The organism is Streptomyces varsoviensis, from assembly GCF_000718635.1.
In the GTDB taxonomy this organism is placed as follows: Bacteria; Actinomycetota; Actinomycetes; order Streptomycetales; family Streptomycetaceae; genus Streptomyces; species Streptomyces varsoviensis.
Genome location: NZ_JOBF01000005.1, coordinates 112,852 through 224,984 on the forward strand (window position 1 = coordinate 112,852; position 112,133 = coordinate 224,984).

General features: G+C 72.6%; 104 protein-coding genes and 1 tRNA gene (2 of these 105 only partly in view). 55 read left to right on the forward strand and 50 right to left on the reverse strand.

Translation table 11 applies throughout. The features are described from left to right. On the forward strand, positions 1–530 hold the 3' portion of the coding sequence (locus IF55_RS10530) for a cytochrome c oxidase assembly protein (RefSeq protein WP_048831850.1). Its footprint begins 424 nt before the window's first position; only the last 530 of its 954 coding nucleotides appear in the window; the start codon falls outside the window, past its left edge; its stop codon occupies positions 528–530. A 37-nt stretch (positions 531–567) separates the two neighbouring features. Here the strand turns inward: IF55_RS10530 and otsB are convergent, their stop codons facing one another. From otsB to IF55_RS10545, 3 genes are read right to left on the reverse strand one after another with little or no spacing between them, the layout of a single operon-like run. Beyond that, entirely contained in the window at positions 568–1,413 is an 846-nt protein-coding gene (gene otsB / locus IF55_RS10535) for a trehalose-phosphatase (protein WP_030881212.1), read from the reverse strand. Between the two features lie 45 nt (positions 1,414–1,458). Further along, positions 1,459–1,785: a DUF3263 domain-containing protein gene (locus IF55_RS10540; protein WP_030881215.1), complete on the reverse strand. Its 327-nt coding sequence runs from the start codon at positions 1,783–1,785 to the stop codon at positions 1,459–1,461. A gap of 46 nt (positions 1,786–1,831) precedes the next feature. Then, a complete protein-coding gene (locus tag IF55_RS10545) occupies positions 1,832–3,115 on the reverse strand; it encodes an extracellular solute-binding protein (protein WP_030881216.1) in 1,284 nt (427 codons plus the stop codon). Between the two features lie 392 nt (positions 3,116–3,507). Here IF55_RS10545 and IF55_RS10550 point away from each other — a divergent pair, with 392 nt between their 5' ends. The 4 genes from IF55_RS10550 (at position 3,508) to IF55_RS10565 (ending at position 8,012) form a co-directional block, all read left to right on the forward strand. Beyond that, on the forward strand, positions 3,508–4,509 hold the full coding sequence (locus IF55_RS10550) for an SIS domain-containing protein (RefSeq protein WP_030881218.1): 1,002 nt from the start codon (positions 3,508–3,510) through the stop codon (positions 4,507–4,509). Positions 4,510–4,762: 253 nt separating this feature from the next. Then, on the forward strand, positions 4,763–5,704 hold the full coding sequence (locus IF55_RS10555; RefSeq protein ID WP_030881220.1) for an ROK family protein: 942 nt from the start codon (positions 4,763–4,765) through the stop codon (positions 5,702–5,704). Next, a complete protein-coding gene (nagA, locus tag IF55_RS10560; RefSeq protein WP_030881222.1) occupies positions 5,704–6,888 on the forward strand; it encodes an N-acetylglucosamine-6-phosphate deacetylase in 1,185 nt (394 codons plus the stop codon). The genes IF55_RS10555 and nagA overlap by 1 nt, the downstream gene beginning before the upstream one ends. Positions 6,889–7,064: 176 nt before the next feature. Then, positions 7,065–8,012, forward strand: coding sequence for a 1-phosphofructokinase family hexose kinase (locus IF55_RS10565; protein ID WP_030881224.1), 948 nt, complete (start codon positions 7,065–7,067; stop codon positions 8,010–8,012). Between the two features lie 59 nt (positions 8,013–8,071). On the opposite strand, the gene IF55_RS10570 is transcribed toward IF55_RS10565, so the two are convergent. Together IF55_RS10570 and cdgB are read right to left on the reverse strand one after the other, a co-directional pair. After that, positions 8,072–9,118, reverse strand: a complete 1,047-nt coding sequence (locus IF55_RS10570; protein WP_030881225.1) for a CBM35 domain-containing protein — start codon at positions 9,116–9,118, stop codon at positions 8,072–8,074. A gap of 198 nt (positions 9,119–9,316) precedes the next feature. Then, entirely contained in the window at positions 9,317–11,011 is a 1,695-nt protein-coding gene (gene cdgB / locus IF55_RS10575; RefSeq protein WP_030881227.1) for a diguanylate cyclase CdgB, read from the reverse strand. Positions 11,012–11,322: 311 nt separating this feature from the next. On the opposite strand from cdgB, the gene IF55_RS10580 reads away from it, so the two are divergent. After that, the gene (locus IF55_RS10580) at positions 11,323–11,880 is read left to right on the forward strand and encodes a flavin reductase family protein (RefSeq protein ID WP_030881240.1); all 558 of its coding nucleotides are present in this window, start codon (positions 11,323–11,325) and stop codon (positions 11,878–11,880) included. Between the two features lie 18 nt (positions 11,881–11,898). On the opposite strand, the gene arfB is transcribed toward IF55_RS10580, so the two are convergent. After that, positions 11,899–12,336 (reverse strand): alternative ribosome rescue aminoacyl-tRNA hydrolase ArfB, encoded by a 438-nt coding sequence (arfB, locus tag IF55_RS10585; protein ID WP_030881246.1) that lies wholly within the window; start codon positions 12,334–12,336, stop codon positions 11,899–11,901. Between the two features lie 236 nt (positions 12,337–12,572). Between arfB and IF55_RS10590 the strand changes: the two genes are divergently transcribed. After that, the gene (locus IF55_RS10590; protein WP_030881248.1) at positions 12,573–13,148 is read left to right on the forward strand and encodes a TerD family protein; all 576 of its coding nucleotides are present in this window, start codon (positions 12,573–12,575) and stop codon (positions 13,146–13,148) included. Between the two features lie 114 nt (positions 13,149–13,262). Here IF55_RS10590 and IF55_RS40015 read toward each other — a convergent pair whose 3' ends face one another. Continuing rightward, positions 13,263–13,412, reverse strand: a complete 150-nt coding sequence (locus tag IF55_RS40015; RefSeq protein ID WP_211269970.1) for a hypothetical protein — start codon at positions 13,410–13,412, stop codon at positions 13,263–13,265. Between the two features lie 865 nt (positions 13,413–14,277). Further along, positions 14,278–14,850 (reverse strand): TetR-like C-terminal domain-containing protein, encoded by a 573-nt coding sequence (locus tag IF55_RS10600; protein ID WP_030881253.1) that lies wholly within the window; start codon positions 14,848–14,850, stop codon positions 14,278–14,280. 166 nt (positions 14,851–15,016) lie between these two features. Between IF55_RS10600 and IF55_RS10605 the strand changes: the two genes are divergently transcribed. The 4 genes from IF55_RS10605 (at position 15,017) to IF55_RS10620 (ending at position 19,446) form a co-directional block, all read left to right on the forward strand. After that, positions 15,017–16,075 (forward strand): NADH:flavin oxidoreductase/NADH oxidase, encoded by a 1,059-nt coding sequence (locus tag IF55_RS10605; RefSeq protein WP_037964226.1) that lies wholly within the window; start codon positions 15,017–15,019, stop codon positions 16,073–16,075. Between the two features lie 198 nt (positions 16,076–16,273). Then, a complete protein-coding gene (locus IF55_RS10610) occupies positions 16,274–16,816 on the forward strand; it encodes a DUF5946 family protein (RefSeq protein ID WP_037964229.1) in 543 nt (180 codons plus the stop codon). A 329-nt stretch (positions 16,817–17,145) separates the two neighbouring features. Beyond that, positions 17,146–18,696 (forward strand): M4 family metallopeptidase, encoded by a 1,551-nt coding sequence (locus tag IF55_RS10615; RefSeq protein ID WP_398244877.1) that lies wholly within the window; start codon positions 17,146–17,148, stop codon positions 18,694–18,696. A gap of 252 nt (positions 18,697–18,948) precedes the next feature. After that, positions 18,949–19,446: a hypothetical protein gene (locus tag IF55_RS10620; RefSeq protein ID WP_030881260.1), complete on the forward strand. Its 498-nt coding sequence runs from the start codon at positions 18,949–18,951 to the stop codon at positions 19,444–19,446. Positions 19,447–19,611: 165 nt separating this feature from the next. Here IF55_RS10620 and IF55_RS10625 read toward each other — a convergent pair whose 3' ends face one another. Beyond that, positions 19,612–20,382, reverse strand: coding sequence for a pentapeptide repeat-containing protein (locus IF55_RS10625; RefSeq protein ID WP_078644084.1), 771 nt, complete (start codon positions 20,380–20,382; stop codon positions 19,612–19,614). Between the two features lie 235 nt (positions 20,383–20,617). Here IF55_RS10625 and IF55_RS10630 point away from each other — a divergent pair, with 235 nt between their 5' ends. Then, positions 20,618–22,156 carry an MFS transporter gene (locus IF55_RS10630; protein WP_106980354.1) on the forward strand — a complete coding sequence of 513 codons (1,539 nt, stop codon included), beginning with the start codon at positions 20,618–20,620 and terminating at the stop codon, positions 22,154–22,156. A gap of 60 nt (positions 22,157–22,216) precedes the next feature. Here IF55_RS10630 and IF55_RS10635 read toward each other — a convergent pair whose 3' ends face one another. Together IF55_RS10635 and IF55_RS10640 are read right to left on the reverse strand one after the other, a co-directional pair. After that, the gene (locus tag IF55_RS10635; RefSeq protein WP_030881266.1) at positions 22,217–23,362 is read right to left on the reverse strand and encodes an aminopeptidase P family protein; all 1,146 of its coding nucleotides are present in this window, start codon (positions 23,360–23,362) and stop codon (positions 22,217–22,219) included. Between the two features lie 151 nt (positions 23,363–23,513). After that, a tRNA-Thr gene (locus IF55_RS10640) sits at positions 23,514–23,586 on the reverse strand. Positions 23,587–23,813: 227 nt separating this feature from the next. Here IF55_RS10640 and IF55_RS10645 point away from each other — a divergent pair. The 3 genes from IF55_RS10645 to IF55_RS10655 all read left to right on the forward strand — a co-directional run bounded on the left by IF55_RS10645 (position 23,814) and on the right by IF55_RS10655 (position 26,454). Further along, complete coding sequence (locus IF55_RS10645; protein ID WP_030881268.1) at positions 23,814–24,962, forward strand: ABC transporter ATP-binding protein; 1,149 nt, start codon at positions 23,814–23,816, stop codon at positions 24,960–24,962. A gap of 292 nt (positions 24,963–25,254) precedes the next feature. Further along, a complete protein-coding gene (locus tag IF55_RS10650; protein WP_030881270.1) occupies positions 25,255–25,671 on the forward strand; it encodes a hypothetical protein in 417 nt (138 codons plus the stop codon). 57 nt (positions 25,672–25,728) lie between these two features. Continuing rightward, positions 25,729–26,454: a nucleotidyltransferase family protein gene (locus IF55_RS10655; protein WP_030881272.1), complete on the forward strand. Its 726-nt coding sequence runs from the start codon at positions 25,729–25,731 to the stop codon at positions 26,452–26,454. A gap of 111 nt (positions 26,455–26,565) precedes the next feature. Here the strand turns inward: IF55_RS10655 and IF55_RS10660 are convergent, their stop codons facing one another. The 3 genes from IF55_RS10660 to cysS form a co-directional block, all read right to left on the reverse strand. Further along, positions 26,566–28,221 (reverse strand): DoxX family membrane protein, encoded by a 1,656-nt coding sequence (locus IF55_RS10660; protein ID WP_030881275.1) that lies wholly within the window; start codon positions 28,219–28,221, stop codon positions 26,566–26,568. Positions 28,222–28,460: 239 nt separating this feature from the next. After that, positions 28,461–29,411: a 23S rRNA (guanosine(2251)-2'-O)-methyltransferase RlmB gene (gene rlmB, locus IF55_RS10665; RefSeq protein ID WP_030881276.1), complete on the reverse strand. Its 951-nt coding sequence runs from the start codon at positions 29,409–29,411 to the stop codon at positions 28,461–28,463. 71 nt (positions 29,412–29,482) lie between these two features. Further along, complete coding sequence (gene cysS / locus IF55_RS10670) at positions 29,483–30,877, reverse strand: cysteine--tRNA ligase (RefSeq protein WP_030881278.1); 1,395 nt, start codon at positions 30,875–30,877, stop codon at positions 29,483–29,485. 163 nt (positions 30,878–31,040) lie between these two features. Between cysS and IF55_RS10675 the strand changes: the two genes are divergently transcribed. Continuing rightward, entirely contained in the window at positions 31,041–32,207 is a 1,167-nt protein-coding gene (locus IF55_RS10675; RefSeq protein ID WP_078644087.1) for an acyltransferase family protein, read from the forward strand. A 28-nt stretch (positions 32,208–32,235) separates the two neighbouring features. On the opposite strand, the gene IF55_RS10680 is transcribed toward IF55_RS10675, so the two are convergent. The 4 genes from IF55_RS10680 to IF55_RS10695 all read right to left on the reverse strand — a co-directional run bounded on the left by IF55_RS10680 (position 32,236) and on the right by IF55_RS10695 (position 34,908). After that, on the reverse strand, positions 32,236–32,643 hold the full coding sequence (locus IF55_RS10680; protein ID WP_030881285.1) for a PPOX class F420-dependent oxidoreductase: 408 nt from the start codon (positions 32,641–32,643) through the stop codon (positions 32,236–32,238). Positions 32,644–32,837: 194 nt separating this feature from the next. Beyond that, positions 32,838–33,344, reverse strand: coding sequence for a 2-C-methyl-D-erythritol 2,4-cyclodiphosphate synthase (gene ispF / locus IF55_RS10685; protein ID WP_030881287.1), 507 nt, complete (start codon positions 33,342–33,344; stop codon positions 32,838–32,840). After that, positions 33,334–34,059, reverse strand: coding sequence for a 2-C-methyl-D-erythritol 4-phosphate cytidylyltransferase (gene ispD, locus IF55_RS10690; RefSeq protein ID WP_030881300.1), 726 nt, complete (start codon positions 34,057–34,059; stop codon positions 33,334–33,336). Before ispD ends, ispF begins: the two co-directional genes overlap by 11 nt. 366 nt (positions 34,060–34,425) lie before the next feature. Beyond that, on the reverse strand, positions 34,426–34,908 hold the full coding sequence (locus tag IF55_RS10695; protein WP_003953493.1) for a CarD family transcriptional regulator: 483 nt from the start codon (positions 34,906–34,908) through the stop codon (positions 34,426–34,428). A gap of 713 nt (positions 34,909–35,621) precedes the next feature. Here IF55_RS10695 and IF55_RS10700 point away from each other — a divergent pair. Continuing rightward, entirely contained in the window at positions 35,622–36,299 is a 678-nt protein-coding gene (locus IF55_RS10700; protein WP_030881303.1) for a hypothetical protein, read from the forward strand. A 164-nt stretch (positions 36,300–36,463) separates the two neighbouring features. Here the strand turns inward: IF55_RS10700 and phoP are convergent, their stop codons facing one another. After that, positions 36,464–37,135: a two-component system response regulator PhoP gene (phoP, locus tag IF55_RS10705; protein ID WP_465270536.1), complete on the reverse strand. Its 672-nt coding sequence runs from the start codon at positions 37,133–37,135 to the stop codon at positions 36,464–36,466. A gap of 5 nt (positions 37,136–37,140) precedes the next feature. After that, a complete protein-coding gene (gene phoR, locus IF55_RS10710) occupies positions 37,141–38,424 on the reverse strand; it encodes a two-component system sensor histidine kinase PhoR (protein WP_030881305.1) in 1,284 nt (427 codons plus the stop codon). Between the two features lie 341 nt (positions 38,425–38,765). Between phoR and phoU the strand changes: the two genes are divergently transcribed. Beyond that, positions 38,766–39,464, forward strand: coding sequence for a phosphate signaling complex protein PhoU (phoU, locus tag IF55_RS10715; RefSeq protein ID WP_030881307.1), 699 nt, complete (start codon positions 38,766–38,768; stop codon positions 39,462–39,464). A gap of 550 nt (positions 39,465–40,014) precedes the next feature. Further along, a complete protein-coding gene (locus IF55_RS38390) occupies positions 40,015–40,152 on the forward strand; it encodes a lasso RiPP family leader peptide-containing protein (RefSeq protein WP_106980356.1) in 138 nt (45 codons plus the stop codon). 82 nt (positions 40,153–40,234) lie between these two features. Here the strand turns inward: IF55_RS38390 and IF55_RS10725 are convergent, their stop codons facing one another. Then, complete coding sequence (locus IF55_RS10725) at positions 40,235–40,996, reverse strand: phosphoglyceromutase (protein WP_030881309.1); 762 nt, start codon at positions 40,994–40,996, stop codon at positions 40,235–40,237. Between the two features lie 252 nt (positions 40,997–41,248). On the opposite strand from IF55_RS10725, the gene IF55_RS10730 reads away from it, so the two are divergent. Further along, positions 41,249–42,580: an MDR family MFS transporter gene (locus tag IF55_RS10730; protein ID WP_078644089.1), complete on the forward strand. Its 1,332-nt coding sequence runs from the start codon at positions 41,249–41,251 to the stop codon at positions 42,578–42,580. A 90-nt stretch (positions 42,581–42,670) separates the two neighbouring features. Here the strand turns inward: IF55_RS10730 and IF55_RS10735 are convergent, their stop codons facing one another. Beyond that, entirely contained in the window at positions 42,671–44,425 is a 1,755-nt protein-coding gene (locus tag IF55_RS10735) for a glycosyl hydrolase family 28-related protein (RefSeq protein WP_030881311.1), read from the reverse strand. A 254-nt stretch (positions 44,426–44,679) separates the two neighbouring features. Here IF55_RS10735 and IF55_RS40500 point away from each other — a divergent pair, with 254 nt between their 5' ends. Beyond that, positions 44,680–45,012: a YkvA family protein gene (locus IF55_RS40500; protein WP_030881321.1), complete on the forward strand. Its 333-nt coding sequence runs from the start codon at positions 44,680–44,682 to the stop codon at positions 45,010–45,012. Here IF55_RS40500 and IF55_RS10745 read toward each other — a convergent pair. Further along, positions 44,966–45,574: a type III secretion system chaperone family protein gene (locus IF55_RS10745; protein WP_245661146.1), complete on the reverse strand. Its 609-nt coding sequence runs from the start codon at positions 45,572–45,574 to the stop codon at positions 44,966–44,968. The genes IF55_RS40500 and IF55_RS10745 overlap by 47 nt on opposite strands. Beyond that, complete coding sequence (mshA, locus tag IF55_RS10750; RefSeq protein ID WP_030881333.1) at positions 45,567–46,940, reverse strand: D-inositol-3-phosphate glycosyltransferase; 1,374 nt, start codon at positions 46,938–46,940, stop codon at positions 45,567–45,569. The genes IF55_RS10745 and mshA overlap by 8 nt, the downstream gene beginning before the upstream one ends. A 1,450-nt stretch (positions 46,941–48,390) precedes the next feature. Between mshA and IF55_RS10755 the strand changes: the two genes are divergently transcribed. Continuing rightward, positions 48,391–49,212: a class I SAM-dependent methyltransferase gene (locus IF55_RS10755; RefSeq protein ID WP_048831853.1), complete on the forward strand. Its 822-nt coding sequence runs from the start codon at positions 48,391–48,393 to the stop codon at positions 49,210–49,212. Between the two features lie 47 nt (positions 49,213–49,259). Here the strand turns inward: IF55_RS10755 and IF55_RS10760 are convergent, their stop codons facing one another. The 8 genes from IF55_RS10760 to mshD all read right to left on the reverse strand — a co-directional run bounded on the left by IF55_RS10760 (position 49,260) and on the right by mshD (position 57,950). Beyond that, positions 49,260–49,682: an Hsp20/alpha crystallin family protein gene (locus tag IF55_RS10760; protein ID WP_030881339.1), complete on the reverse strand. Its 423-nt coding sequence runs from the start codon at positions 49,680–49,682 to the stop codon at positions 49,260–49,262. 121 nt (positions 49,683–49,803) lie between these two features. Then, the gene (locus tag IF55_RS10765) at positions 49,804–50,223 is read right to left on the reverse strand and encodes an NUDIX hydrolase (RefSeq protein WP_030881341.1); all 420 of its coding nucleotides are present in this window, start codon (positions 50,221–50,223) and stop codon (positions 49,804–49,806) included. A 163-nt stretch (positions 50,224–50,386) separates the two neighbouring features. Beyond that, positions 50,387–51,571, reverse strand: a complete 1,185-nt coding sequence (locus tag IF55_RS10770) for a CHAD domain-containing protein (protein ID WP_063763946.1) — start codon at positions 51,569–51,571, stop codon at positions 50,387–50,389. A gap of 238 nt (positions 51,572–51,809) precedes the next feature. Next, positions 51,810–54,164 (reverse strand): RNA degradosome polyphosphate kinase, encoded by a 2,355-nt coding sequence (locus tag IF55_RS10775; RefSeq protein ID WP_030881348.1) that lies wholly within the window; start codon positions 54,162–54,164, stop codon positions 51,810–51,812. 272 nt (positions 54,165–54,436) lie between these two features. Beyond that, positions 54,437–55,462: an ABC transporter permease gene (locus IF55_RS10780; RefSeq protein WP_048831855.1), complete on the reverse strand. Its 1,026-nt coding sequence runs from the start codon at positions 55,460–55,462 to the stop codon at positions 54,437–54,439. Further along, a complete protein-coding gene (locus tag IF55_RS10785) occupies positions 55,459–56,430 on the reverse strand; it encodes an ABC transporter ATP-binding protein (protein ID WP_030881356.1) in 972 nt (323 codons plus the stop codon). The genes IF55_RS10780 and IF55_RS10785 overlap by 4 nt, the downstream gene beginning before the upstream one ends. A gap of 13 nt (positions 56,431–56,443) precedes the next feature. Further along, positions 56,444–56,866: a GntR family transcriptional regulator gene (locus tag IF55_RS10790; RefSeq protein ID WP_030881358.1), complete on the reverse strand. Its 423-nt coding sequence runs from the start codon at positions 56,864–56,866 to the stop codon at positions 56,444–56,446. Positions 56,867–57,026: 160 nt separating this feature from the next. After that, positions 57,027–57,950 (reverse strand): mycothiol synthase, encoded by a 924-nt coding sequence (gene mshD, locus IF55_RS10795; RefSeq protein ID WP_030881360.1) that lies wholly within the window; start codon positions 57,948–57,950, stop codon positions 57,027–57,029. Between the two features lie 161 nt (positions 57,951–58,111). Here mshD and IF55_RS10800 point away from each other — a divergent pair, with 161 nt between their 5' ends. Both IF55_RS10800 and IF55_RS10805 read left to right on the forward strand, forming a co-directional pair. After that, entirely contained in the window at positions 58,112–59,929 is a 1,818-nt protein-coding gene (locus IF55_RS10800; RefSeq protein ID WP_030881362.1) for a bifunctional metallophosphatase/5'-nucleotidase, read from the forward strand. Between the two features lie 73 nt (positions 59,930–60,002). Beyond that, positions 60,003–60,986: an NAD-dependent epimerase/dehydratase family protein gene (locus IF55_RS10805; protein WP_030881365.1), complete on the forward strand. Its 984-nt coding sequence runs from the start codon at positions 60,003–60,005 to the stop codon at positions 60,984–60,986. A 271-nt stretch (positions 60,987–61,257) separates the two neighbouring features. On the opposite strand, the gene IF55_RS10810 is transcribed toward IF55_RS10805, so the two are convergent. The 5 genes from IF55_RS10810 to IF55_RS10830 all read right to left on the reverse strand — a co-directional run bounded on the left by IF55_RS10810 (position 61,258) and on the right by IF55_RS10830 (position 66,986). Further along, a complete protein-coding gene (locus IF55_RS10810; RefSeq protein WP_030881368.1) occupies positions 61,258–62,670 on the reverse strand; it encodes a sensor histidine kinase in 1,413 nt (470 codons plus the stop codon). Next, positions 62,667–63,404 carry a response regulator transcription factor gene (locus IF55_RS10815; RefSeq protein ID WP_030881370.1) on the reverse strand — a complete coding sequence of 246 codons (738 nt, stop codon included), beginning with the start codon at positions 63,402–63,404 and terminating at the stop codon, positions 62,667–62,669. Before IF55_RS10815 ends, IF55_RS10810 begins: the two co-directional genes overlap by 4 nt. A gap of 135 nt (positions 63,405–63,539) precedes the next feature. Beyond that, a complete protein-coding gene (locus IF55_RS10820) occupies positions 63,540–64,736 on the reverse strand; it encodes a S1C family serine protease (RefSeq protein WP_030881373.1) in 1,197 nt (398 codons plus the stop codon). 196 nt (positions 64,737–64,932) lie between these two features. Then, on the reverse strand, positions 64,933–65,958 hold the full coding sequence (locus tag IF55_RS10825) for a LacI family DNA-binding transcriptional regulator (protein WP_030881376.1): 1,026 nt from the start codon (positions 65,956–65,958) through the stop codon (positions 64,933–64,935). Between the two features lie 197 nt (positions 65,959–66,155). After that, the gene (locus tag IF55_RS10830; RefSeq protein ID WP_030881379.1) at positions 66,156–66,986 is read right to left on the reverse strand and encodes a response regulator transcription factor; all 831 of its coding nucleotides are present in this window, start codon (positions 66,984–66,986) and stop codon (positions 66,156–66,158) included. Positions 66,987–67,221: 235 nt separating this feature from the next. On the opposite strand from IF55_RS10830, the gene IF55_RS10835 reads away from it, so the two are divergent. Next, positions 67,222–68,052: an alpha/beta hydrolase family protein gene (locus tag IF55_RS10835; protein ID WP_078644097.1), complete on the forward strand. Its 831-nt coding sequence runs from the start codon at positions 67,222–67,224 to the stop codon at positions 68,050–68,052. Positions 68,053–68,122: 70 nt separating this feature from the next. Here the strand turns inward: IF55_RS10835 and IF55_RS10840 are convergent, their stop codons facing one another. Together IF55_RS10840 and IF55_RS10845 are read right to left on the reverse strand one after the other, a co-directional pair. After that, on the reverse strand, positions 68,123–70,027 hold the full coding sequence (locus IF55_RS10840) for an ABC transporter ATP-binding protein (RefSeq protein WP_037964322.1): 1,905 nt from the start codon (positions 70,025–70,027) through the stop codon (positions 68,123–68,125). Between the two features lie 317 nt (positions 70,028–70,344). Then, positions 70,345–72,078, reverse strand: coding sequence for an ABC transporter ATP-binding protein (locus IF55_RS10845; RefSeq protein WP_030881385.1), 1,734 nt, complete (start codon positions 72,076–72,078; stop codon positions 70,345–70,347). Positions 72,079–72,225: 147 nt separating this feature from the next. Here IF55_RS10845 and IF55_RS10850 point away from each other — a divergent pair, with 147 nt between their 5' ends. The 7 genes from IF55_RS10850 to IF55_RS10875 all read left to right on the forward strand — a co-directional run bounded on the left by IF55_RS10850 (position 72,226) and on the right by IF55_RS10875 (position 76,929). Continuing rightward, entirely contained in the window at positions 72,226–72,471 is a 246-nt protein-coding gene (locus IF55_RS10850) for a MoaD/ThiS family protein (RefSeq protein WP_030881387.1), read from the forward strand. A gap of 10 nt (positions 72,472–72,481) precedes the next feature. Further along, positions 72,482–73,936 (forward strand): hypothetical protein, encoded by a 1,455-nt coding sequence (locus IF55_RS10855; protein ID WP_030881388.1) that lies wholly within the window; start codon positions 72,482–72,484, stop codon positions 73,934–73,936. A gap of 111 nt (positions 73,937–74,047) precedes the next feature. Continuing rightward, on the forward strand, positions 74,048–74,758 hold the full coding sequence (locus IF55_RS10860; RefSeq protein ID WP_030881398.1) for an LmeA family phospholipid-binding protein: 711 nt from the start codon (positions 74,048–74,050) through the stop codon (positions 74,756–74,758). 301 nt (positions 74,759–75,059) lie between these two features. Next, complete coding sequence (locus tag IF55_RS41435; RefSeq protein WP_362163676.1) at positions 75,060–75,140, forward strand: putative leader peptide; 81 nt, start codon at positions 75,060–75,062, stop codon at positions 75,138–75,140. 165 nt (positions 75,141–75,305) lie between these two features. Beyond that, positions 75,306–76,142, forward strand: coding sequence for a sulfurtransferase (locus tag IF55_RS10865; protein WP_030881399.1), 837 nt, complete (start codon positions 75,306–75,308; stop codon positions 76,140–76,142). Between the two features lie 41 nt (positions 76,143–76,183). After that, complete coding sequence (locus IF55_RS10870; RefSeq protein ID WP_030881404.1) at positions 76,184–76,471, forward strand: DUF1416 domain-containing protein; 288 nt, start codon at positions 76,184–76,186, stop codon at positions 76,469–76,471. 179 nt (positions 76,472–76,650) lie between these two features. Further along, positions 76,651–76,929, forward strand: coding sequence for a DUF3099 domain-containing protein (locus IF55_RS10875; RefSeq protein WP_030881407.1), 279 nt, complete (start codon positions 76,651–76,653; stop codon positions 76,927–76,929). 22 nt (positions 76,930–76,951) lie between these two features. On the opposite strand, the gene IF55_RS10880 is transcribed toward IF55_RS10875, so the two are convergent. Beyond that, on the reverse strand, positions 76,952–77,317 hold the full coding sequence (locus IF55_RS10880) for a DsrE family protein (RefSeq protein WP_030881409.1): 366 nt from the start codon (positions 77,315–77,317) through the stop codon (positions 76,952–76,954). A gap of 320 nt (positions 77,318–77,637) precedes the next feature. Between IF55_RS10880 and IF55_RS10890 the strand changes: the two genes are divergently transcribed. From IF55_RS10890 to ygfZ, 6 genes are all read left to right on the forward strand, one after another. Then, on the forward strand, positions 77,638–78,201 hold the full coding sequence (locus IF55_RS10890; protein WP_030881415.1) for a heme-binding beta-barrel domain-containing protein: 564 nt from the start codon (positions 77,638–77,640) through the stop codon (positions 78,199–78,201). 294 nt (positions 78,202–78,495) lie between these two features. Beyond that, complete coding sequence (locus tag IF55_RS10895) at positions 78,496–79,590, forward strand: FecCD family ABC transporter permease (protein ID WP_030881418.1); 1,095 nt, start codon at positions 78,496–78,498, stop codon at positions 79,588–79,590. Continuing rightward, the gene (locus IF55_RS10900) at positions 79,590–80,384 is read left to right on the forward strand and encodes an ABC transporter ATP-binding protein (protein WP_030881421.1); all 795 of its coding nucleotides are present in this window, start codon (positions 79,590–79,592) and stop codon (positions 80,382–80,384) included. Before IF55_RS10895 ends, IF55_RS10900 begins: the two co-directional genes overlap by 1 nt. A gap of 20 nt (positions 80,385–80,404) precedes the next feature. Then, on the forward strand, positions 80,405–81,451 hold the full coding sequence (locus tag IF55_RS10905; protein ID WP_030881424.1) for an ABC transporter substrate-binding protein: 1,047 nt from the start codon (positions 80,405–80,407) through the stop codon (positions 81,449–81,451). A 20-nt stretch (positions 81,452–81,471) separates the two neighbouring features. Further along, positions 81,472–81,909 (forward strand): Fur family transcriptional regulator, encoded by a 438-nt coding sequence (locus tag IF55_RS10910; RefSeq protein WP_030881428.1) that lies wholly within the window; start codon positions 81,472–81,474, stop codon positions 81,907–81,909. Between the two features lie 19 nt (positions 81,910–81,928). Beyond that, positions 81,929–82,894: a CAF17-like 4Fe-4S cluster assembly/insertion protein YgfZ gene (gene ygfZ / locus IF55_RS10915; protein ID WP_030881430.1), complete on the forward strand. Its 966-nt coding sequence runs from the start codon at positions 81,929–81,931 to the stop codon at positions 82,892–82,894. 122 nt (positions 82,895–83,016) lie between these two features. Here the strand turns inward: ygfZ and dtd are convergent, their stop codons facing one another. Then, complete coding sequence (dtd, locus tag IF55_RS10920; RefSeq protein WP_030881431.1) at positions 83,017–83,442, reverse strand: D-aminoacyl-tRNA deacylase; 426 nt, start codon at positions 83,440–83,442, stop codon at positions 83,017–83,019. 158 nt (positions 83,443–83,600) lie between these two features. Between dtd and IF55_RS10925 the strand changes: the two genes are divergently transcribed. From IF55_RS10925 to IF55_RS10935, 3 genes are all read left to right on the forward strand, one after another. Beyond that, a complete protein-coding gene (locus IF55_RS10925) occupies positions 83,601–84,242 on the forward strand; it encodes an RsiG family protein (protein ID WP_030881433.1) in 642 nt (213 codons plus the stop codon). Between the two features lie 63 nt (positions 84,243–84,305). After that, on the forward strand, positions 84,306–85,292 hold the full coding sequence (locus tag IF55_RS10930; protein WP_030881434.1) for an asparaginase: 987 nt from the start codon (positions 84,306–84,308) through the stop codon (positions 85,290–85,292). A gap of 192 nt (positions 85,293–85,484) precedes the next feature. After that, the gene (locus IF55_RS10935) at positions 85,485–86,801 is read left to right on the forward strand and encodes a GNAT family N-acetyltransferase (protein WP_030881436.1); all 1,317 of its coding nucleotides are present in this window, start codon (positions 85,485–85,487) and stop codon (positions 86,799–86,801) included. 252 nt (positions 86,802–87,053) lie between these two features. Here IF55_RS10935 and soxR read toward each other — a convergent pair whose 3' ends face one another. After that, complete coding sequence (soxR, locus tag IF55_RS10940) at positions 87,054–87,512, reverse strand: redox-sensitive transcriptional activator SoxR (protein WP_030881438.1); 459 nt, start codon at positions 87,510–87,512, stop codon at positions 87,054–87,056. Between the two features lie 151 nt (positions 87,513–87,663). On the opposite strand from soxR, the gene IF55_RS10945 reads away from it, so the two are divergent. Continuing rightward, entirely contained in the window at positions 87,664–88,260 is a 597-nt protein-coding gene (locus IF55_RS10945; RefSeq protein WP_030881440.1) for an NADPH-dependent FMN reductase, read from the forward strand. A 433-nt stretch (positions 88,261–88,693) separates the two neighbouring features. Here the strand turns inward: IF55_RS10945 and IF55_RS10950 are convergent, their stop codons facing one another. Then, on the reverse strand, positions 88,694–89,404 hold the full coding sequence (locus IF55_RS10950; protein WP_030892691.1) for a B3/B4 domain-containing protein: 711 nt from the start codon (positions 89,402–89,404) through the stop codon (positions 88,694–88,696). A 1,516-nt stretch (positions 89,405–90,920) separates the two neighbouring features. Between IF55_RS10950 and IF55_RS10955 the strand changes: the two genes are divergently transcribed. After that, positions 90,921–91,910: a CopD family protein gene (locus IF55_RS10955; RefSeq protein ID WP_245661148.1), complete on the forward strand. Its 990-nt coding sequence runs from the start codon at positions 90,921–90,923 to the stop codon at positions 91,908–91,910. Positions 91,911–93,361: 1,451 nt separating this feature from the next. Here the strand turns inward: IF55_RS10955 and IF55_RS10965 are convergent. Continuing rightward, entirely contained in the window at positions 93,362–94,588 is a 1,227-nt protein-coding gene (locus tag IF55_RS10965; protein ID WP_078644102.1) for a diaminopropionate ammonia-lyase, read from the reverse strand. A gap of 88 nt (positions 94,589–94,676) precedes the next feature. On the opposite strand from IF55_RS10965, the gene IF55_RS10970 reads away from it, so the two are divergent. The 3 genes from IF55_RS10970 to IF55_RS38405 all read left to right on the forward strand — a co-directional run bounded on the left by IF55_RS10970 (position 94,677) and on the right by IF55_RS38405 (position 97,960). Next, positions 94,677–95,609 carry a LysR substrate-binding domain-containing protein gene (locus IF55_RS10970; protein ID WP_030892680.1) on the forward strand — a complete coding sequence of 311 codons (933 nt, stop codon included), beginning with the start codon at positions 94,677–94,679 and terminating at the stop codon, positions 95,607–95,609. A gap of 253 nt (positions 95,610–95,862) precedes the next feature. Next, complete coding sequence (locus IF55_RS10975; RefSeq protein WP_030892677.1) at positions 95,863–96,219, forward strand: YciI family protein; 357 nt, start codon at positions 95,863–95,865, stop codon at positions 96,217–96,219. A 226-nt stretch (positions 96,220–96,445) separates the two neighbouring features. Beyond that, entirely contained in the window at positions 96,446–97,960 is a 1,515-nt protein-coding gene (locus tag IF55_RS38405) for a DUF6596 domain-containing protein (RefSeq protein WP_106980365.1), read from the forward strand. Positions 97,961–97,996: 36 nt separating this feature from the next. On the opposite strand, the gene IF55_RS10985 is transcribed toward IF55_RS38405, so the two are convergent. Then, entirely contained in the window at positions 97,997–98,926 is a 930-nt protein-coding gene (locus IF55_RS10985; RefSeq protein ID WP_030892675.1) for an MBL fold metallo-hydrolase, read from the reverse strand. A gap of 221 nt (positions 98,927–99,147) precedes the next feature. Here IF55_RS10985 and IF55_RS10990 point away from each other — a divergent pair, with 221 nt between their 5' ends. After that, the gene (locus tag IF55_RS10990) at positions 99,148–100,026 is read left to right on the forward strand and encodes a LysR family transcriptional regulator (RefSeq protein WP_030892674.1); all 879 of its coding nucleotides are present in this window, start codon (positions 99,148–99,150) and stop codon (positions 100,024–100,026) included. A 53-nt stretch (positions 100,027–100,079) separates the two neighbouring features. Here the strand turns inward: IF55_RS10990 and IF55_RS10995 are convergent, their stop codons facing one another. Both IF55_RS10995 and IF55_RS11000 read right to left on the reverse strand, forming a co-directional pair. Continuing rightward, complete coding sequence (locus IF55_RS10995; RefSeq protein ID WP_030892673.1) at positions 100,080–100,988, reverse strand: aminoglycoside phosphotransferase family protein; 909 nt, start codon at positions 100,986–100,988, stop codon at positions 100,080–100,082. A gap of 128 nt (positions 100,989–101,116) precedes the next feature. Further along, on the reverse strand, positions 101,117–101,578 hold the full coding sequence (locus IF55_RS11000) for a MarR family winged helix-turn-helix transcriptional regulator (RefSeq protein WP_037967462.1): 462 nt from the start codon (positions 101,576–101,578) through the stop codon (positions 101,117–101,119). Positions 101,579–101,785: 207 nt separating this feature from the next. On the opposite strand from IF55_RS11000, the gene IF55_RS11005 reads away from it, so the two are divergent. From IF55_RS11005 to IF55_RS11015, 3 genes are all read left to right on the forward strand, one after another. Next, entirely contained in the window at positions 101,786–103,051 is a 1,266-nt protein-coding gene (locus tag IF55_RS11005; RefSeq protein WP_030892670.1) for an alpha/beta hydrolase, read from the forward strand. Positions 103,052–103,537: 486 nt separating this feature from the next. Continuing rightward, positions 103,538–104,344 carry an alpha/beta fold hydrolase gene (locus IF55_RS11010; protein WP_030892668.1) on the forward strand — a complete coding sequence of 269 codons (807 nt, stop codon included), beginning with the start codon at positions 103,538–103,540 and terminating at the stop codon, positions 104,342–104,344. Between the two features lie 22 nt (positions 104,345–104,366). Further along, a complete protein-coding gene (locus IF55_RS11015) occupies positions 104,367–104,918 on the forward strand; it encodes a TetR/AcrR family transcriptional regulator (RefSeq protein ID WP_030892665.1) in 552 nt (183 codons plus the stop codon). Between the two features lie 85 nt (positions 104,919–105,003). On the opposite strand, the gene IF55_RS11020 is transcribed toward IF55_RS11015, so the two are convergent. Further along, complete coding sequence (locus IF55_RS11020; RefSeq protein ID WP_245661149.1) at positions 105,004–105,495, reverse strand: hypothetical protein; 492 nt, start codon at positions 105,493–105,495, stop codon at positions 105,004–105,006. A 305-nt stretch (positions 105,496–105,800) separates the two neighbouring features. Here IF55_RS11020 and IF55_RS11025 point away from each other — a divergent pair, with 305 nt between their 5' ends. Beyond that, a complete protein-coding gene (locus IF55_RS11025; RefSeq protein ID WP_030892660.1) occupies positions 105,801–106,172 on the forward strand; it encodes a hypothetical protein in 372 nt (123 codons plus the stop codon). Here the strand turns inward: IF55_RS11025 and IF55_RS11030 are convergent. Then, entirely contained in the window at positions 106,160–106,696 is a 537-nt protein-coding gene (locus IF55_RS11030; RefSeq protein WP_030892658.1) for a DUF3291 domain-containing protein, read from the reverse strand. The genes IF55_RS11025 and IF55_RS11030 overlap by 13 nt on opposite strands. Before the next feature lie 1,059 nt (positions 106,697–107,755). Between IF55_RS11030 and IF55_RS11035 the strand changes: the two genes are divergently transcribed. The 4 genes from IF55_RS11035 (at position 107,756) to IF55_RS11055 (ending at position 111,240) form a co-directional block, all read left to right on the forward strand. Then, positions 107,756–108,961, forward strand: a complete 1,206-nt coding sequence (locus IF55_RS11035) for an alpha/beta hydrolase family protein (protein ID WP_030892653.1) — start codon at positions 107,756–107,758, stop codon at positions 108,959–108,961. Positions 108,962–109,691: 730 nt separating this feature from the next. Further along, on the forward strand, positions 109,692–110,087 hold the full coding sequence (locus tag IF55_RS11045) for a helix-turn-helix domain-containing protein (protein ID WP_030892648.1): 396 nt from the start codon (positions 109,692–109,694) through the stop codon (positions 110,085–110,087). Between the two features lie 17 nt (positions 110,088–110,104). Further along, positions 110,105–110,728: a hypothetical protein gene (locus IF55_RS11050; protein ID WP_030892646.1), complete on the forward strand. Its 624-nt coding sequence runs from the start codon at positions 110,105–110,107 to the stop codon at positions 110,726–110,728. A gap of 167 nt (positions 110,729–110,895) precedes the next feature. After that, positions 110,896–111,240 carry a DUF2516 family protein gene (locus IF55_RS11055; RefSeq protein WP_030892643.1) on the forward strand — a complete coding sequence of 115 codons (345 nt, stop codon included), beginning with the start codon at positions 110,896–110,898 and terminating at the stop codon, positions 111,238–111,240. A 77-nt stretch (positions 111,241–111,317) separates the two neighbouring features. Here the strand turns inward: IF55_RS11055 and IF55_RS11060 are convergent, their stop codons facing one another. Then, positions 111,318–112,133 carry the 3' portion of a PP2C family protein-serine/threonine phosphatase gene (locus IF55_RS11060; RefSeq protein ID WP_030892641.1) on the reverse strand. 456 nt of this gene lie beyond the right edge of the window, so only the last 816 of its 1,272 coding nucleotides appear in the window; the start codon falls outside the window, past its right edge — the gene reads right to left on this strand; the stop codon is at positions 111,318–111,320.

The window sequence follows — 112,133 nt, forward strand, 5'->3', positions numbered from 1 at the left end:
CGTACTTCGAGACGGCGCTGCGCCGCGACGCGCTGCACGAGCTGATGTATCTGCAACTGCTGGTCGTGGGCACCCTGTTCGTGCTGCCCATGCTCACCCGGCAGGACCTCCTCCCCTCCTGGTGCGGCCACCCGCTCCGGGCGGCGTTCATCTTCGTCGACGGCATCGTGGACGCCCTCCCCGGCCTCGTCGTCATGACCAGCGGCACCCTCGTCGCCGGCGGTTGGTACGCGGCCCAGGACCGCCCCTGGGGCCCGAGCCTGGAACGCGACCAGTTCATCGGCGGCGGCGCGATGATGACGATCGCCGAACTCGTCGGCCTGCCCTTCATCATCGCCGTCTTCGTCGAATGGGTACGCGCCGAACGCCTCAAAACCGCCGAACTCGACGCCCGCCTCGACCGCGAACTAGAACACCACCCGGCCCCACAAACCTCCACCCCCACCACCGCCCCCGAACCCCAACTCACCCGCCCCTGGTGGGAAACCGACCAGGGCATCGTGGGCGAACGCTTCCGCAACGGGGGGTGAGGGACCCTCAGGCCGCCGTACCCGGTGAGCGCGCGGTTCAGTCCGCGCCGAGGCGGTCCGCCAGGGATTGGAGGAGGGTGACGACGCCGCGGGGGCCGTCTACGACGAGGTCGGCTCGGTCGGCCAGTTCGGTGACTTCGGTGCTGCCGCTGCAGACGAGGAGGCCGGGGACGCCCTCGGTGCGGAGTTTGTCGACGGCGGCGAAGGCGGCGAGGTCGCCGAGGTCGTCGCCGGCGTAGAGGACGGAGCGGGCGCGCGTCTCGCGTACGTACTCGGCGAGGGCGACGCCCTTGTCCATGCCCGGCGGGCGCAGTTCCAGGACGTAGCGGCCGGGCTCGACGATCAGGCCGTGGCGCTCGGCCAGGTCGTGGAGCGGGGCGCGCAGCAGGTCGAAGGCGGCCTGCGGGTCGGCGGCGCGGCGGGTGTGCACGGCGACGGCGCGGCCCTTGCTCTCGGTCCACGTGCCGCGCCACGCCCCTGCCGCGTCCAGGACGCCGGGGAGTTCGGCCTGCGCGGCGGCGACCCCGGGGTGCGGCTCCGGGGCCTGTACGGTCCCGGTGGCCGCGTCCCAGCGCTCCGCGCCGTAGTGCCCGAGCACCGTCAGCCGCTCCAGGCCCGGTACGCCCGCGAAGCCGCCGTACCGTACGGCCACGCCCGCCGGCCGCCCGGTGAGCACGGTCACCGCGCCCAGCCGCGGCGCGATCCGGGCGAGGGCGGACACCGCTTCCGGGTGCGCCCGCGCGCGCTCCGGGTCGGCGACGATCTCGGCGAGGGTGCCGTCGAAGTCGAGGGCGACGGCGGCGCGTTCCGGAGCTTCGAGGAACGCGGCGAGGCCGTCGCGTCCGGCGGGCGTCACGGGTGCGAGGAGGGGGTTGCTGCCCATGCGGGCGACCCTACCGGGGAGCGGCGCTTCCCCGGCCCGTCGCGGCTACCGCCGTTCGCGCCGGGCCGCCCGTACGCGGCGCAGCCGGTTGACCGTGACCGGGTCGTGGGCGAGGGCCCGTTCGTCGTCGAGCAGGGCGTTCAGGAGCTGGTAGTAGCGGGTCGGGGTGATGCCGAGCCGTTCCCGGATCTCCCGTTCCTTCGCGCCGGGGCCGGGCCACGAGCGCCGCTCCAGCGCGAGAACCGCCAGATCGCGGTCCGAGAGCGGCGGCCGATCCGGACCGGGCTCCCCCGGGCCCTCGGACGGGGGCTGAGACGGCGGCTCGGACGGGGGCTCAGACGGCGGCTCGGACTCCTCGCGCGGGCTGCTCACCCCGCCCACCCTAGTGCCCCCCTGGCAGACATCGCCGGTCACGGCGCTAGCCGTCCGCGTTGTCCGTGGCCTCGGCCTCGCGCTGGAGCTCCCCGAGCACCGACGCCGGGTCGCCGCCCTTCTTCACCGTCGAGCCGATCTTCTCCTTCAGCGTCTTGGTGACGCGCGCCCACGACGTCTTGTCCGCCGGGTAGAACTGCGCGTACTGGAGCTGCTCCAGGAACGGCCAGAGCTTCTTCTCGTCGCCGTCGTTGCGCATCGCCTGGGACGCCGACGTGGTCACCGGCAGCATGTCGTACCGGCGCGTGAAGTCCAGGACGTTCTCCTTGTGGTAGATGAAGTCGAGGAAACGGCCGATCTGCTCGCGGCGGCCGTTCGCCTTGAACCCCATCATCCAGTCGGCGACGCCCATCGTCACCTCGGCCTTGCCGTCGACGCCGGGCAGCGGCGCCATCTTGTACTTGATGTCGCGCGCGTCGGCCTGCCGCATCAGCGTGGGGTGGCCGTTGAGCATGCCGACCTCGCCGCGCGTGAACGCGTCGAAGACCTGCTGCCGGTTGGTGCGGGCGGGGTCGCCCGGCCCCGTCAGCCCCTTGCCGACCAGCTCGTCGCGCAGCCACTCAAACGCCTTGATGTTCTCGGGCGAGTCGATGGTGTACGCGCCGGTGCGGTCGGTGTAGCCGCCGCCCGCGCTGAGCATCCACATCATCGTCTCGGCCTGCGGCTCCTCCGGGCCGAACGGCAGCCCGAAGGGGATCTTCACGCCCGCGGCCTTGAGCTTGGTCGCGGCGGACTGGAGGTCGGCCCAGCTCTCCGGGGCCTTGGTGACGCCCGCCTTGGCGAACAGGTCCTCGTTGTAGAAGAGCAGCCGGGTGCTGGAGACGAACGGCAGCCCGTACTGGACCCGGTGCAGGTCGCCCGCCGCGGAGACCGACGATATGAAGTCGGACTGGGTGGGGATGGACAGCAGTTGGTCGGCGCTGTAGAGCTTGCCGGCCGCGGCGTAGTCGGCGTACGCGCCGATCTGCGCGAGGTCCGGGGCCTGGCCCTCCCGCACCATCTGCGCGAGCCGCTTGTCGACTTCGGTCCAGGGCAGCACGGTCACATCGACCTTGATGCCCGCGTTCTTCGACTCGAAGGCGCGGATGACCTTCATCCAGTATTTCTTCGAGTTGTTGTCGGGCTTGTCGCCGTAGTCGGCCGCGACCAGCTTCAGCGTCACATCGCCCGAACCGGAGCTGTCGCCGCCGCCGCACGCCGCCAGCGTGGACGCCATCGCCGTCGTCGCGGCCCCCGCCGCCGTCAGACTCAAGAACCGCCGCCGCTGCACAGCTACTTCCCCACCTTGCGGATTAATCGGTTTAACCGGTATTGACCGTTGTTGATCGGACTGATCGTTGTTGATCGGTTCGCTCGCGCCCCCGGGAGACCCGCGCGCCCCGAGGTCCGCACCGCGGATTCCCCGGGCTCTACCGCGGATTCCCCGGGCTCTCCGGGCCGGTCGCGGCTGCGAGTCTGCCCCGCGCGCCAGTCTAAGGTCTACTCCGCACCCGGTCTCGCTTCGGTCTCACCCTTCCCACGCGCAGCTCAGGGCTGCTATCCACGGAGCCGGCGCGGTGCGCGCGCCTGCCGCCGCCGACCCCTGTTCCGCCCCATCTGTTCCGCCCCGTCCCGTCGTCCCGTCCTCCCGTCGTCCCCTCACCTCACGAGGAGCAGCAGCACATGGAGTCGTCCTCCCGTACCGCAGCCGAGACAGCCACCCAGCCGAGCTGCTGGCGGCGCGCCGCCGAGGCCGCGGGCGCGAGCGCGAGCACAGGCACGACGGCCGTTCTGCCGCGGCCCGGCGAGCGGGTGGCGGTGACCGGCTGCGGCACGTCGTGGTTCATGGCCCAGTCGTACGCCGCCCTGCGCGAGGCCGCCGGGCAGGGCGAGACGGACGCGTTCGCCGCCTCGGAGTTCCCGGTGGGCCGCCCGTACGACCGGATCGTGGCGATCACCCGCTCCGGGACGACGACGGAGGTGCTCGACCTGCTGCGGGACGTACGGAAAGGGGGCATACGGGACGGCGGTGTACGGGACCGGGGCGTACGGGACCGGGGCGGCCCGGCCACGCTGGCGCTGACCGCCGACGCGAAAACGCCCGTCATGGGCGCGGCGGACGAGGTGGCGGTGCTCGACTTCGCCGACGAGGAGTCCGTCGTACAGACGCGCTTCGCGACCACGGCCCTGGCCTTCCTGCGCGCCGGCCTGGAGGCGCACGGCCCGCTGCCCGCCGGGGTGAAGACGGTGGCGGAGGCGGCCGTCGACGCCGAACTGGCGGTCGTGCAACCGCTGCCGGAGGCCGCGCTCGCCGCCGAGCAGTGGACGTTCCTGGGGCGCGGCTGGACGTACGGGCTGGCGCAGGAGGCGGGCCTGAAGATGCGCGAGGCGGCGGGCGCGTGGACCGAGGCGTACCCGGCGATGGAGTACCGGCACGGGCCGATCGCCATCACCGGGCCGGGCCGCGTCGCCTGGCTCTTCGGCGAACTGCCGCGAGGACTGGCCGACGACGTCGACCGCGTCGGCGGCACGCTGCTCGCGGACTCCTGCGCGGCGGGCTCCCTGGACCCCATGGCCGACCTCATCCGCGCCCAGCGCCTCGCCGTGGCCATCGCCGAATCCAAGGGCCACGACCCGGACCGCCCCCGCAACCTGACCCGAAGCGTGATCCTCCGGGAGCCCTGAGCCCGCGGGGGGCCACCGGGGCCGGCCGGGGGGGCCGGCCGGCCCTCGCGGGCCCCGGGCACAGGCGCGAGGCCCCCGGCGGGAAGCCCCCGGCGTGAGATCCGCCACCTCGGGGGCGCGTGCGCCGGGTGGCGCGGGTGCGCGCTCGGCGTGTGATTGACCCTCCGGAGCGGGCCGTTCGGGCCCGGAGGGCGATGCCGCGCCGGGTAAGTGGACTAGACCTTTCGCGGTACAACGCGCGAGACTGTCTCCCGTGAGACACGTCATCGCGCTCGATGTGGGCGGCACCGGGATGAAAGCCGCCCTCGTCGGGGCGGACAACACGCTTCTGTACGAGGCCAGACGCCCCACCGGCCGCGAGCGCGGGCCGCAGGCCATCGTCGGGGAGATCCTCGACTTCGCCGCCGAGCTGCGCGACAAGGGCCGCGAGCTGTTCGGCCGGCCGGCGGAGGCCGCCGGCGTGGCCGTCCCCGGCATCGTGGACGAGGCGAACGGCGTGGCCGTGTACGCCGCCAACCTCGGCTGGCGCGACCTCCCCATGCGGCGGCTGCTCAGCGAACGGCTCGGCGGGCTCCCGGTGGCGCTCGGCCACGACGTACGGACCGGCGGCCTCGCCGAGGGCCGGATCGGCGCGGGCAACGGCGCGGACCGGTTCCTGTTCATCCCGCTCGGCACCGGCATCGCGGGCGCCATCGGCATCGACGGCCGGATCGAGGCCGGCGCCCACGGCTACGCGGGCGAGATCGGCCACGTCGTGGTGCGCCCCGGCGGCGCGGAGTGCAGTTGCGGACAGCGCGGCTGCCTGGAGACCATCGCCTCCGCCTCCGCCGTCAGCCGCGCCTGGGCCGCCGCGAGCGGCGATCCGCGGGCCGACGCCGCGGACTGCGCGAAGGCCGTCGAGTCCGGCGACCCGCGCGCCGAGGCGGTCTGGCACGAGGCGGTCGGCGCCCTCGCCGACGGCCTGCTCATCGGACTCACCCTGCTCGACCCCCGCATGCTCATCATCGGTGGCGGGCTCGCCGAAGCGGGGGAAACCTTGTTCACGCCGCTGCGCGCGGCCGTCGCCGGCCGCGCCACGTTCCACAAGGTGCCCCGCATCGTCCCGGCGGCCCTCGGGGACACCGCGGGCTGCCTCGGCGCGGGGCTGCTCGCCTGGGATCTGCTCGCCACGAAATCCACGGAGGTTACCGCCTGATGGTCGAACGAACGGTTCTCTCGGGCGCGAGGGTGGTGCTGCCGAGCGGCGTGGTCGACGACGGCCGCGTCACCGTCGAGGGCCGGCGCCTCGTCGACGCCGGCACGGCCGCTCCGGACGGCCCGCGGGGCGCGGCGACGGCACTGGACCTGACCGGGCACACGATCGTCCCCGGCTTCGTCGACATCCACGTGCACGGCGGCGGCGGGGCCTCGTTCTCCAGCGGCACCGCCGAGGAGGCGCTCACCACGATCCGTACGCACCGCGCGCACGGCACCACGACGACGGTGGCCTCCACGGTCACCGGCGACCTCGACGACCTGGCCCGGCAGGCGGCCGTCCTCTCCGAGCTGACCGAGCAGGGCGACCTGGCGGGCATCCACTTCGAGGGGCCGTTCATCTCCTCGCACCGCTGCGGCGCGCACCAGCCGGAGCTGCTGCGCGACCCGGACCCGGCGGACGTGCGCAAGCTCGTCGAGGCGGCGCGCGGCGCGGCGCGGATGATGACGCTCGCCCCCGAGCTGCCGGGCGGCCTCGACTCCGTGCGGCTCCTCGCCGAGGCGGGGGTCATCGCGGCCGTCGGGCACACCGACTCGGACTACGACGCCACGCGGCAGGCCATCGACGCGGGCGCGACGGTGGCCACCCACCTCTTCAACGCCATGCCCTCGCTGCTGCACCGCGCGCCCGGCCCCATCGCGGCGCTCCTGGAGGACGAGCGGATCACCGTCGAGCTGATCAATGACGGTACGCACCTGCACCCCTCGATCCTGGAGCTGGCGTTCGGCCGCGCCGGGGCGGACCGCGTCGCGTTCATCACGGACGCGATGGGCGCGGCCGGCATGTCCGACGGCCAGTACCGGCTCGGCCCGATGCGGGTCGATGTCACGGACGGCGTCGCGCGGATCGCGGACGGCCCCACGGCCGGCGCCATCGCGGGCTCGACGCTCACCCTCGACACGGCCTTCAAGCGGGCGCTGACCGTGGACGGGCTGCCCGTCGAGGACGTCGTACGGGCGCTGTCCGCGAACCCCGCGCGGCTGCTGGGCGTGGCCGACCGGGTCGGTTCGCTGGAGCCGGGCAAGGACGCGGACCTGGTGGTGTTCGACGCCGCGTACGACCTGGTGGGCGTCATGCGGCACGGCGAATGGATCGTCAAGCCCGCGTCCATTACCGGCACCTGATCTCCCAAACCACCCGAATGGGTGGTGCGGCGCGGCGGCGCGACGGCCTCAACTACGTCGCGGACATTGCGAATCGATCGCGAACGACGGCGGTCGGCCCCCTGGACCTGGGCCGGCCGCCGTCGGTTTGGCATGATCGCGAAGGTATAGCACGCGCGTTCTTAAGGGTGGTCCACGTGATCCTCACCGTCACACTCAACGCCGCCCTCGACATCACCTACCGCGTACCCGAACTCCGCCGGCACGCCTCGCACCGCGTCACCGAGGTCGTCGAGCGCCCCGGCGGCAAGGGCCTCAACGTCGCGCGCGTACTGGCCGCCCTGGGGCACGACACGGTCGTCACGGGGTTCGCGGGCGGCATCACGGGCGAGGCGCTGCGTGCCCAGATCCGGGACGCCGCGCGGTCGGCCGTATCCGGCGCCCTCACCGACGCCCTCGTGCCCATCGCCGGGAACACCCGCCGCACCGTCGGCGTCGTCGACGCCGCGACCGGCGACACCACCCAGCTCAACGAGGCCGGCCCCACCATCGCCGCCGCCGAGTGGAACGCCTTCACCAGCGCGTACGCGACGCTCCTGGCCGACGCCTCCGCCGTCGCCCTGTGCGGCAGCCTCCCGCCCGGCGTGCCCGTCGGCGCGTACGCGGACCTCGTGCGCCGGGCGCGCGCGGCGAGCGTCCCCGTGCTGCTCGACACCAGCGGCGAGCCCCTGCACCGCGGCATCGCCGCCCGCCCCGACCTGGTCAAGCCCAACGCCGCCGAACTCGCCGAGCTCACGGGCTCCACCGAGCCGCTGCGCGCCGCCCGGGCCGCCCGCCGCCGCGGCGCCCACGCCGTCGCCGCCTCCCTCGGCGCGGACGGCATGCTCGCCGTCACCTCCGACGCCGCCTGGCGGGCCGCCCCGCCGGAGCGGATCGCGGGCAACCCCACGGGGGCCGGCGACTCGGCCGTCGCGGGGCTCCTCTCCGCCTGGGCCGAGAACCTTCCCTGGCCGGACCGGCTGGCCCGCGCGGTGGCCCTGTCGGCCGCGACCGTGCGGGCCCCCACCGCGGGGGACTTCGACCGCCCGACGTACGAACGCCTCCTGCCGCTGGTCGAGGTCGCCCCCGCCACCGCGGTCGGCTGATCCGTCATCGCGGTCGGCTGACCGTCCGAGGCCGGTCCGCGCGCCGCGCGGCTACCCCGCTACCGCCCCGGCTTGACGTGACCGGCTGTCAGCCAGACCTGGTCGATGTTGAACCCGCACTTGTTGCCCTGCTCGCACGAGATCTTGATGGTGTTCTTGCCCTTTTTCAGGTCGATCCAGGCCCAGGTGTTCGTCCAGCCCTTCTCCCAGTCGCCGTCCTTGGCGCCGGCGAAGTTGCCCATGCTCAGCGGCTGGTCGCGGGGCGTGCCGTTGATCGTGAGCGTGGAGTTGGCGTCCTTGCCGGGCACGCCGAAGTTCACCGAGAGCGTGTAGTCGCCGCCCTTGGGGACGTTGACGTCCCAGGTGACGCCCGCGCCGGGCTTGTCCATGCCCCCCACGTACGCGCCGTCGGAGGACCGCGCGCCCTTCACGTCCTTGGACGTGGTGGCGCCGCCGTCGACGCGCAGGCTGCCCGCGTCCTCCTTGGGCATCTTGCCGGGGGTCTTGCTCGGGGTGGGCGAGTTGCTGGGCTCGTCACTGGGCTTGTCGCTGGGGCCGGCGGAGGGCGTCGCGCCGGACGCGGAGTCCTTCTTCTCGTCCCCGTTGTTGCTCATCACGGCGACGCTGATGCCGGCGATGACGACCACGACGACCGCGATGGCGCCGATGAGCATGCCGCGCCGGTTGGGACGGCCGCCGCCCGGGCCGCCGTCCTGGCCGTAGCCGGGGCCGCCCGGCCTGCGGGGCGCGCCGCCGGGGAGCGTCTCGGGGGCGGCGTACGAGGCGTTGGGCTGCTGCGCGTAACCGGGCTGCTGCCCGTACCCCTGCTGCTGGCCGTACCCCTGCTGTCCGTAGCCCTGCTGTTGCCCGTAACCCTGCTGCTGGCCGTAGCCCTGCTGGTTGGGCACGCCCTGGCCGTACGTGCCGCCCTGCTGCTGTCCGTACTGCCGGGAGCCGACGGGGCGGACCTGGTTGTACGACGTGCGGGGGACGCCGGGCTGCTGCGCGGGCCCGCCCTCGGGCTCGCCGCCCTCCGAGCGGTACAGATAGGCGAACGGGTCGTCGTTCTCCGGCTTGTCGCCCGCGCCGTTGTTACCGGCCGTCATCCCCTGTCACTCCCAACATGCTGTACCCACCGGCGCCCATCACGTACGCGCCGGGCCGCGGTGTCCGGGCCGGGGCGGCCTGGACCGGGCTCACGCGATCCCGGATGGCCGGAATTCTTGATCGATTCGCGGTGGGCGACAGGCGCCGCCCCGCCGCAGCCTACCCCGTACGGAGTAGCCGGCGTGGTGCCGCTGACCTCACCCGGCCCGTCGGCCGGCCTTGGCGCGGGAGCGCTTCTCCACGTACATCCGCTGGTCAGCGGAGTGCAATACCTCCTCCGCGGACATCCCGCAACCCGCCCAGCCGATGCCGAAGCTGGCGCCGACGCGGACCGCGCGGCCGTCGACCCTGATCGGCGGAATGATCGCGTTGCGCAGCCGGACGGCCAGGTCCTGGGCGTCCGCGCGGCCGAGGCCGTCGGCGAGGACGACGAACTCGTCCCCGCCGAGCCGGGCCACCGTGTCGCCGTCGCGCACCCCGTTGGTCAGCCGGTGGGCGACCTCGATGAGGACCGCGTCGCCGGTGTGGTGGCCGAACCGGTCGTTGATGGACTTGAAGCCGTCGAGATCGCAGAAGAGGACGGCCAGGCCCTTGCACCCGTCGTCATCGGCGTCCTCGTCGAGGGCCACCGTGTGCACATGGTGGTCGAACCCGGCGGCGAGCACGGTCTCCAGACCGCTGCCCGGCGCGTAGGCGTCGGCGCCGAAGTCGTGCCCGTACTGCCCGTACGCGGCGCCCTCCACCTCCGCGAAGCCCGCGAGAGCGCCATCGGCCAGGGCGGCGGCCGCGTGCCCGTCGCTGCCGGGGGGCCGGGCGCAGAGCCGGCTGGAGAGGCGGGCGCGCAGCTCGGCGCTGTTGGGCAGGCCGGTCAGCGAGTCGTGGCTGGCGCGGTGGGCGAGCTGCAGCTCGTGGCGCTTGCGCTCCTCGATGTCCTCGACGTGGGTGAGCAGATACCGGGGGCCGTCTGCGGCGTCGGCGACCACGGAGTTGCGCAGCGAGACCCACAGGTACGTGCCGTCGCGGCGGGAGAGCCGCAGCTCGGCGCGGCCGCCCTCGGCGGCGGTGCGCAGCAGGATGCCGATGTCCTCGCGGTGGACGAGGTCGGAGAAGGAGCACCGGCGCATCGCGGCGGCGGGGCGGCCCAGCAGGCGGCACAGCGCGTCGTTGGCGCGCACGATGCGGCCGTGCTGGTCGCCGCCGAGCTCCGCGATGGCCATGCCGCTGGGGGCGAACTCGAACGCCTGCCGGAAGCTCTCCTCGCTGGCCCGCAGCGCCTGCCCCTCGCGCTCCAGCCGGACGAGTGCACGCTGCATGTTTGCTCTGAGCCGAGCGTTACTGATCGCAATCCCGGCCTGGAACGTATACATCTGGAGCGCTTCCCGCCCCCATGCGCCGGGACGGCGCCCGTTACGGGGTTTGTCCACCGAGATGACGCCCAGCAGCTCGCCGCCGGCCGACCCCGCCGCGTACATCGGGGCGAAGAGCCGGTCCATGGGATGCCACTCGTCGGGGAAGCGCGGCTCGGGCCCGCCCGTGTGCCACTGCGGGACATCGTCGTCGTCGAGCACCCAGCCCTCGGCGTACGGCACGAAGCGGAGGTCTCCCCAGCCCTCACCCATGCCGAGGCGGCGCTCCCAGGACGCCCGGGAACCCACCCGGCCCGCCATGAGCGCCTCGGCGCTCGCGCTGCCCGCCACCGCGGCCACCACGAGGTCGCCGTCGGGGCGCACCAGATTGACGGCCGCGAGCTCGTACCCGAGGCCCTTGGTGACGCCCTCCGCGACCGCCTGCAGCGTGTCCGCGAGACTGCGCGCGGTGTTCAGGTCCGCCACCGCCTGGTGCAGTTGCCTCAGGGTCGCAAGGCGGACATACGGCTCCGACTCGGTCTCCATACCGTGCACTCCCCCGAGACCTCGACAGCAACTCCAGAATTCTTGTCGTCCGATTACCACGGCCACTGAATCACAGCGAGCTGACCACTCGGTACACAGGGTCAACAATTACTGGCTGCTGTGACTCATGTCACAGGGAGTGTTCGCCTTGCGGGGGTGGCGACGGCAGGCCCCACTATGCTTCCGGAACGCAAATCCGAGGCCACCCCGCATAGTCGGCCGGTCGGCTGATCGGCCTAGGGCCGGCCTAGGACCCGACTGGTCCCGTGGCCCGATGTGACGGAGAGCGAGGGGCGGCTAGCGTGCCGATCGTGTTGCAGACGACTTCCCTCCCCCGCCCCGACGCCGACATCCCGCATGCTGGCGGGGTGAGCAATGACGAGTTCCGGGCCGCGCTGGCGCGGTTGGCCGCGGGCGTGGTGCTGGTGACCGCCCACGACCCCGAGGACGGCCCGCGCGGCGAGGACGTCGGCATGACGGCGACCGCCTTCATGTCCGTATCCCTGGACCCGCCCCTGGTGATGGTGAGCGTCCGCAACGAGTCCCGGATGGACGACATCCTGGAGCGCCAGCCCCTCTGGGGAGTCTCCGTGCTCTCCCAGAGCCAGCGCCACATCGCGGGGCGCTTCGCCATGAAGGGCCGCGTCAGCGACCGGCTGCTCTTCGAGGACATCCCCTACGAGCGCGGCGCGGAGACCGGGGCGCCACTGGTGGGCGGCGCCCTGTCCGTACTGCAATGCCGCACCGAGCAGCGCGTCACCGCCGGGGACCACACGCTGGTGATCGGCCGCGTACTGACGGCGGCGAACCCGAGCGCGGAGGGCGGACCGCTGCTGTACTTCCGGGGGAAGTACGGAAAGCTGGACTGATTGGGGCCGATGGACCCCTCAGCCCCAATCCCGCCCGGAGCGCCCCCGCTTGGTATCGCTTCGCGCCTTCTTGTCGCGGAGGCGGCGCTCGTTGACGCCGCGCGGGACCTTGCGCGCCTTACGGGGCCGGGGCGGCGGAGCCGTGGCCTCCGCGAGCAGCGCGGCCATCCGCACCAGCGCCGTCTCGCGGTTGCGCCACTGGGAACGGTGCTCGGAGGCCCGTACGGACAGGACGCCGCCGACGAGGCGGCCGGCGAGCCGCTCCAGGGCGCGCGCCTTCCACACCTCCGGCAGGGCCTCCGTCCTGGCGAGGTCGAAGCGCAGCTCGACCTGGCTGTCGCTGGTGTTGACGTGCTGTCCGCCGGGCCCGGAGGACCGGGAGAAACGCCAGGTGAGCTCCGCCTCCGGGAGGACGACGGAACCGCGGATGACGTGGGGACCGGACATGTCCCCCATGATCCCGCGCCCGGGGGCGAGCGTCACCTCGTTTTGCGAGCGTCACCTCGTCTTGCGCGGGGAGGGCGGGGGCGGCGGCGCGCCGCTGCCCATCGATCGCCGGGCGCCCGTCAGGGACGAGTAAAGAAAGTAAAGGGAGCTGGAACCCGACGGTCCCTCCTTCGCGTTATCGAGGGTGACGGTAGCTTCGTCCGCAGTACGGAGCCCCGCGTCTCGACCAGAAAGGGACATCTCCCATGGCTGTAAGCCTGTCCAAGGGCGGCAACGTCTCCCTCACCAAGGAGGCCCCGGGCCTGACGGCCGTCACGGTCGGTCTCGGCTGGGACGTCCGCACCACCACCGGCACGGACTTCGACCTGGACGCGAGCGCCATCGCCGTGAACGCGAGCGGCAAGGTCTACTCGGATCAGCACTTCGTCTTCTTCAACAACAAGGTCACCCCGGACCAGTCCATCGAGCACACCGGCGACAACGTCACCGGCGAGGGCGAGGGCGACGACGAGCAGATCAAGGTCAACCTGGCCGGTCTGCCCGCCGACGTCGACAAGATCGTCTTCCCGGTCTCGATCTACGACGCCGAGAGCCGCAGCCAGAACTTCGGCCAGGTCCGCAACGCCTACATCCGCATCGTCAACCAGGCGGGCGGGGCCGAGATCGCGCGCTACGACCTCAGCGAGGACGCGGCCACCGAAACCGCCATGGTCTTCGGCGAGCTGTACCGCAACGGCGCGGAGTGGAAGTTCCGCGCCGTGGGCCAGGGCTACGCCTCGGGCCTGACCGGCATCGCCAAGGACTTCGGCGTCAACGTCTGACCCCAGCCTCCTGACCTGCCGCCAACACCCCAGCAGGTAGCACCAGGCCAACCCGGAGGCCCCCAACAATGGTTGGGGGCCTCCGCCGCGCTCCCCTCACCCGGCTTCGGCGGGCTACCAGAGCGGTGCCCCGTCCCGCAGATAGCGCGACGCGCCGTCCGCCATCGCCTGCACGGCAGCCGCGAAGCGGCGGGACAGCCGCGCCCGCAGCAGGGCCCGCGCCGCGGCGTCCCCGACACCCAGAGCTGGCTCGGTCTTTAACATGGGGCGCTGAAAGCTCAAAATAGGGGAGGGAAACGCATGAAAGAAGAAATTTCCCATCAAGGATGGCGAAGCCGTGAGGTGGAGATCAATCACGCCCACGGGCAGCCAACGCTTGTGGAAATACGCTCCCTGGGGTGGACCAGCTCATTCTTTGCATCCGGGGTCACCAAAACGCCGGAACGTGAAGTGCGAGGCCCTATGGCGGTATCGACGTGGGGAAGGAAGCCATACCGATTTCTACTTGAGCCGAAATACACCCACGTCCATGTCGAACGGCATTCCGGCACGAGGAGTGGCAGCGGAATCTCTCGCTGGCGCCTGCGCGCATTGCCGGCCAACACGGCGCGAACACTGTCAGGCACCATCAAAGGCGAAGCCTCAGATGTACTGCAGTGCCCTGCGGGGGTTCGCTCCATCGGGTACTCATTCGATCGGCGAACCGCAGACCAGGGAGTAGACATCGTCCACATTTCATGGTCCGGGAAAAAGGTCACAGAGCTGCTGGATTCCGGGGCCATTCGGGGAACCTTGAGAATCCCTGGGCCCGGGTATATACAGATCAGCACAGCCGGCCCGTGGGAAATATCGACGTAATACAACGCCGGCAAGGCAAACCGGTCCGCCCACCGTTCGGTAGGCGGATCTTTTCATGCCTTCGATAGCCTCTTTGGAGGGTAAGCGGCCGCTCCATCCCCGGGCCTTCCGAAGACGCCTGGCGGAGCACACCGACGCCGACGGCCCTGGCCTCACCCCGGCACGACGGCGCATCCGCCCCGCCAGTGCCCAGAACACCGCGCCGGACGAGGGCGCCGGGGCGCGCCGTTGGCGGTGCGGGAAATCGTCGGTAACTGAGGGAGTTCCTTGGTCAGTCCCGCAGCAGGTCGGCGACGAGGCCGCGTACCCAGTCGTCGGTGAGGGGGCGGCCGGAGAAGACGGCTCCGTAGTAGAGGGGGGCGAGGAGGGCGTCGGTGGCGCGGTCGAGGGTCGGGGGGCGGTTGCCTCGGGCGCGGTCGCGTTCGAGGACGGCGCCGAGGACTTGGGCGCGCTCGCCGCTGCACGCCTTGGCGCCCGTTCCGCCGGCCGCGCCGACGGTGGCGCGGACGAGGGCGAGGGTATCGGGGTCGCCGAGGTCCTTGGCGAGGTCGAAGGCGTAGCGCTCCAGGTCGCCGCGGAGGGTGCCGGTGTCGGGGACGACGAGGTCGCCGGAGAAGCGGCTGGTGGCGACGTCGGCGAGGAGGTCGCCGACGGAGCCCCAGCGGCGGTAGACCGTCGTGGCGTGTACGCCGGCGCGGGCGGCTATGACCGGGATCGTCAGCAGCTCGTTCTCGTCGTCGACGAGCAGTTCCTTGACGGCCCGGTGGACGGCCGCCCGGACGCGGGCGCTGCGGCCGCCGGGTCGGCTGCCGGTGTGCGGCGAGGGGGAGGTCGTGGCGGGCATGGAGCCAGTATCGCACCGTTCACTGCTTTATTAATGCAGCGTTCGCTGCGATTGTGTTAGCTTGAGAGGTGTAAACGCAATGATCACTGCGATCATGCCGCGCCTCTCAGAAAGCGAGCTCCCCGTGCCCAGCCGAGAGTCCACAACAGCGTCCCCAGCACCCGCGATGCGCCCCCTGCGCCTGCGGGAGCTCACGATCCCCAACCGTGTGTGGATGTCCCCGATGGCCCAGTACTCCGCGGGACCGGACGGGGTGCCGACCGACTGGCACCTCGTGCACTACGGTTCGCGCGCGGTCGGCGGCGTGGGGCTGCTCATGGTCGAGGCGACGGCCATCGCGCCGCGCCAGCGGACCACGTCCTCCGACCTCGGCATCTGGAACGAGGAGCAGGCCGCCGCGCACCGCCGCCTGACCTCCTTCGTCGCCGACCGCGGCACCGTACCCGCGATCCAGCTCCTGGCCGCGGGCCGCAAGAGCTCGCACCAGGTGCCGTGGGTGGGCGGCGGGCAGAACGGCCCGGTCGCCGTGGGCGACGGCGGCTGGGAGACGATCGGCCCGACGGCCGCCCCGATCGGCGACCTGAACGTCCCCCGCGAGGCCGAGGAGGCCGACCTCGACGAGGTCGTCGAGTCGTTCACCAACGCCGCCCGGATGGCGCACCTGGCGGGGTACCAGGCGGTCGAGATCATGGCCGCCCACGGCTACCTCCTCCACCAGTTCCTCTCCCCCCTCTCCAACCAGCGCACGGACCACTACGGCGGCAGTCTCCACAACCGCATGCGCTTCCCGCTGCGCGCGATCCGCGCCGTCCGCGCGGCCTTCCCCGCCGAGAAGCCCGTCTTCGTCCGCGTGACCGCCACCGACTGGGCCGACGGCGGCCTCACCATCGACGACGCGGCGGTCTTCGCCAAGGAACTGGCCACCATCGGCATCGACCTCCTGGACATCTCCTCCGGCGGCGCGGTACGGGCCCGGGAAGCCCGCATCCCCGTACGCGACGAGGTCCACGTCGAGTTCGCCGAAACCCTCAAGAAGGCGTCCGGCCTCGCCACCGCCCCCGTCGGCATGATCTGCGGCATCCCCCGCGCCGGCGAGATCATCGCCGCCGGCCAGGCCGACGCGATCCTGCTGGGCCGCCCCCTCCTCCGCGACCCGTACCTCGCCCTCCGCCACCGCATGGACGACAAGTCGGCCTGGCCGGTCCAGTACCACCGGGGCCTGTGACGCACCACGGCCACCCGTGAAGGGCGGCCCCCGGCCGGGCCCGGCCACCGTTCGCTCCCCCGACACCGGAGCCCGGGAAAAGATGGGCGCTACGAGACGGGCCCTGGCTACGCTGCGCCGCGAAGCGCGAGAGGCGCGCACGGGCAGGCGCGCACGACGCGCACGGGCAGGCGCGCAGGCAGCGGAGAAGGGGCAGGCGTGAAACGTTGCGTGGAGTGCGGCGCCGAGGCGTGCGAGGAACTGTTCCAGGCCCTGCTCGCGTTGGACCACTCGCGGCAGCCGCCGTGGGGCCCGCTGCACGGGGTCTCCGTGTCCTGCTTCCTGCTCCAGCACCCCAGCCGGCTGCCCGCCGGCGACGGCGGGACGGCGCCGGCGCTGCTGCGCGCGTATCTCGACGGCGGTCTCGGCGCGGCGGACCGGCTCGTCAGGCGGGCTCGTCGGGGAAACGCGCACCGCGCGGGCGGTGGCTCCCCGCGCGTAACGGACGCTCCACGAGTCGTACGCGAGACGGCGCCACCGGAGCATCGCGACATGCCGACGACGCATCGCGACATGCCGACGCCTCCCCGCCCCGTATTGCCCGTATCCCCCGCATTCCCCGCATTCCCCGCATTCCCCGCATTCCCCGTCACGATCGAACACGTCGCCGTCGACGGGACCTTCCCCGCCGCCGAGTTCGCGGAACGCGTCACGGCGTGGGCCGCCGCGACGGTCGACGCGTGGAACGACCGCGAGGTGTGAGCGGAGGAGCCGGGCGGCTCGTCCGTTCGTTGTCCGCCCCGTGTCCGCCTCCGTGAGCCCCCGGCACGTCTCGCCGCATACGGAATGAAATCCCCCGCCTGTCGAAGAACGCGGGATCAAATCCTTGTTGCGCCCCTGTCAAAGAGCCCGAACCCCTGGCACTCTCTCCTCGATTCACTCCTGCACTACCGGGCACCCCACCCTCGGCTGCCCGGCCCATCGATGGGCCGCGAACCAGCGGTCCGCGCAAGGAGACCGAGTTGAGACGGATCACCTCCACCCCCCGCAAGAACACGCTGCGCGCCGCCGCGCTGATCGCCTCCGCCGCTATGGTCGCCGTCGGCGTCCAGACCGGGTCGGCCACCGCGCAGCCCGACCGTGAGTCGGGCGCGACAGCGGTTCAACTCTCCGCCGCCCAGCGGGTGTCCGCGCTGCGCGACGCCCAGGACGGGGCCGCCGCCACGGCCGGGAAGATCGGCCTCGGGGCCAAGGAGAAGCTCGTCGCCCGGGACGTCGTCAAGGACGCGGACGGCACGGTGCACACCCGGTACGAGCGCACGTACGCCGGACTCCCCGTACTCGGCGGGGACCTGGTCGTACACGTGAAGAAGAACGGCGCGCGCAGCGTCACCAAGGCGACCGAAGCCACGATCGCCGTGTCCGGCACCGACGCCCGGCAGGCGCCGGCCGCCGCCAAGAAGAGCGCGCTCGCGGCGTCGACCGCCAAGAAGAACGCCAAGACCGCCGCGAACACCGCCCCGCGCAAGGTCGTCTGGGCCGCGACCGGCAAGCCGGTCCTCGCGTACGAGACCGTCGTCACCGGCTTCCAGCCGGACGGCACCCCCAGCGAGCTGCACGTCATCACCGACGCCTCGACCGGCGCGAAGCTCTTCCAGCACGAGGCGGTGGAGACCGGCACCGGCACCAGCTCGTACAGCGGCAAGGTCAACCTGACCACGACGAAGAGCGGCTCTACGTACCAGCTCAACGACGGCGCGCGCGGCGGCCACAAGACGTACGACCTCAACCAGGGCACCTCCGGCACCGGCACCCTGTTCACCGACGCCGACGACGTCTGGGGCGGCGGCCGGCAGACCGCCGGCGTCGACGCCCACTACGGCGCGGCCGTGACCTGGGACTACTACAAGAACGTGCACGGCCGCAACGGCATCCGCAACGACGGCCGGGGCGCCTACTCGCGCACCCACTACGGCAACAACTACGTCAACGCGTTCTGGCAGGACAGTTGCTTCTGCATGACGTACGGCGACGGGCAGGGCAACAGCCGCCCGCTCACCGCGCTCGACGTGGCCGCCCACGAGATGAGCCACGGCGTCACCGCCGCCACGGCCCGCCTCATCTACAGCGGCGAGTCCGGCGGCCTCAACGAGGCCACCTCGGACATGTACGGCACCGCGGCGGAGTTCTTCGCCAACAACTCCACGGACGTCGGCGACTACCTCATCGGCGAGAAGATCAACATCAACGGCAACGGCACGCCGCTGCGGTACATGGACAAGCCCAGCAAGGACGGGCGGTCCAAGGACTCCTGGTACTCCGGCATCGGCGGCATCGACGTGCACTACTCGTCGGGCCCGGCCAACCACTGGTTCTACCTGGCCTCCGAGGGCAGCGGCCCGAAGGACATCAACGGGGTGCACTACGACAGCCCCACCTCCAACGGCTCCAAGGTCACCGGCATCGGCCGGGCCAAGGTCGAGAAGGTCTGGTACCGCGCGCTGACCACGTACTTCACCTCCACCACCAACTACAAGGCCGCCCGTGCGGGCACCTTGAGGGCGGCGGGTGACCTGTACGGCACGTCGAGCGCCGAGTACAAGGCCATCGGAGCCGCCTGGTCCGGCATCAACGTCAACTAGCCGGCCGGCGCCACCCGGCGCGCACCACCACCAGTACATCCAGTACATCCAGCACTCCCCCCGCACATCCCGCACTGCTCGTACAGCCCGCACCACACGTACGACCCGGACGGCCCGTACATCCCGCACGACACGTACGGCCCGTACGCGGCCGTGTCCCCGACCGCCCGTCGCGGCGGCCGGGGGCACGGCCCACGCCCCGCCCCGGGCCTCGCCCCCCGCCCTCGCCTCCGCCCGTGACACCATCGAGGCGTGATCGACCTCGGCTACTCGCTCTCCTCGCGCTTCCCCGACCCGCCCCAGCTCGACTACCGCACGGCGGACGTACGGGCGCTGCGCCACGACCTGTTCTGCGGAGACGTGTACCTCGCCGACACCAAGGCCGACCGCGAACTGTCCACGGCCTGGGGCTGGGTCCCCGTACTCGACTTCGCCTGGGCGCTGTGCGACATCGTGGAACAGCTCGACCGCGACCCGCGCGGCAACCGCTCCGCGACCCCGCACTACGCCGAGCTGGACTTCACCGAGTCCGCGGACCGCATGCTCTTCGAGCGGCGCTTCGGCTGGGTGGAGGTCACCGCCGACTGGGTACCGGCGGACGAGCCGCCGCTGACCTTCAACCACCGCGCGCTGCGCCGCGAGGCCCGCGACTTCCTGCACGACCTGCTCGCCGACCTCACCGACCTGCACGAAGGGCTCGGCGACAACCCGGTCGTATGGGACCTCCAGGCCCGCTTCCCACGGACCTGACCCCCCGGCCGACCCAGCGCCGGACCGCCCGCCGACTGCCCACCGCACCGCCCGCCAACCGACTACCGGACCGCCGGAACCGCTCGCCCCCTTCCGCCCCGCCTCTGGGCCCCGTACATCCCCCCATCCCCGTACGTCCCCCAGTCCCCACACGTCCCCCGCCCCCTACTCCACCCGCACCCCGATCTGCGCCGCGAACGCCGGCGCCAGGTCGTAGAGCTGGGCCGGGCTGATGACCGCGCCCGCCAACCGGTCGATGCCCCGCGCGATGTCCAGCTCGGCGGCCTCCCGCAGATCGACGTCGGTCATCCGGACCGCCGTCAGGTCCACGCGGCGCACCGCGCAGTCCTTGAACACCACCCGCTCCAGCCACGCGCCCCCGAAGTCCGCCTCCGAGAGCACGCACCCCTCGAACGTGACGTCCTTCAGCACCGCCTCGCGCAGGTTCAGGTAGTCGATCTTCCCGCCGCGCACCAGCACCCGCTCCAGCGCCGCGCCGTGGAGCTGCGCCCCGCCCAGCCGCGCGTCCACGATCTCCACATCCCGCAGCGACGCCCGCGCCAGGTCCGTGCCCACCCCGCGGACGCCCGTCAGCACGCAGTCCACGAACCGCGCCCGGCCCAGCCGCGCCTCGTCCAGCGCGCAGCGCGTGAGCCCGCAGTCCATGAACCGCGCCCCGCGGCCCTCCTGGCCGACGAGGTCCAGGTCCGTGAAATCGAATCCGTCGTAATCCCCCTCGGACTCCAGCTCCCCGCCGTCGAACGGCCGCAGCGCGGGCAACCGCACCTCCGGCACGCGCACCGCCCGCACCGCCGCCTTCCCGCCCTTGCGCCCTCCTGCCGCTCGCGCCGCCCGCGTCGGCTGTGCCGCTCGTGCCGCCCGCGCCTGCCCCGCATGCCGGTCCGCCCAGTCCGCCCGGTTCTCCCGCGTCGTCATCCGCATCGCCTCCCGCACACACCGTGGCACACCCCACTGACAACGCCCCGGAACCGCCCGCTCAGCCGCCCTGCGGCCCGGACCCCGCCCGTCCGGAGCGCGCCCCGCTCCCGGAGCGCCTACGCTGAACGAGCGCGTCGAGAGACGGCCGGGCAGCCGGCCTGCCGGGGCGGCACCGCCCCGCGGCGCGCGGCAGGGCCCCAGCACGCGAGCGGCCGCGAAAGCAGGTCTCCCGATGACGCAGAGCCACATATCCGCCACCCCGGACAGCACCCCGCAACCCGATCCCCGCCGCTGGTGGGGGCTGGTGATCATCGCATTGGCGCAGCTCATGGTGGTGCTCGACGCCACCATCGTGAACATCGCGCTCCCCTCGGCGCAGCGCGAACTGCACATGTCCGACGCCAACCGGCAGTGGGTGATCACCGCCTACACCCTCGCCTTCGGCGGCCTGCTGCTCCTCGGCGGCCGGATCGCGGACCTCGTCGGCCGCAAGCGCACGTTCCTGATCGGGCTCATCGGGTTCGCCGCCGCCTCCGCGCTCGGCGGCGCGGCGTCCAGCCAGGGCATGCTCTTCCTCGCCCGCGCCCTCCAGGGCGTCTTCGGGGCCCTCCTGGCCCCCTCCGCGCTTTCTCTGCTCACCACGACCTTCACGGACGTCAAGGAGCGCAGCAAGGCGTTCGGGATCTACGGGGCCATCGCGGGCGGCGGCGCCGCGATCGGGCTGATCGCGGGCGGCCTGCTCACCGAGTACCTCGACTGGCGCTGGTGCCTGTACGTCAACATCCCCATCGCCCTCATCGCCTTCCTCGGCGCCACCGTGCTGCTCCACGACCGCCCCGGCCACGGCCACGTACGCCTCGACGTGCCCGGCGCGGTCCTCGGCTGCGGCGGCCTCGTCGCCATCGTCTACGGGTGCAGCGAGGCCCAGCCGCGCGGCTGGGACGACGCGCTCGTCCTGGGCCTGCTGGTCGGCGGTCTCGCGCTGCTCGCCGCCTTCGCCTGGTGGCAGTCGCGCGCGCCGAGCCCCCTGCTGCCGCTGCACATCGTCCGCGACCGCAACCGCGCGGGCGCGTTCGCGACCATGGGGCTCGCCGTCATCGCGATGTTCGGGATGTTCCTGTTCATGACCTACTACCTACAGGTCGTGCTCGGCTACTCGCCGGTCAAGACCGGTATGGCGTTCCTCCCGATGACCGCGGCGATCATCGTCGGCTCCACCCAGATCTCCGCCCGACTGCTGCACCACCTGCCGCCGCGCGTCCTGATGGCCCCCGGCGCCGTACTGGCCGCGGTCGGCCTCTTCCTGCTGACGTTCCTGACCGCCGAGCCCGCCTACGTCTCGCACGTCCTGCCCGCCGAACTCCTCGTCGGCCTCGGCATGGGCCTGATCTTCATGCCGGTCATGGCCACCGCCACCAGCGGCGTCGCCCCGCACGACTCGGGCGTGACCTCGGCGACCGTCAACACCGCCCAGCAGGTCGGCGGTTCCATCGGCACCGCGCTCCTCAACACGATCGCCACCTCCGCCTCCTCCACGTACATCGCCTCCCACCTCAAGGAGGCGGTGGCGCGTACGGGACGGCCGCCCACCCCGGCCGTCAAGAGCGCCGTGATCAAGGACGGCGTGGTGCACGGCTTCACTATCGCCATCGGCTGGGGCGCCGTGATCATGCTGCTGGCCGCCGTCGTCGCGGGCACCATGGTGACGGCCGGAGCGCCCAAGAACGCCGCCGAGAACGAACCGGAGGCGGACAGGGTCCCCACGCACTGACCGGAACGGCCCCGGCGCGTACGGCGCCGGGGCCGATGAGGGACTACGGGCGTACGGCCGTCAGGCCACCACCCGCATCTCGCGCGCCGTGTTGTTCAACCGCCGGCCGCCCGACTCCGTGCACACGACGATGTCCTCGACGCGCACCCCGAACCGGCCCGGCAGATAGATCCCCGGTTCGATCGAGAAGCACATCCCCGGCACCAGCGGCAGGTGCTCGCCCTCGACCATGTACGGCGGCTCGTGCGTGGTCACGCCGATGCCGTGCCCGGTGCGGTGGATGAAGTACTCCCCGTACCCCGCCTCCTTGATCACCTGCCGGGCGACCCGGTCGATCTCCTGGCACGCCACCCCGGGGCGTACCGCCTCGAAGGCCGCCTGCTGCGCCTCGCGCACCACGTCGTGCACCTTGCGCTCCTCGGCGGTCGGCTCGCCCACGTGGACCGTACGGGTCGTGTCCGAGCCGTAGCCGTCCTTGAGGCCGCCGAAGTCGAGGACGACCATGTCGCCCTCCTCGATGACCCTCTCGCCCGCCTCGTGGTGCGGATTGGCGCCGTTCGGGCCCGAGCCGACGACGGTGAAGTCCACCTGGCTGTGCCCGTTGCGCAGCAGCGACGCGGCGAGGTCCGCGGCGATCTCGCTCTCCCGGCGGCCCGCGAACCGCACCTGGGCGATCTCCTCGAAGGTGGCGTCCGCCGCCGCGCCCGCCGCCGCGAGCCGCTCCACCTCGTGCGCGTCCTTCACGGCCCGGAGCATCGGCAGCACCTCGGTGAACGCCGCGTACCGCGAGCCCGGGAACGTCCGCTGGAGCCCCAGCAGATGCAGCGCCCAGGCGTTGTCCGAGACGCCGTAGCGCCCCTCGACCCCGCCCAGCAGGTCGCCCACGGCGCGGTACGGGTCCTCGCCGTCCGTCCAGCCGCTGATCCGTACGGCGCCGGCCCCGGCCGCGTGTTCCGCGTCGGGCTTCTCCAGCGTCGGCGCCAGCAGCCGCGGCTCGCGCCCCGGGGCGAGCAGCAGCGCGGTGAGCCGCTCGGTCTCGGCGGTCGGCCGGTATCCGCAGAGCCAGCTCAGGTCGGGGCCCGGCGTCACCACGAGGCCGGCGAGCCCGGCGTCGGCCGCGGCCCGCGAGGCGCGTTCCATACGGGCCGCGTAGTCCTCGGTGGTGAGCGGGGAGGCGGCGGCGGAGGGCACAGAGGATGAGGTCATAGGGGGAGCGTAAACCGATGGCCTGAGCCGATCGCGGCCTTTATGGGGAGCGGAAACGGCGACGTCTATGGAGGGCGAAAACGGCGACGGCCCCCCGGGGGCAGGCCGGAGGGCCGTCGTCCGCGCGCTCGCCGAGCGCGCTCATCACGTGGGCCGCCTGTCGGAATCGAACCGACGACCACCTGTTTACAAGACAGGAGCTCTGCCAACTGAGCTAAGGCGGCATCGCGTACGTCAGCCCGTACGCGAAAGCGGCTCCACTCTACACACGGCCCGCCGCGCCCAGCCACGCCAAGGTCAGAGGCCCGTCGCGAGAATTTCGTGACCGTTCATCTACTGACAACCGGGTGTCCTGCGGGTAGCGTCACGGACAGTCCCGTCAATTGGACTGGACCTCTCCTTTTACTCGGATCGTCCGGCACGTTCCTGCCGGTGAAGGGACCACAACGCCATGGCTACGGTCACGTACGACAAGGCCACCCGGGTCTACCCGGGGACCGAGAAGCCCGCCGTCGACCAGCTCGACATCGCCATCGAGGACGGCGAGTTCCTCGTCCTCGTCGGACCGTCCGGCTGCGGAAAGTCCACCTCGCTGCGGATGCTCGCGGGCCTGGAGGACGTCAACGGCGGCGCCATCCGGATCGGCGACCGCGACGTCACGCACCTGCCGCCGAAGGACCGGGACATCGCCATGGTGTTCCAGAACTACGCGCTCTACCCGCACATGACCGTCGCCGACAACATGGGCTTCGCGCTCAAGATCGCCGGCGTCAACAAGAGCGAGATCCGGCAGAAGGTCGAGGACGCCGCGAAGATCCTCGACCTCACCGAGTACCTGAGCCGCAAGCCCAAGGCGCTCTCCGGCGGTCAGCGCCAGCGCGTCGCCATGGGCCGCGCCATCGTCCGCGAGCCGCAGGTCTTCCTCATGGACGAGCCGCTGTCGAACCTCGACGCCAAGCTCCGCGTGCAGACCCGCACCCAGATCGCCGGCCTCCAGCGGCGCCTCGGCATCACCACCGTGTACGTCACCCACGACCAGGTCGAGGCCATGACCATGGGCGACCGGGTCGCCGTGCTCAAGGACGGCCTGCTCCAGCAGGTGGACTCGCCGCGCAACATGTACGACCGCCCGAACAACCTCTTCGTCGCGGGCTTCATCGGCTCCCCCGCCATGAACCTCGTCGAGGTGCCGATCACCGACGGCGGCGTGAAGTTCGGCAACAGCGTGGTCCCGGTCTCCCGCGAGGCGCTGGCCGCCGCGGCCGACAAGGGCGACCGCACGGTGACGGTCGGCGTGCGCCCCGAGCACTTCGACATCGCCGACGGCGAGGGCGGCGGCGAGGGCGCGGCCAAGTCCCTGTCGAAGGAGAGCAAGGACGCCCCGGCCGGCCTCGCCGTGACCGTGAACGTCGTCGAGGAGCTCGGCGCCGACGGATACGTCTACGGCACCACCGACGTCGGCGGCGCCGACAAGAAGGACCTCGTGGTCCGCGTCAACGGGCGGCGGGTGCCCGAGAAGGGCTCCGTGCTGCACGTCGTGCCGCGCCCGGGCGAGCTGCACGTCTTCTCGACCTCCACCGGCGAGCGCCTCGCCGACTGATCCGCCGCGCGCCCCGGCCGCCGGGCGCCGCGCTCATCCGGCCGACGCCGTGTCCCCGCACCCCGGGGGCACGGCGTCGCCGCATGTTTGGCACGCGTCCGGTAAATACCCGTACAGAACGCCGCTTTCCGCCCCTGCCCGTCAACCCGGGAACCGCACTCGCGCGCCACTCCTTCGCTCGACCGGGTGACTAAATGTCTCCAAATCATCACTCCTCGCTACGATCTGCCGCATGCAGCGTCCAGCCCGCCATGCCATGCAGCGTCCAGCCCACCACGCGAGGAAGTCCCCCATGAACCACGCAGCGCGCCACATCGGCAGAACACTCGCCTTCGTCCTCCCGGTCGTCCTCGTGCTCTCCGGGACGCTCGCGGTCACCCGGGTGCCGTGGGCCGCGCCCGGTGACTCGCAGGTGCTCGCCGCCTCCTCCGGGACCGCCTCCTCCTCCCAGCCCAAGGCCCGCGCCCCGCACGAGGTGCTGCGCGACCGGCTGCTGACCGAACTCCAGGAGAAGGACCCGGGCGTCGCGCTCACCCACCTCCAGGAGGCGACCGAGAAGCGCCCCTCGCTGGCCGGGCACTGCATGGAGATCGCCCGGGCGCTCGGCAAGGCCGCCGTCGCCAAGTACGGGTCCGTGCGGCGGGCGCACGCCTACTCCCGGCCCGTGTGCGACACGTCCTTCGCCACCGGCGTCATCCACGCGACCTGAGAACCCCACCCGACCGCACCGCACGGCGCGGCCGCACCGCCCCCTATGGTGCGGAGCATGACCGGCACGCACGCGTACCCCGTACAAGCCGTCGTCCTGGCCGGAGGCCAGGGCTCGCGACTGCGCCCCTACACCGACGACCGCCCCAAGCCGATGGTCGAGATCCCCGGCACCGGGACTCCGATCATCGGCCATCAGCTCGCCTGGCTGGCCGCGGAGGGCGTCACGGACGCCGTCGTCTCCTGCGGCCACCTCGCCGAGGTCCTCCAGGACTGGCTGGCCGCCGCGGACCTGCCGCTGCGGGTACGGACCGTCGTCGAGACCGAGCCGCTGGGCCGCGGCGGCGGCCTCAAGTACGCGGCCGCCTCCCTGCCCCATCCCGATCAGCCCTGGTACGCCACCAACGGCGACATCTGGACCCGTTTCTCGCTGCGCGAGATGGCCGCCTTCCACGCCGAGCGTGACGCGACGGCCACCCTGGCCCTGGCCCGGCCCCGGATTCCCTGGGGGGCCGTGGAGACCGACGAGTTCGGCCACGTACTGGACTTCATCGAGTCGCCCCCCTCCCCGTATCTGATCAACGCCGGCGTCTACGTCTTCGCGGCGGACTTCGCCTCGCTGCTGCCCGAGCGCGGCGACCATGAGCGCACGACCTTTCCGAGGCTGGCGCGGCAGCGCCGGCTGGCGGGGTACCCGCTGCCGAACGGCGCGTACTGGCGGGCCATCGACACGGCCAAGGACCTCACGGAGGCCGCCAAGGAACTGGGCGCGCAGCCCCGTTGACACAGCCCCGTTGACACAGCCCCGTTGACCGCGTCGACCGCGGGCACCCCGGACGCGCCGCGGCGCCCCACTCGGCGAGTGGGGCGCCGCGTTCCGTAGCGGGGGCCGCCGTCAGCCCAGCAGGCCGCCCAGCGAGCCCGTGTGGCTCCCGGAGCTTCCTGAGGTGGAGCCGGGGGACTTGGGGGCCGTACCGCCGCCCGTAGAGCCTCCTGAGCCGCCCGAGCCGCCTCCGCCGCTGCCGCCGCCCGCCGGGGCGCCGGTGGAGGTGTGCGGGGGCGCGGCGGGCGCCGCGGGCCGGTTCGGGGGGTGCGGCGCGGGGTGCGCGCCGCCCTGCGTCTGGCGGGGCTGCTGCCCGGGGCCGCCGGTGTGCCCCGGCGCCTTGGCCGCGCCCGGCGCCTTCGAGGGCGTCGGGGACGGCTTGGTGTGGCGCTTGGCGCCGGGCGCGGCCGGCTTGCCGCTGGCCGCCCCCGCACCGGGCCCGGGGGTGCCGGGCCGGGTGGACTTGCCGGGGTGCTGCGGGAGCGGCGAGCCGGGCAGGTGGTTGACGGGCGGGTCGCTGGGGCCGGGGACGTCGGCGGTCTCGGAGGAGCGCACGGCGCCGCCGAGCAGCGAGCCGACGAGCAGCGTGACGCCCGTGACGAAGGCGGCCATGGTCCCGCCGCGGCGCAGGACGCGCTTGCGCAGGTCCCACAGTTGGGAGCGCGGGCCGAGCCTGCGCCACGCCTCGCCGGCCAGCCGCCCGTCCACCGAGTAGACGGGGGCGCCCGCGATGATCAGCGGGCTCCATGCGGCGAGGTAGATGATGTCGGGCGCGTCGTAGGCGGGCACGGTCCGCCAGCTCACGGTGAGCAGCAGCGCCGCGGAGAGCAGCGCGCCGATGGCGGCGGCGAGCCGCTGCCAGAGGCCGAGCACGGTGAGGACGCCGACGGTCACCTGGAGGAACGCGACGGTGAGGCCGGCCCCGACGGGGTGGGCGAGGGCGAAGTCGCGCAGCGGCGAGGCGACGGCCCAGGGGTGCAGGGAGGTGAGCCAGGTGACCATGGAGCCGCGGCGTCCGCCGTCGAAGTAGACGGGGTCGCAGAGCTTGCCCATGCCGGCGTAGATGGAGATGAAGCCGAGGAAGACGCGCAGGGGGAGCAGGACGACGCCGAGGTTCATGCGGCGCCCGGGGTAGTACGCGTGCCGTACGTCGTCGGTCCGCTGCGGGCGAGCGGTCACCTCGTCGTCGAACTCGTCCGGCTCGTAGGGCTCTTCGTCGTACGCGCCCCGGGCGGGCCGTACGCCGTGCAGGAGTTCGCGCGGCGGGTCGGCGGCGGCCGGGTGTTCGACGGGGCCGCGCGGTCCGACGACGGTGTTCCGGGCGGGCGGCCCGTCGTCGAGGCGGACGCGGGGCAGCACCTGGGTCGAGCCGGCGTCCGCGGGGGCCTCGCCGCGCCGTTCGTCGACGGCGGTCGTCAGGCCGGAGTGGCGTACGGCTCGCAGGAGTTCGGTGGCGGCGGGGTCGCCGGGCGCGGTCCGTCCGCTCCACACGACGGGGGCGCGGCGGCGGGGCGGGCCGGCGGCGACGGGGATCTTCGCCGTGTCGGCCAGGCCCGCGAACTGCCGGGCGGCCCGCGGGGGTCGGGCGAGCTGTACGCGGAAGCTCACGTGGTTGACGATGACTTGCGCCGGGTCACTGGGGACCTTCACCGTGCTCAGCGCGGGCTGGTCGTCGTATCCCGGCGAGCTTCCCCCCGTGGGGCGGGGTGTTCTGGTGTCCACACTCATCTAACCGAGTGACGAGTGTTTAGGACACTGTTTGACCGGGCCGAAGTGTCCGAGGCCCGTCAAGGCCGGAGCCCGGGCGCCGGGCCGCCGCGCGAGGCCCCGCCGCGCGGAGCGCCGCCCCGTCGAACCGCCGCCGCGCGAGGCCCCGCCGCGCGGCTCACCGCCGCGTCGGCCACCACCGCGCGGAGCGCCGCCGTCCCCGCCCCGGGCAGGGCGGGGACGGAGCGGCGCGCGGCGCGTCAGGCGCGCTGCCGGGCCGCCTCGTACAGCACGACGCCCGCGGCGACGCCCGCGTTGAGGGACTCCGCGCCGCCCGGCATCGGGATGCGCGCCCGCAGGTCGCAGGTCTCGCCTACGAGCCGGGACAGCCCCTTGCCCTCGCTGCCGATGACGATCGCGACGGGCCCGTCGAACGCCTGGACGTCGCCCAGCTCGGTCTCGCCCTCGCCCGCGAGGCCCACGACCGTGAGCCCCGCCTTCTGGTACGCCTCCAGGACGCGCGTCATGTTGGCGGCGCGCGCCACGGGCGTACGGGCGGCGGTGCCCGCCGAGGTCTTCCAGGCGCCGGCGGTCATGCCGGCCGCGCGGCGCTCGGGGACGACGACGCCGTGACCGCCGAAGGCGGAGACGGAGCGGACGATCGCGCCGAGGTTGCGGGGGTCGGTGATCCCGTCGAGCACGACGATGAGCGGGTCCTCGCCGGCGTCGAAGGCGGCGGCGGTGAGGTCGTCCGGGTGCGCGTAGTCGTACGGCGGCACCTGGAGGACGACGCCCTGGTGGTTGAGGCCGCCCGTCATCCGGTCCAGCTCGGGCCGGGGCGCCTCCATGAGGTTCATGCCGCGCTCGGTGGCGAGCTGGATGGCGGCGCGCACCCGCTCGTCGCTGTCGATGTACTGCTGGACGTAGAGCGTGTTGGCGGGCACGCCCTCGCGCAGCGCCTCGGCGACCGGGTTGCGGCCGACGACGAGTTCATTGGTGCCCTTGGGGCCGCCGCGGCGCGGCGCGGGGCGCTTGGCCTCGTGGCGCGCCTTGGCGGCGGCGACGCGGTTCTTCTGGTGTCCCTTGCGGGCGGCGGCGGGCGGGGTGGGGCCCTTGCCTTCGAGGGCCTTGCGCCGGTGGCCGCCACTGCCGACCTGCATGCCCTTCTTGTTGGACGTGCGGCGGTTTCTGCGTTGGCTGTTCCCGGCCATGGGTCACCTGTCTCTTCACTGCTGTGAGCCGCCCGGGACGACTCGGAAAACGTACGTACGAAAAGTGTCGCTCAGGAGAGCGACCAGCGCGGGCCGGAGGGCGTGTCCTCGATGGCGAGGCCGGACTGCTGGAGCTGGTCGCGGATGGCGTCGGCCGTGCCGTAGTCCTTACGGGCGCGGGCCGCCTGCCGCTGCTCCAGTACGAGCCTGACCAGCGAGTCCACCACGCCGTGCAGATCGTCGCCGCGGTCGCCCGGGCCGCCGGACCAGTGCTCGTCGAGCGGGTCGAGACCCAGCACGCGGAGCATGGCCCGTACCTCGGCGAGGCGGGCGACGGCGGTCTCCTTGTCGTCGGCGGTCAGCGCGGAGTTGCCCTGGCGGACGGTGGTGTGCACGATCGCGAGCGCCTGCGGGACGCCGAGGTCGTCGTCCATGGCCTCGGCGAAGGCGAGCGGCACCTCGTCGGCGGGCTCGACGGTCTTGCCGGCCTTCTCGCAGACCCGCTGCACGAACCCCTCGATCCGCGCGAACGCGGACTCGGCCTCGCGCAGCGCCTCCTCGCTGTACTCGATCGTCGAGCGGTAGTGCGGGGTGCCCAGGTAGTAGCGGAGCACGATGGGGCGCCAGCGCTGGACCATGTCGGCGACGAGCACCGAGTTGTCGAGCGACTTGGACATCTTCTCGCCGCTCATGGTGACCCACGCGTTGTGGCACCAGTAGGAGGCGAAATCGTCGCCGTACCCCTTGGCCTGGGCGATCTCGTTCTCGTGGTGCGGGAAGATCAGGTCGATGCCGCCGCCGTGGATGTCGAACGCCTCGCCCAGGTACTTGTGGGCCATGGCGGAGCACTCCAGGTGCCAGCCGGGCCGGCCGCGCCCCCAGGGGGTCTCCCAGCTCGGCTCGCCGGGCTTGGCGGCCTTCCACATGGCGAAGTCGCGCGGGTCGCGCTTGCCGGTCTCGCCCTCGGAGGGCTGGAGCAGGTCTTCGAGGTCCTGGTTGGACAGGGCGAGGTAGTCCGGGTACGAGCGCACGTCGAAGTAGACGTTGCCGTCGGCGGCGTAGGCGTGGCCGCGCTCGATGAGGCCGCGCATCATCTCGATCATCTCGGGGACATGGCCCGTGGCGCGCGGCTCGTAGGTCGGGCGCAGGCAGCCGAGCGCGTCGTACGCGGTGTTGAAGGCGCACTCGTTGCGGTACCCGATGGCCCACCACGGTTCGCCCTGCTCGGCCGCTTTCTTGATGATCTTGTCGTCGATGTCGGTGACATTGCGCACGAACGTCACGTCGTAGCCGCGGTAGGTGAACCAGCGGCGCATGATGTCGAAGTTGAGTCCGGATCGAATGTGCCCGATGTGCGGTGCGGCCTGCACGGTCGCGCCACAGAGGTAGATCGAGACACAGCCCGGCGAGAGCGGGATGAAATCACGGATCTGCCGGGCGCTGGTGTCGTACAGGCGAATGCTCACGCAATAAGGGTAGTGGGCCGGGGACAGTGCCTCACCCGCCATCCGCTTTGCCCGCTATTTGCGTTTTGCAGCTAAATGACAGGTATCCGTGGTAGCTTCCCCGGCACGCCTCGCCTGCCCGGTGGGGCTCCGGGGAAACCAGGAGCAGGAACCAGGAGGAGCGTTGCACTCCACACTGCCCGTACAGCAGGAGGCTCCGAGCACCGCACCGGTCGCACCGGTGGCACCTGATGGGCAGCCCCGCAGACGGCTGGCCGCCCTCGACGGACTGCGGCTGTTCGCGGCGCTGATGGTCGTCGCGTACCACTACATCGCCTTCGACAGCGGCGCCTGGCCCAAATCCTCGAAGACCCTCTTCCCCACCGCCTATCTGCCGGCCTCCTACGGCTGGCTCGGGGTCGAGCTGTTCTTTCTCATCAGCGGCTTCGTGATCTGCATGAGCTGCTGGGGGAAGAGCCTCGGGCAGTTCGCCCTCTCGCGGCTGACCCGGCTCTACCCCGCGTACTGGTTCGCGGTGGTGCTCGTCTCGCTCGTCGTCTTCGTCTGGCCGGTGGTCAACGAGGCCCCCTCCTGGGGCGACGCGGCCGTCAACCTGACGATGTTCCAGGACCCCCTGGGGGTGACGCCGGTCGATGGCGTGTACTGGACGCTGTGGCTGGAGATGCGGTTCTATCTGCTCTTCGCGATCGTCGCCTGGCGCGGGCTCACCTACCAGCGCGCCGTGGCGTTCTGCGTGCTGTGGGCCATCGCGGCGATCGTCGCCGAGGCCGTCGACAACAGCCTCCTCAGCCAGCTACTGCTGCCGGACAACTGCTGGTACTTCATCGCGGGCATCGCCTTCTACCTGATGCACCGCTTCCGGCCGAACCTGCTGCTGTGGACCATCGTCGGCGGCTGCTTCCTGATCGGCCAGCACTACCTGCTCCAGGCGCACGCCCGGGCCGAGGAGCACATGGGCCACCAGATCCCGAGCTGGCCGACCGTGGCGATCCTCGCCCTTTTCTTCCTGCTGGTCGCGGCCGTCTCGCTGGGCTGGACCCGGCGGATCGACTGGCGGTGGCTGTCCACGGCGGGCGTGCTCACCTATCCGCTCTACCTCGTCCACGAGCGCATCGGCTGGGTGGTCATCGAGCACTTCGCGGATCACGTGCCGTATTACGCGCTGCTGCCGGGGCTGGTCGCGGCGATGCTGGGCTTCGCGTGGCTGGTGCACCGCTATGTCGAGCGCCCGCTGGCCCGCCTGCTCAAGCGCGGGATGCAGCGGGCGGTCGCGGAGATCAGGGCCGGCCAGCCCGCGGGTCGGACCACGGGTCGGGCCGCGGGCGGTTGAGGGGGCCCGGCTGAGCGGAAGCCTCCGCTCAGATGGAGCCGACGACCTTGCGCGCCTCGACCCGTACGACCACGCGCTGCGCGTCGTCCTTGGAAGCCGGGTTGAATTCGGCGTAAGCCTTCCCGGTGTACTTCCGCGACAGCTCGTCGATCAGCTCGTCGGCGCCGTCCGTGGTGATCGTGGCGACGCCGCGGACCTCGGCGTAGGAGTACGGCGCGTCGGCCGGATTGATCATCACGGTGATCCGGGGATCGCGGCGCAGGTTCTTCTCCTTGCGGCGGCCGACCGTGGTGGAGAGCAGCAGGTCGTCGCCGTCCCGCTTGACCCAGACGACGGAGAGCTGCGGGCTGCCGTCGGGCTGGATGGTCGCGACGGTCACGAAGACCGGCTTGTCCAGGAGGTTCTTGAGGTCGTCGGAGAGTGCTGCGGTTGCCATGACGGTGACCCTTCGCTGCGCTGTCGGAGCCGGATACGGCCGGGCCATGCGATCCGTACCCAACTCCTCGCGGGGCACCCGCATTCCCCGCCCGGCCGTCCCCCGTACGGCGGCCGCCCGTTTCGGCCATTTACTCCAGGGCGACACGGCTCCAGGACGGCGCCCCGGGCCCGTACCGTGCGCCCCGTACCGCCTCAGACCCGGACGAGCAGGGCGGTCGCGACGGCCGCGAGGCCCTCGGCGCGGCCGGTCAGCCCCAGGCCGTCCGAGGTCGTGCCGGAGACCGAGACGGGCGCGCCGACCGCCGCCGAGAGCGCCTTCTGGGCCTCCTCGCGCCGCTTGCCGATCTTCGGCCGTACGCCGATGACCTGGATCGCGACGTTGCCGATCTCGAACCCGGCGGCCCGTACGATCCGGGCGGCCTCGGCGAGCAGCACCGTGCCCGCGGCCCCGGACCACTCGGGCCGGTCCGTGCCGAAGTGCGCGCCGAGGTCGCCGACGCCGGCGGCGGAGAACAGCGCGTCGCACGCGGCGTGCGCGGCGACGTCCCCGTCGGAGTGGCCCGCGAGGCCGTGCGTCGCGTCCTCCCAGAGCAGGCCCGCGCACCACAGTTCGCGGCCCTCCTCGAAGGCGTGCACGTCGGTGCCGATGCCGACCAGCGGCAGCGCGGGGCGGGCGGACGCGGTGGGGTCAGAAGCCATCGTTGGCCCTCCTGCGGGCGAGTACGGCCTCGGCCAGGACCAGGTCCAGCGGCCGGGTCACCTTGAACGCCTCCTCGTGGCCGGGCACGAGGACGACCGGGACGCCGAGCCGCTCGACCATCCCGGCGTCGTCCGTGGCGCCGTCGCCCTCCAGGGCGACGCGCTCGTGCGCCTCGGCGAGCGTGGCGCGGTCGAAGCCCTGCGGGGTCTGCACGGCGCGCAGCCGGGCCCGCTCGGGCGTGCCGACGACCGGCTCGGGCTCGCCGGCCGGGCGCGGCTCGACCTGCTTGACGGTGTCCGTCACCGGCAGGGCGGGCACGACCGCGGGGGCCCCGGCCCGTACGGCCGCGACGACGGCGTCCACCGTGTCGACGGGGACGAGCGGACGGGCCGCGTCGTGCACGAGGACGGCGGTGATGTCGGCGGGGAGCGCCGCGAGGCCGAGCCGCACGGACTCCTGGCGGGTGTCGCCGCCGGGGACGACGAGCACGTCGGTACGGTCCGCGAGCGGGTACTCGTCGAGGAGGTTGCGCACCTCGGCGGCCCCGTCGGCGGGGGCGACCACGACGACGAGGGAGACGGCGCGGGAGACGGCCATCGCCCGGACGGCGTGGATCAGCATGGGCGTGCCGTTCAGCGCGCGGAGCGCCTTGGGGGCGCCGGGTCCGAGGCGGACGCCACGGCCGGCCGCGGGGATGACCGCGGCGGTGCGCACGGGCGTACGAGCGGTCGCCGTTCGGACGGCTGTACGGGCCGGCGTGGCGCCGGAAGCGCTCTCGGACGTGGTCAGCGGAGCGCGGTCGGAGTTCGCGTTGGCGTTCAGGTTTGCTTCCTCGGCCGAGTTGGGTATGGCCACAGCGTGCCGGGCGCGAAGCCCCGATCAGCCCCTTCCGTGACCGCTGGTCGAGCCAGCCGCCCGGGCCCGGCACGCCAAGTACGGCGGGCGGTGCACCGAGCGCAGAGATGCCGCAGCGCCCGGCGATTGACTTCCGTCATTCACGCGGGCACCGCGGCACCACTGCCTCTGAGAGCACTTGCCTTACGTCGAATTACGTCGAGCTGTCATGCGACAAGCGTGGCGTCAGGACGCGAGGACCTCGTCGAGCAGGGCCTCGGCCTTGTCTTCGTTGGTGTTCTCCGCGAGGGCGAGTTCGCTCACCAGGATCTGCCGGGCCTTGGCGAGCATCCGCTTCTCACCTGCGGAGAGTCCGCGCTCGCGCTCACGGCGCCACAGGTCGCGGACGACCTCGGCGACCTTGATCACGTCGCCTGACGCGAGCTTCTCCAGGTTTGCCTTGTAGCGGCGGGACCAGTTCGTCGGCTCTTCCGCATACGGTGCGCGGAGCACCTCGAAGACCCGGTCGAGCCCGTCCTGGCCGACCACATCGCGCACGCCGACGAACTCCGCATTGTCCGCTGGCACGCGAACCGTAAGGTCACCCTGGGCGACCTTCAGCACCAAGTAGGTCTTGTCCACGCCTTTGATCTGGCGAGTTTCGATGGCCTCGATCAGCGCGGCCCCGTGATGGGGATAGACCACGGTGTCGCCAACCTTGAACGTCATGTGACAGGTACCCCTTCCGTGGCTATCCAGTCTAACACGGGAACAGGCGGTTCTGAATGGCGTTTTCGCAGGTCAGGGCATATCTCAGGGCTTGACAACAACGCCCGGAACGTGCTGCGGCAGCGGTGCGGAAGCAGGTATTCGCAGGTGGGAGCGGCTGTCCGGGCAGGGAGAAACGGGCACGTTACACACGCTTGGGGTGTCCTCGGAGAGGGTCTACGTCCCGGTTTGCCGGAGTCCGAGTGGTGGACTTCCGCTACTCCGTTCGGGGCCTCTCCGCCTTCGCCGCGACCGGATTCACTAATTGATCACAAGAACGCGATCACTCCGTTGATCAATTCCGGGGGCCTTCCCGGATGCGCCGCGGAAGCTCCCCGCGCATTCCTCGACTCGGCCTTACTGATCCGTACTGTTCCTTACTCATCCTTACTGAACCTTGCCGATAATTTGCCCGGCCGACCGCGTGTGCCATTTCCGCGGGTCCGCAGGGCGCTCGGGAGCGGCAGCCGGGGAGAGGTCGCGGGGCCGCCGCGCTGACGGCCTGTCGGCCGTGGGGGCGGGTCGGGTGCGGCGGCCGTCCGGCGGCTCGGTAACCTGAGGCCGCTGACACACCCTTAGGGCGGCTTTACACCCGTGTACCGCCGCCCACGCCGTCCATCCGCGACCGGGCAGACCGTTCGGCCGCCGTAGCTCGTCTAGGAGATGCCGCCGCCGTGAGCAGCAGCCTTCGACGCGGCGCCCTCGCCGCCACCGCCCTCGTGCTCTCGATCGCACCGCTCTCCGCGTGCGCGGCGGGTACGAGCCCCCAGACCCTTGAGGTCAAGCCGGACAACGCCGCCGTCACGGTCGGCGACATCAAGGTCCAGAACGTGAACGTGATCACTCAGCCGGACCAGGACACCGAGGGCCCGGCCGTCATCACCGCCCACGTCTTCAACAACAGCAGCGACGAGCAGACCCTGAAGGGCATCACGCTGGCCGGCAAGACCCTGCCCGTGAAGCTCTCCCCCGCCAAGGGCGGCGGCCCGCTCGTCGTACCCGCGCACGGCTCCGTGAACCTCGGCGGCGAGGGCAACGCCTCCGCCGTGCTGTCGAGCGGCCGCGAGGGGCTGCGGGACGGGGAGCAGCAGCAGCTCGTCTTCGACTTCAGCTCGACGGGCGCGGTGCGCGTGGGCGCGTTCGTCGTCCCGGCCAAGACCTACTTCGAGAAGTGGGGCCCCAGCCAGCTCCCCTCGCCGTCCCAGACGGGCTCGGGGAAGCCCGGCTCCACGCCGACCGCCGGCAGCCCCACCGGGACCCCCTCGGGCAAGCCCGGCGGCAAGAACTCGGCGACCCCGACGAACGGCGCGAGGCCGGGCGGCGACACCGGCCAGCAGAGCGCCGGGCACTGAACGACGGCCTCGTAGAGACGGTCTCGTAAAGGGGCCTGTGACGTCGCCGCCCGCCACCCCTCATAGGGGCGGCGGGCGGCGTTTTCACGAGTTTGTTCGACGAGCCCGTTTCACGAGTCCGTACGGGCGGTGTCCGGTGGGCCGTACGACGTGCCGAGGGCGGCCTACGGCTCGAACTTGTAGCCCAGGCCGCGGACGGTCACCAGATAGCGCGGCGCGCCCGGGTCGGGCTCGATCTTGGCGCGCAGCCGCTTCACATGGACGTCCAGGGTCTTGGTGTCGCCCACGTAGTCGGCGCCCCAGACGCGGTCGATGAGCTGCATCCGGGTCAGCACCCGGCCCGCGTTGCGCAGCAACATCTCCAGCAGGTCGAACTCCTTGAGCGGCAGGTCCACCTTGCCGCCGGAGACGGTGACGACGTGGCGGTCCACGTCCATGCGCACGGGGCCGGCCTCCAGGGCGGCCGGGGTGACCTCCTCCGGCTCGCCGCGCCGCCGCAGGACGGCCCGGATGCGGGCGACCAGCTCGCGGGAGGAGAAGGGCTTGGTCACATAGTCGTCGGCTCCTATTTCCAGCCCGACGACCTTGTCGATCTCGCTGTCCTTGGCGGTCACCATGATGACCGGGACATTGGAGCGGCCGCGCAACTGGCGGCAGACCTCCGTGCCGGGCAGGCCCGGCAGCATCAGGTCGAGCAGCACCAGATCGGCGCCGTTGCGTTCGAACTCGTCCAGCCCATCGGGTCCGGTGGCCGCGATCGCGACCTCGAAACCCTCCTTGCGGAGCATGTACGACAACGCGTCGCTGAACGATTCCTCGTCCTCGACGACGAGCACTCGGGTCACGGAAGGACCTCCGGGGCAGGCAGATGTTCGGTGGTGAAGGTCTCGTACGGGCGGTCCTCGTCGTCGAGGCCGCCGTCGGGTCGGCCGTCGGGGCCGGTCCGCGCGTTCGCTGAGCGGTCCCGGCCGCGGGGGGTGCCCGCCTCCGGGAGCCGCAGGGTGAAGGTGGAGCCCTGGCCTTCGGAGCTCCACACCGTGACCTCCCCGCCGTGCGAGGCGGCCACGTGCTTGACGATGGCGAGGCCGAGGCCGGTCCCGCCGGTGGCGCGCGAGCGCGCCGGGTCGACGCGGTAGAACCGCTCGAAGACGCGCTCGCGGTCCTTCTCGGAGATGCCGATGCCCTGGTCGGTCACCGCTATCTCGATGAGCGCGCCGCCGGGGGCGGCGATCCGGCGGGCGGCGATGCCCACCCGCGTACGGGCCGGGCTGTAGTTGACGGCGTTCTCGACGAGGTTGCCGAGGGCGGCGGCGAGCTGGCCGCGGTTGCCCCAGACGTGCAGGTCGGCGGTGCCGCCGGCGGCCATGGTGATCTGTTTGGTGCCGGCCTGGTGGCGGCACCGGTCGATGGCCTCGGCGACCAGCTCGTCGACCCGGACCGGCTCGGCGTCCTCCAGCGGGTCGTCGTTCTGCACGCGGGACAGGTCGATGAGCTCCTGGACCAGGTTGGTGAGGCGGGTCGCCTCGGTCTGCATGCGTCCGGCGAAGCGCGTGACGGCCTCCGGGTCGTCGGAGGCGTCCATGACGGCCTCCGAGAGCAGGGAGAGCGCGCCGACGGGCGTCTTCAGCTCATGGCTGACGTTGGCGACGAAGTCCCGGCGCACGGCCTCTATGCGGCGGGCCTCCGTGAGGTCCTCGACGAGCAGCAGCACCAGCCGGGAGCCCAGCGGAGCCACTCTGGCCGACACCGCGAGGGCGTCGCCCCGGCCCGTACCGCGCCGGGGGAGATCCAGCTCGACCTGGCGTATCTCGCCGTCCCGGCGGGTGTCGCGGGCCATCTGGAGCATCGGCTCCACGGCCAGCTTCCCGCCGCGCACCAGCCCGAGCGCGTACGCCGCGGAGCTGGCCTTGACCACGGCGTCGCCCTCGTCGAGCACCACCGCCGAGGACCGCAGCACGGAGAGCACGGTGTCCACGCCGGGCGGCAGGACGGCGTCCGTGTGCAGCGAGCTGCGGGTCGGGCGGGACTGGTCACGCTCGCTCCAGCGGAACGCCAGCATGGCGATCACTCCGGTGCACAGCCCGGCGATCGCTGCCGCAGCGGCGACGGCCGCGTCCACGTTCATGCCTCCAGGTTATGCGGGGGGTACGACAGGCCCGCAGCCAAATGGGTGCCGTCTCGAACACTCGTCTCCCAGAGTTCACCTTCACGACAGTGCCGGTTCACTCGGGCGGCCGGATCCGGACGCGTTGCGGCTCGAACGTAGGAGCGTGGGGCCGTACGGCACGCCGGAACGGCGGCGGCGCGGCGGGCCGCCGGCGCTCGGGCCACCGCCTCAAGCATCCGGCTCAGGCATCCGCCTATCCGGCACCTGGCCCACAGGCACCTGGCTCACAGGCATCCGGCTCTCAAGCATCTGGCTCAGGTCACCGGCTCGGGCCGCTGGAACAGAAGGAAGGTCACGGAATGCGGGACGCGTACCACGAGGAGCTGGACTCCATCGGCGAGGGCCTCGTCGAGATGGCCCGGCTCGTCGGCTCCGCGATCGGGCGCGCCACCACGGCGATCCTCGACGCGGACCTCAAGCTCGCCGAGTCCGTCATCGCGGCGGACGAGAAGGTCGACGATCTCCAGCGCGACCTGGAGGCGCGGGCCATAGCCCTGCTGGCCCGCCAGCAGCCGGTCGCGACCGACCTGCGGATCGTCGTCACCTCGCTGCGCATGAGCGCCGACCTGGAGCGCTCCGGCGACCTGGCGCAGCACGTCGCCAAGCTCGCCCGGCTGCGCTTCCCGGACCGGGCGGTGCCGCGCGACCTGCACGCCACCATCCTGGAGATGGGGCAGCTCGCGCAGCGGCTGATGGCCAAGGCGGCCGAGGTCATCATCACCAAGGACGTCGACCTGGCGCTCCAATTGGAGCAGGACGACGACGCGATGGACCTGCTGCACCGGACGCTCTTCCAGCACCTGATGGACGACCGCTGGAAGCACGGCATCGAGACGGCCGTGGATGTGACGCTGCTGGGCCGCTATTACGAGCGGTTCGCGGACCACGCCGTGTCGGTGGCCAAGCGCGTGGTCTACCTCGTCACGGGCGAACACGCGGACGAACTGGCGTCGCAGCCGAACCCGACGGGAGACGCGGGCCCCATGGAGGGCCCCTGAACGCGGCTCCCGGCCTGCGTGCTTCCCCACCCGCCCCGGCCGACCTGCCCGAACACCACCCGAACAGCGCCGGGCCGTCCGGGTGTGCGGAAAAGTGCTCCCGCGCGCCGTTCACGCGCCCGCCGGTACGGGCATTGACTGAAGAACAGGCACAGGCAGCGGACCACCTCCGAGGAGGTACTACATGGCCGACACTCCTTGTCCGATAGTCAGCGTCATCGGGACGGGCAGCGCTCCCACGCCGCCCCCCGCGCTCAGCGGCTGCCAGTGCGGCCCCGGCTGCTCATGCGGCTGCCAGTCCGGCGGCCCGTGCCAGTGCGGCGGTAGCTGCGGCTGAGCCACGTACAGCCCGTACACATGTGGGGCCCCGGCCGGCTGGCCGGGGCCCCACATGCGGTCGTACACGCCTCCGCAGCTCCTGCGTCGGCGTCGGCGTCGGCGTCGGCCACTCATATGGGTGACCTTCGGCGTGTCGTGGTGTAACTGACCGGCGGGTGCCGGATACCCCCGGTGGGTGGATGGTCCATCCGTGGATCGGGAGGTGCCCCGCATGGCCGAGAACCTGCTCTTCGAGTCCGACGACGTGTACGAGACCCCCACACTGACCGACGCCGGCGACTTCGCCGCCCTCACCCAGGGCGGCCACTGGCGCCTCCCCGAGGGCCCCGGAAGCCTGGAGGACTACTGACCGGCCCGGACGCTGCCCCGGATCACGACATCACGCCCCTGCCCCGCGCCACCAGCGCGGGGCAGGGGCGTGATCGCGAGAACTACTTCTTCTTGCCCTGGTTCTTCACTGCCTCGATGGCGGCCTTCGCGGCCTCCGGGTCGAGGTAGGTGCCGCCGGGGTTGAGGGGGCGGAAGTCGGCGTCGAGCTCGTAGGAGAGCGGGATGCCGGTGGGGATGTTGAGGCCGGAGATGTCCTCGTCGGAGATGCCGTCGAGGTGCTTGACCAGGCCGCGGAGGCTGTTGCCGTGGGCGGCGACGAGGACCGTGCGGCCGGCGAGGAGGTCGGGGAGGATGCCGTCGAACCAGTACGGGAGCATGCGGACGACGACGTCCTTCAGGCACTCCGTCCGGGGGCGCAGCTCGGGCGGGAGCGTCGCGTAGCGGGGGTCGGAGAACTGGGAGTACTCGGCGTCGCGGTCGAGCGGCGGCGGCGGGGTGTCGTACGAGCGGCGCCAGAGCATGAACTGCTCCTCGCCGAACTCGGCGAGCGTCTGCGCCTTGTCCTTGCCCTGGAGGGCGCCGTAGTGGCGCTCGTTCAGCCGCCAGGAACGGTGGACGGGGATCCAGTGGCGGTCGGCGGCCTCCAGCGCGAGCTGGGCGGTGCGGATCGCGCGCTTCTGGAGCGAGGTGTGGACCACGTCGGGGAGCAGACCGGCGTCCTTGAGCAGCTCTCCGCCGCGGACCGCCTCCTTCTCGCCCTTCTCGTTGAGATTGACGTCCACCCACCCGGTGAACAGGTTCTTCGCGTTCCACTCGCTCTCGCCGTGGCGGAGGAGGATCAGCTTGTACGGTGCGTCGGCCATGCCCCTGAGCGTAATCGACCCGGCCTTTCCGCCCCGCGCCCGGCTCTGCCCTGAGACCGGTGCTTCTCTCCGGCGTCCGTCCGTCGTGCTGCCGGGAGCGCCCCCGGCTGATCGTTCGCCCGGCCTCCCCGTCGATTGACGATCAGCGTCAATCCATTGGCGCCCCCGCCCCCGCTCTTTGTAAGTTGCGGTCCACAGAAGAGCCACTTACTACCGTCGCGCGTCGCCGGTAGCTTCCTCGGGGGTCGCACCATGTCAACCAGCAGCTTGAGACGCGCCGTGCACGAGAGTGTGTCCGGGCTGCCCCGGGCCTTCTGGTGGCTGTGGACGTCCACGCTCGTCAACCGCCTCGGGGCGTTCGTCGCGACCTTCATGGCCCTGTACCTGACGATCGAGCGCGGCTACTCGGCCTCGTTCGCCGGGCTCGTGGCGGCGCTGTACGGGCTCGGCGGCGCCGTCGCCTCGATCGGCGCGGGCGTGCTCACCGACCGGCTCGGGCGGCGGCCGACGATGCTCGCCGCGCAGTCCTCGACCGCCGTGCTCGTCGCGGTGCTCGCCTTCGTGGAGCACCCCGTCGCGATCGCGGGCGTCGCGCTGCTGGTCGGCATGGCCGCCAGCGCCTCCCGGCCCGCCGTGCAGGCGATGATGGCGGACATCGTCGCCCCCGAGGACCGCGTACGGGCCTTTTCACTCAACTACTGGGCGATCAACCTGGGATTCGCGCTCTCCTCGATCGGCGCTGGCTTCATCGCCGAGTACAGCTACCGCGCCGGGTTCCTCATCGAGGCGGTGATGACGATGGCGTGCGCCGTCCTCGTCTTCGTCAAGCTGCCGGAGTCCCGCCCCGACCAGGCCCCGACCGCGGCCGGCAGCACCGCCGCGCCGTCCGTGCACCTCGGCACCGTACTGCGCGACGGCCGTTTCATGGCGCTCGTCGGGCTCTCCGTCCTGATCGGGCTGATCTTCCAGCAGGGTTCCGTGGCCCTGCCCGTGGCGATGGGCGCGGACGGCTTCTCCAGCGGCGACTTCGGGCTCGCGATCGGCGTCAACGGCGTGCTCATCGTCGTGCTCCAGATCCCGGTCACCCGCTTCATCGCCCGCCGCGACCCCCGCATGCTGCTCGTCGTCTCGGCGCTCCTCGCGGGCTACGGCTTCGGCCTGACGGCCTTCGCCGGTTCGCTCGCCCTGTACGCGCTGACCGTGGCCGTATGGACGCTGGCCGAGGTCGTCAACGCGCCCGTGCAGATGGGGCTGGTCGTACGGCTCTCCCCCACCCACGGACGCGGGCGCTACCAGGGCGTGTACTCCCTCTCCTGGTCGGTCGGCTCCCTGGCCGCCCCGCTCATCGGCGGCCGGGTCATCGACGAGTACGGGGCCGCCTGGCTGTGGGGCGGCTGCGCGGCGGTCGGCACCGTGGCCGCCGTCGGGTACTGGGGCCTGATGCGCGGCCTGCCGGAGGGCCCGGAGGCGGAGACGACGGACTCCGGGGACGAGGCGGGGACGGGCTCCGGGGGCGAAGCGGCGAAGGCGAAGCCCAAGACCGTCTCCGGCCCGCCTGAGCGCGACGCCCAGCCGGCCGGGTGAGCTGAGGGCCGGGCCTGGCCGCCGGGGCCTCGCACCGGAGGTCCGGAGGGAGGCGGGGGGACACGTATCGGAGGGAGGCGGGGCCTCGTATCAGAGCCTCCGCTGCGCCTCGTACAGATTCCGCGGCCATACGGCCTCCGGGTGGCCGTACGCCTCCACGCGCGCGTGCAGCGGCCCGGTGAAGTCCGGTACGTCGATCTGGCCGAACTGCCTGACCTCGCTGATGCCGGCCGTCGCGCTGTACGGCGCGATGTCGTCGATCTTCACGCAGCCGGCGCGCCCATTGACGACGCGTACGTTCCAGTGCGTGAACCGCGCTCCGTACAGCGGTCCGGCGCTGGCGTCGCCGCCGTGCGAGCCGGTGTTGTTCACGGTGATGTCCGTGCGCACGTCGGCGAACGGCAGCCCCCGGTGGGTGTCGAAGGTGCCCATCTCCATCCGGCCGCGCGACCAGACGTTGTAGCTGGAGAGGCCCTCGACGTTGATGCCGTGCAGTTGCGTGCCGGGCGGAGCCGGGACCGTACGGGCGTCGATCGTGAAGTCCTCGACGAGGTTGTCGTGCGAGCCCTCGCGGCAGCAGTACGGGTGGTGGCTGCCGCGTCCGGAGACGCGGGTGCGGCGCAGGGTGCATGCCTTGGCGGCGACGAGCAGGAATCCGTTGTCGACGTTGTTCACGCGTACGTCGTCGACGCGGCAGTCCCAGGCGCACTGGAGGGCGACGCCGTTGTACCCCTTGTCCAGCAGGTGCTTGGCCTGCGGCGTCTCGACGGCGTCGAGGGTCAGCCCCTCGACGCCGGAACCGGTCACCGGCCGGATCAGGGTGGTCAGTTCGGGCCGCCAGCCGGGGCGGGCGTCCAGGGGCAGCGGCCGGTCGAGGGTGACGCGCCGGCCGCGTACGGCGGTGACGCGGCACGGCCACTCGTACGGCACGTACGAGGTGAGCTTCGTCTTGTCGGACCACCGGTAGCCGCGCGCGCCCTCGACATCGCCGGCCATGTGCTGGAGGAGGGTGTGGCCGGCGTCGTCGGTGAGGCGCAGCAGGACGCGGTCGCCGCGGCGCAGGCGCGAGGGGTCGGCGACGGTGACGGTCCAGTCGCCTTGGCGGGCCGGCGCGGCGATGGCGGTGAGGGTGCGGAATTCGTCGCGCTCGTTGCCCGTCCAGCCCTCGAACGGCCAGTCCTCGGCCTTGATCGCGTCGGTCAGGGTGTGCCAGCGCTCGCGCGGGCAGATCCAGATGAGCCCGCCGGCCCACGACCAGGCCGACTTGTTCCCGCCGTAGCGGCTGCCGTACGGGCCGATGATCTCGGTGAGGCTGCGGGTGGCGTGGAGGGTGGTGCGGGAGGAGCCGGCGCCGCGCAGGACGACGTTGTCGTAGCCGATGCGGATGACGTCGTCGACGCGGTACGTGCCCGGGGGCACCGTGACGATGCCGCCGCCGCGGCGTCCGGCGGCCTCGATGGCGCGGTTGATGGCGGGCGCGGAGTCGGCGGAGCCGTCGCGCTTCGCGCCGTGGTCGAGGACGTTCACGACGGGGCCGCGGGGGCGGGGGAAGGAGCGGGAGCCTCCGTAGTGGCCGGCGCGGCCGATGTAGGGGATGTTCGGGTGGGCGTAGGGGTTTCGGGTGAACTCCCGCCAGAGGCTGCGCCCTTGAAGCCCTTGAAGCCCTTGAAGCCCTTGAAGCCCTTGAAGTCCTTGAAGTCCTTGAGCGCCTGGGGCGCCTGGGGTGGTCGGGGCGGCGGCTGCCGGAATGGGGGGCGCGGCGAGTGCGGCGGCTCCGGCCGCCGCCGTGGCGATGGCGCCGCCGAGGAGCGTGCGTCGGGTGAGGTCCATGAGTCGACCTTCCATATTTTCATGGATATGAACGCTGTTCATGTGAGCGACACCCCGCGACAATGCCACGCGCCTGCGGCGGGCGGAAGGGGTCGTGCACGAGCACCGCGCGTGGCTTCGGCGGCCACCGCCGCCGCGTTTGGTACAACGGCACCCCGACCGGCGCGCGGCGACTGCACCGGCCGCGACGGGGAACCCGCCGCCTACGAGCGACGGCCGCACGCTACGTACGCGCCGGAGCCGGCCGCATCCCCCCTCAGGAGGGCCGTTTGAGCGCCGAGTTGAAGACTCTCCTCGCACTGGCCGTACTGGCGGCCGTAGCGGTGTTCGCCCTGGCCGCGTTTCTGACGGTCCGGCTGATCCGCACCCGCAGAATCCTCAAACAAGCGGGCGTCCCCCTGGAGCACAAAGCCGCCTATTGGGGCGCCCTGCTCTACACCCTCTCCCCGGTCGACCTCCTCCCCGACCCCGTCTACCTGGACGACATCGGAGTCCTGCTCCTGGCCCTGCACGTCCTCCAGTCGTCGGCGCGCACGAGGCCGGCCGGGCCGGGCGTCACTCCCGACCCTCGCCCTCGCTCCCCTCGCCGGTCAGATTCGTGAACGCGGCCAGGTTTCGGGTGGACTCGCCGCGGGAGGTGCGCCAGGCGTATTCCTTGCGGATGGCCGTGGCGAAGCCCATTTCGAGGAGGGTGTTGAAGGAGCCGTCGGCGTTCTCCAGGACGGTGCCGAGGACGCGGTCGACTTCTTCGGGGGTGACGGCGGCGAGGGGGAGGCGGCCGACGAGGTAGATGTCGCCGAGGTGGTCGATGGCGTAACTGACGCCGTACAGGCGGGTGTTGCGCTCCAGGAGCCAGCGGTGGACGGCGTCGTGGTTCTCGTCGGGGTGACGGACGACGAAGGCGTTGACGGAGAGGGAGTGCCGGCCGACGGCAAGGGAGCAGGTCGTGGAGAGCTTGCGGGTGCCGGGGAGGGTGACCACGTAGGTGCCGGTGGAGGGGGACTCCCACTCCAGTTCGGCGTCCTTGAGGGTCGCCTCGATGACGCGCCGCGCGTCAGCCGCCGTGTCCGCCGTGCCGGTGGTGTCCGTCGTGCCGGTGGTGTCCCTCGTGCCGGTCGCGTCCGTCGTGCCCGTTTCGCCAGCCGTGTCAGCCGTATCAGCCATGTGTCGAGCGTAGGCGACGCCGCCGTTCCTGCATCGCGGCGGTGTAGACGTCGGCGGTCGCGGCGGCGGCGGTGTCCCAGCCGAAGGAGCGGGCGTGCCGGGCGGCGCGCTCGCCCATACGGTCGACGAGTTCCGGGTTCTCGGCGAAGCGCCGGAGGGCCCGGGCGTAGTCGGCGGGGTCGTGGCCGTCGATGAGGAAGCCGCTCTCGCCGTCGCGTACGGCCACGGGCAGGCCGCCCACCGCCGCCGCGACGACCGGCGTGCCGCAGGCTTGCGCCTCGACGGCCACCAGGCCGAAGGATTCGCTGTAGGAGGGCATGACCAGCACGGACGCGGCCCGGTACCAGTCGGCGAGCTGTTCCTGGCCGACCGGCGGCCGGAACTGCACGACGTCCGCGATGCCGAGCCGGGCCGCCAGCTTGTGCAGCCCCTCCGGCTTGGCGAGGCCGCTGCCGCTGGGGCCGCCGACGACGGGGACGACGATGCGCGAGCGCAGCGCCGGGTCCTCGTCCAGGAGCGCGCCGACCGCGCGGAGCAGGATGTCCGGGGCTTTGAGCGGCTGTATGCGGCCCGCGAACAGCGGTATCAGCGCGTCCTGCGGCAGCCCCAGGCGGGCGCGGGCGGCGGCGCGGCTCGCGCTCACGTCGGGGCCGGCGGGACAGAACCGTTCCAGGTTGACGCCGGGGTGCACGACGGCGACCTCGCCGGGGTCGGCCGCGTAGTGCCGTACCAGTTCCTCCGCCTCTTCGGCGGTGTTGGCGATGAGCCGGTCGGCGGCCCGTACGATCTGCGTCTCGCCGATGACGCGCGCCGCGGGTTCGGGCGTGTCGCCGGCCGCCAGGGCGGCGTTCTTGACCTTGGCCATGGTGTGCATGGCGTGTACGAGCGGCGCGCCCCAGCGTTCGGCGGCGAGCCAGCCGACGTGGCCGGAGAGCCAGTAGTGGGAGTGCACGAGGTCGTAGTAGCCGGGGCGGTGCCCGGCCCACGCCTGCATCACGCCGTGCGTGAAGGCGCAGAGCTGGGCGGGCAGTTCCTCCTTGGCGAGCCCTTCGTACGGGCCGGCGTCGATGTGCCGGACCAGGACGCCGGGGGCCATCTCGACCGTGGGCGGGAGGGACGCGGTGGTGGCGCGGGTGAAGATCTCGACCTCGACGTTGATCGCGGCGAGGCGCTTGGCCAGTTCTACGATGTAGACGTTCATGCCGCCCGCGTCGCCCGTGCCGGGCTGGTGCAGCGGCGAGGTGTGAACGCTCAGCATGGCGATGCGCCGGGGCCGCCGGGAGGTGCGGCGCAATCGCGACGGCCCGGAGAGCGGGCCGTGGGCGCGGCTCCGGCGCGCACCGAGCCGCGGTACGTACTGGCTCACCGTACGTGTCCTCCTGCGTAGGCGGGCTACAGCTTCCAGCGTTGCAACACCGGAGGAGCCGCCTCCCATTTCCCCTTTTGCCAAACCGTGACAGTCCCCTGCCGGGGGCTTCGGGGGCCTACGGGGGTGGCTTGCGCCTTGCGCGGGCTTGCGCCGCGCGGTGGGGGTGCACCTGGCGGCGGGCTTGCACCTGGCGGTGGGTACATGCGCCTCACGGCGGTGCGCCTGGCGGCGGGCTGGGGCCGCGCGGTAGGTACGTGCGCCTCACGGCGGGGGGGGGTGCGCCTCACGGCGGGGGGGTGCGCCTCACGGCGGGGGCCTGCGCGGGGCTGCACCTCACGGTGGGGGGTGTGCTTGACCGCGGCGGGCTTGCACCTCGCGGTGGGGGTGCGCCTGCGGCGGGGGCGCGCTTCGCGCCGAGGGCTGCGTCTCGCGGTAGGGGTGCGCCTCACGGCTGGGCTTTGCGCCTCACGGCTGGGCGGGGCACCTCACGGTGAGAACTGTGTCAGGCTCCGGGCTCGCGCCGCGCGGTAGGTACGTGCACCTCGTGGTTGGCCTGCGCCTCGCGACGGAGAGGTGCGTCTCACGGCAAGGTTGCGCCTGACGGCGCCGGGCTGCACCTCACGGTAGGGGGCGCCTCGCGGCGGGGGTGCGCCTCGCGGCGGGGGGCGCCTCGCGGCGGGGGGCGCCTGCGGCGGGCCCACATCTCACGGTGGGAAACGTGCACCTCCCATTGAGGGCTGCGCCAGGTGGCGGGCTCGCTCCGCGGCGGCAGGTACGGGCGCCTCACGTTAGGAGTGCGCCATGCAGCGGGGACCGCGCCTCGGCGGGCCTGCGTCTCGCGACGAGGGTGCCCCTGCGGCGGACCTGCACCTCGCGCCGAGGGTCCCCCTGAGGCGGGCTCCACCTCACGGTGAGGGCTGCGCCTCCTCGCGGTTGGGGGCAGCGATGGCCCGCACCTCGCGGCAGGCGTGCCCCTTGCGGCGGGCCTGCATCTCGCGGTGGGTCCACATCCCGCGGCAGAGGTGTGCCTGCGGCAGGTTTGCCCCTACCGCCGAGGGCTGCGCCTTACGGCAGGCCTGCGCCTCGCAGAGGGGAACGGCGTCTCGCGGTGGGGCAGTGGGGAGTCGGTCGGGGCGGGGAGCCGGTGGGGGCCAGGTGGGGCCCCAGGCGGAAAGCCAGGGGCCCGGGCGGGGGCCGAGCGGGAGCCTGGAGGAGGCCGGTTCCGGCCCCGGGCGGGAGCTGGCCGGGAGTCTCGTGGCCCAGGCCGGTATGAGCCGCGCGGGAGTCCGGAGGGCCCCGGTGGGGGCCCGGCCGGGGCCGGGCTCGTGCCGGCGTGGGCCATGTCCGGTGGAGGCCCCGTGGCAGCCCGCTGGTAGCGGGTTGGCGAATCCCGTGAGGGGCAGGCAGGCCGCCGGGGGGCCGCGGTGGAGCGTTTACGCTCTTGTGCATGTCTGTTGTCGTGCCGCCCGGCCGCCGTTTTGTGAGGTCGCGGCCGGTGGGTTCGGCGACGCGGGGGACGACGAATCCGAATCGGTTGCGTCGTATGGACCGGTGGATAGCCGCGGTGCACGCGGCCGCGCTGGTGCGGAGTTCCGACCCCGTGGCGGTTGATCTCGGGTACGGGGCCGCGCCCTGGACCGCGGTCGAGTTGCTGGCGCGGTTGCGGACCGTACGGCCGGGGGCCGAGGTTGTCGGGGTCGAGATAGATCCGGCGCGGGTCGCGGCGGCGGTGCCGTACGAGCGGGCCGGGCTGGTCTTCGCGCACGGCGGCTTCGAGGTGCCGTTGCCGGGCGGCCGGCGGCCGGTGCTGATACGGGCGGCGAATGTACTGCGGCAGTACGGCGAGGCCGAGGTCGCCGACGTCTGGGCGCGGCTGTGCGCGCGGCTCGCCCCGGACGGTCTCCTCGTGGAGGGCACCTGCGACGAGATCGGCCGCCGCCACGTGTGGGTCGCGCTGGGCCCCGAGGGCCCGCGCACGGTGACCTTCGCGGCCCGCCTCGCCTCCCTCGACCGCCCCTCCGACCTGGCGGAACGGCTGCCGAAAGCGCTCATCCACCGGAACGTGCCGGGCGAGCCGATACACGCCTTCCTCCGCGATTTCGACCGCGCCTGGGCCTCCGCCGCCCCCTACGCCGACCTCGGCGCCCGCCAGCGCTGGATTCGAGCCGCGGCCGCGCTCGCCACCGCCTGGCCCCTCGTAGGCGGTCCGCGCCGCTGGCGGCAGGGGGAACTCACGGTGCGGTGGGACGCGCTCGCGCCGCGTGGGTGAGCCGGGCCGCCCACCCACGCGGCGCGTCCTTCCGGCAGTGGCTCGGCTCAGCCCTTGATCTGCTTCGGCGAGCCGCCGCCCGTGATCTGGATCTTGCGCGGCTTGGCCTGCTCGGCGACCGGCACCCGGAGCGTCAGCACTCCCGAGTCGTACGAGGCGTCGATGCGGTCGGTGTCCAGCGTCTCGCCGAGGAAGAGCTGCCGGCTGTACGTGCCGGACGGCCGTTCGTTGGCGATCAGTTCCGCGCCGTCGGGGGCCGGGGAGCGGCGCTCCGCGCGCACGGTGAGGACGTTGCGTTCCACATCGAGGTCGATGGACTCGGGGTCGACACCGGGCAGGTCGAAGTGGACCACGAACTCGTCGCCGGAGCGGTACGCGTCCATCTGCATGGCCGCCGGGCGAGCCGCCGTGCCGAGGACCTGCTGGGTGAGGCGGTCGATCTCCCGGAACGGGTCCGTACGCATGAGCATCACAGGGCATCTCCTTCCACGTTGGCTGTCTGTGAAGCCCTACGCACTCCTATATAGCGCCACGGAAGAAAATTGACAAGCCCCGACTCAAGAATGCGCCAGCGGGAGGCATAGCACCAGGTCAGGCCAGGTGCAGCGCTGCCAGCAGCGCATCGATCAGCGTACGGTCGCGGGCCTGCGTGAGGCGCGCGCGAGCGGCGGCGGGCGGCAGCCACAGCAGGCGGTCCACTTCCCGGTTGGGCTCGAAGGCACCACCCGTCGCCTCCGCCGCCCAGTACCGGACCTCCTTGGGCCGCCCGCTCGCCATGTAGTGCGCGGTGGGCAGGATCGCCCCCGGCGCGCACTCCATGCCGGTCTCCTCCAGCACCTCGCGCTTCGCGCCGGTCAGGGCGTCCTCGCCGCGCTTCAGCTTGCCCTTCGGATGCGACCAATCGTTGTATTTCGGCCGATGTACGAGCGCGATCTCCAACTGCCCGTCGGCCGGGCCGCGCCGCCACAGCACGCAGCCCGCGGCGCGGATGGTTCCGTCCACCATCGTCATCCCGTCGCTCCGCTCCTCGCTCGTCGCTCGTCTCCTACGGGCGCGAGGCACCCTCTCCGCCGGGCCGCTCCGCCCTCCGGGGCCGCTCTGCCCTCCGGGGCTGCTCCGCCCTCCGGGCCCATCGCCCTCAGGACCCCTCGACGCCCTCGCCGTCAGGGAGCCGTCAGGGCGCCGTCCGCGCCGGTGCCGCCGCCAGCCGCTGCCAGATCCGCCCGAAGGAGAACCTCGCCGCCTCCACCTCATGCCGTTGATCGGCATGGAGCACGCCGAGAGCGTACGCGGTGGCCGGCGCGATGCGCGGGGTACGGGCGGCGGAGGCGGCCGCCGCGGCGGCCTCGGCGGCGTCGCGGTGGCGGTCGAGCGCCTGGCTCGCGCCCAGCAGCCGCACCGCGAAACCGGGTTCCCCCTCGCCGTCCCCGGAACCCGGCCCGCCGCCGCCCGGCGCGCCCACGTCCCGTACGTCCCGCACATCCCGTACGTCCCACACTTCCCCTACGTCCAGCACCTCCTGCGCGTACCGGCGCAGCCGCACCAGCTCCCGCACGTGGTGCCAGGGCGCGTCCTGGCGCTCCGCCGCGGGCGGCGCGTCGGCGGTCTCGGTAGCGGCGAGGCCGTGTACGAGCGCCTCGGCGTTGTACGGGTGCCCGGCCAGGCCGAGCGGCAGCGCCCGTACGGCCTCGACGAGCCGCTGGTGCGCGTGCTCGGCCAGCCGCGGCAGCGCCTGGTGGGCCAGCAGGTCCTCGGCGGCGGGGTCCAGCGGCACCTCGGAGGCGAGTACGGCGACGGCGTCGGCCACCGCGTGGAACCTCGACGAGCCCAGCGACTGGAGCGCCGCCGAGTGGGCGCGGGTCCGCGCGAGCGTCAACTGCCGCTCCAGCAGGGCCCCGGCGCGTGCCGCGCCCACCGTCAGGGCGGCGGCCGGCCGCTCGCCCTCCGGGGCCCGGCCGCAGTCCCGTTCGCCGGCCGGCCCGGCCTGGCCGCCCGCCCCGGAGAGGCGGTGCAGCGCGCCCCGCAGCCGCGCCAGCCGGGCCGCGTACGCGTGCTCGCGCGCCAGCGTCCCCGACAACCAGGCGAGTTCCGCCCGGAGTTGGTCGGCCCACTCGGTGTCCGTCAGCGGCCGGTAGACGTACAGCGCCCCACTGATCCGCCGCGCGGAACGGCGCAGCAGACGGGCCGCCTCGGCGGCGTCGTCCGCGTCGGCACCGCTCTCCGAGTGCAGCCGCAGGCTCCGCAGAAAGTCCGCCGCCCGCGCGTTGAGGTACCGGCAGAGCACATCAGCGGCCGTCGGCCCGCCCCCACCAGAGGCTCCGCCGCCCGGAACGGCCGTCCCGACCGCGTAATTCACCATGCTGTCCTCCCCCCGAAGGCCGTCATCACAGCGGTCCCCACCGCCCAACACCCCCGGGTCATCAGCCGAGTCCCCCGCCCCTACGGACGGGCCGAGGGAACCCTCCGAACCAACCGAGCGGGCCGAGGAACCCGCCCCGGCCGCAGGCCCCGCCAAGGGGCCCGCCCCGGCCGAGGGCCCCGGCACCGCCACAGGCCCCGGCTCCGCCGCGGAACCCGCCCCGGCTGGGGGCCTGGCGTCAGGGGGTCGCTGGTGAGCCACGCCGGCGCCTCCGGGCGTCTATGAGCATTTCTTGGACGTTCCGCAGGGGGCGGCCGTCGCCGTCTGTGGCGTGTCGGGTCCAGACGCCGTCCGGGCCCAGGTGCCAGGAGGCGGTGGAGTCGGAGAGGCCGGACTCCAGCAGGCGGTTGAGGGCGGCGCGGTGGGCGGGGTCGGTGACGCGGACCAGGGCCTCGATGCGCCGGTCGAGGTTGCGGTGCATCATGTCGGCGCTGCCGAGCCAGACTTCGGGCTCGCCGCCGTTTCCGAAGGCGAACACCCGTGAGTGTTCGAGGAAGCGGCCCAGGACGCTGCGTACCCGGATGTTCTCGCTGAGGCCGGGTACGCCCGGCCGCAGGGCGCAGATGCCGCGCACCCACACATCGACCGGCACGCCGGCCCTGGCCGCACGGTAGAGCGCGTCGATGACGGCCTCGTCCACCATGGAGTTGACCTTCATGCGGATGGAGGCGGGCCGCCCGGCCCGCTGGCCCGCGGCCTCCTTGGCGATCCGCGCGAGCAGGCCGTCGCGCAGCGACCGGGGGGCGACGAGCAGCCGCCGGTAGTTCTCCCGCCGGGAGTAGCCGGACAGCCGGTTGAAGAGGTCGGAGAGGTCGGCGCCCACCTGCGGGTCGGCGGTCAGCAGCCCGAGGTCCTCGTACAGCCGGGCCGTCTTGGGGTGGTAGTTGCCGGTTCCCACATGGGAGTAGCGGCGCAGCGTCTCTCCCTCCTGGCGGACCACGAGGGACAGCTTGCAGTGCGTCTTGAGCCCCACCAGGCCGTAGACGACGTGGCAGCCGGCCTCCTCCAGCTTCCGCGCCCACTTGATGTTGGCCTGCTCGTCGAAGCGCGCCTTGATCTCGACGAGGACCAGCACCTGCTTGCCCGACTCGGCGGCGTCGATCAGCGCGTCGACGATCGGCGAGTCGCCCGAGGTCCGGTACAGCGTCTGCTTGATGGCCAGTACGGCCGGGTCCGCCGCCGCCTGCTCCAGGAACGCCTGGACCGAGGTGGAGAACGAGTCGTACGGGTGGTGCAGCAGGACGTCCCGGTCGCGCAGGGCGGCGAAGATGTCGGGCGCGGACGCGGACTCCACCTCGGCGAGGTCCCGGTGGGTGCCCGCCACGAACTTCGGGTACTTCAGCTCCGGCCGGTCCAGCGACGCGATCCCGAACAGCCCGGTCAGATCCAGCGGCCCCGGCAGCGGGTAGACCTCGGCGTCGCTCACCTTCAGCTCGCGGACCAGCAGGTCGAGCACGTACGGGTCGATGGACTCCTCGACCTCCAGGCGCACCGGCGGCCCGAAGCGGCGCCGCATCAGCTCCTTCTCCAGCGCCTGGAGGAGGTTCTCGGCGTCGTCCTCCTCGACCTCCAGGTCCTCGTTGCGGGTGACCCGGAACATGTGGTGCGCGAGCACCTCCATGCCGGGGAAGAGGTCTTCGAGGTGGGCCGCGATGACGTCCTCAAGCGGTACGTACCGCTGCGGCGACGCCTCCAGAAAGCGGTGCAGCAGCGGCGGAACCTTCACACGTGCGAAGTGATCATGCCGGCTGACCGGGTTCCGTACGACGACGGCGAGGTTGAGCGAGAGCCCCGAGATGTACGGGAAGGGGTGCGCCGGGTCCACGGCCAGCGGCGTGAGCACGGGGAAGATCTGCTGCCGGAAGAGCGTGCCCAGCCGGCTCTGCTCCTTCTCCGTCAGCTCGGGCCAGCGGATCAGATGGATGCCCTGCTCGGCGAGGTCGGGGGCGACGTCCTGCTGGTAGCAGGCCGCGTGCCGGGCCATGAGCTCCCGCGACCGGGTCCAGATCAGCTTCAGCACCTCACGGGGCTGGAGCCCGGACGCCGAGCGGGTCGCGACCCCGGTCGCGATGCGGCGCTTGAGCCCGGCGACCCGGACCATGAAGAACTCGTCGAGGTTGCTCGCGAAAATAGCCAGGAAATTCGCCCGTTCGAGAAGCGGCGTCGCCGGGTCCTCCGCGAGTTCCAGCACTCTCTCGTTGAACGCGAGCCAACTGCGCTCCCGGTCCAGGAACCGGCCCTGCGGAAGCTCCCCGCCGGCCGCGCGCCGCGGGGCGCCCTCGTCGTATTCGGCATAGCCATCGCCGTACTCTTCGTAGCCGTCGTACCCCTCGTAGCCCTCGTACGCGTCGGGGTCCGCGTCCAGATCGGGTTCGAGCTCCGGCGCGGCGGGCGCCCCCACGGCGTGCGGGCGGTGTGCCGCTATGGAGCCGACAGAGGGCTGCCGCGGCGGATCGGCGGGCGGATGGGCGGGCTGCCGGTTCTGTGCGGTCTTCCGGGGGTCCGACGGACGCTCCTGGGGAGAATGCAGCATGTGGCCATTGTTCCGCGCGAGCGGCACCACGGGCGCGCCGGAAAGCGGCTCGTGGGCGGCGCGGAGCCTGCGGTCGGGGGGTTCGGGCACAGCGGGCTGCATTCAGCGATGCTCGCAACCGCAATTGAATCGCCGGTAACGCGCACATGGCGCTTAGGAAATCGGGGCGCTACCCCGCGGCGTCGACGCCCCCGCGGCGCGCGTCGCCCATCCCCCGGAGCCGGGGCGGGGCCCGAGTCCGGGGCCAGGGCCGTCCCCGGTCCCGGGACCCCTCAGCGGTGGCCGCGGCGCATCCACCACACCGCGAACCACGCGAACGCCACGGCCACCGCGGCGACCAGCGCCGCCTGCGTCCACTGGAGCGTCCAGAACTGGGAGGCGGGGTGGTAGTCGCGGAATCCGCCGACGATGTGGTGGTCGGCCAGGCACCGTTCCCGTACGGCCCCGGAGCCGCCCGCGCACGTCTCCTCGGGCAGATGGCCGCCGCCGGCGGTGACGTACCCGCGCCGCCAGCCCCAGTCCGTGCTGCCCAGGCCGGGGAAGTCCTTGCCGACCTTCGTGCGGGATTCCGCCAGGTGCGGCAGCAGTGCGGAGAAGGCCCAGTTCAGCGCAGTGAAGCCGACGAGCGTCACGCCGATCGAGACGAGGGTGCGCTTGATCAGCAGGCCCGCCGTCGCGCCGACCGCGACGCCGAGCAGGGCGTACGCGACGGGCACGACGCCCAGTTCGTCGAAGCCCTGGTACCAGTGGCGGCCGGGGAGCAGGTCCTGGACCGGCCACCAGGCCCAGGTGTGCAGGGCGCTCAGCGCCGTGACCCCGGTCACCGCGAGGACGGCGGGCACCGCGAGCTTGGCCGCGAACCAGCGCATCGGGGAGACCGACTGCGTCCAGGCCAGTTGGTAGGTGCCGCTCTCCAGCTCGCGGGCGATCATCGGCCCGGCCACGAACAGTCCGAAGAGCAGCGGCAGGAACCCGATGAACTGCCCGGTCGTATACAGCAGGTCGCCGTACGTCGTCTGGAACTCCAGGGCGCCCGAGACGCAGTCGGTCTGCCCGCCCGTGTCGGCGCAGTGCTGCGCGGTCGTCCGTACGTAGTCCGTCAGCGCGGTGCGCAGCCACACGAGTTCGATGACGAGCGCGAGGAAGGCGACCGCCGCGATCCACAGGGTGAGCCGGTGCTGGCGCAGCACCAGCCAGGTGACGCCGCCCACCGGCGAACGGTGCGGGTCCGGGGCGGCGCGCGGCGCGGCGCCCGTCGGCGGCTCGTTCCCGGTCTTCGCCGTCGCCGTCGCCGTCATGCCGCCGCCTTCCGGGCGCGCGGCTCCGCGCTGGGGGTGAGCAGGCTGGGGGCGCCCGGCGAGCGCAGATAGCCGAGGAGCAGTTCCTCCAGGGATGGTTCGGCGGTCTCCCAGGGGCCGTCGACGGGGCCCTCGGCCCGTACGAGCGCGGTGAGTTGACGGCCCGTCGTACGCGCCTCGATGACGGTGTGCGGGGCGAGGCCCGCCGGCCGGCCGGCGACAAAGCCGCCGGGGGCGGCCGCCTCGCCGCCCGCCGCCCCGTTACGGCCCACGACCAGGGAGTGCGCGGCGAGCAGGTCCTCCACCTCGCCCGCGAGCCGCACCCGGCCGCCGGCTATCAGCAGCAGGTAGTCGCAGACCCCCTCCAGGGAGGCGAGGACGTGGGAGGACATCACGACGGTGGTGGAGTGCTCGGCGGCCGCCTCCATCAGGGCGGCCGTCATCTCGTGCCGCACCAGCGGGTCGAGGTCGGCCATCGGCTCGTCCAGCAGCAGGATCTCGGGGCGCTTGGCGAAGACGAGGGCGAGCGCGACGCGGGTCCGCTGGCCGCCGGAGAGGGTGGCGATCCGCCGGCCGAACGGCACGTGGCCCTTGCCCAGGACGCGTTCCGCGGTGCCCTGGTCCCAGCGGCCCGGGTTCAGCTCGCGGCCGACCCGCAGCGTCTCGCGGACGGTGAGGTAGGGGTAGAGCGGCTTGTCCTGGGCCAGATAGCCGAGGTGGGGCCGTACGGCGGGGTGGGCGGGCGCGTGGCCGAGGAGTTCGATGCGGCCCTCGGTCGGCCGCCGCAGCCCCGCGGCGAGCGCCAGCAGCGTGGACTTGCCCGCGCCGTTCGGGCCGACGAGCCCGCAGACGCGGCCGCTGGGAATCCGGAAGGAGCAGTCGCGCAGGGCCCGGCCGCGCCAGTGCTTGTAGCCCAGGCCGACCGCTTCCACGGCGGTCCGGTCCGGCTGGTAGGTCAGGTCGGTCATCCGGTTCCCTCGGTCACAGCGTGCGGTGCGCGTGCGGCGCCGGCGACGGGCTGCCGTCGCCGAACTCCGCTTCCAGTACGGACATGACCAGCGCGGCCGCGTCCTCCCGGTCCAGCCCGGCGGCGCGGGCCCGGTCCATCCAGTCGGCCAGCTCGGCGCGGAGCGGGGAGTCAGCGGCGGCCCCGGGCCGGGCGAGCGAGCGGCGTACGAAGGTGCCGAGCCCCGGGCGCGCCTCCACCAGGCCCTCGCGGTCCAGCTCCCGGTACGCCTTGAGGACGGTGTTGGGGTTGATGGCGGTGGCCGCGACGACCTCTTTGGCGGTGGGCAGCTTGTCGCCGGGGGCGAGCAGCCCCAGCCGGAGCGCCTGTTTGGTCTGCTGGACGATCTGCAGATAGGTGGCGACGCCGCTCCGCCGGTCGATGCGGAATTCGACCACGCACATCACCCTTCCACTATTTGCCTAGTGAAAGGGTGATGTGTGGCACTGCCCGGTGTCAAACGGACGGAGCCGTACGGCGGGCCGGGAACGGGCGCTCAGGAGCCCGCCCAGGGCCCGGCCGCCCGCTCGCGCGCCCGCCCGCCCAGGACCGGCCCCCTCAGGTCTCCGTCCGGTACATCAGATCCGTCTCGTGCGTCACGAACCCCAGCCCCTCGTACACCGTCACCGCCGGCACGTTGTCCGCGTCGACGTAGAGCATCGCCGTCGGCAGCCCCTCGCCCGCCAGGTGGCGCAGCCCGATCGCGGTCAGCGCCTTGCCGAGTCCGCCGCCCTGCGCGCCCGGCCGCACCCCGAGCACGTACACCTCGCCGAGCCCCTCGGCCGCGTGCACCTTCGTCCAGTGGAATCCGATGATCTGCCCGTCCCGCTCCGCGAGGAAGAAACCCTTCGGGTCGAACCACTCCGCCGCCTTGCGGTCGTCCAGGTCCCGCTGGGTCAGCGAGCCCTGCTCGGGGTGGTGCGCGAAGGCCGCGCCGTTCACCGCCAGCCACGCCGCGTCGTCCTCGCCGGGCCGGAAGGTCCGTACGGTCACGCCGGCGGGCAGCGCGGGCTCGGCGAGCTCCAGGCCGGTCAGGGGCCGCCTGAGCTGCCGCAACTCGCGGAAGAGGGAGAGCCCCAGCACCTGTGCGAGGTGCCGGGCCGCCGGGTGGCCGCCGTGCGCCCACACCCGCAGCCGCTTGCCGGACTCCCGCAGCAGCGCGTTCCCCAGGGCCCGGCCGTGGCCCCTGCCCCGCCGCCCGGGCCGCACCACCAGCTCCGCCGACGGCGCCTCCACTTGGTCCGCGTCCTCCAACTGCCCGTATCCGACGAGCTCCCCGCCGCCGTCCCGCAGCAGCAGATGGCGCACCCCGGCCCGCCGGCCCCGCAGGTGCAGCCGCCCCTGCTCGGAGACGGCGGCCTGGCCGTCCGTCCCGGCCGCCTCCTCCACCAGGTCGAGCACGGCCTGCGCGGTCTGCGGCGCGAGCTCCTCCAGCACCTCGATCCGGCGCTCGCCGACTGTCTCGTTCACCATGTCGCTCATGGGGCGAGCCTACGGCGGCGACGCCGCGCGCCCCCTCCCCCGTCGGCGGGCGGCAACCGACCCGTAACCCGTTCCTCCTGTCGGGCTACGCGCGTGAACCGTAGGCTGCCGCCCATCCGGAGGCATCCGCCGCGCCGCCGCACCGCCCATGAGGGGACTCCATGGCCGCCACACCGCACCGCAACCGCCCCGTACGAAGACTGGCGGCCGCCGCGGCCGCGCTCGCCGCCACCGCCGGTGTGCTCTCGGCCGCCGCCCCGGCCGGCGCCTCCGACGCGAGTGCCGCGCGCCACCGCCCCCAGCACACCGTCGACGTGCAGTTGCTCTCCTTCAACGACCTGCACGGCAACCTCGAACCCCCGCAGGGCGGCTCCGGCACGGTCACCGAGCGGCAGCCCGACGGGAGCACCAAGGCGGTGCCCGCGGGCGGCGTGGAATACCTCGCGAGCGCCCTGCGTACGGCCCGCAAGGGACACCCCTACTCCGTGACGGCCGCCGCCGGCGACATGATCGGGGCGAGCCCGCTGCTGTCCGGGCTCTTCCACGACGAGCCGACCATCGAGGCGATGAACCGGCTCGGCCTCGACGTGACCTCCGTCGGAAACCACGAATTCGACGAGGGCCGGGCCGAGCTGACGCGCATGCAGCGCGGCGGCTGCCACCCCAAGGACGGCTGCTTCGAGAAGGGCAGGACCTTCAAGGGCGCCGACTTCCCCTACCTCGCCGCCAACGTCACCGACGAGAAGACCGGCCGCCCCATCCTCAAGCCGTACACCGTCTGGAAGCACAAGGGCGTGAAGATCGGCTTCATCGGCGTCACGCTCAAGGGCACCCCGGACGTCGTCACGGCGGACGGCGTCAAGGGCCTCGCGTTCCACGACGAGGTCGCCACGATCAACAAGTACGCCGCGGAACTGAACCGGCAGGGCGTGAAGTCGATCGTCGCCCTCATCCACGAGGGCGGCCTGCCCGCCTCGTCCTCCTACAACTACGACTGCGACAGCCCCGGCCCCGGCGACGGCATCTCCGGGCCCATCGTCGACATCGCCAAACACGTCACCCCCCGCGTGGACGCGCTCGTCACCGGCCACACCCACCAGGCGTACGCCTGCACCATCCCGGACCCCTCCGGCGCGCCGCGCACCGTGACCTCCGCCGCCTCCTTCGGCCGCCTCTACACGGACACCACGCTCACGTACGACCGCCGGAGCGGCGACATCGTCCGTACGAGCGTCCGCGGCCCCAAGGCCGTCAACCACGTCGTGGACCGGACGCGGAAGAAGGCCCCGGACATGACCTCGCTCCTGGACCGCTGGAACAAGCTGGCCGCGCCCGTCGCCAACAAGCCCGTCGGCTACATCTCCGCCGACATCGACGGGCGGGGCTCCACCGCGTACGAGAAGCCGCTCGGCGACGTCATCGCCGACGCCCAGCTCGAAGGGCTCGCCCCGGCCGACAAGGGCGGCGCGCAGATCGCCTTCATGAACCCCGGCGGCATCCGCTCCGACCTCGCCCACAAGGCGTCGGGCGGCGAGGGCGACGGGGTCGTCACCTACGGCGAGGCGTTCACGGTCCAGCCCTTCACCAACATGATGACCACCGTGGACCTCACCGGCGCCCAGGTCGTCGACGCCCTCAAACAGCAGGTCAGCGGGGCCAACGCGGCGCAGCCGCGCATTCTCCAGATCTCGAAGGGCCTCACCTACACCCTCGACCTCACCAAGTCGGGCGCGGACCGCGTCGTGACCGGCTCCATCAAGCTCGACGGCGCGGCGATCGACCCGGCGAAGACCTATCGGGTGGCCATGAACGAGTTCCTGACCGGCGGCGGCGACGGCTTCCCCGCCTTCAAGGAAGGCAGGAACAAGCTCGTCGGCGCCTCCGACCTCGACCTCTTCGTCGCCTACCTCAAGGCCCACTCCACCCCGTCGGCCCCCCTGGCCCCGCCGCCCGCGGACCGCATCACCGTCCTCAAGTGACCTGCCCCGGACCGCGATTCCGCCGACAGCGAGCGCACTTCCATGCCGCTTCCCCGTGGGGCAGAGTCGCCCCATGAGGCTGCTGATACTGGGCGGAACGGAATTCGTGGGCCGGGCCCTCACCGAGGAGGCGCTGAAACGGGGGTGGGAGACGACCGTGTTCCACCGCGGCCGCCACGCCGCGCCCCCGGGCGTCACCACCGTCCTCGGCGACCGGACGGCCGAGAACGGCCTGGCCGGGCTCGCCGGGGGCGAGTGGGACGCCGTCGTCGACACCTGGGCGGGCGCCCCCACGGCCGTACGGGACGCGGCCCGGCTGCTGGCCGACCGCGCCCCGCGCTACGCCTACATCTCCAGCCGCTCCGTCTACCGGCACCCCTGCGCGCCGGGGCTCGACGAGAGCGGCGCCCTGGTCGACGGCTCGCCCGACGCCGGCGACGTCGAGTACCCGGAGGCCAAGCGCGGCGGCGAACTCGCCGCCGTCGCCGCCTTCGGCGACCGGGCGCTGCTGGTACGGGCCGGGCTCATCCTCGGCCCCTGGGAGAACGTCGGCCGGCTCCTGTGGTGGCTGAACCGGATGGCCCGCGGCGGCCCCGTCCTGGCCCCCGGCCCCCGCGACTCGGGCATCCAGTTCGTCGACCCCCGCGACCTCGCCGCGTGGACCCTCGGCGCGATCGAGCAGCGGCTCGGCGGCCCGTACAACCTGGTCAGCCCGCGCGGCCACGCCACCATGGGCGAACTCCTCGACGCCTGCGCCCGCGTCACCGGCGGCCGCGCCGAACTCCGCTGGACCGCCCCGGAGAAGATCCTCGCCGCCGGCGTCGAACCCTGGACCGAGATCCCCGTCTGGATCCCCCCGGGCGAACTCCACGACACCATCCACGCCGGCGGCTCCGCCAAGGCCATCGCCTCCGGCCTCCGCTGCCGCCCCGTAGCCGAAACCGTCACCGACACCTGGACCTGGCTCCAGTCCCTCCCCTCCCCCGCCCCCCTCCGCCCGGACATCCAGCGAACGGCCCTCACCCCCCAGAAGGAGGCAGAGATCCTGGCCATGTGACCACCCCGGGTCCCAAAAGGAGCGCGGGGAATTGCGCGCCCAACAACCAGGCCCGTCAGGGGGCGCGGGGAACTGCGCGACCAGCCACGAACGGCCCGCGGCCAACCGACAACGGGCGGCCCTGTAAGGGGCGCGGGGAACTGCGCGAGCAACCACAACCGACCCGCAGCCAACCAACAACCGGCCCCGTCAGGGGCGCGGGGAACTGCGCGACCAACCACGGACGGCCCGCAGTCGACCGACGGAAAACCAAAATTGGCACGGCGAAAAGCTAAAGAGCCGGCGGCTCCGTGGCGGCGCCCGGCAGCCGCAGCGAAGCCACCGTCCCACCCCCCTCCGCCGCCCGCAGGGCGACCTCCCCGCCGGCCTGCTGGACGGTACGGGCGACGATGGACAGGCCCAGCCCACTGCCGGGCAGGCTACGCGCGGAGGGCGAGCGCCAGAACCGCTCGAAGACGTGCGGAAGGTCGTCGGCGGGGATGCCGGGCCCCCGGTCCCGTACCGTCAGCTCCCCGCGGCGCAGCGCGACGTCCACGACGCCGCCCGCCGGGCTGAACTTCACCGCGTTGTCGAGCAGGTTCACGAGCGCCCGCTCCAGCGCGGGCGGCTCGGCCCGTACGTACCAGGGTTCGAGGTCCGCGGTGATGGTGATGCCCGTACCGCGCAGCCTGGCCCGCCGCACGGCGCGTTCGGCGGCCTCGTGCAGGGGGACGATCTGCAGGGGACCGCTGCCCGGCGCGGTGTCCGGGCGGGACAGCTCCTGGAGGTCGCCGATCAGCTCGGACAACTCCGTCATCTGCGCCTTGACGCTGGCGAGCAGTTCCTTGCGGTCCTCGGCCGGGATGGCCCGGCCGGTGTCCTCGCTGCGGGCGAGCAGGTCGATGTTGGTGCGCAGCGAGGTGAGCGGGGTGCGCAGTTCGTGCCCGGCGTCGGCGATGAGCTGCTGCTGGCGGTCGCGCGAGGAGGCGAGGGCGGCGGTCATGGAGTTGAAGGAGCGGGAGAGCCGCGCGATCTCGTCCTCGCCGTCGACGGGGATGCGTACGGCCAGGTCCTCGGTGCGGGCGATGTGCTCGACGGCGCCGGTGAGCCGGTCCACGGGGCGCAGTCCGGAGCGGGCGATCCAGAGCCCGGCGGTGGCGGCGCCGAGGACGCCGACCCCGGCGACGGCGACGAGGACCAGGGCGAGGCGGCTGAGCGCGCCGTCGATCTCGTCGAGGGGCCGGGCGACGGAGACGGTGAACCGGGTGTCGCCGAGGACCAGGCCCCGCGTGAGGACCCGGACGGACTCGCCCTTGTCGGTGGTGCTGTCGTGCAGCGTCTCCCGCTCCTGGCCCTGGGCGACCGCGACGTCGGCCGCCGTCACCTTGACGGGCTGCGAGTTCCGGCCGACGCAGCGGCCCCCGTCGGGCTGCACCAACTGCACATAGGCCACGACGGGGGCCGCGTTGTCGCTGCTGTCGGGCTGTTTGGAGCGGCAGAGGACGAACGTCTCCTGGATGTAGCCGGTCGGCAGGGTGACGTTCTGCAGCGAGCTGTCCAGCTCGTCCCGCAGTTGGGTCCGCGTCAGGAACCAGCACGCGAACGCCGAGGCCGCCACCGCGACCGCGACGGCCGCCGCGGTCAGGATGGCCAGCCGCGAGCGCAATGGCAGCCGGTTGAACCGGCGGGCCGGCGGTGCCGTCATTCGGCGCCGCCGTCGGCCCGGAGCACGTACCCCACGCCGCGCACGGTGTGTACGAGCCGCGGCTCGCCGCCGGCCTCCGTCTTGCGGCGCAGGTACATGACGTAGACGTCGAGGGAGTTGGAGGAGGGTTCGAAGTCGAAGCCCCAGACGGCCTTGAGGATCTGTTCGCGGGTGAGGACCTGGCGGGGGTGGGCGAGGAACATCTCCAGCAGGGTGAACTCCGTACGGGTGAGTTCCACGTGCCGGGAGCCGCGCACCACTTCGCGGGTGGCGGGGTTCATGCGCAGGTCGGCGAAGGCGAGTACGTCGTCCTCGGCGTGCCCGGCGTCGGCCGCGGCGGCGTAGGAGCTGCGGCGCAGCAGGGCGCGGATGCGGGCGAGGAGTTCGTCGAGTTCGAAGGGTTTGACGAGGTAGTCGTCGGCGCCCGCGTCGAGGCCGGTGACCCGGTCGCCGACGGTGTCGCGGGCGGTGAGCATCAGGATCGGCACGGTGATCTTGTTGGCCCGCAGCCGCCGGGCGGCGGTCAGGCCGTCCATGCGGGGCATGAGGACGTCGAGGACGATCAGTTCGGGGTCGTAGCCGGCGACCTTCTCGACGGCGTCGAGGCCGTCCACGGCCAGCTCGGTGTCGTACCCCTCGAAGGCGAGGCTGCGGCGGAGCGCTTCGCGGACGGCCGGCTCGTCGTCGACGATGAGGACGCGGGCGGGCTGGTCGCCGTGTTCGGCGGGGGTCATCGGGTTACCTCACGGTGGGACGGGGGCGGGCGCACTGGACGTTCGCTAGCGTCGCACGAGGCCCGTGCCGGTCGGCGGCCGACGGTGCCGGCCGCTCCCGCCGCCGCGCGGCCCGGCGGTCTGCGGTCGTCGGCCTCAGTTGCTCCCGCCGCCGCGCAGCTTGGCGAGGTCCGCCTTGACCGTGTTGATCGGTATCGAGAAGCCGAGGCCCGCGGAGCCGGAGTCGCCGCCGCTCGAACCGGTCGGGTACATGGCCGAGTTGATGCCGATGATCTGCCCGTTCATGTTGATGAGGGCGCCGCCGGAGTTGCCGGGGTTGAGCGAGGCGTCGGTCTGTATGGCCTTGTAGGTCGTCTTGGACGATCCGGTGTCGCCGTTGTACTGCTCGCCGCCGAACTCGAACGGCCACGGGCGCTCGCCGCCGCGGCCCTCGGGGCCCGGCTGGCCCTGGTCCTGGCCCTTGCCGGGCTCCTTGGCGACGGTGACGTCGCGGTTGAGGGCGGAGACGATGCCGCTGGTGACGGTGCCGGTCAGCCCCTCGGGCGAGCCGATGGCGACGACGTCGTCGCCGACCTGGACCTTGCTGGAGTCGCCTAGCGAGGCGGGCTTGAGGTCCTTGACGTCCCGCGCCTTGAGGAGCGCGAGGTCCTTGTCGGGGTCGGTGCCGACGACGTCGGCCGTCAGGGTGCGTCCGTCGCTGGTCTTGACCTTGACGGTGTCCGCGCCGGAGACGACGTGGTTGTTGGTGACGATCTCGCCGTTCTTCGTGATGACCACGCCGGAGCCGGTGGACTGCCCGGCGGCGGTGCTGGCCTGGACCTCGACGATGCTCGGGGAGACGGCCTTGGCGACGGCGGCGACGCCGCTGCTCTTGGTGGCCGCGTTCGAGACGGGCGCGGAGACGCTGGAGGTCGAGGAGTGGTTGGTGGCCCCGCCGACCAGCGCCGCCGTGCCGCCGCCGATGACCGCGGCGGCCAGCGCCACGGCGGCGAGCAGGCCGACGGTCTTCTTGCGGGCGCCGTGCCGGACGGGGGCGGGCACGGCGCCCGCTGCCGAGGAGCCGTCGCCGGGGTACGCGGCGCCGCCGGGACCACCATGGCCGCCGCCCTCACCGCTGCCGCCGCTGCCACTGCCTTCGGCGGGCCAGACGGTCACGCCGGTCGCCGTGGTGATCGGCTGCCCGTGCTGCCCGTACCGCGGGGAGGCCCCGGGGTAGGGCGGCCGAGGGGCCTGCGCGGGCTGGTCCGGCGCGTGCGCCGGCGGGTCGGGGTAACCGGAAGGCTGCTGCTGGTAGGGGTCCTGGGAGCCGCTGGGGCGGTGGCTTTCGGTCATGTCTATGACTCTGCTCCCGGATGATGAGAACTCTCTGAGGGCTTACTGAGAAGCCCGGCAGAAGTAGGTATGCCCGAAATAAGGAACGGGAACCAGGACGGCCCCCGGGGGCCGATCAGGTCCAATCAGGCCCCATCAGGGCCGATCAGGTCCCATCAGGGCCGATCAGGGTCCATCTGGATCAAGTCATACCCGCTCAGCCCTGGCAGCCGCAGGAGCGGCGCACCACGAGCGCCGACGGGAACTGCTTGAGCCGCTCCCGCCGCGACCCGGCGACCCGCAGCCCGTCGTCCAGCACGAGGTCCACGGCCGCGCGCGCCATGGCCGTACGGTCCGAGGAGACCGTCGTGAGCGGCGGGTCCGTGAGCGCGGCCTCCTTCACATCGTCGAACCCGGCGACCGCCAGCTCGCCCGGCACGTCGATGCGCAGCTCGCGGGCGGCCCGCAGCACCCCGAAGGCCTGGTCGTCGGTGGCGCAGACGATGGCGGGCGGCCGGTCGGGGCCGGCGAGCAGGTCGAGGGCGACGGTGTAGGCGTCGTAGCGGTTGTACGGGGCCTGGAAGAGCCGGCCCTCCAGCGACTTGCCGGCCTCGCGCATGGCCCGCCGCCACCCCTCGACGTGGTCGGTCACCGGGTCGCCGATGGTCGGGGTCTTCTCGGTGCCGCCGAGGCACGCCACGTACGGGTGGCCGTGCTCCAGCAGGTGCCGGGTGGTGAGCTGCGCGCCGCCGACGTCGTCGGTGACGACGGCCACGTCGTCGATGGCGTCGGGGCGGCGGTGCAGCAGCACCACGCGCGCCTCCCAGGCGTCGATCTCGGCGGCGGCGTGCTCGCTCGGGCCCTGGCTGATGAGGATCAGGCCGGAGACCCGCATGCCCAGGAACGCGCGCAGGTAGTGCACTTCGCGCTCGTCGAGGTAGTCGGAGTTGCCGACGAGCACCATCTTCCCGCGCTCGGCCGCGGCCTGCTCGACGGCGTGCGCCATCTCCGCGAAGAACGGCTGGCGGGCGTCGGGCACGATCAGACCTATGAGGTCGGTGCGGCGGGAGGCCATCGCCTGGGCGACCCGGTCCGGCCGGTAGCCGAGCTCCTTGATCGCCGCGAGTACCCGCTCCCGAGTGGCCGGGGCGACCGGCCTTGGTCCGTTGTTGATGACATAGCTGACGACCGCGGTCGAAGTCCCCGCCAGCCGTGCCACATCGTCCCGCGTCACCTTGGCCACGCGCGGCAGTCTACGCGGCTAAACGGCCGAACCCGCCGCCCGGCGACCGGGGTGCGGGGCCACGGCCGCGGCGCCGCCCGGCCGTATCGGAAACGGCCCTATCACGCCGGTCCGCATCGCACCGGTCCGCATCGCACCGGTCCGTATCGCACCCGCCCGCATCGGACGCGGCGCCGGCCGCCCGGTCGACGGCCCGGTCACCGCTTGGCCTGGCTCGCGGGCTCGGGGCGCCCGGCGCGCGTCCCGGCGCCCGTACGCGCCCGGCCGTCGGCCCCGGCCCGGTTGCCGGTCCGGTGCTCGGCGTCGCCGGCCTGCTTCTCGGCCTTGGCGGCCTCCTCGGCGGCGGCCCGCTCGACCTTCTCCGGCACGACGAAGCGGTAGCCGACGTTGCGCACGGTCCCGATCAGGGACTCGTGCTCGGGGCCGAGCTTGGCCCGCAGCCGCCGTACGTGCACGTCCACGGTGCGGGTGCCGCCGAAGTAGTCGTAGCCCCACACCTCCTGGAGGAGCTGGGCGCGGGTGAAGACCCGGCCGGGGTGCTGCGCGAGGTACTTGATCAGCTCGAACTCCTTGAAGGTCAGGTCCAGGACCCGGCCCTTGAGCTTCGCGCTGTACGTCGCCTCGTCGACCGACAGGTCGCCGTTGCGGATCTCCATCGGGCTGTCGTCGCCGGTGATCTGCCGGCGGCCGGTCGCGAGCCGCAGCCGGGCCTCGACCTCGGCGGGTCCGGCGGTGTCGAGCAGGACGTCGTCGACGCCCCAGTCGGCGGTGACGGCGGCGAGCCCGCCCTCGGTCACCACGAGGATCAGCGGACAGCCCGGCCCGGTGGAGCGCAGGAGCTGGCAGAGGCCGCGCACATGCGGGAGGTCGCGGCGGCCGTCGATCAGTATGGCGTCGGCGCCGGGGGTGTCCACGAGGGCCGGCCCCTCGGCGGGCGCGACCCGGACGCTGTGCAGCAGCAGGCCCAGCGCGGGGAGCACCTCCGTCGACGGCTGAAGGGCGTTGGTCAGGAGCAGTAGCGAGCTCACCGGCTGCCACCTGCCCCGGTATCCGGACGGTCCTGCACGCTTCGTTTGCCCATTACGTCGGTTCCTCCTAGGTCCCTGCGAGGGGGTACCTGCCGGCCTCGGCCGGGGGAGTATGCGGCACTGCTCTGTACGGTGGTGCGGTCCCGTGCGTTCATCCACGCTTCGCATGGTCGAAAGCACAAAAGGACCCGGGGGCTACGTTGCCCGGATCCTCCTGCCCAGCAGAATAGCCCACATGACTTCGGAGGCCCCGAGCGATTTTGCACACTCTTGTGTTCCATCGATCACTTCGAGTGTTCGGCGCGTCGCGCTGTTGACAACCGACGGGGTCCGTATCCAAGCCGCGTACGAGCCGGGCGCGGGCCTGCCGAAGGGGCTCGCCGTGGTGCTCGCGCACGGTTTCACGGGCGCGCTGGAGCGGCCCGCGCTGCGCCGCGCGGCGGCGGCGTTCGCACAGGTCGCGTCCGTGATCACGTTCTCGTTCCGGGGCCACGGCGGCTCCGGCGGCCGGTCCACGGTCGGCGACCGGGAGGTGCTGGACCTGGCGGCGGCGGTCCGCTGGGCGCGGGCGCTCGGATACCGGCGCGTGGCGACCGTAGGCTTCTCGATGGGCGGTTCGGTAGTCCTGCGCCACGCCGCGCTGTACGAACCGGAGCGCGAGGGGCGCACAGATGCGCGGACCGACATAGCGGTGGCGGTGAGCGCCCCCGCCCGCTGGTTCTACCGCGGCACCGCGCCGATGCGGCGGCTGCACTGGATCGTGACGCGCCCGGCGGGCCGCCTCGTGTCCCGGTACGGGCTGCGCACCCGCGTCCACCACGAGGGCTGGAACCCCGTGCCGCTCTCCCCCGTCGCCGCCGCCCCGCTCATCGCCCCCACCCCCCTGCTGATCGTCCACGGCGAGCTCGACCCGTACTTCCCCCTCGACCACCCCCGCATGCTCGCCCAAGCCGCCGACCCGGCCACCACGGACCTGTGGATCGAACCGGGCTTCGGCCACGCGGAGAACGCGGCGCCCCCGGAACTGCTGGGCCGCATCGCGGGCTGGATCACGGAACACGCCTGAGAGGCGGCCGTACGAAAGGGGGCCGGGGCGTGTCCCGGCCCCCCTTTCGTACGGCCTTCGTGCGGGCCCGTCAGCCTGCCTCGACCTCGACGGCCGGCTCCGCGAACTGGGCGGTGTACAGGCGTGCGTAGGCGCCGTCCGCGGCCAGGAGGGAGTCGTGGGTGCCCTGCTCCACGATGTTGCCGGACTCCATGACGAGGATGAGGTCGGCGTCGCGGATGGTGGAGAGGCGGTGGGCGATGACGAAGCTCGTACGGCCCGAGCGGAGCTGCGCCATCGCGTGCTGGATCAGCACCTCGGTGCGGGTGTCGACCGAGCTGGTGGCCTCGTCGAGGACGAGGATCGCGGGCTCGGCGAGGAACGCCCGCGCGATGGTGATGAGCTGCTTCTCGCCGACGCTGACGTTCGAGCCCTCCTCGTCGATGACCGTGTCGTAGCCGTCCGGCAGCGTCCGTACGAACCGGTCGACGTGCGTGGCCTTCGCCGCCTCCACGATCTTGTCCATCGAGGCGGACTCGGCCCCGTACGCGATGTTCTCGGCGATGGTGCCGCCGAACAGCCAGGTGTCCTGGAGCACCATGCCGATGTTGGACCGCAGCTCCTCGCGGGACATCTCGGCGATGTCGACGCCGTCCAGCGTGATGCGGCCGCCGTTCACCTCGTAGAACCGCATCAGCAGATTGACCATGGTCGTCTTGCCGGCCCCCGTCGGGCCGACGATGGCCACGGTCTGGCCGGGGCTGACCGTCAGCGAGAGGCCGTCGATGAGCGGGCGGTCCTTCTCGTACCGGAAGGAGACGTCCTCGAAGGCGACCTGCCCGCGCACATGCTCCGGGCGCATCGGCTCGGCGGCGTCCGGGGACTGCTCCTCGGCGTCGAGCAGTTCGAAGACCCGCTCGGCGGAGGCTACGCCGGACTGCACCAGGTTCGCCATCGAGGCGACCTGCGTCAGCGGCTGGCTGAACTGGCGCGAGTACTGCACGAACGCCTGCACATCACCGATCGACAGCGAGCCGCTGGCCACCCGCAGCCCGCCGACGACGGCCACCAGCACGTAGTTGAGGTTCCCGATGAACATCATCGCGGGCTGGATGATCCCCGAGATGAACTGCGCCTTGAAGCTGGCCGCGTACAGCGCCTCGTTCTCCTCGCGGAACGTCTGCGCGGACTCCTTCTGCCGGCCGAAGACCTTCACCAGCGAATGGCCGGTGTACATCTCCTCGATGTGGGCGTTGAGCTTGCCCGTCGACTTCCACTGCGCGACGAACTGCGGCTGCGCCCGCTTGCCGATCCGCGTCGCGACGACGATCGACAGCGGCACGGTGACCAGCGCGACCAGCGCCAGCAGCCAGGAGATCCAGAACATCATCGCCAGCACGCCGACAATCGTCAGCAGCGACGCCGCGATCTGGCTGAGCGTCTGCTGGAGGGTCGTCTGGATGTTGTCGATGTCGTTGGTGGCGCGGGAGAGGACCTCGCCGCGCGCCTGCTTGTCGAAGTAGCTCAGCGGCAGCTTGGCGAGCTTCTGCTCGACGTCCTCGCGCAGCCGGAAGACGGCCCGCTGCACGACGGTGGTGGCTATCCGGGCCTGGATGAAGCCGAAGACCGCCGAGCCGACGTAGATCAGCAGCACCCACATCAGCACCGTGCCGACGGCGCCGAAGTCGATGCCGTGGCCGGGTGTGAAGTCCATCGAGTCCAGCATGTCGGCGACGGTGCCGTTGCCCTGCTGCCGGACCCGCTCGACCGCCTCGGCCTTGGTCGTGCCGTCCGGCATCTGCCGGCCGATGACGCCCGCGAAGATCAGGTCGGTGGCCTTGCCGAGGATCTTCGGACCCAGAACGGACAGCGCGACGCTGACGAGGCCGAGCAGCAGGGCGACCGAGATGATGGCGCGCTCGGGGCGCAGCGAACCGAGCAGCCGGCGGCTGGAGCCGCGGAAGTCCATGGAGCGCTCGGTGGGCTGGCCGCCCATGAAGCGCGCCGGCCCCGCGGCGGGCGCCGGCCCGCGCCGCGGCTCGCCGTCCTCGGGGCCGTCGTCCTTGGGACCCCCGGCGGCCTCGGGTGCGGCGGCCTCGGACCCGCTGACCTTGGACCCGCCGGCCCCGGGCCCGCCGGCCTCAGGAGCGCTGTCCTTAGGACCGCTGTCCTTAGGAGCGCTGTCCTTGGGCCCGTCGTCCCCGGGGCCGGCCTGGGCCGGCCCCTGTGGGCTCGCGGGTTTCCCGGGTTTGTCGAGCTGTGGTTTCTCCGGGACTGCCGGGCCTTCCGGGCTCTCCGGGCCTTCCGGGGTACTCACGCCGCCTCCTGCTCGGTGAGCTGGGAGAGCACGATCTCCCGGTACGTTTCATTGCCGGCCATCAGTTCCGCGTGGGTGCCGGTGCCCACGACGCGCCCCTCGTCGAGGACGACGATGCGGTCGGCGTCGCGGATCGTGGAGACGCGCTGGGCGACGATGACGACCGTCGCCCGCTCCGTGTCCCTCGCGAGCGCCGCCCGCAGCCGGGCGTCCGTCGCGTAGTCCAGCGCCGAGAACGAGTCGTCGAAGAGGTAGATCTCCGGCCGCCGGACCAGGGCCCGCGCGATGGCGAGGCGCTGGCGCTGCCCGCCGGAGACGTTGGAGCCGCCCTGCGCGATGGGCGCGTTCAGCCCGCCGTCCATCCGCTCGACGAAGTCGCGGGCCTGCGCCGTCTCCAGCGCCCGCCACAGTTCGTCGTCGGTCGCGTCGGGCTTTCCGTACCGCAGGTTCGAGGCGACGGTCCCGGAGAAGAGGTACGGCTTCTGCGGCACGAGACCGATGGCCTCGGCCATCGCCGCGGGGTCGAGGTCGCGTACGTCCACGCCGTCGACGAGCACCGCGCCGTCCGTGGCGTCGATGAGCCGCGGGACCAGGTTCAGCAGCGTCGTCTTGCCGCTGCCCGTCGACCCGATGACCGCCGTGGTCTCGCCGGGCCGCGCCACGAGGTCGATGTTCCGCAGCACCGGCTCCTCCGCGCCGGGGAAGCGGAACTCGACGCCCCGCAGTTCCAGGTGGCCGTCGCGGCGCAGCTCCGTGACCGGCGCGGCGGGCGGTACGACGCTGGAGTCGGTGGCGAGGACCTCGTGGATGCGCTCGGCGCACACCTCCGCGCGCGGCACCATCATGAACATGAAGGTTGCCATCATCACGGACATCAGGATCTGCATCAGATAGCTGAGGAACGCGGTCAACGCTCCGACCTGCATGTCGCCGCTGTCGATGCGGTGCCCGCCGAACCACAGAACGGCGATCGAGGACAGGTTCACGACGAGCATCACGGCCGGGAACATCAGCGACATCAGCCGCCCGGCCCGCATGGACACGTCCATCAGCTCGGCGTTGGCGCCCGTGAAGCGCTTGCGCTCGTGGCCGTCCCGGACAAACGCGCGGATGACGCGGATGCCGGTGATCTGCTCGCGCAGCACCCGGTTGACGGTGTCGATGCGCTCCTGCACGCCCCGGAAGATCGGCCGCATCTTCCGCACGATCAGGGTCACGATGACGCCCAGTACGGGCACGATGACCAGCAGCAGCGCGGACAGCGGCACGTCCTGGTTGAGCGCCATGGCGATGCCGCCGACGCACATGATGGGCGCGGAGACCATCAGCGTGAACGTCATCAGGGCCAGCATCTGCACCTGCTGGACGTCATTGGTGGTGCGCGTGATCAGGGACGGCGCGCCGAAGTCGCCGACCTCCCGCGCAGAGAAGGACTGCACCCGGTCGAAGACCGCGCCGCGCAGGTCGCGGCCGATCGCCATGGAGGTACGGGCACCGAAGTAGACCGCTCCGATCGCGCAGACGATCTGGAGCACGGTGACGGCGATCATCCAGCCGCCGGTGGACAGGATGTAACCGGTGTCGCCCTTGACGACACCCTTGTCGATGATGTCCGCGTTCAGCGTCGGGAGATACAGCGTGGCGAGCGTCTGCACGAGCTGCAGCAGCACGATCAACACGATCGGTTTGGAGTAGGGCCTCAGATACGCCCGCAAAAGTCGTACCAACACATCGGAACCCTATGCGAGATGACTCCATTCCGGCCCCTGCTTTTTCATGCCCTGAACGAGCCGCCGCCGCTACCCGTCATCATGGGGAGCGGCACTTGACGGAAAGGGGTCGCCGTGGCGACGACACAGACAGCACCGGCCGGCACCATCCGGTACTGGGCCGCGGCGAAGTCCGCCGCCGGAGCCGCGGAGGAGCCCTACGCGGCCGCGACGCTCGCGGAGGCGCTGGACGCGGCCCGGCGGCTCCACAGCGAGCGGCCAGAGTTCGCGCGGGTACTGCTCCGCTGCTCGTTCCTGGTGGACGGGGACCCCGTCGGCACGCGCGACCACACGACGGTCCAATTGGCCGAGGGCGGCACGGTCGAGGTGCTCCCGCCCTTCGCAGGAGGGTGAGCCCCGCACCATGAGCAATCAGCCACACGGCCCGTACGACCCGTACGACCCGAACCGCCCCCACGGCCCGTACCCGCCCCAGCAGCAACAGCCGCCTTACGGACAGCAAGGGCAACAGGGCCAGACAGGCCAGCAGGGCCAGTACGGGCAGCATGGCCGCCCTGAGGGTTACGCGCCGCAGCAGGAGCCGTACGGGCAGCAGGGCGCCTACGGGCGCCAGGAACCGGGATCGTGGCCCACGCCCGCGGAGACCCAGCAGGCCCAGCAGCAGCCGTATTACCCGGCCCAGCAGGGCGGCGGCTACCAGGACCAGGAGCAGCACACGCAGACCTGGTCGGGCCCGACCTGGGACACGCGGACCTGGCAGACCCTCTCGGCCCCGGCCGCCGCCGCTCCGGAACCGCCGCCGGGCTCCCCCGGCCCGCTGCCGCCCGAGCAGGGGCCGTACGGGACGAACGGCGGCTACGGGGCCGCGCCCCCCATGGCGTACGGGCAGTACCAGCAAGCCCCGGCCGGCCAGGCCGCGTGGCACGGCGACCAGTCCTCGGCGACGCACGCCCCCGCCGGCGCGTACGCCCCGATGGACGGCGGACAGGGCGCGCGGAGACCGACCTCCCAAGCGCCCCAGACGCCCCAGGCAGTCCAGACGGCTCGCCCAGCTCGGACGGCGGTCCAGGAAGAGCCGACGGCGCAGGCCCCGCAGCCCCCGATGACCGCCGCGGAGAAGGCCCGCGCCGAGGGCCGGCCGCAGATCCTCGCGCCGGGGCTCCAGCCCGCGGCGGTCACCGCCGTGCTGGCCGTACTGCTCGCCGTGGCGGCGCCGCTGCCGCAGGCGGTGCTCGCCCTCCCCGTGGTGCTGCTCCAGGCGGTCACGGCGGCGGGCTGGTTCCGGCTCAACGGCATGTGGCCCGCCCGGCAGGGCATCGCGCTGGCGTTCCTGGCCGGGGTGGTCGCCGACATCGGGCTGCTGGCCACCGACGCGGACCAGGCGCCCACCGTGCTGATCGGCGCCGTCGGCGTCTGGATCCTGCTGGTCGTGGTCCTCCAGTTGCGCAGCCGCAGCACGCCGGACGAGCGGCTGTACGGGCTCACGGCCGCCGCGGCCGCCGCGGGCCTGGCGGTGCTCGCGGGAGGGCACCTGGCGGCGGACTCCGACGCCGTGGTGGTCGGCGCCCTCGCCGTCGCGGTCGCCGTGCTGGCCCGCGCGCTGCCGCTGCCGTCGGCGGCGTCGCTCGTCGTCTCCCTGGTGGCCGCCGCGGGCGCGGGCGTCGCGGCCGGGCAACTGACCGGCATCGGCCCGTCCGGCGCGCTGCTGGGCGCGGCGGCGGGCGTCTGCGCGCTGGTGGGGCTGCGGGTGGCGAGCTACGACTACCCGTCCCGGTTCGTGCATATGACCGCGGGCGTCGCCCTGCCGCTGGCGGCCGCGGCCCCGGTCGTCTACGTGATCGGCCGCGCGCTGACGTAACCCGTCGCCCCCTCGTCGGCCACGCCGGCGATCGACTCCGGTTAGGCTCACTGCACGGGCGGGGGGCCTGACCTGGAGCACGCGACCGAGAACGTGGGGGAACCGAAGGCAATGCGCGGACTGCGAATACTGCTGATCGTCGTGGTGGTGCTGGGCATCCTGTTCGTGGCGGCCGACCGCGTCGCGGTCTACTTCGCCGAGAACGAGGCGGCCAAGAAGATCAAGAGCAGCCAGAACCTGAGCGAGACGCCGGACGTGTCCATCAAGGGCTTCCCCTTCCTGACCCAGGTGGCCGACTCCAAGCTGGACGAGGTCCACGTGGGCGTCGACGGCGTCTCGGCCAGCGCGGGCGGCCGCTCGATCCGGGTCACGAAGCTCGACGCCACGCTGCACGACGTGAAGATCAACAGCAGCTTCTCGTCCGCCACCGCCGACACCGCGACGGGCTCCGCGCACATCTCGTACGCGGACCTCACCAAGGCCGCCGACCCCGGCGTGAAGGTCTCCTACGGCGGTCGCGACAAGAACGGCACGAGCCAGGTGAAGGTCAGCGCGGGCGTCCCGGTCCCGGTGCTGGGCCGCACGGTGGAGCGCAGCGTGGTCTCGACCGTCACGATGGTGCACGGCGACACGATCCGGCTGCACGCGGACAGCGTGCCGGGCCAGGAGATCCCCGGCCTGGAGGGCCTGATCCGCAAGAAGATCGACTTCGACCGGAAGATCGACGGGCTGCCCCGGGGGCTCAAGCTCGACAAGATCACCACCAACGAGGACGGCGTGGACATCACCGTCACCGGCTCCCACGTGGAGCTGGCGGGCTGACGTCCCAGGTGGCCGCTCGGGGCGGGCCATCGCCCGTCCAGGACGGGCCATCGCCCGCTCAGGACGGGCCATCGCCCGCTCAGGACGGACGCCCCGTCCACGCAGCGAGACGCCTACGTCCGTACAGCAGGAACGGCCGGGCGCCCAAGGCCCGTACGGACGCCCGTACGGGCCGCACAGCGCCTTCCCGCCATATCGGTCAGCCGAGGCGTCCCGCATACATCCCATATCCTGAGACTCTTCATCTCAGCATCCGACACCCCGGTGACACGCGCGCCCGTCCGTCCCTACGATCGGCCCTATGAAGCGACAGGCGGATCTCACGAAGCGGCGGGCAGTCGACCTGTGCCGCGTCGCCGCCATGCTCTGTCACAGCGCCTGACGCGACGCTGACCTCCCGTTCTTCCCTCGGCCCCGTCAATGGGCCCGACGCTCAGCGCCGCCCCCGTGCCGCCGCGCACCTGTGCCGCCGCGCGCCCCCTCGCGCACCCGCACCGTCGCACCGCGCACCGCCCGCACCGCCGCACCTGCCCCGGAGGAGAGAAATATGAGCCGCAGCGACGTCCTGGTCGACGCCGACTGGGTCCAGGCCCGCATCGACGACCCGAAGACGGTCATCGTCGAGGTCGACGAGGACACCTCGGCGTACGACAAGAACCACATCAAGAACGCCGTACGGATCGACTGGAAGAAGGACCTCCAGGACCCCGTGCGCCGCGACTTCGTCGACCGGGCCGGCTTCGAGGCGCTGCTGTCCGAGAAGGGCATCGCCAACGACGACACGGTCGTCCTCTACGGCGGCAACAACAACTGGTTCGCGTCCTACGCCTACTGGTACTTCAAGCTCTACGGCCACCAGGACGTGAAGCTCCTCGACGGCGGACGCAAGAAGTGGGAGCTGGACTCCCGCGACCTGGTCGCCGAGGTGCCCAGCCGCGAGCGGACCCAGTACCGGGCCAAGGAGCAGGACCTGTCCATCCGCGCCTTCCGGGACGACGCCGTCGCCGCGATCGGGAAGCTCAACCTGGTCGACGTGCGCTCGCCCGACGAGTTCAGCGGCAAGCTGCTCGCCCCGGCCCACCTCCCGCAGGAGCAGTCCCAGCGCCCCGGCCACATCCCGAGCGCCCGCAACATCCCGTGGTCGAAGGCGGCCAACGACGACGGCACCTTCCGCTCCGACGACGAGCTGAAGGAGATCTACGAGGCGGCCGGCGTCGACCTGTCCAAGGACACCATCGCGTACTGCCGCATCGGGGAGCGCTCCGCGCACACCTGGTTTGTGCTGCACGAGCTGCTCGGCCAGGAGAACGTCCGGAACTACGACGGCTCGTGGACCGAGTACGGCTCCCTCGTCGGCGTCCCGATCGAACTCGGCGCCAACTGAGCATCCCTCCCGCTACACCCCTCTACTCTCAAGGACCCCATATGTGTGGAGCAAAGGCCGGCGGCCCGGACGCGGCGACGATCAAGCCCGGCGAGACCACCATCCAGGGCTCGGTGACCCGTGACGGCCAGCCCGTGAGCGGCTACGTCCGGCTGCTGGACAGCACCGGCGAGTTCACCGCCGAGGTGCCCACCTCGGCGACCGGGCAGTTCCGCTTCTACGCGGCCGAGGGCACCTGGACCGTACGCGCGCTGGTGCCGGGCGCGACCGCCGACCGTACCGTCGTCGCGCAGAGTGGCGGGCTCGCCGAGGTCGCCATCACTGTCTGAGCGGCCTGAGCCGACCTGAGTTCGGTCTGAGCCGACCCGGGCCCTGGTACTGGCAGGGGCCCGGACTCCGCCGTCCGAGGGACGGCACACGCACGGCCGAAGGGCCGCACCCCGGGGTTGGACGCCTTGGCGGGGTGCGGCCCTTCGCGCCGCCCGGGTCCCGGTCGTACCGTGGAACCATGTACGCGCGAAGGCGCCACCGGTACTTCGCCATGATGGGCACGTGCATCGCGCTGTTCGTCCTGGCGTGGGGTGTCGTACGCATCTGGTCGGTCCCCGCCGCCGTCGCGATGTGCCTGGTCGCGATGGTGATCCCGCCCGTCGCCGCGATCGTCGCGAACCGCAAGGGCCCCGACGACCGCTGGTGGGACGAGCCGCCGGACCGGTCCGCGCCCAGCGGGGACAAGGAGTCCGACCGCTGGTGGGACGAGCTGGAGGGCAAGAAGCACCGCCGTTGACGCCACGGGTTCCGTACGGGCCTCAGTACACGAGGGCCTGCACGCCATCCGCCATGATCTCGCTGACGAAGACCTGCGCGCCCGCGATCCGGGCGCCCTCGATGAGGTCCTTCTCCTCGATGCCGCGGCGCGCCGCGCACTGCGTGCACACCGTGATCGTCCCGCCGCCCGCCTGGATGCCCTCGATGAGGTCCGGCAGCGGCGCGGCGTGCGGCAGCTCGAACTCGGCGGCCCGCCCCGGCAGGCCGAACCACGAGGACTCGCCGGTCAGCCACAGCGACACCGCGACGCCGCTGGCGACGGCGACCGCCGCCACCGTGAACGCCTGCGAGCACCGCTCGGGCGCGTCCGCGCCCGCCGTCACCTTGATCACGAGCTTCTTCGCCATGGGCCCACTCTAGAAGCCCCGCCCAGCCCGCCCGCTCCCCCGGGACCGGCCCTCGGCCCCTACGGACGCCCGGCCTCCGCGGCGGGCGGCGGGGCGCGGCGGACCTCACAGCGCCGCCGGGAGCGTCGGCGACTAGACTCGGCCACGGTCCGTACACCCTCACCATCCGCCCTAGGAGCGCGCTCGTGCTTGAGGCATTCTTCACCGCCCTGTTGGTCCTGGTCGCCGTCGGCGTCATCGCGTTCGCGGGCCTGTCCGTGAAGAAGTTGTACCAGGGCCAGCGCTGACCCCCCGCCCCCGCCTACAGATCGCCTGAGCCAATGATCGAGATCCCGTCCGACCTGAACCCGGACCTCGTGCCCCTCGCCTTCCTCCTCGGCAACTGGGAGGGAGCGGGCGTCGCCGAGTTCCCCGGCACCGAGAAGTGCAACTTCGGCCAGGAAGTGACCTTCACCCACGACGGCCGCGACTTCCTGGAGTACATCTCGCACAGTTGGGTCCTCGACGGCGAGGGCAAGAAGGTCGCGCCGCTGGAGTCCGAGACCGGCTACTGGCGGATCGACAAGGACCGCAAGGTCGAGGTCGTGATGGTCCGCGACCAGGGCGTGGTGGAGATCTGGTACGGCGAGCTGGCCGACCAGAAGCCGCAGATCGACCTGGTGACCGACGCCATCGCGCGGACCGCCGCCGCCGGCCCGTACAGCGGGGGCAAGCGGCTCTACGGCTACGTCAACAGCGACCTCATGTGGGTGGGCGAGAAGTCCACTCCGGACGTGCCGCTGCGGCCGTACATGTCGGCGCACCTGAAGAAGGTCGTCGACCCGAGCGAATGGGCGAAGGACCTCAAGGACCTGCCCGACGACGGCATCGCCTTCTTCAAGTAGGAAGCCCCGGGCGGCGCGCCCGGTCTCCGCACAGGAGGCCCGGAGCGGCCGGCCCGGCACAAACTCAAGATCACGGCCCCGCGGGGAAAGTCCGGTGAGAATCCGGCGCTGACCCGCAACGGTGGGCGGTGCCGCGTGCGAGCGCGCGGCACCGCGAGCCCGATCACCCGCGGCGGCCACAGCTCCTGACAACTCGCCGTGGACTGCGAGGGGACGCCGCCCGGCCGAGCGCCGCTCGGGGCAGCCTCTCCGCACGTACGGAAGCGGCCCGAGGCGAAGGCGACCGACTCCACCGTGGCGATCACCTCCCCGGCCGACGGCGCGCGCACCGCGCCCGGCGGCCCGCCCCCACCGCGCCGCCTGCCCCTGCCGCCGCTGATCGCCGCGCTCGCGGCCGGGCTGCTCCTGTCGCTGGCCTGCGGGGTGGCGATGGGCTACTCCGGCCTGACCTGGGGCGCGGTCTTCGGCTATCTGCGGGCCGGGCTGACCGGCGGGACCATTGCGCCCGACGAGGTCTCCGCCTACACCATCGTGTGGGAGCTGCGCTTCCCGCGCGCGCTGCTGGCCGCGATCGTCGGCGCCGGGCTCTCCGCCATCGGCGTCGCCGTCCAGGCCATGGTCCGCAACGCCCTCGCCGACCCGTTCGTGTTGGGGATCTCCTCGGGGGCCGCGGTCGGCGCCAACGCCGTGCTGATCTTCGGCGCGCTGGGGGCGCTCGGCGTCTGGGCGCTGTCGGCGGCGGCGTTCGCCGCGGCGCTCGCCGCGATGGCGCTCGTCTACGCGGCGGCCCGCACCCCGCAGGGCCTCACCCCGCTGCGGCTCGTACTGACCGGCACCGCCATGTACTACGGCTTCTCGGCGATCAGCACCCTGATGGTCTTCAGCTCCGACCGGGCCGAGGCCGCGCGCTCCGCGATGATGTGGCTGCTGGGCAGCCTGGGCGGGGCGTCCTGGGACTCCGTGCCGATCGCTGCCGGCGCCGTACTGGCGGGGCTCGCGCACCTCGCCTTCTCCGCGCGCCGGCTGAACGCCCTGGCCATGGGCGACGAGACGGCCGCGGCCCTCGGCGTGGACGCCGGGCGGCTGCGCAAGCAGCTCTTCGTCACCGCGGCGGGCGTCACCGGCGCCGTCGTCGCCGTCAGCGGCGCGATCGGCTTCGTCGGGCTGATGGTCCCGCACATCACCCGGATGCTGGTGGGCGCCGACCACCGGCGCGTGCTGGCGGTGGCCCCGCTGCTCGGGGCCGTCCTGCTGGTGTGGGTCGACATCATCTCCCGGGTGCTGCTCGCGCCCGTGGAACTCCCCATCGGCGTCATCACGGCCGTCGTGGGCGTGCCCTGCTTCGTGCTGCTGATGCGCCGCCGCGGCTACACCTTCGGAGGCGCCTGATGCGCGTGGACGTCGAGGACCTGTCGGTCGCGATCGCGGGCGCCCGCATCGTCGAGGACATCACCGTACGGGCCGACAGCGGACAGCTCGTCGGCCTCGTCGGCCCCAACGGCAGCGGCAAGTCGACCCTGCTGCGCTGCGTCTACCGGGCGCTGCGCCCGGCCGCCGGCACCGTCCGGCTCGACGGCGCGGACCTGCACGCCATGGACGTACGGGAAGGGGCGCGGGCGCTGGCCGCGCTGCCCCAGGAGTCGGTGAACGAGTTCGACTTCACCGCCGCCGAGGTCGTCGCCATGGGGCGGCTGCCACACCAGAAGGCCGTCGCGCGCGCCACCGCCGCCGACGCCGCGGCCTGCGCGGCGGCGCTCGCCCGGGTCGGCGCGGACCATCTCGCGGACCGCGGGTTCCTGACCCTGTCGGGCGGCGAGAAGCAGCGGGTGCTGATCGCCCGCGCGCTGGCCCAGGAGTCGCGGGTGCTGGTCCTCGACGAGCCGACGAACCACCTCGACATCGCCCAGCAGCTCGAAGTCCTGTCGCTGGTGCGCGGCAGCGGGCTGACGGTGCTCGCCGCGCTGCACGACCTGAACCTGGCCGCCGGCCACTGCGACGTGCTGTACGTCATCGCCGGGGGCCGGATCGTGGCCTCGGGCCCGCCGCACGAGGTACTGACCCCCGAACTGCTCGCCGAGGTCTTCGGGGTACGGGCGCACCGCGTCCCGCATCCGGAGTCCGGCGCCCCGCAGCTCCTCTTCGACCGGCTCCCCGCCGCGACCACCACCCCCGCCGCCCCATGACCCTAAGGACGTCCCCCGACATGACCGCCACGCGCGCTCGCGCAGCCACCGCCGTCGCCGCCGTCGCGGCCCTCGCCCTGACCCTGACCGGCTGCGGCGCCGAGGTCGGCTCCGCCGACTCCGGGAAGTCAGGGGGCGCCTCGGCCAAGGGCTCCGGCCACTACCCCGTGACCGTGGAGAACTGCGGCCAGAAGGTGACGTACGACAAGGCGCCGCGGCGGGTGGTGACCAACGACGTGGGCATAGCCGAGATCATGTTCGCGCTCGGGCTCGAAGACCACATGGCCGGCTATGTGATGCCCGACTACAAGGACAGCCGCGAGGACGTTCCCTGGAAGGACGGCTACAAGAAGGTCAAGTGGCTGTCCAAGAAGCAGATCAACAAGGAACTGGTCCTCGACGCCAAGGCCGACATGGTCTTCGCGGGCTGGAACTACGGCTTCGGCGAGGGCGACGGCTTCACGCCCGCCGGCCTCAAGAAGCTCGGCATCGGCTCGTACGTGCTGACCGAGTCCTGCCGCAACGGCTCCTCCGCCAAGTCCCGCGGGGTGATGCCGCCGCTGGAGGCGCTCTACACGGACCTGACGACGCTCGGGAAGATCTTCGACGTCGAGGACCGGGCCGCGGAGCTCGTCGCGGGCTTCAAGAAGCAGGTCGCCGACGCACAGGCCGAGATCCCGAAGGACGGCCACCGCCCGTCCGTCTTCCTCTACGACTCCGGCCAGGACAAGCCGTTCACGTCGGGCGCGTTCGCGGGGCCGCAGGACATCATCACCAAGGCCGGCGGCACGAACGTGATGGGCGACCTCAAGGACACCTGGGCGACGGTGAGCTGGGAGTCCGTCGTCGACCGCGACCCCGAGGTCATCCTGATCAACAACTACGGGTCGCCCAACGCCGAGCAGAAGAAGAAGTTCCTGATGTCCTACGGGCCGCTGGCCAACGTCAAGGCCGTCAAGAACCACCGCGTCTTCGTCCTCGACTACGTCGACCTCGTGGAGAGCCCCCGCAACCCGTCCGCGATCGCGGCGCTGGCCGGCTACTTGAAGGAGGTCCGCGCGGGCTGAGGCTGCCTACACTGGGCGGCGTGGTGGACACCAACTGGCAGAGCGATCTCCGTAAGCGCGGATACCGGCTGACCCCGCAGCGCCAGCTCGTACTGGAGGCCGTCGACAGACTGGAGCACGCGACGCCCGACGGCATCCTCACCGAGGTGCGCCGCACCGCCAAGGGCGTCAACATCTCCACGGTCTACCGGACGCTGGAGCTGCTGGAGGAGCTGAAGCTGGTCAGCCACGCCCACCTCGGCCACGGCGCGCCCACGTACCACCTCGCGGACCGGCACCACCACATACACCTGGTCTGCCGGGACTGCACGGACGTGATCGAGGCCGATCTGTCGGTCGCGGAGCCGTTCACCGAGACGCTGCGCGAGCGGTTCGGCTTCGACACGGACATGAAGCACTTCGCGATCTTCGGGCAGTGCGCCGCCTGCGCCGGGAAGGCCGCGGCCGCCGAGTCGTAGGCTTGTCGGTATGAGCGGTATGAAGAGCCCTTTGCTGTCGCTGCCCGGCGCCGTCCCCGGCGAGGGACCCGACGAAGGAGTCGCCGCGCACTACGGCGACCTGTTCCGCGAGCAGCGCGCGCTCGCCGACGGCACCGGTTTCGTGGACCTCTCGCACCGCGGGGTGGTCACCGTCACCGGCGCCGAACGCCTGGCCTGGCTGCACCTGCTCCTCACCCAGCACGTCAGCGAACTCCCGGCCGGCGAGGCCACGGAGGCGCTGATCCTCTCCGCCAACGGCCATATCGAGCACGCCCTTTACCTCGTCGACGACGGCGGGACCACGTGGATCCACGTGGAGCCCGGCACCCAGGACGCGCTGATCGGCTACCTGGAGAGCATGAAGTTCTTCTACCGCGTCGAGGTCGCCGACCGCACCGCCGACCTCGCGGTGGTGCACCTCCCGGCGGGCTCCATCGCCGCGGCACCAAAGGGCGTGACGGTGCGCGAGACGCCGCACGGCCGCGATCTCTTCCTGCCCCGGGCCGACCTGGAGAAGTTCGCCGCCGAGCACGGTCCGGCCGCGGGCTCCCTCGCGTACGAGGCGCTGCGCGTCGAGGCCCACCGGCCCCGCCTCGGCCTGGAGACCGACCACCGCACCATCCCGCACGAGCTGGGCTGGATCGGCGGCGCCGTACACCTCCAGAAGGGCTGCTACCGCGGCCAGGAGACGGTGGCGCGGGTGCACAACCTCGGCAAGCCCCCGCGGCGGCTGGTCTTCCTGCACCTCGACGGCAGCGAGGTGCGGCTGCCCGCGCACGGCGCGCCGGTGCGGCTGGCCGCGGACGGCCCCGAGGGGCGCCCGATCGGATTCATCACCACCTCCGCGCGCCACCACGAACTGGGCCCGATCGCGCTCGCCCTGGTGAAGCGGAACGTGCCCGTCGACGCCGCGCTGCTCGCGGACGGGACGGCGGCGGCGCAGGAAGTGGTCGTGGAGCCGTGACGGCGTAAGGCCGCCGGGCCGGGGCTCTGTGCGGTGGGCCCGTAGGTCGCTTGCCGGGGGCTCCCGGTGGTGGGCCCGCAGGCCGCTCCCCGGGGCTCCCGGGTGGTGGGGGCCGGGGCCCCTCAGACCTCGATCAGCACCGTGAACGGGCCGTTGTTCGTGAGCGAGACCTTCATGTCCGCTCCGAAGCGGCCCGTCTCCACCTGCGCGCCCAGCTCCCGCAGCCGCGCCACGACCTCGTCCACCAGCGGCTCGGCGACCTCGCCGGGAGCGGCGGCGTTCCAGGTCGGCCGGCGGCCCTTCCGCGCGTCACCGAGGAGGGTGAACTGGGAGATCACCAGCAGCGGCGCCGCCACGTCCGAGCAGGACTTCTCGTCCTCCAGGACCCGGACGGACCACAGCTTGCGGGCCAGTTGCGCCGCCTTCCGCGGGGTGTCGTCATGGCCGACCCCGACCAGCACGCACAGCCCCTGGCCCACGATCTCGCCGACCGTCTCGCCGTCCACGACGACGCTCGCCCCGTCCACCCTCTGCACCACAGCTCGCATACGGACCATGATGCCTTGGGCACCGCGTACGGCCGTCCGGGGCCGTTCGGGTGCAGAGGCCCTGCGACGGGGGCGCCCAGAGTGGCACGATGCGTGCAGGCGGTGCGTTATGTGGGCAACGTGACCTGGTCGCGCACCGCCCGAGGGGACGGAAACGCATGATCACACCCGGCGCCGGGCAGACACCCGGCCCCGTATCCACTGCCCGCTCCACCACCGACCGCGCCAGCGCGGCTCGCACCGAGGACGGCCTCATGCTCCAGAGCGAAGCGTTGCAGCCCAGACCCCCGATCCAGCGCTCCGGAAGACTGGCCGACATGCCGGTGCGGGAGCTGGCCGAGCTGCGCCTCGCCGAGCTGCGCACGCTGCGCCGCGACGCGCAGCAGGACGAGGCCGATCTCAGCTACGTACGGCGGCTGCTCCAGGGCCGCATCGACATCCTGCGGGCCGAGCTGGCCCGGCGCGCGGCGCCCCGTTCGCCGGTGGTCGACCGGCTGTCGGAGATCCTCGCGGACGTACCGTCCAGCCACCGCTCGTCCGCCCGGCATGTGACGCTCGGCATGCCGCACAGCGAGGAGTTCCGGCGGCTGGCCGAGGACATGCTCTCCGAGGTCGAGCTGTCCGACCTGGAGGCCCGTACGGACCAGGAGCTGCTCACCGCGATGGGCCGGCTGGTCCGCTATGAGCAGCAGGTCTCGCGGCGCCGTCAGCAGTTGCAGCACACGGCGGACGATTGCGGCACGGAGATCGCCCGCAGGTACCGTGAAGGAGAAGCACAAGTAGACGATCTGCTCTCCTGAAGCCCGCGGACCCGCCTGGTCCGCGGCCCGCCGGGGGCAGTGCGCGACCCCGGAAGGCCCCCGATGTCCTCTTCCAGCCCCGCGGCCGCCGGCCCGGCCGCCGACGCCGCCATATCCCCGGTCCTCGCCGAGGTCGTACGCTCCGGTTTCGTCGAGGGCCGCCATCGCGGTTCGCTGGTGGTGCTGGCCGCGGACGGCGGTGTGGAGCTGGCGCTGGGCGAGGCGTCAGCGCCGGTCTTCCCGCGCTCCAGCAACAAGCCGATGCAGGCCGCGGCGGTGCTGCGGGCCGGGCTGGAGCTGTCCGGCGAGCGGCTGGCGCTGGCGGCGGCCAGCCATTCCGGCGAATCGTTTCACCTCGATCTGGTGCGCAAGATGCTCGCCGAGTACGGACTCCGCGAGGACGACCTCCAGACCCCGCCCGACCTGCCCCTGGACCCGGTCGAGGCGCAGTCGTACCTGGCGGCGGGCCACGTCCGCGACCGCGTCACCATGAACTGCTCGGGCAAGCACACCGCCATGCTCGCCGCGTGCGCCGCGAACGGCTGGCCGCTCGACACCTACCTCGCCCCGGACCACCCGCTCCAGCGGCTCGTCCTCCAGGTCGTCGAGGAGGCGAGCGGCGAACGCGTCGCGCACGTCGGCACGGACGGCTGCGGGGCGCCGCTGATGTCCCTGACCCTGACCGGCCTGGCCCGCGCCTTCCGTACGTTCGTACTGGCCGAGCCGGGCAGCGCGGAACGCCGGGTCGCGGACGCGATGCGCGCCCACCCCGAGTACGTGGCCGGCACCCGCCGCCCCGACACCTGGCTGATGAGCGAGGTGCCGGGGGTGCTGTCGAAGATGGGCGCGGAGGCCGTGCAGGCCGTGGCGCTGCCGGACGGCCGGGCCCTCGCCTTCAAGATCGACGACGGGTCCGGCCGCGCGCTCGGCCCCGTACTGGCGCGGGCGCTCGCCCTCCTCGGCGTCGACTCGCCCGTCGTGGCCCGCATCGGCGACGCGCCGCTGCTCGGGGGCGGGGAGCGGGTGGGAGAGGTGCGCGCGACGTTCTGAGGCGGTCGCTTCCTGAGGCGGCCCTGTCTCTGCGGGCGCGGGGGGGCTCATGGGGGGGCGCCTCGCCTCCCCCAGCCCCCATTGGCCTCCCCCAGCCCCCTTGGCCTCCCCCAGCCCCCCTTGGCCTCCCCGGCCCGTTGGCTCCCCGGTAATTCGCGTGCGGGGCGGGGTGGGCGCGCCTAGCGTGTGCCCATGAATCCAGGGCTCACGGTCCGTACGATCACCGAATCCGACGTACCGGACTGGTGCCGGGCACTGCACGTCGGCTTCCTGCGCCGCCCCACGGTCTCCAAGGAGGAGGTCGAGACCCGGCTGGGGGGCATTGACCTCGCCCGTACGCAGGGGGCGTTCGACGCGGGTTCGGTGAGCGTGAACGGCGTCAACGGCGCGGGCGGCGTGAACAGCGCGGACGGAGCGGACGGCCGGTGCGTGGCCACGTTCCGCAGCTTCGCGCAGCAGCTCACGGTGGTCGGCGGGGCGGCGGTGCCGGCCGACGCGGTCAGCAATGTGACGGTGTCGCCGACGCACCGCCGCCGCGGCCTGCTCACCCGCATGATGGACACCGACCTGCGGCTGGCCAAGGAGCGCGGCGACGCCGTCGCGACGCTGGTCTCCGCCGAGTACCCGATCTACGGGCGGTACGGCTTCGGCCCGGCCACCTGGATCACCGAGTGGGAGGTCGACGTAGCGCGCGCCGGCCTCGACGGGCGGTACACGGGCCCCGCGGACGGCGGCCGGGTGGACTTCGCGACCCCCGAGACCGTACGGGGACTCGGCCCGGCCTTCCACGAGCGGTTCCGGGCGACGCGGCCCGGTGCGGTCAGCCGCTCCGAGCGCTGGTGGCGGATGGAGACCGGCGACCTGTCCAACGGCGCCGCGGACGAGCCCTGGAAGGAACCGTTCTTCGCCGTCTACCGGGGCCCCGACGGCACGGTCGACGGCCTGCTCTCGTACGAGGTGAACGAGCGCTGGGACGGCAAGCTGCCGGACAACACCCTGGTCGTGCGCCACCTGCTCGCCACCTCCCCGGCGGCCGAGCGCGCGCTGTGGCACTTCGTGCTGTCGGTCGACTGGATATCCACGGTGCGCAGCGGCCACCGCGCCCCCGACGACGTACTCCCGCTGCTGCTCGGCGACCCGCGCGCGGCCCGCGTCACCACCCACGCCGACTACCTCTGGCTGCGCCCCCTGGACGTGCCGCGGCTCCTCCAGGCCCGTACGTACGCGGCCTCGGCCGCCCTCGTCCTCGACGTACGGGACCCGGCGGGCCTCGCCCCCGGCCGCTACCTCCTGGACGCCACCCCCACCGGCGCCACCTGCGCCCCGACGACGCGCTCGCCCGATCTGACCCTGGATGTCGCGGAGTTGGGCGCCTTGTACCTCGGCGACGAGTCGGTCCAACGGCTCGTCGCGCTGGGCCGCGTACAGGAGGAACAGGCCGGGGCGGCGGCGACGGCGGAGGCACTGCTGCGAACGGGCCGGCGGCCGTGGTGCCCGGACGTGTTCTGAGGGCAGGTGGGTGGGGGGCCGGAGCCGGTGTTCGGGGGGGGCGGTCGCCGACCCGGGGCGGGTGCGTGCTGCGAGGGGTGCTGCGGGGAGCTGATGAGCCGGCGCGGGTTGAGGGCGTACTGCGAGGGGGCACGGGGAGCTGATGCGCCGGGCGCGGGCGGGGTGCGTATTACGAGGGGGGCTGCGAGGGGCTGGTGGCCCGGGGCGGGCCGGGGGCGTACTACGAGGAGGGCCGCGAGGAGCTGACGAGTTCTACGGGGAACTGATGAGCCGGCGCGGGCCGGGGCCTTCTGCCTGGAGCTGGTCGGCGGGGTTGGTGAGGACGCACCGGTCGATGGTCAGGCAGCCGCAGCCGATGCAGTCGGTCAGATGGTCGCGGAGCTTCGTCATCTGCTCGATGCGGTCGGTCAGGTCCTGCCGCCAGCACTCGGAGACCCGCGCCCAGTCCTCGCGGGTGGGGGTGCGGTTCTCGGGGAGCATGGCGAGGGCGTCGCGGATGGCGGCGAGCGGGATGCCGAGCCGCTGGGAGACCCGGATGAAGGCGACGCGGCGCAGCGTGTCGCGGGTGTAGCGGCGCTGATTTCCGCTGGTGCGGCGGCTGTTGATGAGTTCCTGGCGCTCGTAGAAGCGGAGCGCGGAGGCGGGGACGCCGCTGCGCTCGGAGAGTTCGCCGACGGTGAGTTCTTTGGCCTGCCAGGGGACTTGGGTCATGGTGGCCAGGATAGCTTGACTTGAACCATTGTTTAAGTTGGAGGCTCTTTCCTACGGAGACCGCGCGGCCTCCGGCATCTCCGGCACCTCCGGCACAGCGCTCGCGCCGAACGCGCTGCGCGCGCCGCTCCCCAAGGAAGGGACTCCTGCCATGACCGTCACCGCACCCGAGCGCCCATACCGCCTGGCCGTGATCATCGGCTCGACGCGGGAGGGCCGCTTCGGCCCCACCGTCGCCAACTGGTTCGTGGCCCAGGCCGCGCGCCGCGACGACGTCGAGACGCACGTCATCGACCTGGCCGAGACCCCGCTGCCGATGAACCTCAGCGGCGAGCCCGGCCCCGAGGCGGCCGCCGCGCTGGCCGCCGTCACGCCGCGGCTGGCGGCCGCCGACGCGTTCGTCGTCGTGACGCCCGAGTACAACCACAGCTACCCGGCCCCCCTCAAGAACCTCATCGACTGGCACCGCGACGAATGGCAGGCCAAGCCCGTCGGCTTCGTCTCCTACGGCGGCCTCTCCGGCGGCCTCCGCGCCGTCGAGCACCTGCGCCCCGTCTTCGCCGAACTGCACACCGTCACCGTCCGCGACACGATCAGCTTCCACATGCCTTGGGGTCAGTTCGACGAAGACGGCACCCACAAAGACGGCGCCGCCGCCTCCGCCGCCGCCAAGACCATGCTCGACCAACTCGGCTGGTGGGCCCGCGCCCTCACCACAGCCCGCCAAACCCACCCCTACGGAAGCTGAACCCTGTTCGCCGATGCGACAGTTGGCGCTCTTACGTGGCCTGGGGGCCTTGGCGGGGCGGGTGGCTGACGCCGCATGGTCTGCGGCCGAGTTGGGGTGGTGGGGGGCCGCGGTAGCGGAGGGGGCGGGCCGACCGCGAGGGCGGGGGCGGCGGGCTGACCGCGGTGGGGGCGGGGCACGGTGGGCCTTGGCGGGGCGGCGGGCGCAGCCGCGCGGTGGTCGGGGCGGCGCGCAGCCGTCGCCCTCCGTCCCTGGGCCAGCGCAGGCCCGGCGGCAGCCACCGACCCCCGCCCCCAGGCGGTACGTCCGCACAGCCTCGTGGCGCCAGACAACTCACAGCAACCACGCCGCGCGCCGCGCGCCGGGCGCGCCCCCGCAGCGGTCGGGGGCAACGCTCACCCCTCGGGTGGCGGGGTTTTCGTACGGGGGGCGCTCAGCGCAGCGTCCCGGCGGGGACGAGGCGTGTTGCGAGGCGTACGTGGGGGCTAGAAGCGGTCAGGGCCTCGCTGAGGGCGTCGCCGGCGGCGGTGAGGGCGGTGTCGTCCATGGGACCGAGGGCGTCGAGGAGGAAGAAGGCGCGCGTGGTGTCGTGGGTGAGGCGGGTGCGGACGCACTGCCGCCAGTTCCAGCGGCGGCAGGTGACGCCGGCGTCGTCGCGCCAGACGACCTCGCCGGGCGCGGGGTGCTCGATGACGCTCTCGCCCCCGGCGGCCGTGGCGAACTCCTCGGTGCCGTCGGCGCGTACGAGCCGCGCCGGGCCCTGGTAGTGGTCGAGGTCCTCGCCGCCCAGCGGCACGACGTGCGCGACCGAGATCGCGTTGTAGATGTCGGTGAGCCGGTCCACACGGGGCAGCCCGTCGGCGGCGCGGCGCAGCAGCGCTTCCGCGCTGGGCCGGGTCCGCTGCGGCTTAGCGCCGAAGGCGCGGAACGCCTCGCGCCAGGCCGCGAGGTGCGGATGCTCCTCCACCGGCCCATCGGCCAGCCACTTGCGCGCGGTCTCCTCGGCCTCCGCGAGCAGCCGCTCGCCCTGCGCATCGCTGGGCCCGGGGACCAGCCCCTCGGCCGTGATCACCAGGGCCCGGTAGTCCGGCCGCAGCTCCCGAACGGCAGGGTCGATCGCCACGGCGGCGAGCCAGGCGTCGATGTCGGCGGTGTCGGCGGCGGCAGCGCCGGTCCCGGCGGTGCCGGTGTTCACGTCGTCGCCGGTCACGTGGTCGGTCACGTCGTTGTTCCCGTCTGTCTATGCGGGCCCCGGGCCCCGTTCGCGGGCCCCTCCGCTGCGAGGGCGTTCGGCCTCCACCGTATGCGGGCCGCCCGAGCCGGAGCCGGACAGGCGCCGGCGACCACGGCACGAGCCAACCAGTGCCTACGCCCGTAAGCCCCGCCGGTCGCACCGCTGGCGGCGCGTGCGCCCCGGTCCATGCCCGGCCCCCTGCGGACCCACCGCGGCCCGTTGCGCACACCGGCCGCCAGGCCAGCGGCTACGGCCGACCGTGAGCCCGCCCGGCTCCACCGATACAGGACCGGCCCTCGGGCGCGTACCATCCCCCGGTCGGCGACTGTCCGTACAACCGCCCCCGGCCCAGCCCGCTGCGAGCGGTACGTACCCACAACCCAGCAGCACAGGCCAATCCCACCACCGCCCGCCGCCCCGCCCCCTCGCCGCCGTTCATACAGCCACGAGCGGCGGCACGGCCACCAGCCCTCCGCACCCGGCCAAGCCCCGGCCCCCGCAAGGGGCAACCGTTGACGAACGGCACCCCCAGCCAGCGGCTACGGTCCGCTGCGAGCCCGCCCAGTCACCTCCCACGCCCCCGCCCACCGCTGTCCGTACAGCCACGAGCGGCAGCACGGCCACCAACCCTCCGCTCCGGACCAGGCGCCCCTGGGCCCGCGGCGAACGGATAACCGCTGACGGACCGCACCCCCAGCCTGCGGCTACGGCCCGCCGCGAGCCCACCCGATCGCCTCTCACACCCCCCACACATACCGCCGCGGCCGGCGACTGCTCGTACAAGCCCCCCGGCCCACCCGACCGCGAGCAGTACGCACCCACAACCCATCAGCGCGGGCCAGCCCCACCACCGCCCGCCACCCGCCCCTCACCGCTGCTCGTACAGCCACGAGCGGCGACACGACCGCCAACCGCCCGCACCGGGTCAGGCCCCGGCCCCCGCAAGGGCGCCCGTTGACGAACGGCCCCACCAGCCAGCGGCCTCCGGCACGAGCCCGCCCGGTCGGCGACCGCTCGTACAAGCCCCCGGCCCAACCGACCGCGAACGGTACGTACACCCACACCCCAGCAGCACAGGCCAGCCCCACCACCGTCCGCCACCCGCCCCATCGCCGCCGTTCGTACAGCCACGGGCGGCGGCACAGCCACCAACTGTCCGTACCGCACCCGGCCCAGCCCCGGCCCCCGCAAGGGGCAACCATTGACGAACGACGCCCCAGCCAGCGGCCTCCGGCACGAGCCCGGCTCGGGCGGCGCAGCCCCGGCCCGCGGGGCCCGGGGCCCGCCCGCCCCGGGGAGCGCCGGAAGGCCGGCCGGTGTCCGCGGCGCGAGCCACCTGGCGAGAGGGGGACGGTTCGAACTCGGGTGGACCAGTGTGGCGCGCGCCGGTCTTGCCGGATTTGTACGCTCCGGAGACGATCGCCCGATGATGCTTCCGGGCTCCTCGGTCACCGACACCCGCCGCCGGCGCGCGAGACTGATCGCCGCGGTGGCCATCCCCTCGGCGGCGTTCCTCGTCGTGTCGCTGCTGGGCGCCTCGGCCGCCCTGTCCGGCACGAACGAGCTGACCGTGCCGGGCACGGGAATCACGACCACGCTGCGAACGGTGCTGCTGGCCGCGTTCTCCCTCCAACTGGGCGAGGCGGCCGCCAACCGGCTGGCCCGTACGGTTCCCGACGCGCCCGAATCCACCCCGCGCAGTTGGGCGTTGGCGGCGGCCCTGGCCGGAGTCGCGGCGGCGGCCGGGCAGATCGTCGTCCTGGCCGGGGACGGCTCCTTGGCCGCCGGGCTGTTCAGCGGCGACATCGTCGATACGTACGCGACGCGCCCCGGCGCCCTCGCGCTGCTGGAAGCCAACGGCTTCCTCTTCTCGGCCGTCTGCGTCGCGCTGCGCCGCCCCGCTCTCGCCTCCGCCCCCCTGGCCCTGGTCGCCGTCGGGGAGGCGCTGCGCGCGCACCCGGAGGCCGACAGTCCGTTGCTGGGTTCGCTGCTGACGCTGATTCACCTGAGCGCCGCCGCGCTGTGGGCGGGCGGACTGGTGCACGTACTGCGCACGATCCGCCTGTGGCGGGGCCGGCCGGACGCCGCCAGGGCGCTGCTGCGCCGGTACGCCCGGCCGGCCGCCGCCCTCTTCGCGGCCCTGGCGGCGACCGGAACGCTCAGCACCCTGCGCCGGCTGCCGCTCGAAGCGGCGCTGACGACGGCGTACGGGCGCGCGCTGCTCGCCAAGCTGGCGCTGGTGGCCGTCGTGGGCGCGCTGGCCCTGGCCGCCCGGCTCCGGCTGAACCGTTCCTCCGACCCGAACTCCCCCACCGGCCCAGTCCGCCCCGCCCGCGCGGAGGCCGCGACCCTGGCCGCCGTCATCCTGGTCTCGGCGATCATCACGGCCGTGCCTGTGCCGGTGGCGAGCGGCTGACGACGGGCCCCGTCCGCCGTCTTTCCGCTCCCGGGGCGGGCATTTCGCCGACGCGGGGCGGCGTCCCTGGACGTTCGGTCGTTCTCCCGACGCGAGGACCGCTGACTGCTGGCCGCAGGCCGCTGGTCGCTGGCCGATCACGGACTGAGGAGGCCGCCCGCCCGTGTGCGAGGTCGGCAGGGGAGCGAGGGCAGCGCCTATGGCCGCCGGGCTCTCCCCCGAACGCGCAGGCGGCTGGCGTACGAGCCGTGCCCTACGCAGCCGCCTTCCCGGCGCGCGAGGACAACCGGAGCCTCAACCGACCCATAGCCGAACCAGTCTCCCGCCGCCCTCACGCACGAGGGCGGCGGGGCCGTCCGGGCGGACGTCCACGCCAAGATGGCTGTCTTCCCGCACGAGGGCCGGCCGCTGTACGAGCCTGACCCACGTCGCCGCCTTCCCCTCGCACGAGGGCGACCGGGGTACGGGCCCTGCCCTACCCAGCCGCCTGCCCCGCGTACGAAAGCGGCCGGAGGCCGACCAACCCCTGCTGGTGGTCGATCCTCCCGTTCTCCCGCGCAGGGGCGGGACGGCCGGGCCCCCGCGACGCCCCACCACGCTCACCGCGCTCACCGCGCGAGGGCGGTCCCATCCCGCGCGCTCGCCGTACGCCAACGCGGACAGCACTCCCCGAGCACCCGCCGCACGCCAACGCTCCCCACCCACGAGCGGGCGACCGGGAGCCCACGCCGATGGCAGGATCATGACCGGGGCCCGGCCAACGCCCCCGCCCACCCACCGTGCAAGAGCGGGCCCCACCCCGAGCACCCGCCGCACGCCAACGCGGACAGCACTCCCCACCCGCGCGGGATGGCGACCGGAAATCCACGCCGATGGCGACGCCGTGACCCAACCAACGCTCCCCGCCCGCTCATTACGCAAGGAGGCCCCACCCCAAGCACCCGCCATACGCCGACACAGCCAGCGCCCCCGCCCGAGCGCGGGCGACGGGGCACCCACCCCGATGGCAGGAGCGTGGCCGGGGCCCGGCACCAACGCTCCCGCCCACTCACCGCGCCAGAACAGCCACCACCCCCGCAAACCCGCCGCGCAAGGACGGCCGCCACCCCAGGCACCCCCGCACGCCAACGCGGCCAACGCTCCCCACCCATGCGCGAGCGACCGAGCGCCCCGCCGATGGCAGAACCGTGACCAGGGCCCGACCAACGCCCCCGCCCACTCGCCGCGCGAGAACAGCCACCGCCCCCGCGAAACCGCCGTGCAAGGGCGGCCCCATCCCGCGCACCCGCCGCACGCCAACGCGGACAACGCTCCCCACCCACGCGCGGGCGACCGAGCGCCCCGCCGACGGCAGAACCGTGACCAGGGCCCGGCCAACACCCCCCGCGCCCCGCGCAAGCACGGCCCCACCGCCGCCGTCGCCGCGACCGAACCCGCCCCTCTCCCACACCTCACCCGCCGTGCGGATTGGCCGCAGCCCCCTCCGTACTCAGGGCGACGAGGACAGACGTGCCCGCGGCTCCGAGCCCCAGGGCTGTGCGGCGGTCGTCGGAAGCCTCGCCGGTGAGGGCGGTGCGCAGGCCTGCGAGGGAGGCGGCGCCGCAGGGGCCGGAGGAGATGCCGTGGGCGGCGAGGGCGCGGGCCGCGGCGGCGCTGTCGGCGTCGGTCACGGTGACGGCGGCGTCGAGGCCGTCGCGCAGGAAGGGCCAGGCGAGGCTGGAGGGGGTGCCGCAGTTCAGGCCCGCCATGGTGGTCTCGCCCGTCGGCACGGTCACCGGCCGCCCGGCCAGGAGGCTGTGCAGGGTTCCCGCCGCGTTCTCGGGCTCCACCGACAGCAGCGCCGCGCCCTGCGCCGCCCCCGCCCGCCGGCCGCGGTAGTGGGTGACGGCCGCCTGGGCGAGCGAGCCGACGCCGACGGGTACGGCCACGAGCGCGGGCGGCCCCGCGTCCGCGGCGGCGAGTTGGGCGTCGACCTCGGCGAACAGGGTGGAGTACCCCTCGACGATCCAGCCAGGAACCTCCTCGTAACCCGGCCAGGCCGTGTCCTGCACGAGGACCGCGTCCGACCCTTCGGCCGCCGCCTCCGCCGCCGCGCGCACGGCGTCGTCGTAGACGCCCGCCACCTCCGTGACCCGCGCCCCCTCCCCCGCGATCGCGGCCACGGCCCCCGGGTGCACCCCGTGCGCCACGAAGACATGCGCCCGGTGCCCGAGCAGCCGGGCCGTACGGGCCACCGCCCACCCGTGGTTGCCGTCCGTCGCGGTGACCAGCCGTACCGGAGCGCCGTCTCCCGCCCCGCGAGACGACAGGACCCGGTGCACCGCCCACGACGCGCCCAGCGCCTTGAACGCCGGCAGCCCCAGCCGCGACGACTCGTCCTTGACGAAGAACCGGCCGACGCCCAGTTCGGCGGCGATCTCCGGAAGCTCGGTCAGCGGCGTGGGGCCGTACCCGGGCAGCGCGGCATGGAAGGCCCGTACGTCGGCGGGCGCGGGCTCGCAGACCCAGTCGCGGGCGGCCGGGCGTACGTACCAGGAGCCCGCACGGCCGGTGGGGGTACGGACGGGCGTACGAGCGGACGTACGGCCGGACGTACGGGCGGCGGTACCAGCGGAGCTACGGGCGGCGGCGACAGCGGGTGCGGCGGCGTCAGCGGGTGCGGCGGCGAACTTCGGCATGGGGTCAGCTTGCGATCCCCGCTACCCATCGGTCCAGCAAATGTTTCCGACCTATATTCATCAGGTGAGCCGAAGGATCGGAGCGCCGATGTTCGACCTGCACCGGCTGCGGCTGCTGCGCGAGCTCAAGCACCGCGGCACCCTCGCCGCCGTCGCCGCGGCCCTCTCGTACAGCCCCTCGTCCGTATCGCAGCAGCTCGCCCAGTTGGAGGCCGAGGCGGGCGTGGTGCTGCTGGAGCCCGTGGGGCGCCGGGTCCGGCTCACCGAGCAGGCCGAGATCCTCGTGGCCCACACCGAAGCGGTGCTCGAACGCCTGGAACGCGCCGAGGCCGACATCGCCGCCTCCCTCACCGACATCACCGGCAGCCTGCGCGTCGCCGCCTTCCAGACCGCCGCGCTCACCCTCCTCCCAGTCGCGCTGACGCGGCTGCGCGCGGCGCACCCCCGACTGCGCGTGCACGTCACCCAGATGGAACCGGAACGGGCCCTGCCCGGCCTGCTCGCCCGCGACTTCGACCTCGTGATCACCGAGGAGTACCCGGGCGCCCCCGGCCCCCGGCCGGACGGCGTGGAGCAGGAGGACCTGTACGAGGACCCGCTGAACCTGGCCGTACCGCGCCCGGACACCCCCGGCGGTCACCCCTCACCCGCCCCCGGCACGGGAACCGCGAGCGCGCAGGCGATGCTCCGTTCGCTGGCCGATCGCCCCTGGGTGATGGAGCCCGAGGGCACGGCCGCCCGGCGCTGGGCGATGGCCCTGTGCCGTACGGCGGGGTTCGAGCCCGACGTGCGCTTCGAGTCCTCCGATCTCGTGCTCCACCTGCGCCTCGTCGAAGAGGGCCACGCCGTCGCGCTGCTCCCGGACCTCGTCTGGAACGGCCGCGCCCCGACCGTTCCCCTGCACCGCCTCCCCCAGGGCCACGGCTTCCGCCGCCTCGCCACGGCCGTACGCGGCGGGAGCAGCGGCCACCCGGCCGTCGCGGCCTGCCGGCGCGCGCTGCGGCGAGGGGCGACCCCGTAAACCCCGATCCGTAAGCCCCACGCCCGTAGCCACCGTGGCCCCGTCGCCCCGGCCCGAAAAAACTTCGAAGAAATTTCGGCGGAGCTGTCGATCCGGGCGCATCCCGTTCGACGCAAGGGTGCGAGGCGGGGAGAGCCCCCGCCCGTCCGGCCGAGCCGAGCGAGCCGAGCGAGCCGAGCGAGCCGAGCGAGCCGAGCGAGCCGAGAAAGCACACCAAAAACACCGAACGCACCGAACGCACCGAGGAGTCACCATGCCGCGCTACCTGACGATGATCCGCATCGACGAGCGGTCCGCCCCCGCCGAGGGCCCCAGCCCCGAACTGATGGAGCGGATGGGCGTACTGCTGGAGGAGATGACCAAGGCCGGGGTCATGCTGGACAACGCCGGGCTCACGCCGACCGCCGACGGCACCCGGGCCACCTGGTCCGGCGGCAAGGTGAGCTGGACCGACGGGCCGTTCACCGAGAGCAAGGAGGTCATCGGCGGCTACTTCATCATCCAGGCCAAGGACAAGGCCGAGGCCCTGGAATGGACCAAGCGCTTCCTTCAGACGCACGAGGACTACTGGACCATCACCGCCGAGGTCCGCGAGATCCTGGAGCCCTGACCCGGCATCACCAGCATGGCGGCCCGGCCCCCGGCGCCCGCCCTCGGCCCCACGGTCGTGAACAGCCGCGCACAGCCGCCTTGATCGCGCTTGCCCGGGCCTCGCCCTGCTGCTCTGATGAGTGTTCGTGACGGCAAAAGCGGCAGCAGCGGCATCAGCACCAGCGGCATCGACGGCATCAACGAGTACGGGCAAAGCGGCCGAGACCGTGGAGACGGTGTTCAGGATGGAGTCCGCGCGGATCATCGCCGGTGTCGCCCGGATCGTACGGGACGTGGGCATCGCCGAAGAGCTCGCGCAGGACGCCCTGGTCGCCGCGTTGGAGCAGTGGCCGGAGTCGGGCGTACCGGAGAAGCCGGGCGCCTGGCTCATGGCCACCGCCAAGCACCGCGCGATCGACCTCGTACGCCGCAAGGAGACGTACGCGCGCAAGCTGGCGGAGGTCGGGCGGGCGGCGCTGACGGACGTACCGCCGCCGGGGCCGGGCGCCCCGGAGGGGGCCGTGGACCCCACGGGCTCAGCGGACGCCATGGACGCCGACGGCATGAACGACATGGACGGCATGGACGGCATGGACGGCATAGAGGACGATCTGCTGCGGCTGATCTTCACCGCGTGCCATCCCGTGTTGTCGGCCGAGGCCCGGATCGCGCTCACCCTGCGGCTGCTGGGCGGGCTGACGACGCAGGAGATAGCCCGCGCCTTCCTGGTCCCCGAGCCGACGGTCGCCCAGCGCGTCGTCCGCGCGAAACGCACCCTCGCCAAGGCCGGGGTGCCCTTCGAAGTGCCGGGCGCCGCCGAGCGGGCAGCCCGCCTCTCCTCCGTACTGGAGGTCATCTACCTCATTTTCAACGAGGGTTATTCCGCGACGGCGGGCGACGACCTGGTCCGGCCGGCGCTCTGCGAGGACGCGCTCCGCCTCGCCCGCGTCCTCGCGGGTCTGATGCCCGGGGAGGCAGAGGTGCACGGCCTCGCCGCGCTCCTGGAGTTCCAGGCGTCGCGGATCACGACCCGTACGGACCCCGAGGGGGCGCCCGTGCTCCTCGCCGACCAGGACCGCTCCCGGTGGAACCGGATGCTCATCCGCCGCGGCATCGAGGCCCTGCACCGCGCCGGGAACAGCCCGCACGCCGACCGCAGCCCGCACGCCGACCCCGGCCCACACGCCGACCGCAGCCCGCACACCGGCCCCGGCCCGTACGCCGACCGCAGCCCGCACGCCGACCCCGACCCAAACACCGGCCCCGGCCCGCACGCCGACCGCAGCCCGTACGCCAGCCCCGGGGCGCACGCCAGCCCCGGCCCGTACGCCCTCCAGGCCGCGATCGCGGCGTGCCACGCGCGGGCGGTCCGTTACGAGGACACGGACTGGGCGACGATCGCCGCGCTGTACGGGCGGTTGGCGGCCCTCACCCCGTCCCCGGTGGTGGAACTGAACCGGGCCGTCGCCGTATCGATGGCCCAAGGCCCAGCGGCCGCCCTCCCCCTGCTGGACGCCCTGACCAGCGAACCGTCCCTGCGCGGGTACCACCTCCTGCCGAGCGTCCGCGGCGATCTGCTGGAGCGCCTGGGCCGCGGCGACGAGGCCCGTACGGAGTTCGCCCGCGCCGCCTCCCTCACCCGCAACGCCCGCGAGAAAGCGCTCCTGCTGGCACGGGCCAGCAGCGCCCCCGCCGCTACCGCTACCGCTCCCGCCGCCACTACCGGCACCACCACCGCCACCACCGCCCGTCCGGATTAGGCCCCGCAGGGGCCGAGCCTTTCAGGCATGGGCCCTTCAGGCGGCGGGCCCGGCATGTTCGGCGGGTTCGCCAGGTCCGCCGTGCTCGGCGCACAGGCACCCGACGCCCTTCTCGATCCACTCCCGGCCCACCCATTCGGGGTGCCGCTCGATCATCAGGGCCGACACCTCGTCGGCGATGGTCCGCTCGTCGACGGCGGAGTCCCGGCGGCGCCACGTCTCGTCGCGCAGGAGGGAGAGGTAGTCGCGTACGTCGGCGAGGAGCTGGGGGCCGCCGATCTCGCCGTGGCCGGGTACGACGATGTCCGCGCCGCGGTCCGCCATCCGCTCCATGACGCCGAGCCAGCGCGTACCCGAGACATCGGTGTCGTGCGGCGGGAACCACGGGAAGATGGAGAACTGGGCGGCCTCCACGAGGTCCCCGGTGAACAGCGCGTCCACGTCCGGCACCCTGATGACCTGGTCGCCCCGCGTGTGCGCCCGCCCCGTGGCGCGGAGTTGGACCACCCGGCCGCCCAAGTCCAGGTCGTACGACTGGTCGTAGACGAGGTCGGGCCGTTTCGGCTCGACGCCCTCCAGCCGGCGCGCGACCGCGTCGCTCATCCCCTTGAACATCTCCAGATAGCCGGGGCCGCGCTCCTCCAAGTCGGCGGCCTGGGCGCTGTTGGCGAGGTACGTCGCCTCTCCGGCGAAGACCTGCGCGCCGAAGGCGTGCTCCGGGTGGAAGTGCGTCGTGGTCAGGTAGAGCCGCCGCCCCTTGGCGTATTCGAGCGCGAACTTCAGCACCGTTTCCGCGTTCTCGATCCCGATGCCGGTCTCCACGACGAGTACGGCGTCCCGGCCGCCGATGACGCCGACGTTCGGTACGAGCGGGACGCCCCGGTCGGCTATGACCACGAGGTCGCGGGCGGGCTCGCGGACGTCGGTGGTGTGCACGGCGGGGTCGGGGCCGCTGTGTTCGGGCATGGGCTGCTCCTCTGTCGCTGCTGTCACTGCTGTCACTGCTGTCACTGCTATCGCTGGTGTCGCTGGTGCTGTTTCCAGCGCTGCCGCTTGCACTGGCTCGTACGTCGCTGCTCGTACGTCGCTGCTCGCACGCGGCCGTCGCTCCAGTGGACTGCGACGGCCTCCGGAACGTCCAACACCGGTTCCTTCGTCCCCATACCGAACGGGTATCGTGGCCGCTCATGGACCTGAGGTTGCTGCGCTACTTCGTCGCCGTCGCCGAGGAGCTCCACTTCGGCCGGGCCGCCGCGCGGCTCCATATGACCCAGCCGCCGCTGAGCCGGGCCGTACAGCAGTTGGAAACGGACCTCGGCTGCGCGCTGCTGCACCGTTCGCCCGCGGGGGTCGCGCTCACGCCCGCCGGGGCGACGCTGTACGAGGAGGCCCGCGCGCTGCTGGCACGGGCCGCGCGCGTACGCACCAAGGTGGCGGCCGCCGCCGGCACCCCCGCCCTCACCGTCGGCACCCTCGCCGACAGCGCCGAACAGGTCGGCGCCGAGTTGGCCGCCGCCTTCCGCGAGCGCCACCCCCACGCCCGTATCCGCATCCGCGAGGCCGACCTGTCCGACCCGACCGCCGGGCTCCGCTCCGGCCTCGTGGACGTGGCCCTGACCAGGGCGCCCTTCGACGAGACGGGCCTCACCGTGCGCGTGCTGCGCTCCGACCCGATCGGCGCGGTCCTACGGGCCGACGACCCGCTCGCCGGCCGCGCGGGCCTGCGCCTGGCGGAACTCGCGGACAGGCGGTGGTTCCGGCTGCCCGAGGACACCGACCCGGCCTGGCGGGCCTACTGGAGCGGCCCGCCGGCGACCGCCGGACGCTGCGACGGGCCGGTCGTACGCACCGTGCACGAGTGCATGCAGTCCGCCCTGTGGGACGGCACCGTCGGCCTGACCGCGCTGAACCACCCACTCCCCCCAGGTCTCACCACAGTCCCCCTCCTCGACAAGCCGCCCAGCGACCTCGTCCTGGCCTGGCGCCCCAACGCCACCACCCCTCTCGTCCGTTCCTTCACCGGCCTCGCGGCAGACCTCTACCGCCCGACGCGGGCGGCGGGGTAGCGGGGAAACAGGGAAGCGGGGAAACAGGGAAGCGGGGAGATGAAAGCGACAACTCAGCGCGCGTCGGCGTCAGCGAGGATCGCCGTGAGCCGGGCCCGGCATTCGGCGACGAAGGCGGGGAACGTGCGCCAGTAGTAGGGGATTCCGCTGACGCCCACCGCGATCGCCCAGGCGCGGGCGCGCAGCCAGGTGGCGTCGTCGAGGCCCAAGGCGTCCCAGTAGGCGCGGCGGGCCTGCGGCGGGAGGTCCCAGAGGGGGGCGTGCTCGGCGTCGGGGAGGCCGATCGAGAGCCCGCCGAAGTCGATGACCGCGTGCAGCCTGCCGTCCCTGACCAGCAGGTTTGTCGGTTTGAGGTCGCCGTGCAGCCACACCTGCGGCCCGGCGGGCTCGGGCAGCGCGAGCGCGGCGCGCCACATCGCTCCGAGAGCGTCGACGTCGAGGTCGGAGCCCACGAGGGCCCGGCACTCGTCGAGGCACCTGCCGACCCACTCGTCACACGGCGCGAGGGCGCCCCCGCGGTACCAACCGAGGCCGTCCCCGCGCGTCGCCCCCATGAGGTCGACGCGGTGCAGCTCCCGCACTGCCTCCGCCAAGTCGGCCCCGAACCCGGCCCAGTCCCGTACCGTCTCCGGGCCCGCCACCTCCCCGTCGATCCAGCGGTAGACCGACCACACCAGCGGAAAGACCTCGGTCAGCGTCCCCGCGTGGACAAGCTCGGGGATCGGCAGGGAGAGGCGGGGCGCGAGGCGGGGCAGCCACTCCTGTTCCTTGCGTATGGACTCCCCGCTCCCGGCGGTCCGCGGCAGCCGTACGAGCAGGTCGGCGCCCAGCCGGTACATGGTGTTGTCCGTACCCCCGCCCGCCGGCGACAACGGCAGCCCGGCCCACTCCGGGCACTGCGCCGCGAGCAGCGCCCGTACCAGCTCCTCGTCGGCCGGGATCTCGTCCTCGTGAAGCGTCACGCGGGCAGTCTCGGCGCCGGCGGGGCCGGAGAGCGAGCGATTTTCACCGGGCGGGGCGGGGGCGAGACCGGCAGGCTCAGAGAGACCGGCGGGCTCAGAGAAGCCGGGGTCCTCAGAGACCGGCGGGCTCAGAGCCGGTCGTAGATGGCCGTCAGTTGGCGCAGCACCTCCGCCGCCGAGTCGAGGGACCGCGTGTCGTAGTCGGCGAGGGCGGCGTCCAGGTCGCGTTGCAGGGCCGCCTGCCGTTCGTCGTGCCGCTCCTGTCCTTTGGCGGTGAGGGCGACGGCGACGGCCTTACGGCCCGGGGTCTGCTCGCGGGTGACGTAACCGGCGGAGACCAGGCCGTTGACCAGTTGGGTGGCGCCGGGGGGCGTGGTCTCCGTCGCGGCGGCCAGTTCGCGGATCGAGAGCGGGCCGTTCTCGGCGAGCGCCCGTAGAGCGCGCGCGTGGGTGAGGGAGAGCGCGCCGGGCGTACGGGTGGCGCGCCCCCGCAGCCGGGCGTCGGCGGCGCTGAGGCTGTAGGCGGCCCGGGCCAGCCGGTCCAGGGCGGGCTCCCGCCCGGGGTCGGGCTGCGGAGGTCGAGGCGGCATAGGGCGTGTCTCCCGAATCTCTAGGTCCTTCTCGGGCCTTCTAGGCCCTCTCGATCCTTCCGGGTCTTTCTCGGATCTCTCAGATCCCGGAACTCGAATCTCGGATCTCTCAGATATCGAACAGCGACCGCGGTTGACAAACATCCTAAGGTAAGTACTTAATGAAGAGGAAGGTAAGTACTTAACTTACGAAGAGGAGGACGCACCATGACCACACGTTCCACCGGCCAGAGCTGGAGCCTCGACATCGCCCTCGCCCAGGGCGGCTTCGACGCCCTGCACCCGGACGCCAAGGGCACCATGGAGCAGTTCGGCCACGACCACACCGACTTCGACAAGGTCTTCGCGCTCGTCAAGAGCGGCGCCATGCTGCCCAAGGCGTGGGCGACCATCGCCGGGCAGGCCGAGGAGCGCGCCGCCCACCACGAGAAGGAGGGGTTCGCGCAGACCGCCGCCGACCTCTACCTGCGCGCCGCGGTGATGTGGGGCCGGGCCCAGTACTCCGTCTTCGACGCGGCCGACCCCCGCAAGGCCGCCTACCGCGCGCGTACCGACCACTGCGTCGCCCGCCTCGGCGAGCTGCGCGACGGACGGGTGCGCCGCGTGGTGCTGGAGTTCGAGGGGAAGCACATCTACGCGCTGCTGCACCTCCCGGCGCAGCAGGTGCGCAACGCTCCCGCGGTGATCCTCGGTCCGGGCATGGACATGATCAAGGAGGACTACATATACGCGGCCGAGCGCTACTACACGTCGCACGGTGTCGTGGCCCTCTCCATCGAAGGCCCCGGCCAGGGCGAGACCCGCGCGAACGGCCTCCCCGTCGACCTGACCAACTACGAGCGGGCCATCAGCCGCTACATCGACTACCTCACCGAGCTGCCGGAGGTCGACGCCGAGCGCATCGGTATGTTCGGCATCAGCATGAGCGGCTACTGGGGCCTGCGCGCCGCCGCGTCGGACTCGCGCCTCGCGGCGCTGGCCACCTTCGAGGGCGTCACCGGCGACTTCGACACGATCTTCAACCGGGCGCAGCCGACCTTCAAGAACAACTACATGTTCATGTCCGACCACAGCGACGAGGAGCGTTTCGACCGCGAGCTCGCCGCCCGGATGCCGCTGGGCGACCTCGTCACCCGCATCACGCAGCCGGTCTTCGTCGGTATCGGCGAGTTCGACGAACTGACGCAGTTGGAGCAGGCGTTGGCCACGTACGAGCGGATCACGGCGCCCAAGGAGATGCGCGTCTACGAGAACGAGTTCCACCCCCTGGGCGGGGTCGCCGCCGAGATCTTCCGCTTCGGCGCCGAGTGGGTCGAGCGCGCGCTCAACGGCGAGCTGCGGGAGCCCGGCCGCGACGTACGGCACTACGTGCGGCGCGACGGCACCACCGCGGACGGCACCGCCGACCCGGACTGGTGGCTCGGGGCCGCGCCGACCTCGCTCGACGAGGCCCGCCGCGCCCTCCGCGCGTAACGCCCCTGCGTTGCCGCGACGCCCCGCCCGGCCGCCCGGCCTCGCCAGGCCCCGCCAGGCCCCGTGCGGCCTCGCCCGGCCCCGCCCCGGTCCGTCCTTGACGGCATCGGCTAACCCTATTAGCTTTTAGCTAACGCCATTAGCTAGAGGGATCGGAGGGACGCCATGCCCGAGCAGGGGACCGCGCCCGGCCACGAGCACCACACCACGCCCGCGAACGGGGGCGCGGCGGGGCAGAAGCCCGCGAACGGGAGCGCGGCCGGGCACGGGGTCATGGCCGAGGGCGGGGGCGCGGCCGGGCGAGCGACCGGGCCGGTGGACGGACCCGTAACCACCCTCGCGACCGGGCCGGTGGACGGACCCGTAACCACCCCCGCGACCGGCCCGGTAGACGGACCCGTAACCACCCCCGCGACCGGCCCCGCCACCGAACCCGCGACCGGCCCCGCCCCCGTAACCGGCCGCCTCGCCGTAGACGGCGGGACGATCGCGTACGAGGTGGCGGGGGCCGGCCCGCTGATCGTCCTCGCGCATGGCATGGGCGACAGCCGGGCGGCGTACCGGACGGTGCTCCCGCCGCTGGTGGCGGCGGGCTACCGGGTCGCCGCGGTCGACCTGCGGGGCTGCGGCGAGTCGAGCGCCGACTGGCCGGACTGGAGCCGTACCGCCGTCGCCGGCGACCTGCTGGCGGTCGTACGCCACCTCGGCGGCGGCCCGGCCGTACTCGTCGGCCACTCGCTGGCCGGCGGCGCGGCCACCATCGCCGCGGCCCGCGAACCCGAGCTGATCAGGGCGGTCGTCGAGCTGGCGCCGTTCACCCGCAAGCAGTCGACCGGCCTCGGCGACCTGCGGCTGAAGCGCTTCCGGCAGGGCATGCTGCGGCTGCTCGGCACGCTCGCCCTCGGCAGTACGCGGTACTGGCGCTCGTACCTGGACGTGGCCTACCCCGGCCCGAAGCCGGCCGACTGGACGGAGCGGCTGGCCCGCGTCGAGGCGCTGCTGCGCGAGCCGGGCCGGATGAAGGCGCTCCAGGGCATGGGCCGCAGCGCCCCGACCGACGCCGGCGCGCGCCTCGGCGACGTACGCTGCCCGGTCCTGGTGGTCATGGGCACGCTCGACCCCGACTGGGCCGACCCGCGCGCGGAGGGAACGGCGGTCGTCGAGGCCCTGCCGCCCGGCCTGGGCCGCCTTGAGATGATCGAGGGCGCCGGGCACTACCCGCACGACCAGTTCCCCGACCAGGTGGTCTCTCTGATGCTCGCCTTCCTCCAGCCGGACGCCGCCCGTGCCTAGGGCCGGCCTGAACCCGACGGCCGTGGTCGCGGCCGCCGCCGCCCTCGCCGACGAGGTGGGCGCCGCCAACCTGACCATGGGCCTGCTGGCCGAACGGCTCGGCGTGCGTACGCCCTCCCTCTACAAGCACGTGGGCGGCCAGGAAGACCTCAACCGGCGCGTCGCCGCCCTGGCGTTGAGCGAGGCCGGCGACGCCGTCGGCGGCGCCGTCCAGGGGTACGCGGGCCGCGACGCCCTGGCAGCCGCGGCCCGCGCGTTCCGCGGCTACGTCCTGGAACACCCCGGCCGGTACGCCGCCACCGTCGGCATGGAACCCACCGGCCCGGACGACCCGCTGGCCGCGGCGGCCCAACGCCTCCTCCACGCCTTCACCGCGGTCCTGCGCGGCTACGACATACCGGAGCCCGACGTCGACCACGCCCTGCGCGCCCTCCGCAGCCTCTGCCACGGCTTCGCCACCCTCCAGTCGGCGGGCGGCTTCCAGTGGAGCGCCGATGTCGACGAGAGCTTCGAGTGGCTGATCGCCTTCGCCGACCGGGGGTTGCGTTCGTACGCGCGACAGGGCCGGCGGTGAACGGAACAGGCGTCAAGGGCAGTTGACCATGAAGAAGCCGAACACCCCGTCTCCAAAGCGTGGTCGAGGGGTACCCGGTAGAACCTCAGCGGACGTTGACGGTCGCCACGCCGGAGGTCCGTTCGCGTACGGGGTGGCTGTCCTTCGGGGAGAGGAGCACGTACACGACGGCGCGGTACTGCGGGGAGCCGGCCCGCTCGGCCTTGACGCGCGCGGCGGCCTCGGCGGAGCCGTCGCCCCGGCCAGCCACGGAACCGCAGGTCACCTGGTGCCAGGCAGACGCGCCGGCGCGCCCTTCGAGGCATACGCGCACGTAGTCGGCGGCGTCGTCGTCGCCCTGGGCGGTGACCGTGAAGGTCTTGCCGACCTGCGCCGTGTGCGGCGCCTTGATGCTGACGTCGCCCTTGGCGAACGCCGGCCCTGCCGCCAGCGCCACCGCGGCCAGCCCCAGCGCCCCGATCACGGCAACGCGCCCGCCCCGCACTCGCGCTTCCCCGGTCTGCTCAGTCGTGGCCTTCTCGGTCCCGGCCTTCTCGATTCCGGTCTGCTCAGTCCCGGCCTTCTCAGTCCTGGTCATGGACTTACCTGCCTCCCGTGAGCCTCCGCCGCTCGGCGAGGCCCACCCCGTTCGCGGAGACGCCCGCTGCGTCTCGCTGTTCACCGAGACGGGCCGCCCACCCCACCCGTTGCCTGCCGCAGAGGGCCTTTACGGAGCCATAGCCAACCCCGGTACCGCGCCGACGAGGCCCGCGGAAGACGAGGAATTCCGCCCCTCGGGTCCGGTATGACCGATTCCACCCTGGTGCGCACGGTGCCCCTCGGTGATGCTGCCGACTGACCGAGAACCGACCCATACATGCCAAGAACTCGCAGGGGGGAACCATGAAGAGAAGCATCCGCAGAGCCTCGGCCGTGGCGCTGGGAGCCGTGGCGGCGGCGGTACTGGCGGTCGGCCCCGCCCAGGCGACGCCCGCCTCCCCCTGGGCCAACTGTCCGGACGGGGCCGTCTGTCTGTACCCCGAGGGGCAGGACCCCGCCAAGTCGCCCAGCCACAAGTTCTGGAGCTACGGCGCCCATAACCTGAGCGGCCAGTACAACTTCCACTGGATTCTCAACAACCAGTACGGCGGCGCTCGCGCGAAACTGTGCAGCGGCTACAACGGCACCGGCACCTGCCACCACGACATGGCCCCGCAATACGGCTGGTGGACCAATTTCACCCCGGTCAACTCGGTCGTCCTCTACCTGCCATAAGCCGCCGGGGCCGGGGTTCCGTCCGGGGCGAAGGAATGGTGGAAGGTAAAGGCGTGCGGCGCGGAACCGTGGTCGCGCAAATGCTCCAGCCGGGAAACTCCGTCCCGCCAGGTCGGGGTGGAGCCGTCGGAGACCCACCAGCACACGTAATTCGGCTGCCCTGACCTCTCGAACCAGTCGTAACGCCGGTTCAACGCCGTACGGTGCAGACCGGAGTAGATGGCGTCGAAGGCGGAACGCAGCCCGGCCCAGAGCGAGAGGGTCGCCGCCAGCGCGGTGGTCTCCGCCGTACGCCCCTTCCCGTACCATTCCGGCACGGCGAACTCCCCCCACACCCCCCAATCCGCCTCAAAGTGCGCCCCCCGCCCACCCTCCGCCGCCACAGCATGAGCGACGTACCCGGGCTGCCGACCAATCTCCCCGTAGACGCCCTTCCCCATGTCATAAAACTCGCGCGTAAGCGCCCCAGAATCAGCAAGCGGCCTTTTCAAAACACCGAACGTATACAACGCAAGCCGATCCATAATTCCCTCCCCGAACAGCAACCCTCCAGGCCCCCGAGAAGGTAGCCCCCCGCCTCTCCCCTGTCGAAGTTGCACATCCTGGCCCGAAATGGCTTCCCGCCCAAACCTCACAACAGCGCCCGCGTAGCCATGACCGCGCAGGCGGGCCGGGGTGTAGACGATGTCCACCTGGATCTGGCCGCCGATCAGCGGGTTCGTTGTCCCGTATCTCTGGAAGCGAGCCATCCCGGTGCGCTGGCCTGGGGTGGTTCAGATTGACGGAGACGGGACAGGCCGACTCGTCTCGCTCAACCTGAGCATTGTTGTCCGCTGTCATTCAACCCAGCCGTTTGACAGCGAACGCAGCCGTTTCGGCTGGCTGCGGGTGCGAACGTAATCGCGTGCGGTGAAAGTGCTGGTGGGCGGCCCAGCCCGAGGGCGCTCGCGGTCACACAGCGTTCCAGCAGCGGCACCCCTCCCATCCTCTGGTCGTCCTACAGGTGGTCGAGGGGTTCGGCGGCGTACGTTCCGTCGCCCAGCGGGGCATCGGTTAGCTCGAAGCGTTGGGGGAGGCTGCCGACCCGGCGAGTGACAACGCTGCCGGGGGCCCGGGTGGTCTCGTAGTAGAGAGGAGTGCCGTCGGCCCCGGCGGTTCCAAGCAGACTGAAGCGGCGACCAGGCGCACAAACTGGCGGGCGTCCTCATTGGAGCTTCCTCATTGGAGCTTCCTGCGGTTCCGCAGCGCGGAGAAGCTGATTGCGACGCGTATCCCTCTGTCCGGCTGGCGTGTACGGCCTGGCCACGGGTTTCGTGGCCGGTCAAAGTTTGATGCCGTAGATCAAGGTTCGGTGACACAGGTCACCGAACCTGCGGGTTCGCGAGCCCGAGGTGATCCGTATGGTCTCGCAACCGGACGAACCGCCGACCGCGTCAGCCCTCAGGGGGTAAACCGTGGGCCGATGTCCTCGCGAGAAATCAAACGGTGGGCCGTTGGTGCGCGGGAGCGGCATGTGACAGCGTTCCCTTGTGCCCACGGACTGTCCGTCGCGGCACGATTGACGTTCCGTCACCAGGAGGGCCATGACCACCACGCCGTTCATCAGCCGGAAGGGCATGACGCGCCGCAGAGTGCTCGGAGCCGCGCTGGCCGCCGGGGCCGCCGTGCCGCTCGCCACCGGTGCCGATCTGGCCGCGGCCAAATCGGCACCGACGCGGCTCATGCTGCCCGTGCCCACCGGACCGCACCCGGTGGGCACGGTCCCACTGCACCTTGTCGACCGGTCACGTCCGGACCACATCGCGGGCCCCGGGCACTTTCGCGAGCTGATGGCCACCGTCTGGTACCCCGCCCGGGACGTCCAGCGGTACCCGGTGGCGCCCTGGATGCCGGCCGGCGCACTTCAGGCGCTCCTCACCAACGCCGGGTTCGGCGAGCTGACCCCCCTGGGGCCGCTCTCTGCCGGCCATGTGGGCGCTCCGGTGCGGCGATCGGGCCGACGGCTGCCCGTGGTCGTGTTCTCGCACGGCGCACACAGTCACCAGGGCGACCACACCGTCATGGTCCAGGAGCTCGCCAGCCACGGATACGCGGCTGTGACGGTGGCTCACCAGTACGACACCTACACCGAGTTCCCGAACGGTCGGATCGTCGTCCCGATCGATGACGAGCAGGCGCCGACGCTTCCCGGGGACTTCGCAGCCGACCTGCGCTTCGTCCTCGACTGCGTCGAGCAGCTCGCCGCCGGACGCAATCCGGACGTCGACCACAGGGAGCTGCCGGCCGGACTGCTCGGCTCCCTCGACCCGCGGCGCATGGGCGCGTTCGGCTGGTCGAAGGGCGGGACGGCCACCGCCTCCGCCATGCTCGCGGACGAACGCATCCGGGCCGGGCTGAGCCTCGACGGTCCGATGCAGATGAAACCGCCACTGACCGGCGACTTGGACCGGCCGTTCATGATGATGTCCGCCGAGTACACCCGGGCCACGCACCCCGAGGTCGCCGCGTTCTGGTCGCACCTGCGGGGCTGGCGGCTGAACATCCAGGCCCAGGGGGCCGCCCACATCTCCTACGGCGACAACGAGGCGCTGTTCCCACAGGTGGCGAAGCTGCTCGGATGGAGCAAGAAGCAGCTCCAGGACGTGATCGGCACCCTCGATCCCGACCAGGCGGTGAAGATCCAGCAGGCGTACCCGCTCGCGTTCTTCGACAAGCACCTGCGCCACCGCCGGGGCCACCTGCTCGACGGGCCGTCCCCAGCCTTCCCGGCAGTGACGTTCCTCCCTTGAGTACCTGGGACCGCAGCACCGCGGTCCCTCGCAGGCCCTTGGGGGAGCAGGACGGCTGGACCGAGTTCTACGTCGGCCCCGGAATCCCAGGTTCGGTGACCTGTGTCACCGAACCTTGATCTACGGCATCAAAGTTTGACCGGCCACGAAACCCCTGGCCACCCGCCCTTGCCCCGGCGGCCCCGGTTCCGTCACCGGGGCCGCCGGCCGCGCGGTCCAGCAGCCTGACGGCGGCCTGTGCGATTTCCTCCTCGTGCGGCCGACGGCCTGCGCGTTCGGCCAGCACCTGGTGAGCCCGGTCGAAGACCAGCTCGCCCATCGGGACCGGCAGGCCCGCAAGTGGCGCCAGGTCGCGGTGACCCGCCCTTCGCCGCGGTGGTTGCGTACCCAGACGCAGGAGATGCCGTAGGGGTCGTAGTGGACCTCCCAACCCCGCTCGCCCTGGCCGGCACCGGACGGCTGAACGCGGAAGGGGCTCAACTCCGCACCGTCATAGGCGCGGTGGCCCAGGCGGATGCCGTAGGAGTTGATCCTCCGTTGGCAGCGGGGCAGCAGCTCGATGTACTCGTCTGGGCTGAGCGCGACCGGGACGTGCCCGGCCCCCGAGACCAGGACGGCGTACTTCTCGTTCGGACTCACACGACCGACCGCGGCAGCAGCCGGAGTGGCATAGCTAACTTTTGCAAGCGGGCGCTTGCAGGAGTTAGCGGGGGTGGTGCAGCATCGAGGCATGGCATCACTGAACGTCGGCAATCTCGGCGAGTTCCTGCGGGAGCAGCGGCGCTCCGCGCAGCTCTCGTTGCGGCAGCTCGCCGATGCCGCCGGGGTGTCGAACCCGTATCTCAGCCAGATCGAGCGCGGGCTGCGCAAGCCGAGCGCGGACATTTTGCAGCAGCTCGCCAAGGCGCTGCGGATCTCCGCCGAGACGCTGTACGTGCAGGCCGGGATCCTCGATGAGCGGGACCGGGACGAGGCCGAGGTGCGGAGTGTGATCCTCGCCGATCCCTCGATCAACGAGCGGCAGAAACAGGTGCTGCTCCAGATTTACGAGTCCTTCCGCAAGGAGAACGGGCTCGCGCCGGACCACGAAGACGGCGACGACGAAGCAGGCACATCCTCAAGCTGATCCGGGAGACCATCGCCATGGCCATCACCGAAGACATCCGCAAGACCCTTACCGACCCGAAGCCGCTCTACGCCGCGGCCGGGGCCGCCGACGCGACCGCCGAGAAGATCGGGCAGCTCATCGCCGAGGCGCCCGGCTTCCTCGCCGAGCTGCGCGAGACCGACCCCAAGGCCGTGCAGGAGCGGGTCACCCGGCAGGCCAAGGAGGCCCAGGTGACCGTGCAGGCCAAGGTCACCGAGGTGTTCGGGTCCCTCGACACGGACCTGAAGAAGTGGCGCGACACCGCGCAGGACCTGGCGCTCCAGGGCGTGGGCCAGGCCGTCGGGTACGCGGCCAAGGCCGGCGAGACGTACGAGAAGCTGGCCGAGCGCGGGCGGGAGGCGGTGCAGACCTGGCGCGGCGAGGCCGCCGAGGAGGTCGCCGAGATCGCCGTCGCCATCGAGCCCGACTCCGAGGAGTCCGCCGACCAGGGCGGGTCGCGGAGCGCGGCCGGAACGCAGGGCGCGGCCGGCGGCACGGCCAAGAGCGAGTCCACCGCCCCGCAGGCCGCGGCGGCCCCGCAGTCCGCCGCCAAGAAGCCCGCGGCCCGCAAGCCCGCCTCCACCGCCAAGAAGCCCGCCCCCAAGGGCTCCGACCAGTAGGAACCAGTCAGCGCCGGTGAGAGACCCCGCGCGGGCCGGGCACGCACCACGTGTCCGGCCCGTTCTACCGGTACGGTGGCGTGGCGGCGTACGCCGGTCCGTACGAGCCCCGGACGAGCCCCAAACGATCACGAGACCAGAGGACTGAGGACTGAGAGGTGAACGGCATGCTGGTGCAAGCCTTCGGCAACGTCATGTACTGGGTGTCGATCGGCCTGCTGGTCTTCACGCTGGTCGCGTTCATCGACGCCGCCATCCACCGCGAGGACGCCTACCGCGCCGCCGACAAGCAGACCAAGCCGTTCTGGCTGATCATCCTCGGCATCGCGGCCGCCGTGAACCTCTTCATGGGCGTCCTGTCCTTCCTGCCGATCATCGGGCTCATCGCCACCATCGTCTACATGGTGGACGTGCGCCCCGCGCTCAAGCAGGTCTCCGGCCGGCGCGGCGGCCCGCGCCGCGGCGGCTCCAGCTCGGACGGGCCGTACGGGCCGTACAACGGCGGTCGGTGACCAGCGCGGCCAAGCCCGACCAGCGACGGGAGCCGGCTGATCCGTACGGCCGTACAACGGCGGCCGTTAGCCGGCCCTTAGCCCTGTCCGAGCGGCCCCCGGTCCAGGAGCAGCACCGCCACGTCGTCCGTCAACTCCCCGCCGTTCAGGTCCCGCACCTCCCTCACCGCCGCGTCCAGCAGCTTCTCCCCCCGCAGCCCCTCCTGGAACTGACGGCCAATCAACTCGGCCATCCCCTCCTGCCCCAGCCGCTGCGTGCCCGTGCCGACCCGGCCCTCGATGAGGCCGTCCGTATACATCAACAGGCTCCACTCCGCGCCCAGTTCGAGTTCGTGACGCGGCCAGCGGGCCTGCGGCAGCAGGCCGAGGGCCGGGCCGCCGTCCTCGTACGGGAGCAGCAGCGGTAACGGCGAATCCGGCCGTACGAGCAGGGGCGTCGGGTGGCCCGCGAGGAACATCCCCGCGGTGCGGCCGTCCGCCGCGATGTCGACGGTGCAGAGCGTCGCGAAGATCTCCTCGTTGGCGCGCTCGTGCTCCAGGACCCGCTGGAGCGTCGAGAGCAGTACATCGCCGCTCAGCCCGGCGAAGGTCAACGCCCGCCAGGCGATGCGCAGTTCGACGCCTAGCGCGGCCTCGTCCGGGCCGTGCCCGCAGACGTCGCCGATCATCGCGTGCACGGTCCCGTCGGGCGTACGGACCGTGTCGTAGAAGTCGCCGCCGAGCAGCGCCCGGCTGCGGCCGGGGCGGTAGCGGGCGGCGAAGCTGAGATCGGAGCCGTCCAGCAGCGGCGTGGGCAGCAGGCCGCGCTCCAGCCGGGCGTTCTCCTGCGCGCGCAGCCGCGACTCGCTGAGCTGGCGCTGCGCGACATCGGCGCGCTTGCGCTCGACGGCGTA

Bases quoted from the DNA above. Each gene is read 5' to 3' on its own strand.
- otsB (WP_030881212.1), bottom strand. From the start codon at position 1,413: ATGGGCAGCAACCCCCTCCTCGCACCCGTGACGCCCGCCGGACGCGAC.
- IF55_RS10550 (WP_030881218.1), top strand. From the start codon at position 3,508: ATGGAGTCGTCCTCCCGTACCGCAGCCGAGACAGCCACCCAGCCGAGC.
- nagA (WP_030881222.1), top strand. From the start codon at position 5,704: ATGGTCGAACGAACGGTTCTCTCGGGCGCGAGGGTGGTGCTGCCGAGC.
- IF55_RS10570 (WP_030881225.1), bottom strand. From the start codon at position 9,118: ATGACGGCCGGTAACAACGGCGCGGGCGACAAGCCGGAGAACGACGAC.
- cdgB (WP_030881227.1), bottom strand. From the start codon at position 11,011: ATGGAGACCGAGTCGGAGCCGTATGTCCGCCTTGCGACCCTGAGGCAA.
- arfB (WP_030881246.1), bottom strand. From the start codon at position 12,336: ATGGGGGACATGTCCGGTCCCCACGTCATCCGCGGTTCCGTCGTCCTC.
- IF55_RS10590 (WP_030881248.1), top strand. From the start codon at position 12,573: ATGGCTGTAAGCCTGTCCAAGGGCGGCAACGTCTCCCTCACCAAGGAG.
- IF55_RS40015 (WP_211269970.1), bottom strand. From the start codon at position 13,412: ATGTTAAAGACCGAGCCAGCTCTGGGTGTCGGGGACGCCGCGGCGCGG.
- IF55_RS10600 (WP_030881253.1), bottom strand. From the start codon at position 14,850: ATGCCCGCCACGACCTCCCCCTCGCCGCACACCGGCAGCCGACCCGGC.
- IF55_RS10605 (WP_037964226.1), top strand. From the start codon at position 15,017: ATGCGCCCCCTGCGCCTGCGGGAGCTCACGATCCCCAACCGTGTGTGG.
- IF55_RS10615 (WP_398244877.1), top strand. From the start codon at position 17,146: ATGGTCGCCGTCGGCGTCCAGACCGGGTCGGCCACCGCGCAGCCCGAC.
- IF55_RS10625 (WP_078644084.1), bottom strand. From the start codon at position 20,382: ATGACGACGCGGGAGAACCGGGCGGACTGGGCGGACCGGCATGCGGGG.
- IF55_RS10630 (WP_106980354.1), top strand. From the start codon at position 20,618: ATGACGCAGAGCCACATATCCGCCACCCCGGACAGCACCCCGCAACCC.
- IF55_RS10635 (WP_030881266.1), bottom strand. From the start codon at position 23,362: ATGACCTCATCCTCTGTGCCCTCCGCCGCCGCCTCCCCGCTCACCACC.
- IF55_RS10645 (WP_030881268.1), top strand. From the start codon at position 23,814: ATGGCTACGGTCACGTACGACAAGGCCACCCGGGTCTACCCGGGGACC.
- IF55_RS10650 (WP_030881270.1), top strand. From the start codon at position 25,255: ATGAACCACGCAGCGCGCCACATCGGCAGAACACTCGCCTTCGTCCTC.
- IF55_RS10655 (WP_030881272.1), top strand. From the start codon at position 25,729: ATGACCGGCACGCACGCGTACCCCGTACAAGCCGTCGTCCTGGCCGGA.
- IF55_RS10660 (WP_030881275.1), bottom strand. From the start codon at position 28,221: ATGAGTGTGGACACCAGAACACCCCGCCCCACGGGGGGAAGCTCGCCG.
- rlmB (WP_030881276.1), bottom strand. From the start codon at position 29,411: ATGGCCGGGAACAGCCAACGCAGAAACCGCCGCACGTCCAACAAGAAG.
- IF55_RS10680 (WP_030881285.1), bottom strand. From the start codon at position 32,643: ATGGCAACCGCAGCACTCTCCGACGACCTCAAGAACCTCCTGGACAAG.
- ispF (WP_030881287.1), bottom strand. From the start codon at position 33,344: ATGGCTTCTGACCCCACCGCGTCCGCCCGCCCCGCGCTGCCGCTGGTC.
- IF55_RS10695 (WP_003953493.1), bottom strand. From the start codon at position 34,908: ATGACGTTCAAGGTTGGCGACACCGTGGTCTATCCCCATCACGGGGCC.
- phoR (WP_030881305.1), bottom strand. From the start codon at position 38,424: ATGAACGTGGACGCGGCCGTCGCCGCTGCGGCAGCGATCGCCGGGCTG.
- phoU (WP_030881307.1), top strand. From the start codon at position 38,766: ATGCGGGACGCGTACCACGAGGAGCTGGACTCCATCGGCGAGGGCCTC.
- IF55_RS38390 (WP_106980356.1), top strand. From the start codon at position 40,015: ATGGCCGAGAACCTGCTCTTCGAGTCCGACGACGTGTACGAGACCCCC.
- IF55_RS10725 (WP_030881309.1), bottom strand. From the start codon at position 40,996: ATGGCCGACGCACCGTACAAGCTGATCCTCCTCCGCCACGGCGAGAGC.
- IF55_RS10730 (WP_078644089.1), top strand. From the start codon at position 41,249: ATGTCAACCAGCAGCTTGAGACGCGCCGTGCACGAGAGTGTGTCCGGG.
- IF55_RS10735 (WP_030881311.1), bottom strand. From the start codon at position 44,425: ATGGAAGGTCGACTCATGGACCTCACCCGACGCACGCTCCTCGGCGGC.
- IF55_RS10745 (WP_245661146.1), bottom strand. From the start codon at position 45,574: ATGGCTGATACGGCTGACACGGCTGGCGAAACGGGCACGACGGACGCG.
- IF55_RS10755 (WP_048831853.1), top strand. From the start codon at position 48,391: ATGTCTGTTGTCGTGCCGCCCGGCCGCCGTTTTGTGAGGTCGCGGCCG.
- IF55_RS10760 (WP_030881339.1), bottom strand. From the start codon at position 49,682: ATGCTCATGCGTACGGACCCGTTCCGGGAGATCGACCGCCTCACCCAG.
- IF55_RS10765 (WP_030881341.1), bottom strand. From the start codon at position 50,223: ATGACGATGGTGGACGGAACCATCCGCGCCGCGGGCTGCGTGCTGTGG.
- IF55_RS10770 (WP_063763946.1), bottom strand. From the start codon at position 51,571: ATGGTGAATTACGCGGTCGGGACGGCCGTTCCGGGCGGCGGAGCCTCT.
- IF55_RS10775 (WP_030881348.1), bottom strand. From the start codon at position 54,164: ATGCTGCATTCTCCCCAGGAGCGTCCGTCGGACCCCCGGAAGACCGCA.
- IF55_RS10780 (WP_048831855.1), bottom strand. From the start codon at position 55,462: ATGACGGCGACGGCGACGGCGAAGACCGGGAACGAGCCGCCGACGGGC.
- IF55_RS10785 (WP_030881356.1), bottom strand. From the start codon at position 56,430: ATGACCGACCTGACCTACCAGCCGGACCGGACCGCCGTGGAAGCGGTC.
- mshD (WP_030881360.1), bottom strand. From the start codon at position 57,950: ATGAGCGACATGGTGAACGAGACAGTCGGCGAGCGCCGGATCGAGGTG.
- IF55_RS10800 (WP_030881362.1), top strand. From the start codon at position 58,112: ATGGCCGCCACACCGCACCGCAACCGCCCCGTACGAAGACTGGCGGCC.
- IF55_RS10805 (WP_030881365.1), top strand. From the start codon at position 60,003: ATGAGGCTGCTGATACTGGGCGGAACGGAATTCGTGGGCCGGGCCCTC.
- IF55_RS10810 (WP_030881368.1), bottom strand. From the start codon at position 62,670: ATGACGGCACCGCCGGCCCGCCGGTTCAACCGGCTGCCATTGCGCTCG.
- IF55_RS10815 (WP_030881370.1), bottom strand. From the start codon at position 63,404: ATGACCCCCGCCGAACACGGCGACCAGCCCGCCCGCGTCCTCATCGTC.
- IF55_RS10820 (WP_030881373.1), bottom strand. From the start codon at position 64,736: ATGACCGAAAGCCACCGCCCCAGCGGCTCCCAGGACCCCTACCAGCAG.
- IF55_RS10835 (WP_078644097.1), top strand. From the start codon at position 67,222: ATGACTTCGGAGGCCCCGAGCGATTTTGCACACTCTTGTGTTCCATCG.
- IF55_RS10840 (WP_037964322.1), bottom strand. From the start codon at position 70,027: ATGGGCGGCCAGCCCACCGAGCGCTCCATGGACTTCCGCGGCTCCAGC.
- IF55_RS10855 (WP_030881388.1), top strand. From the start codon at position 72,482: ATGAGCAATCAGCCACACGGCCCGTACGACCCGTACGACCCGAACCGC.
- IF55_RS10860 (WP_030881398.1), top strand. From the start codon at position 74,048: ATGCGCGGACTGCGAATACTGCTGATCGTCGTGGTGGTGCTGGGCATC.
- IF55_RS41435 (WP_362163676.1), top strand. From the start codon at position 75,060: ATGAAGCGACAGGCGGATCTCACGAAGCGGCGGGCAGTCGACCTGTGC.
- IF55_RS10865 (WP_030881399.1), top strand. From the start codon at position 75,306: ATGAGCCGCAGCGACGTCCTGGTCGACGCCGACTGGGTCCAGGCCCGC.
- IF55_RS10870 (WP_030881404.1), top strand. From the start codon at position 76,184: ATGTGTGGAGCAAAGGCCGGCGGCCCGGACGCGGCGACGATCAAGCCC.
- IF55_RS10875 (WP_030881407.1), top strand. From the start codon at position 76,651: ATGTACGCGCGAAGGCGCCACCGGTACTTCGCCATGATGGGCACGTGC.
- IF55_RS10880 (WP_030881409.1), bottom strand. From the start codon at position 77,317: ATGGCGAAGAAGCTCGTGATCAAGGTGACGGCGGGCGCGGACGCGCCC.
- IF55_RS10890 (WP_030881415.1), top strand. From the start codon at position 77,638: ATGATCGAGATCCCGTCCGACCTGAACCCGGACCTCGTGCCCCTCGCC.
- IF55_RS10900 (WP_030881421.1), top strand. From the start codon at position 79,590: ATGCGCGTGGACGTCGAGGACCTGTCGGTCGCGATCGCGGGCGCCCGC.
- IF55_RS10905 (WP_030881424.1), top strand. From the start codon at position 80,405: ATGACCGCCACGCGCGCTCGCGCAGCCACCGCCGTCGCCGCCGTCGCG.
- ygfZ (WP_030881430.1), top strand. From the start codon at position 81,929: ATGAAGAGCCCTTTGCTGTCGCTGCCCGGCGCCGTCCCCGGCGAGGGA.
- dtd (WP_030881431.1), bottom strand. From the start codon at position 83,442: ATGCGAGCTGTGGTGCAGAGGGTGGACGGGGCGAGCGTCGTCGTGGAC.
- IF55_RS10925 (WP_030881433.1), top strand. From the start codon at position 83,601: ATGATCACACCCGGCGCCGGGCAGACACCCGGCCCCGTATCCACTGCC.
- IF55_RS10930 (WP_030881434.1), top strand. From the start codon at position 84,306: ATGTCCTCTTCCAGCCCCGCGGCCGCCGGCCCGGCCGCCGACGCCGCC.
- IF55_RS10935 (WP_030881436.1), top strand. From the start codon at position 85,485: ATGAATCCAGGGCTCACGGTCCGTACGATCACCGAATCCGACGTACCG.
- soxR (WP_030881438.1), bottom strand. From the start codon at position 87,512: ATGACCCAAGTCCCCTGGCAGGCCAAAGAACTCACCGTCGGCGAACTC.
- IF55_RS10945 (WP_030881440.1), top strand. From the start codon at position 87,664: ATGACCGTCACCGCACCCGAGCGCCCATACCGCCTGGCCGTGATCATC.
- IF55_RS10955 (WP_245661148.1), top strand. From the start codon at position 90,921: ATGATGCTTCCGGGCTCCTCGGTCACCGACACCCGCCGCCGGCGCGCG.
- IF55_RS10965 (WP_078644102.1), bottom strand. From the start codon at position 94,588: ATGCCGAAGTTCGCCGCCGCACCCGCTGACGCCGCCGCACCCGCTGTC.
- IF55_RS10970 (WP_030892680.1), top strand. From the start codon at position 94,677: ATGTTCGACCTGCACCGGCTGCGGCTGCTGCGCGAGCTCAAGCACCGC.
- IF55_RS10975 (WP_030892677.1), top strand. From the start codon at position 95,863: ATGCCGCGCTACCTGACGATGATCCGCATCGACGAGCGGTCCGCCCCC.
- IF55_RS38405 (WP_106980365.1), top strand. From the start codon at position 96,446: ATGGAGTCCGCGCGGATCATCGCCGGTGTCGCCCGGATCGTACGGGAC.
- IF55_RS10985 (WP_030892675.1), bottom strand. From the start codon at position 98,926: ATGCCCGAACACAGCGGCCCCGACCCCGCCGTGCACACCACCGACGTC.
- IF55_RS10990 (WP_030892674.1), top strand. From the start codon at position 99,148: ATGGACCTGAGGTTGCTGCGCTACTTCGTCGCCGTCGCCGAGGAGCTC.
- IF55_RS11000 (WP_037967462.1), bottom strand. From the start codon at position 101,578: ATGCCGCCTCGACCTCCGCAGCCCGACCCCGGGCGGGAGCCCGCCCTG.
- IF55_RS11005 (WP_030892670.1), top strand. From the start codon at position 101,786: ATGACCACACGTTCCACCGGCCAGAGCTGGAGCCTCGACATCGCCCTC.
- IF55_RS11020 (WP_245661149.1), bottom strand. From the start codon at position 105,495: ATGACCAGGACTGAGAAGGCCGGGACTGAGCAGACCGGAATCGAGAAG.
- IF55_RS11025 (WP_030892660.1), top strand. From the start codon at position 105,801: ATGAAGAGAAGCATCCGCAGAGCCTCGGCCGTGGCGCTGGGAGCCGTG.
- IF55_RS11030 (WP_030892658.1), bottom strand. From the start codon at position 106,696: ATGGATCGGCTTGCGTTGTATACGTTCGGTGTTTTGAAAAGGCCGCTT.
- IF55_RS11035 (WP_030892653.1), top strand. From the start codon at position 107,756: ATGACCACCACGCCGTTCATCAGCCGGAAGGGCATGACGCGCCGCAGA.
- IF55_RS11045 (WP_030892648.1), top strand. From the start codon at position 109,692: ATGGCATCACTGAACGTCGGCAATCTCGGCGAGTTCCTGCGGGAGCAG.
- IF55_RS11050 (WP_030892646.1), top strand. From the start codon at position 110,105: ATGGCCATCACCGAAGACATCCGCAAGACCCTTACCGACCCGAAGCCG.
- IF55_RS11055 (WP_030892643.1), top strand. From the start codon at position 110,896: ATGCTGGTGCAAGCCTTCGGCAACGTCATGTACTGGGTGTCGATCGGC.